Genomic DNA, 85,356 nt, shown 5'->3' on the forward strand with positions numbered 1-85,356 from the left:
CTGTTGAGTTCTCAAGGAACGGACACTTCCTTCAGGCGGCTTTCACACCGGCCCTCCGGGCGCTTCGTTCTTTCGTGTTTCCAGCTTACCAGACGTTTTCCGCTCCGTTTTCCGGAGCTTCACTCACCTGACTCGCTTTCGCGCTTCCAGCCTACCAGACGCTTTCCGCTCCGCTTCCGGCGCTTCGCTCGTCCAACTCGCTGGTGTCTTCTGCGGCTTGACGCCCCGTCCGACGTTCCGAACTGTAGCCGAACCCCGCTCCGAAAAGCGAATCCGACCGCAATCCCCGAAAGTGAGCACGCCAATTGGACCCTGGCCGGAACGTATCGAAAAAAGGACGACACGCCTCGGCCCGAATACAGGAAGAGGTGGTGTTTCAGAGGATTGGCCGCCCCGGGACCGTCCGCGCAGATGCGTGTCCGGTGCTCCCTGCCAGGCAACTCGGAGAACATTAGACCTCGTGGGAGACGGAGTCAAGCGCCGGCTTCCGGGCGGGTGACTCCTCCTCCGTCGGCAGCTGGAAGGCGAGCACCGCGACGTCGTCGTCGTGGTCGGAGGTGACCCCCATGGCGCGGAGCAGACGGGCACAGACCACGTCCGGGGCGCCGACCGCGCCGGCCAGGGTGTGGGCGAGAAGGTCGAGGCCCTGGTCGATGTCCTCGTCCCGACGCTCGACCAGGCCGTCCGTGTAGAGGACGCCGGTGGTGCCGGGGAGAAGGCGGAGGGTGTGGGAGAGGTGGACACCGCCGCCGGTGCCCAGCGGCGGTCCGTTCTGCTCCTCGCTCCGCAGGACGGTGCCGTCGGGGCAGCGCAGGAGCATCGGGAGGTGACCGGCCGAGGCGTAGCCGAGGGTGTGCCGCTGCGGATCCCAGACGGCATAGGTGCAGGTGGCGATCTGGTTGGCGTCGATCTCCATCGCGAGGCCGTCGAGCAGACTCATCACCTTGTGCGGCGGGAGGTCGAGGCGCGCGTAGGCGCGGACGGCCGTGCGGAGCTGACCCATGACGGCGGCGGCGCGCAGGCCGCGGCCCATCACGTCGCCGATGACCAGAGCGGTGCGGCCGCCGTCGATGGCGATGACGTCGTACCAGTCGCCGCCGACCGCGGCCTCGGCGCCGCCGGGCTGGTAGGTGGCGGCCACTCGGAGGTCGGCGGGCTGGTCGAGCTTCTGCGGGAGGAGGCTGCGCTGGAGCGTGACGGCGGCCTCGCGCTGGCGGCGCTCGGACTCGCGGAGTCGGGCGGCGGCGAGCACCTGGTCGGTGACCTCGGCGGCGAAGATCAGGACGCCGGCGGTCCGGTCGTCGGCCGCGCCCGGCTCGCCGTGGCCCGCGTCGCGGCTGAGCGGGACGCAGGAGACGTTGTAGTAGCGGTTGCCGGTGAGGCCGAGGATGCAGCGGGCCTTGACGCTGCGCGGGCTGCCGCCGCGGATGACCTGGTCCATCAGGGGCAGGACCCCGAGGGTGCCGAGTTCGGGCAGGGCGTCGCAGGCGGGCAGGCCGGTGGACCGTTCGCCGAAGAGCTCGCGGTACGCGCGGTTGGCGTAGCCGAGCTGGTGGAGCGGTCCGTAGGTGACGGCGACCGGCGCGGGGATGCGGTTGAGGACCTCGCGGAGGTCCTGGGGTCGGTGCGGGTCGAACACGCCGGTCGGGTCGAGTACGTCCAGGAGCCCGGAATGGCCGGTGGGGCTGGTGGGGTCTCGGGGGCTGGGCACCACGACGCCGTCGCCGGACGGCGGGCCCTGGTCGGTGCCGTCCCCGGCCGACAGGGCGGCACGCCGCGGGACTCCGGTGAGCCGGGCGCTCCAGCGCATGAGGTTCAAACGACGGCCGCTTCCTCGGGTTCCAGACATATCATCACTTTTTGTATGCACATCAGCACACCGGGTAATGACTCGGTCGGGCAGATCCTGTCAGGCGGAGACCCGATTCCGGAAGTCGCCCGCGCCCGGCGCGGTCGTCGGATCGGTGACGGCGGGGCTCTCCCGGGCCCCGGTGACGCGTCCGCGGGCCCCCGGGGGGTCGCGGACGGCGCCTCACGTGGGCCGGTCGTCGGCGAACTCCGGCTGCTCGGGCTTTCCGAGCGAGACCACCTCGCGGGAGAAGAGGCCGGCCAGCGCCCAGTCCATCAGCACCCGCACCCGGCGGTCCCCGCTCGGCAGCCGTCGCAGGTGCCGGGCCCGGTGCAGCCACCAGGCCCGACGCCCGGTGAGCCGTCCGCCGCGCCGTGTGTGGGCGACGGCCCGCCCGAGGCCCAAGGAGGTGGAACAGGCGGGTGCGCCCGGCCGGTACGCGACGATGCCCGCGCCGTGCGGCCCCCCGTCCAGTGAGGCGAGCACGTTGGCGGCCAGCAGTTCGGCCTGGGCGAAGGCGTGCTGGGCGTTGGGAGCACACGGCGCGCCGTCCGCGTGCGGGTCGGGCACGGCGGCGCAGTCCCCGGCGGCCCACGCCCCGGGCAGCGCCCGCCCGTCCGGTGCGAGCACCTGGAGGGTGGGCAGGCAGCGGACCCGGCCCGTGGTGTCCAGTGGCAGGTCGGTCTCGCGCAGCAGCGGGGCGGGGCGGACGCCGGCCGTCCAGACCAGGGTGCGGGCGGCGAACCGGCTGCCGTCCGAGAGCGCCATGACCCGGTCGGCCGCGGACTCCAGGGTGGTGCGCAGCCGGACGTCCACGCTGCGCTCGCGCAGCTGGGCGAGGGTGTGGGCGGCGAGCTCCGGCGACTCCTCCGTGAGGATCCGGTCGGTGGCCTCGACCAGCACCCAGCGGAGGTCGCCGGGGCTGATGTTGTGGTGCCCGCGGATCGCGTACCGGGCCATGTCCTCCAGCTCGGCGAGCGCGCCGACGCCCGCGTACCCGGCGCCGACGAAGACGAAGGTGAGCGCGGCCTGGCGGAGGGCCGGGTCGCGGGTGGTGGAGGCCAGGTCGAGCTGTTCCAGGACGTGGTTGCGCAGGCCGACGGCCTCGCCGACGGTGGAGAAGCCGCGGCCGTGTTCGGCCAGCCCGGGGACGGCAGCGGTGCGGGAGACCGAGCCCGGGGCCAGGACCAGGACGTCGTAGTCGAGCTCGACCGGAGCGGGCGGCTCGCCCTTGGCGGCGGCATCGGCCCAGGCCCGGCGGGTCGCGTGCTCGATCCGGGTGATCCGGGCGGTGAGCACCCGGCAGTCCGGCAGCTCGCGGCGGAGCGGGACGACCACGTGCCGGGGGTCGATCGAGCCGGCGGCGACCTCGGCGAGCAGCGGGTGGTAGGTGAGATAGCCCTGGGGCTCGACCAGGGTCAGTTCGTCCTCGCCGCGGCGGAGCCGCTCGCGCAGGCCGCGCTGGAGGTGCAGGGCGGTGGACATCCCCGCGCACCCGCCGCCGACGATCAGGATCCTGATGGCGCACCTCCTGTCGATGGGGCCGGCAGCCCGACTTCGACCGGGCATGCCCCCATCACGCCCACCAATAAAGGACCGCCGGGCCGCTCTTGTCCACCGCCTGTGCTGTGACGGATGGGGCTTGAGACGACTCGTGGGGACGAATGTGCTGCCTGGGCGAGTTTCTGACGCACTTTCGGCCTCGAACTGCCGTGAACTATGGTCGGATTGTGTGGCGGAGCGGCCACCGCCATGTCAACTGGTGGCGACGCACCGTGGATCGGTCATTACGGCCAGTTCTAGTGTTGGCGGGAGAACCCGACTGCGGGACCGTGATCCGGGGAAGGGTAGTTCCCGGGCGAGGCCCCGGACGGGCGCCGCCACACCGGGCCGGTCGTACCCGGAACGTTCGGCGGTACCCGCCGGAACGGGCCCGGGTGGTCTGCGCGTGGCCGCACCCGCGGCCGGGCGGTACCAGCGGCACTAGCGATGGGGCATCGGTCATTTCTTTCAGGCGGAGCTGCACCGGGGGGTGCAGGGGCGGGCGACGACAGGGTCCGGGATCGGACGCCTGCGGGGGAGAGTTGGGATGATGGAGCAGGAGCGACTGTTGGGGCGAGCGGGTGCGGCGCACCCCGGCCAAGGCGTGGTGCCGGAGCAACGAGGCCCCGCCGAACCACCTGCACAGCCCGGGGCGGTGTATTCGGCGGCCCCGTACCGGGGTGAACCGGTGCCGGCCGGCGGGCCGCTGCCGGGCGCACGCCTGAGGGTGGACGCCCGGCGGAATCTGGAGAGCGTGCTGCGTGCGGCCCGCGAGGTGTTCGGCGAGTTCGGATACGGCGCGCCGATGGAGGAGGTCGCGCGCCGGGCCGGGGTCGGCGTCGGCACGGTGTACCGGCGCTTCCCGAGCAAGGAGGTGCTGGTCCAGCGGATCGCCGCCGAGGAGGTCGCCTGGTTGACGGCCCAGGCGCGCGAGTCGCTCTACGGCGGCGGCGGCGCGTGGGAGTCGCTGGCCGGGTACCTGGCCCGGGCCGTGTCCACCGGGGCCGGGCGGCTGCTGCCCCCGGAGGCGTTCCGGTACGCGGAGGAGCTGGGCCGGGTGCCCGAGCAGCGCTCGCCCGACGTGGTGGGGCTGAACACGGCGTTCGGCTCCGCCCGGTACGAGCCGCTCCCCGGCGCGCACGGCGCGCACGCGGGCGGGACGTACGGAGGCGGGACGTACACCGGCGGGCCGTACGGAAGCGGAACGCACGCCGAGGGGCCGCAGACGGTCGAGGGCGAGGCCGGCGTACTGGTCGCCGACGCCGATCCGCGGCTGCTGCTGCAGCTGCTCGCCGCGCTCGTGGCGCGTGCGGGTGCGGCCGGCGAGCTGCGGCCCGGGGTGACCGTCGCGGACGTGGTGCTGGTGCTGACCGCGTCGGTACCGGTGCACGCCGCGCGCAGCGGACCGGCGGCTCTGCCGGCTCCGGCAGGGGGGCCGGTGTCCGGTGCCGCCCCGGCGTCGGCGGCGGCGGTCTCCGGGGTCGGCCCGCTCGGGGAGGCGACCCAGTCGCCGAGTGGTCGGCAGACGGACGGTCAACCCGGCGAAGGGCCGGCCGACCGGTTGCTGCAGATCCTGCTGGACGGTCTACGGGCACGCTGATCATCACCCGGGTCGGGCGCTCTCCGTCCGCCCCGGGCAAGGAGGTTGGAGATTCGGGCGGCGCGCGGACCTGGTCGCGCGCCGGGTGCGGCCGCCGTCGCCCCGGGTGACGGGAGCAGGGCGAACACATCCGCGACGGCCCCACGGAAGAGTGGGTCACCGCCGGTCCGGCTACCGCCCAACTCTGCGCTATGCCATCCTTTGCCCGTGGTTGGAGCCAATGTCCCGATGCGCGCCGTTCGCGCGCACTCGGCGCCGTGCAACGGGGAATCGTGCGCCCACGCACTCCCGCGCGCCCTGCCACACTACGGGGGCTGTCGTGGAATCTGGGGTCCGTTGTGAGCGCCGAGGAACAGAACGACTACGGCTACGGCCTCGACTTCGGCCGGTCCGCCGCGAGCGGGCCCGACCTGGGCCCTGACGGCCCGGCCGCCGGTCCCGCCACCCCGGGCGCCGGACCGTCGGGGCAACTGCAGCCGGAACAGACGCCGCCCGGCCCGTTGCAGTCCGCACAGGTGCCGGACCAGGCCGGGATGCCCAGCCGCGAGACGCTCTCCGCCTCCGCCGCCGCCCTCCCGCAGGGCCGCGTGCCCGGTCAGGCTCCGGCCGGGCTGGGCAGCGTCACCCCCGGGGCCTTCGTCGGCCCCGGCACCCCGGCGCGCCCCACCGTGCCCGCGCCCGCCGACCCCGTGGACGGCGAACGTCCCGCTTCGGACGCCGAGTTGACCGCCATGGTCCGGGCCGGCGACGACACCGCGTACGAGGAGATCTACCGCCGGCACGTCGACTCGGTGCGCCGTTACGCCCGGACCTGCTGCCGGGACAGCTTCACCGCCGAAGACCTGGCCGGCGAGGTGTTCGCCCGGACGCTTCAGGCCCTGCGAGCGGGCAAGGGGCCGGAGTTCGCCGTCCGCGCCTATCTGCTGACCGCCGTGCGGAACGTCGCCGCAGCCTGGACCCGCAGCGAGCGGCGCGAGCAACTCGTCGACGATTTCAGCGTGTTCGCGCAGACCTCCGCGGCCGTCGTCGACCTCGACCTGGCCGACCCCGGCGCCGACGCCTGGGCGATGGCGCTGGCCGACCAGCGCATGGTGATGCAGGCCTACGCCGAACTTCCCGAGGACGACCGGGTGGTGCTCTGGCACACCGAGGTCGAGCGGGAGTCCCCCAAGACCGTCGCGGTGATGCTCGGCAAGACCGCCAACGCGACCGCCGTCCAGGCCCACCGGGCCCGCGACCGGCTGGCCGCCGCCTTCCTCCAGGCGCACGTCTCGGGCAGCCAGGAGCGGGACTGCGAGGCGTACGCCAACCGGCTCGGCGCCTACGCGCGGGGCTCGCTGCGCAAGCGGGCCTCCGCGGAGGTCGGCCGACACCTCAAGGAGTGCGACCGGTGCACGGCCGCATGCCTGGAGCTGTCCGAGATCAACCACGGACTGCGGGCGCTGCTGCCCGGCGGCGTGCTGGTCTGGATCGGTGTGGGCGGGTTCAGTGCCGCCGCGGCCGCCGTGGGCGGGGCGGCGGTGGTCGGCGGTGCGGCCGCCGGCACCGCGGCCGCCACGGCGGGCGGCTCGGCGGGAGCAACGGCCGGTGCCACGGCCGGGGCCTCGGCGGGAGCCGCCGGGGCCACCGGCGGGACCGCCGGAGCGGCGGGCGGAGCGGCCGGGGCAGGCGCCTCGGGCGGGGGTGGGGCCGGCGCCGGCGCGGTCGGCGAGGGTCTGGGCACCGCGGCCAAGGCCGGGATCGCCGCCGCCGTCGCGGTGGCCGCAGCCGCCGTCGCCGCCTACGCGCTCACCGGCTCGCCCGAGCCGAAGCCCCCGGTCGCCGCTCCGCCGGTCGCCGCGCCCGCCGCGCCCGCACCGCCGGCTGCGCCGGCCCCCGTGCCGGAGCCGGAGCCGAGCAGCCCCCGACCGGCGCCGGTCGAACCGGCGCCGAGCCCGTCCGCGCCCCCGCCGCCCGTCCCGACGCCGAAGGCCGTGCCCCCGCAGGCGCCGCCGGGGAAGGCGCCCGCCGGCACTCCGGCGGCCTCGCCGACCCCCACACCCCCACCGAAGCCCACGCCGACCCCCACCCCCACCCCGACGCCGCCCCCGGTTCCGGTCCCCGTGGTCCCGACACCGAGCGTGCCGCCGGTGCCCACGCCCGAGGTGCCGGTGATCCCGACGCCGACGCGGCCCCCGCAGCCCACACCGACCGTGACGCCCAGCGCGCCGACCCTGCCGCCGCTGCCCGAGCCGACGGACTTCTGGGCCGACGACCTTCCGGTGGTCAAGCCCGGCAACAACCGGGTGCCGCCGCCGCAGCCGAGCATCCGGCAGAAGGGCAGCGACTGGTTCTGGCAGCGGGACGCCGTCAGCATCGACGGCGCCCGGCACGCGCACGGCATCACTGTGCACGCCCCCGCCACCACGCTGATCGACCTCAACCGGAGCTGCACGTCGTTCGACGCGGTGGCCGGGATGGACGACCTGACCGTCTCGATCGGCGGTGTGGTCTTCTCGGTGCAGGGCGGTGACGGCCGCACCCTGTGGAGCTCGCCCGCCCTGCGGGCCGGCGATCCGGCGGTGCCGGTGCACGTGCCGCTGGCCGGTCAGAAGTCGATCCGGCTGGTGGTGACGCCGGCGAACGGCGTCTGGTCGGCGCTGAACATGGCCGACTGGGCCGAAGCCCGCTTCAGGTGTTCCTGAAGCGGGCTCCGACGGGCGTCGATCCGTCCCCACGGTGATCCGTCCCCACGGTGATCCGTCTGTGCGGTGATCCGGTCGTCGGACGATCCGGAGGGCGGACGCGGACCGGCCGCGTGTCGGGTGATCAGACGGCGCAGGAGCCGTCCGCGCAGGACTCACCGGCCGGGACGACCGGCACCGGCGCGGGCCTGCGCTCGCCGATCTCGGAGGCCACCTGCTCCAGCACCTGGCGGAAGGCCTCGGCCTCCTGGCCGCCCTGGACCGCCCACTTGCCCTCGAAGACGAAGGTCGGCACGGCGGTGATGCCCAGCTCGCGGGCCTCGGCCAGCTGCGCGCGGACCTCTGCGACACCCTCGTCGCCCGCCAGATAGGCGGTCACCCGGTCGCGGTCCAGGCCCGCCTCGACGGCGACACCGGTGAGTGCGGCACGGTCGCCGACGTCCACGCCGTCGGTGAAGTGCGCCTTCAGCAGCGCCTCCTTCAGCCGGCCCTGGACGGCCGCGCCGTACTCGGTCTCGGCGAGGTGCAGCAGCCGGTGGCCGAGGAAGGTGTTGGCGTGCAGCGCGGCGTCGAAGTCGTAGGTGATGCCCTCGGCCCGGCCGAGCTCGGCCACCCGGGCGTCCATCGCGACGGACTGCGGGCCGTAGCGCTCCGCCAGCCACTCCCGGTGCGGGCTCGCCGTGGCCGGCGCGTCCGGCACCAGCTGGTACGGCCGGTAGACCACCTCGACGTTCTCCTTGCCCGCGAAGCCATCGAGCGCCTGCTCGAAACGGCGCTTGCCGATGTAGCACCAGGGGCAGGCGATGTCGGAGTAGATCTCGACCTTCATGACGGGGGCTCCAGGGGTGGAAGGGATGCGGTCCGAGATAGGTGAACGGTGAACCATCTCGGGACATTCCCGACAGGCCGACAGGTGGCCCGCGACTCAGTGCTCGGGTGGCGCCGGAACCACCAGGACCGGGCAGGCGGCGTGATGGACCAGAGCGCCGCTGACCGAACCCAGCAGCAGCCGGGCGAACCCGCCGTTGCCCCGGGTGCCGACGACCACCGTGTGCTGGCGGGCCGAGGCCGCCAGCAGGACCTCGATCACGTTCCCCAGCACCACGTGGAGCGAGAACTCCCCCTCGTACGGGCGGGAACGGGCCTCCTGCACGGCGGCCACCGAGCGGCGGAGGCCGTCCGCCATCGACTCGACCAGGGTCTCCACGCTCTCCTGGACGAGTTCGGCCATCCCCGGGGGGTACCCGGCCGGCGCCGGGTTGACGACCGCGAGCACGTACAGCGGCAGGCCGAACACCTCGGCCTCCGTCATCGCCCGGTCCAGGGCCCAGAGCGAGCCGTCCGAACCGTCGCACGCCGCCAGCACCCCCGGCGGACGGCCCGTCGGCGGACGGCCGAGCACCGACAGCACGACGGGGACGGACGGGTCCGGACTGGCACTGGTCACCACGGCCTCCGCAGGGGAAGGGGACGGAACGCCCCGCCATGATCGCCCGCACGGCCCAGCCGCGTGGGCGAGCCGCGCCGGGCGGACGTCGGTGCGGCTCGCGGCGGGAGGGGTGCGGGGCGGGCGCGCGCAGCGGGGCGCAGCGCGTCGTGGACGACCGGACCGGGGCGGACCGGACCGGGGCGGGGCGGACCGGGGCGGGGCGGACCGGGGCGGGGCGGACCGGGGCGGCAGGATCAGGCCAGGTTCGCGCAGGGCGCGGGCGGGCGTCCCGGTGCGCACAGGACGTCGGACCGGCCGACGTCCTGCTCCGGACGGACCCCTGCGCGGGCGCGCCGGGCCCCGGGGCGGGGCAGCCGTACCGCGGCGGGTCAGGCGAAGCGGGGCGGCGTGAGGGCGGTGTGTTCGGGCAGGGGGAGGCCGGTCCAGCAGGCGCCGTGCCGGCGCGCGCGGACGCGGCGGAGCCAGAGTTCGGTGGCCACCAGGTCGGCGAGGCCGGCCAGGGCGGCGGGCGCGAGGGGCGTCGCCGGGTCGGCGGCGCGGGCGAGGTCGGCGCGGACGGCACGGAGGTCGATCAGGCCGGCCTCGGCGAGCAGGGGTGCGTCGAAGAGTTCGGCCAGTCCGTCGGCGGCGAGCCGCAGGCCCGCCCGGGTGGCGGTGGTGCGGTCGGGCCGGGGGCCCCGTCCCCAGCCGGGCGGGAGGTCGGTGCGGCCTGCGCCGGCGAGGACGGCCTGCAGCAGGGCGGGCCGCGCGCCGGGCTGGAGCCGGACGTCGGCGGGGAGGAGACGGGCGGCGCGCACCACCTGGTTGTCCAGGAAGGGTGCGTGCAGCCGTTGACCGGGTTGCTCCGTGGCGTGGACGAGCGTGCGGAACCCGCGCGCGTGCCGATGGAGGGCGTGGCGGGCCCGGTGCGCACCCGGGTGCTCCCCGGGCGCCGGTTCGCGCGCCGCCAGGCGGAGCCTGAGGGCGACGGCCGAGAGGGCCTCGTCCGAGAGCCAGCGGGCCGCCGGGCCGGGCACCACCCAGGCGAGGTCACCGACCGAGCGGGCACCCGCCGTGCCGCCGCCGTCCGCGACGTGCCGGAGGGTCAGCTTCACCGCGACGTCGTCGAGCGCGTCGGCGAACCTGATCCGGGAGAGCCGGTGGGCGGCCCGGACCACGGCGAGCGGGGTGCGCAGCGCGCCGACGAGCACGCCCGCGGCGGCCCGGTCGGCACCCGCCAGGGCCACCACCGGCGACAGGAGCTCCCGCGAGCGGCCGGCCCGGACCAGGTCGGCCAGCCGGGCCGGGTGCCCGTCCAGGACCTGCCGGGCGCCGTAGCCGGTGAGGTGGTCCGTGCCGCCGACGTCGAAGCGGGCCTCGGCGCCGGCGGCGGCGACCAGTTCGGGGCCGGGCTCGTCGGTGAGCCGGCCCGCGGCCGGGTCGGAGCGCAGGTGGGCGTACGGGAGGGTGGCCGGGCCGGGGGCGAGCACGGTGTGGCGCAGCCGGGGGACGTCGGGGGCGAGGGTCAGGGCGGCCGGGCCGTCGTCCTCCCCGGAACCGTCCCCGCCGGAACCGCGCCCGTCGAAGGCGGTCTCGCCGAAGGTGACGGCGGCGAGTTGTTCGGTGGCGGGCAGCGGCCGTGCGGCCGGGCGGGCCCAGGAGCCCTTGACCGCCCCGGTCCGGCCGGCAAGCCCGACTACCGCACCGGGCGCGGCACGGCCGCCGGCCCTGCCTGTCGCTGCCGCCCGCTCACCGGAGTCCGCGAAGTCCCCCACCGCGTCCCCTACCGCGCCGCCGACCGGGTCGGCCCCGGCGGCCTGCGGACCGGCCCGGCGGGGGACGGCGGCCGGGCCCGAGGCGAGCGGGACCGCGGCGGCGAGCAGCGCGACGGTGGCGGACGCCGTCCCGTACGAGAGGTCCACGCCGAGCCGGGAACGCCCGGACCCGACGGCCGGCGGCGCGGTCCCGGCCGGGCTGGTCCGGATCCGGGAGCGGACCGACTCCAGCAGTGCCCGGGTGAGTTCGCGGACGGCCGCCGCCTCGCCGGGCGGCCGTGCACCGTCGGCACCCGGTTCGTCGTACGAGGTGAGGTACGGGCGCCCCCCGCGCACGGCCAGCGCGTGCCCGGGCGGGACGCGCTGCACGCCGAGGTACGGGGTGCCGGTGCCGAGCGCCTCCGGCGACTCCGGGCAGGCGAGCCGGGCCGCCAGGTGGCCGGTGTCGAGGGGCGCGCCCACCAGGTCGGCGAGCGGGAGGGCGGCAGTGGCGTAGGCGGTGCCGCCGGCCCAGGGGGTGTGGAAGACGGGCTGGGCGCCGGCCAGGTCGGTCAGCAGCACGGTGGAGCGGACTCCGGTGCGCAGGACGGCGGTGTAGCTGCCGGGCCAGACGGTGAGGTGGCGGACGGCGCCGCCGCGGGCGGCGGCCAGACCTGCGGCGAGTTCGGCGTCGGAGGCGCCGCAGTGGCCGAGGACGGCGAGGCGGCTGGTGGCGGGGGTGTCCTCGACCCGGTCGGGACCGGCGTGGCCGGAGGTGACGGTGGCGGGGGCTCCCGGCCGGAGGGTGACCAGGCGGATCTCCTCGGGTCGCCAGTCGCCGACCGCCCAGAGCGGGTCGGGGCCGCTCCACAGGAGGCGCGCGGCGATCGGGCTCACTGCGCCGGGGGGCTCGTGCGCCGGGGCGCCCGGTCGGGGTGCGGCCGTGCACCAGCCCGTCAGCCACCGCATCGTGCCTCCACCGGACGAGGACCTGCACCGCGCGGCGCGTCCACCGCCGGGCGTCCCCCTCCATCCCGTGGTGCGCCGCGGCGGGCGCCCACCGCGGGCCGGCGCGCCGTCAGAAGACATGGTGCCACCGCTCGGCCGTCCGGTGACCGGAGTTGTCGTTTCCGGTGCGGGGAGAAACCGGGAGCGCGGCGAACGGAGAAGGACCGGGGCCGGGCAGCCGCGGCGCCCCGGGGAACTCTGGGCGACTCCGCGGGATCCGGGGTGCGGCGCGCTCGGGGGCGTGAGTACCGCGGGTAGTCGGAACCGGCGGTCGAACGTCTGGGCGACCCGTTCCGGTGGGGCGACCCGGGCCTCCCCCTCCTCGGCCCGGACCGCCCCTCACGTCGCCTTGTCATGGCCATCGCGAAATGGCCGAAAGGCGTCGCTCAGTCCGGGAGGGCATCCGCATGCCCTCCCGGACTTCGCCGCCGCCCGCGGGGATGTAGACGGCGGCTTCCCCCGGCCCGCCGGGTCCTCGACGGCGGGCCGACCCACGACCACCAGCGAATCGCCGACCAGCCGGTCGGGCCAGGGGGCACGGCCGGGCGCACATCGACACGGGACCGGAGCACGGCACTCCGGCGCGCGGTCGGAACACCGCGGCACGGCCGGATCCGGGTGGTCCGGACCAACTCGCCGGCCCACCCGCCGGACGCGGCCGGGTGCGCGATCCCGCCATCCGGAATGCGGCCTCTTAACCCTCGGAACGCGTCCGACTACTCTAGGTACAGCAGCTACGGCCCGGTGCCGCCCGGGCCCCGCGCACAAGGCCGCAGGAGGTGCCCCCGCCACCATGACCGTCAGCCCACGAGGACCGAACGAACGGCTCGGCACGCTCCTGACTCTCGCCCAGATCAGCAACGCCGGGCTGGCTCGCCGGGTCAACGACCTCGGCGCGCAACGCGGGTTGACGCTCCGGTACGACAAGACCTCGGTGGCCCGCTGGGTCAGCAAGGGCATGGTGCCGCAGGGCCCCGTCCCGCACCTGATCGCCACCGCGATCGGCGGCAAGCTCGGGCGGCCGGTCCCGCTGGAGGAGATCGGCCTCGGTGACACCGATCCGGCGCCCGAACTCGGCCTGGCCTTCCCGCGCGAGGTGTCCGAGGCGGTCCGTTCCGCCACCGACCTCTGGCGGGTCGACCTCGACCTGCGCCGCGGCCCCGGCGGCGGACGCTGGAGCGACAGCCTGGCCGGCACCTTCTCCGTCGCGGCGTACGCGACCCCCGTCTCCCGCTGGCTGATCACCCCGGCCGACGGCTCGGTGGCCCGCGAGCTCCCCCTGCGCTCCCCCGTCGAGGCGGGCTCGTACCGGGTCGGCCACTCGGACGCCGCCAAGCTCCGCGAGGCGGCCCAGGAGGCCCGCCGCTGGGACTCCAAGTACGGGGGCGGGGACTGGCGTTCGTCGATGGTCCCGGAGTGCCTGCGGGTCGAGGCCGCGCCGCTGCTGCTGGCCTCGTACAGCGACGCGGTGGGCCGTGCGCTGTTCGGCGCGACGGCCGAACTCACCAGGCTGGCCGGATGGATGGCCTTCGACACCGGCCAGCACGAAGCCGCCCAGCGCTACTACATCCAGGCCCTGCGCCTGGCCCGGGCCGCCGCCGACGTGCCGCTGGGCGGCTACGTGCTGGCCTCGATGAGCCTGCAGGCCTGTTACCGGGGCTTCGCCGAGGAGGCCGTGGACCTCGCCCAGGCCGCACTGGAGCGCAACCGGGGCCTGGCCACCACCCGCACGATGAGCTTCTTCCACCTGGTCGAGGCCCGGGCCCAGGCCAGGGCGCGCAACGCGGCGGCGTGCGCGACGGCGCTCGGGGCCGCCGAGAGCGCGCTCGAACGGGCCCGTGCCGGGGATCCCGATCCGGCGTGGATCGACTTCTACGCCTACGACCGGCTCGCCGCCGACGCCGCCGAGTGCTTCCGGGACCTCGGGGTGCCGTCCAAGGTCCGCCAGTTCACCCGGGAGGCGCTGGCCCGCCCGACCGAGGGCTTCGTCCGCTCGCACGGCCTGCGCCTGGTGGTCTCCGCGATGGCCGAGGCCGAGGCGGGAAACCTGGACGCGGCGGTCGCGGCCGGCGAGCGCGCCGTCGAGGTGGCCGGGCGGATCTCCTCGCAGCGCAGCCGCGAGTACGTGGTGGAGATGCTGCGCCGGCTGGAGCCGTTCCAGAGCGAGCGCCGGGTGCGGGAGCTCGCCGAACGGGCCCGCTCGGTGATCGTCGCCCCCGCGTAGGCGGCGCCTCCGGACACGGTCGGACGCGGTCCGTCGACCCGGCAGCCCGGACCCACCGGACTGCCGGACGACCGGACGACCGGGACGCCGGAACTGCCGGCGTTAATTCGGATGCACGGCCGGAAGGCCCCCGGATATCGTCCTTCTCGTCCAGGTGCGCAGGCAGAGGTTACTTCCACTTCGTATGGGCGGGTCGCGGGTTCGAATCCCGCCACCGGCATTTCCGGCCGGTGTAGCTCAGTCAGGTAGAGCAGCTTCGTCACCTCAGCCGTCCTCGATCTCTGGACACCCATTCGTGAAAAGGTTTTCCGCACCTCCCGGTGCGACGGCAGCGGTTACTTCTTGGTGAGGCGCCGAAAGGCGCTGCGGTTCGAGCCCGCGACACCGCCGCCACTGTGATCTCGGGAGGCACGGCGCCGGGGTGCCCGGTGCGCAGGCCGGGGTTACTTCGGATCTTGGGGTTCCGGGTTCGAATCCCGGGCGGTCCGTGCGCGAGCGCGGCCGCTAGCTCAATCCGGTAGAGCACAAGCCTCTTACCCCCGCCGTCGTCGGCCGCCGGGCCGGCACGATCTCGGGCACCCCTTCCTCCGCCATGCCTCCCGCACGACTTCCACCAGCCAGCAGGGGGGTTCCACCATGTCGCGTTTCAACGTCCGCCGGACCAGGCCGAGCGCGAGCTCGCCCGTGACCACCACCGGGCAGCGTGCGGTCAATCACAACGGCGGCACCGGACACCTCCGCGACGCGAAGTCCGAACTCTTCCTGCTGGCCGTCGCGAACATGGTCGGGCAGGACACGTTCCACGAGCGCGGCGGCCGGCGCGACGACCGCTACACCGCGCTGGTCCGCGAACTCGCCGTGAGCGACCCGGAATGGACCCTCGGCCTGCTCCACTGGCTCCGGCACGAGGGCCAGCTGCGGACGGCCGCGCTGGTCGGCGCGGCCGAGTTCACCCGGGCCCGGCTGGACGCCGGCGAGCCCGGGTACTCCCGCCGGGCGGTCGACGCCGTCCTGCGGCGTGCCGACGAGCCCGGAGAACTGCTCGCCTACTGGACGTCCCGCTACGGGCGCGCGCTGCCGAAGCCGGTCAAGCGCGGCGTCGCGGACGCCGTCCGCCGGCTCTACGACGGCCGCGCGCTGCTGAAGTACGACACCGCGTCGAAGGGCTACCGCTTCGCCGACGTGCTGGAGCTGACCCACCCGGCGCCCCACCCGGAGAAGCCGTGGCAGGGCGCGCTGTTCGGCTACGCGCTGGACCGCCGGCACCGGCCCGACGAGACCGCCCCGCCCACCGGCGACCCGCTGCTCACCGCCCACCGCGACCTGCTGGCGCTCCCCGTCGACCGGCGGCGCGCGGTGGTGACCGGCGAGGGCGGAGCGGAGCGGCTGGCCGCGGCCGGGATGACCTGGGAGGCGCTGGCCGGCTGGCTGCAGGGGCCGTTGGACGCGGCCGTCTGGGAGGCCGTCATCCCGTCCATGGGCCCGATGGCGCTGGTGCGCAATCTGCGCAACTTCGACCGGGCCGGGGTCTCGGACGCGGTCGCGGCCGAGGTCGCACGGCGGATCGGCGACCGGGAGGAGGTGCGCCGCTCCCGCCAGTTCCCGTTCCGCTACCTGGCCGCGTACCGGCACGCGCCGTCGCTGCGCTGGGGGCACGCGCTGGAGACCGCGCTCTCCCACTCGCTCGCCAACGTGCCGGCGCTGCCCGGCCGGACGCTGATCCTGGTCGACCGGTCCGGGTCGATGTTCGACCGGCCGAGCGAGCGGAGCGGGCTCAACCGGGCCGACTCGGCGGCGATCTTCGGCACGGCACTGAAGGTCCGGGCCGCCGACGCCGACCTGGTCGAGTTCGGCTCGACCAGCCGGGTCGTCGAGGTCGGCAGGGGCGAGGCCGTGCTGCGCGTGCTGGACCGCTTCGGCAGCCTGGGCGGCACCGCCACCGCCGCGGCCGTCCGCGCCCACTACCGGGACCACGACCGGGTGGTGATCGTCACCGACGAGCAGACCGGGCCGGGCCTCCACGGCCACGACCCGCTGGCGGCCGTCCCGGCCCGGGTGCCCGTCTACACCTGGAACCTGGCCGGCTACGCCCTCGCCCACGCACCGGCCGGGCCCGGCCGGCACACCTTCGGCGGGCTGACCGACGCGGCCTTCCGGCTCGTCCCGCTGCTGGAGTCCGGGCGCGACGCGGACCGGCCGTGGGGGGAGCGCGAGCGCCGTTGACGCCCACTCGACCGGTCCCCGCCGCCGTGGCAGCATCGCGGGCAGGCGGGGGCCGGTCGGGGCGAGCGAGGCGAGGAGCGGGCGGTGGCGTACGACGTCGACGTACTGGTGGTGGGGGGCGGGATCGTCGGGCTCTCCACGGCGTACGCGCTGGCCGGGGCCCGGCCCGGGCTCAGGCTCACCGTGCTGGAGAAGGAGCCCGGGTTCGCCGCGCACCAGACCGGGCGCAACAGCGGGGTCATCCACAGCGGCGTCTACTACCGGCCGGGCTCGTTCAAGGCCCGGTACGCGGTGGCCGGTGCCGCCGAGATGGTGGAGTTCTGCCGCGCCCAGGGCGTGCCGTACGAGGTCACCGGCAAGCTGATCGTCGCCACCGGGCCGGCCGAACTGGACCGGCTTCGCGCGCTGGCCGAACGCGGCCGGGCCAACGGCATCCCGGTGACCGAGCTGGACCGCCGGGGCATCGCCGAGCACGAGCCGTACGTCACCGGCGTCGCCGGGCTGCACATCGGCACCACCGGCATCTGCGACTACCCCGGCGTGGCCGCCGCCTACGCCCGGCTGGCCCGCGAGGCCGGCGCGGAGATCCGGACGGGCGCCGAGCTCCGGGCGGTCGCCCGCCGGCCGGACGGCGTGACCGTCCAGACCTCCACCGGCGAACTGCGCTGCCAGGTGCTGGTGAACTGCGCCGGACTGCACAGCGACCGGATCGCCCGGCTGGCCGGCGACGACCCCGGGGTGCGGATCGTGCCGTTCCGCGGCGAGTACTACGAACTCACCAAGGAGCGACGGGAGTTGGTCCGGGGCCTGGTCTACCCGGTCCCCGACCCCGCCTTCCCGTTTCTCGGCGTCCACCTCACCCGGGGGATCCACGGCGACGTGCACGTCGGCCCGAACGCGGTACCGGCCCTGGCCCGCGAGGGCTACGACTGGCGCACCGTCCGCCCGCGCGACCTCGCCGACACGCTCGCCTTCCCCGGCACCTGGCAGATCGCCCGCCGGCACTGGCGCTACGAGGTGGGCGAGCTGCGCCGCTCGCTCTCCAAGCGGGCCTTCACCACCGCCGTGCAGCGGCTGCTGCCCGCCGTCACCGCGGCCGACCTGGTCCGGGCCGCCGCCGGCGTCCGGGCCCAGGCGGTGGCCCGGGACGGCTCGCTGCTGGACGACTTCGCGTTCGCCGGCTTCGACCCGGACGACCCGCGCTCCACCCGCCGTCTGGTGCACGTGCTGAACGCCCCCTCCCCCGCGGCCACGGCCTCGCTCCCGATCGGCCGCGAGGTGGCCCGCCGGGCGCTGGCGGCGCTGGACGCCGGCGGGTGACCCCCGCCCCCGCCCGGCCGGACGTGGGGACCGTCACAGGGCCTGCGGGCCGTGCCGGGCGGCCCCGTAGACTCGGTTGATTGTGACTGCCACCGCCCCGATCCCCCAGCCATCGCCCTCCGCCCGGCTCTCCGCCGCGCCCGCCGCGTACCCGGCGCCGATGTACCCGCACAAGGCCACCGAGGCCCAGCACAGCGAGCGGCGCATCCGCAGCTTCCAGCCGCGCCGGGGCCGGATGACCAACGCCCAGGCGGGCGCGCTGGACCGGGGCTGGGAGCGGTACGGCATAGCGATCGACGGCACCCCGCTCGACCTGGCCGCGCTGTTCGACGGCCTGCCGGTCACGCTGGAGATCGGCTTCGGCATGGGCGAGACGACCGCCGCGATGGCCGCCGCCGACCCGACGACGGGCATCCTGGCCGCCGACGTGCACACCCCCGGCCACGGCAACCTGCTCGGGATGCTGGAGCGCGACGGCAGCCGGAACGTCCGGGCCGCCGCCGGCGACGCCGTGATCCTGCTGCGCGACATGCTCTCCGACGCCTCGCTGGCGGGCCTGCGGGTCTACTTCGCCGACCCGTGGCCCAAGCCCAAGCACCACAAGCGCCGGCTGATCCAGCCGTCCTTCCTGGACCTGGTGCTGCCCCGGCTGGCGCCCGGCGCGCTGGTGCACTGCGCCACCGACTGGGAGCCGTACGCCGAGCAGATGCTCGACGTGCTCTCCGCCTCGCCGGAGCTGGAGAACCTGCACCCCGAGGGTGACGGCACCGGCTGGCTGGAGCCCGCGGACCACCCGGACGGCTCCGTCCCGGGGTACGCGCCGCGGCCCGACTGGCGCCCGGTCACCAAGTTCGAACGGGCGGGCATCGCCAAGGGCCACGTGGTGCACGACCTGCTGTTCCGCCGCCGCTGATCCCCCGCCGGGTGTTCGACCCGGCGGTCGTCCGGCCTCCGCGACGGCGGCCGGCGGATGCGCGCGGGCGGGGGATTCGTCCCGACTCCTCCCGGCGGCCCGGCGGTGTGGCCTACCCTGTGCCGGGTGAGCAGCCCGTCCGGCGGGCACCACACCACCGTGCGGGCCGCCGACGACCGAGAGATCCCTCCGCGCACCGCCGGCACCCGGACCATCCCGGGGCCCCGGGAGCGCCGGGTGCACCGGCTCGTGCCCTGGCCGACCCGCGCGGCCCGGACCGGGACCGGTGCCGTGCTCGGCCCGCCGGCCGCCCCCCGGACCGACCCCGCCACCGACCCGCCCACCGACCCGCCCGCAGACCCCGCCGCCGATCCCCCGGCCGGCCCGCGGGCGCCCCGGCCGGGGCGCCCGCCCCGAGCGGCCCGCGCCGCCCGGGCCGGCCGCGCCGCCCGCTCGGCCGCGACCTCCGCCGTCACCGCGACCGCCGTCCTGGCCCTGACCGGCTGCGGGGTGCTGATCCTCCATCTGGTCCGCCGGCAGACCGGGACCACCGGACTGCTGGTCGGCCTCGGGCTGGCCCTGGTCCCGCTGCCGTTCGTGCTCGGCGGCCTCGCCTGGCTCAACCAGACCGCCCGGGTCCCCCTGCGGCACACCGTCTTCTGCCTCGGCTGGGGCGCCTGCGCCGCCACCACGTTCGCGATCCTCGCCAACGGCTGGACCAACAGCTACCTGACCGCCCACCAGGGCAGCCTCGGCGAGGTGCTCGGCGCCGACCTGGTGACCCCAATGATCGAGGAGAGCGCCAAGGGCGCCGCCCTGCTCGTCCTGCTGCTCCCGCTCGGCACGCGGCTCCGATGTACCGGCCGGGGCTCGGACCGCCCCTGTGCCTCCGTGCTGCGCGCGCTGCCCGGCCCCCGGCAGCCCCGCGGGTACGACCGCCGCCCCGCCCTCGCGCACGCCCGTGGACGGCTCCGGCTCCGCCCCTACCTGCGCCCGCTGCCCTACCTGCGCCCCGCCCCGCCGACCCGCGACCACCGACGGGCCCGGTACCGGCCGCGCACGCTGGCCGCCGGGGTGGTCCTGGGCGGGATCACCGCCTGCGGCTTCGCCTTCACCGAGAACGCGCTCTACCTGGGCCGGGCCTTCACCGACGACCAGCAGCAGCGGCTGGACAGCATCGGGCTCGGCGAGGCGCCCAGCCTGCGGGACTTCGACGGCACCGTACAGACCTTCGTCCTGCGCGGCCTGCTCTCGCCGTTCGCCCACCCGCTGTTCACCGCGCTGACCGGACTGGGCCTGGCCCTCACGCTCACCACCGGGCGGCGCCTGCTGGCCCGGCTGGCGGCGCCGGCCGGGCTGGTGCTGTCGATGGCGCTGCACGGCACCTGGAACGCGGCCGCCGACCTGGGCACCCGCGGGTTCCTGCTGGTGTACGCGGTGCTGATGGTGCCGTGCTTCGCGGCGCTGGTCTGCTTCGCCGCCTGGGCCCGCGCACGGACCTCCCGGCACGCCTCGCACCGGGGGAGGGGCACGGTGCCGTCCGGACGGCGCGGCGGCCCCCTCGCGGGCGTGTTCCGGGGCTGGCTCCCGCGCCGGTTCCGGGGCGGCTCCGGGGCCCGCCCGGGGGGTGGTCCCGCGGGCGGTCCGGGGGCCGCCGGGGAACCGATTTCCCATTCGGGTGGCTCCCCCGTATAGTTGTGTTTACCGACGCGGGGTGGAGCAGCTCGGTAGCTCGCTGGGCTCATAACCCAGAGGTCGCAGGTTCAAATCCTGTCCCCGCTACTCAGTAGCGGAAGGCCCGGAGGACTCGTCCTCCGGGCCTTCGCCGTTCCCGCTCCGAACTCGGCGACGGCACGGTCCTGCCACGAACCTGTAACAGCGGCCCCGGTCAAGATCCCCTAAAAAAGCCGTAAAGCATACTGAAGTGCAAAGTCACTCGTTCGGACGCGGACCATCGCGCCGAGTTAGGAACGCACTCATGCTGTCGAAGCGCCTTGCCGGCACCGCCGCGATCTGTCTGCTGCTGGCGGCCGGTGCCACCGCCTGCGGGGACACCCAGAGCAAGGCCGGGGCGGCCCCGAAGCTGGACACCGAGAAGCTCAGCGCCCAGGAGATCGAGCAGGCGACCAAGGACGCCCTGTCCGCCGCCACGTCCGTGAAGATCACCGGCGACATCGCCATGGACGAGGGCAAGATGACCATCGACCTGGCCCTCGACACCAAGAGCCAGTGCACCGGCACCATGAGCATGCCGGGCATGGGCAAGTTCGAGATCATCAGCGACGGCAAGCAGTCGTACGTGAAGCCGGACAAGGAGTTCTGGACCGCCATCGCGGGCAAGGAGGGGGCGAAGGCCGCCGAGCTGTTCAAGGGCCGCTACCTGTCGGGCCTCCAGGACTCCGAGATGAAGGACCTCACCTCGGTCTGCAACCTCAAGGACTTCACCGCGAAGATCGTCTCGGACGACTCCGGCAAGAGCGAGGCCACCAAGGGCGGGGCCGCCACCGTCAACGGCCAGAAGGCCTTCAGCCTCAAGGTGAAGGACCGGAAGGGCGAGGAGTCGACGATCCACGTCGCCACCGAGGGCAAGTTCTACCCGCTGCGGGTCGAGAAGAAGAGCGGCACCGAGGGCGGCCAGATCGACTTCACCGACTACGACAAGCCGCTCACCATCCAGGCCCCGCCGGCCGACAACGTGATCGACTTCGCCAAGCTGCAGGACCAGCTCAAGTCCGCCTGAGAATAAATCCGTTGCCCTCCTCCGGTGGACCTGCCTATCGTGGCGGCACACTGAAAGGAGGTGATCCTGAGTTGAGTAACTACGCAACTGCGCACGCGTGCGCGTTCGACTCGCTCGGGCGCGCCTCCGTCGAGGTTACGGCCTAGTCGTAGCCCGACGGACGGGAACGCGCAGAAGTTGTCGCACCCCCGGGACACCCTCAAGTCGAGGCCCCGGGGGTTCGGCATGTGTCCATCCGAGCAGGCCCCGCCCTGCCGGAGTTGATGAGCGGGACGGGACCGGGCCGGGCACGGCCCTGCCCGGCGGGCTCAGGCAAGAACCAGGGTGTGGACGCCCTGGTCGAGATGTGCGAAACCCTGCCGCTCCCATGCCTTCTGGAGCTTGGTCACGGCCTCTTCGTCGGGCCGCCGGATCTCGGGATCGTCCGACTCGTAGGAGCACGGTTCGCCTGGTCCGTGATCGTGAATCGGAGCCGGGTAGCAGACGGCCACCGCCCCGGGGACAGCCAACCGCCGCAGTGCCGTGACGGCCAAGGCCATGCCCACCCCCTTTCCTCGCCATTTGTCGGTAACGTGGACCGACTCCAGCAGGAGCAACAGCGGGGGACGCAGCATGGCCAGTGCGGGTACCAGGGCGCCGTCCTCGGCGAAGATCACACGCGGGATGCGGTCGAGTAGCCCGGGGTCGGCCTCCAGCGCTGCACGGGGATTGGAAGCCCCCCGGGAACCACCCGGGTGATATTGGCAGCGCCGATCTCCTGGTCGGGGACATAGAACCTGGCCGTCCACCGCTCGGCGCGGGCGGTCCACGCCTCATCTGCGAACTGCCTCATGTTGTACGAGATGTGGAGCCGGTCAGGGTCCATGGTCGTTCCTCCGAGGGCGGGCCCCCGCCGCGTACACGACGGGGACCCACCAGCGTGACGGGTACTACTTCGGGTCGGGAGCGGGCTGCTCCGGGGCCGGCTTGCCTGCGTGCTTCGGCGGGGGCTTCTCGGCCCCCTTGTGCTTGGACCCGATGATCCCAACGGGCATTGCGCTCTCCTCTACTCGAAGTTGACGGCGGCCGTGGTGATGGCGTCCGGCGGCATCGGACCGGGCGGCCTCTCGGGCGGGTCCTCGCGCATACTGGTGCCTCCTCGCACTGTGGGAACCGACCGCCGGATAGTGGCCGGGTCGTTCGGTGTTGCGGGCCCCGCTCCGGTCGGCGCGCTGTCCAGGGAACGCCGATCGGAGCGGGAGATTCCTGGGGCCCGTGCCAGGCCGTACGGCCCTTTCAACGACCCGGCACGGGGGTCCCGCCGATCCTGGGCGCGCTGCGCGGGGGTGGACGGCGTCCGGTCTCGCCAGTCGTCGCAGATCCTCACTCGTCTGCCGCTCCGTCCGGACACTCCGGCTTGCCGCAGGTGCACGGCGGCCACTCGCGCAGGATTCCCCAACCGACGGCTTTGGCGGCGCGCGCCGATGCCGGCACCGGGCCGTGCTCCGCCAGCGCGCTTGCCGGTTCAGCCTCCACATTCGACACGGATGTTCCCTCCGCCGCCTGATTTACCGACGCATACGACGCTACGGACGGCGACAGGGCGGGCTCTACGAACTTGCAGGAGCTTGCACGCCAATCGCGTTGTCACGTAGCTGTATTGACGCTCTGCCTGCTGCTCGGCGAGGCTTGTGCAAGCCCGAGCAAGCACCTAGACCAGGGAGCCGGCCATGGCCATAGAGTTCGTGGGCATCGACCCCGACACCGACCGGGACCACTGCCCCACCGTGTGGGTGGACCTGGAGGCTCAAGAGATCCTGTTCCAGGGATGGAGGCCGAGCCCTGAGACCCAGGCGGACTGTGAGGGAAGCAGTCCCGCGAACGGGCCGGTGCCCGACAGTGAAACCATCAGCAGGATTCCGGCCCGGATGGTGCCGATGATCAGGGAGGCGTGTGATGCCATTGAGCGTGCCCGACTTCGCTGAGCTGCTTGGGCAGTGCGAGCGGTCCGCGGTTCATCTGGAGCTGCGGGACTCCTACGCTTCGACGGAGCGATTCGAGGGATGGCAGCACGGCGAGCGGATCAACTGGGAGGACCGCGAGTCCTGGTGGCATTCCTATGATCAGTTGATCGCGGATGCGGTGGCTCGGGGTGTGGCGATCCGTAGCGCTCGGATCGTCTCAGAGCCCGTGTCCGAGTACATCCGGTGGGAGCACTACGTCACCCACGCAAACGTCACGGCAGGTGAGGAGGTCCGTTGGCTGCCACGGCGGCAGGCCACGAGTATCCCCCTACCGGCGAATGACTTCTGGCTGTTCGACGGTGCGCTACTCCGCGTGCACCACTTCTCCGGCGACGGCGCGGTGGTCGAAGATGAGATCACGGCAGACCCGGAGACCGTAAAGCTGTGCACCGCTGCCTTCGAAGCAGTCTGGGAGCGCGCGATCCCGCACCATCTGTACGAAGTCTGACGAGGCCGGCTCCATGCCCGCGCACCCCTCTTCGAACGTTCAGAAGGCTCGCGAAGCCCTTGCCGGTCGGCTGAGCGAGATCCGGAAGGATGCCGGGATCAGCGGGCGGGAGCTGGCTGTCAGGTGCGGCTGGTCAGAATCGAAGTCATCCCGGATCGAGAACGCCAGGACACGTCCCTCTGACGCAGACATAAGGGCCTGGTGCGACGCCTGCGGGGCCGGCGATCAAGCCCCTGACCTGATCGCCGCCAACCGGCAGTCCGCCGATGCTCATGTGCAGTGGAGACGGCTCCAGCGGAGTGGGCTCCGCCGCCTGTAAGAGTCCACGGGCGACCTGTACCAACAGACCAGGCAGTTCCGGGCCTACGTCTCCGACGTCATCCCCGGGTTCCTCCAGACTCCCAGGTATGCCGCTGCCCTGCTGTCGTCCATCGCCGACTTCCGGGGAACCCCCGACGACGTGAGTGACGCCGTGGCGGCCCGCATGAGGCGTAACGCGGTGTTGAGCAACGGCGCACGTCGGTTCTCGTTCGTACTGGAGGAGTCAGTGTTGCGGTACCGCGTGTGCAGTGCCGAGACCATGGCGGCACAGCTCGGCCACCTGCTCGGAGTCATGGATCTTCCGAACGTCGCTCTGGGCATCATCCCGTTCGCGACACAGCGGACCGTCTGGCCCATGCCGACCTTCACGATCTTCGATGCCACCAGGGTCCACGCCGACACGCTGGATGCTGCCTCCACACTCACGCAACCCAGCCAGGTGGATCTGTACACCCGAGCATTTGAACGGCTCACACAGGGCGCAGTCCGGGGCGCAGCAGCGCGCTCACTCGTGGCGGGTGCTTTGGCGGATCTGGATTGAGCTTGAGTTCCATCAGGATGTGTGAGGTGGCTGCTCGCTGGAGCGGCCCTGCCTGCGCAGGGTGAGGCCCCTGGCCTCCGGCAGGCGAAATCCATAGCAGTCACCCGGCCCGCGGGCTCACCGGAACATCCCCGGTGCCTCGGTGCCGGACCTCTCGCGGGGTCCGGCACCGAGGAGCAGCCCGCGGGCCGTCTGCATGTCCGGGACCGGGCCGTGTCCCCTCTGCGGGCACCGCCCCGGGCCCGAGGAGCGCCGGGCGCGGCTGCGGGCGTTTCCCGGGCTGCTCCGAGGGCATCCCCGCTAGAGTCGGCGCGCACTCCGGAGCGGAGCGGCACGGGCACGGGGGGTGGGCGATGGCGGGGACGACACGGCGGACCGGCGGTGCGGCGGCCATGCGGACGGCGCAGCGGACGGCGCAGCGGACGGCGGCCGGGGCACTGCTGGGCACGGGGGCGCTCGGGCTGCTGCTGTTCTCCCTGGGGCGCGCACGACCGTGGCAGGCGCTGGGCGGCGGACTGGTGGTGGCCTGCGCGGCGGTCATGGTCGGCGGCGCGCTGGGCTTCCTGTTCGGGGTGCCCCGGGTGCGCACCGCCACGGGCGGCTCCGAGCCGCACGGCTCGTACGCGCCGAACACCAATCTGGAGCAGGTCTCCGACTGGCTGACCAAGGTGCTGCTCGGTGTCGGACTGACCCAGCTCGGCTCGCTCGGCGAGCGGTTGCACCAGCTCGGGACGGCCCTCGCGCCCGTCCTGGGCGGTGACGCGGACGCGGTGCCGTTCTCGGCGGCGCTGGTCCTCTACTTCCTGCTGCTCGGCTTCCTGGCCGGGTGGCTGCTGACCCGGCTGGCGCTGCCGCAGGTGCTCTCCGACGCGGATCAGGCACTGGACCTCTTCCTCGCCGGGCAGGACCGGGACCGCAAGGGCGACAAGGTCGGTGCGGAGGACCTGCGGATGCGGGCGATGCAGCACCTGGGTCTGGTGGGCACCAGTACGGAGCGGCCGGGCGACCTGCCCGGCTCGGTGCTGCCCCCCGGTCCCGCGGCCGGCCCGGAGAGCGTGGTGGCCGAGGTCCGGTCGACGGCGCGGCGCTCGGCGCTGACGGCGGACCAGGTGCGGCAGCTGTTCGCGGACGGCTCGGAGGGCCGGCGGATCCAGGCCCTCGCCCTGATGCAGGGCGATCCGGCGCTGGCCGACCTGACGAGCGTGCTGGAGGCGATCGAGCGTCCGCGTTCCGGCTTCGAGCAGTACCACGCGCTGCTGACGGCCCGCGGGCTGCTCTCCCGACTGCCGGACGGCGAGGCCCGGCGGCTGCACGAGGCGGTGGCGGGCCGGCTGATGGCCCCGGACGGGATCCCCTACGGCTCCGACCGGAGCTGGCTGGCGGAGAAGATACTGTCCCGCCTGGAGACGCCGGTCTTCCTCCCGCAGCAGGCCGGACCGGTGGAGGCCGGGGCCGCGGCAGCGGGAGCGCAGCCGGCCGCGGCGCAGCAGACCGGCACACCGTAGGCCGGGTGCCGGGGCCTGGCCCCAGGACCGGACGGACCGGGGAGGACGCCGCTACCCCGGGCGGCCCCGGGGCGGGCGGCCGACTCTCCGGAGCACCAGGACGCGCCGGCGCCGGCCGCCGCCGACCGGGGGGACGATGCGGATCTCGCTGGCGATCCGGAGCTCGCCGAGGGCGAACCGGACGGTGTCGAGACGGGCGCTGCGCCGCCCCTCGCCGTCGTACAGCGGGTGGACGTGGACCTCGCCGCCGAGGGCGGTGACCCGGACCAGTTCGGCCAGCGCGGCCAGCTGCCGGTCCGCCCCGAACAGCTCCGGGTAGGCGAAGAGCAGGAAGCCGCTGAGGGTGAGCGCGAAGGTGCCGTCCGCGAAGGGCAGCCGGGGCAGCGCGGCCGCCACGTACTGCTCGGGGTGGGCGGCGCGGTCGGCGGCGAACAGTCGGCGGGCGCGGTCCCAGCTGCGCAGGTAGCGGTCGGGCGGGCAGTGCCGGGGCGCCGGGTAGAGCTCGGGTCGGGCGGCCATCGTGGCGGCCATCACGGACCGCGCGGCCAGCGCCAGGGCGTCGATCTCGGCGGTCGGCCGGGCGTACACGGGGTCGGTGGCGATGGCCCGGCAGCCGAGCGTGCGGGCCTCGGCGACCAGTCCGGCGGCGCCGCCGGGGCAGTCCAGCAGGGGCCCGGGAAGGGCGGCGAGCCGGGCCCGGGTGAGGCCGAAGAGTCCGCAGTACTCGTCCAGCGGACGGGAGGTCACCAGGGTTCCGAACGCCGCGTGCGGGGCCGCGGACGCTGTGGCGAAGGGGCCGGCGGGCCGGGCGGCGGCGGTGCGGATCGCGGTTCGGGAGGCCATCGCGGCCATCCGAACACGGGCCGGCCCCGCCCGCATCCGGAGTGGTCCGGGGCGGGCGGGGCCGGAAGGTCACCGAGAGTGGCCGGGGGTCAGGAGGAGCGGGAAGCGCGGGCGGAGCGGGAAGCGCGGGCGGAGCGGCGCTAGGGCGAGGCGGGCGGTCAGCGGCCGAGCAGGCCCCGGGCGGCGAGCCGGTTGACGTTGGTCAGGCCGCGCACCAGCTGCGGGGTGACGAAGACGAAGAGCAGGCCGATCAGGCAGACGCCGGCGATCTGCGGCGTCGACTCGACGTAGAAGACGTGCTCGACACCGTCGCTGTCGTAGAAGTCGAACAGCTTGTAGCCGGGCCAGTCGGTGTAGGTCGGGAAGACCCAGTGGTAGACGGGGTAGAGCGCGAGCGACCAGCCCACGGTCAGGAAGACCGTCGACATCACGAGGCTGAGGATCGCCCACGGGAACATCACCACCTGGTAGAGCACGGCCTTCCAGCCGGCCGCGTCGGCGAGGCGGGCGGTGACCCCGCCCCAGACGCCGGGCCGGGTGGGCACGACCGGCTCCGGACCGGGCACGTCCAGGGCGAGCATGGTGCGCACCCGGGACCGCTCCAGCCGGCCGAAACCGCGGGCGGCCGTGGTCAGGGCGGCCAGCACCGGCAGGCCGAGGACGGTGACGAAGGTGCCGAGGCCCAGGCAGAACAGGGTGACGGCGAGGGTGAAGCCGGCCGTCACCACCGGCAGGCCGGTCAGCGTGTAGCCGAGCTCTCGGTAGAAGTAGGAGGTGAACGGGGCCCGCCAGGCGTACGGCGGCTCCTCGGTACGACGGACGACGCCGTCGTGGCGGTCGTACGCGTCGTACGCGTCGTACTCGCTGCGCTGCATGCTGTGGGTGCTCATGGCGGGGTCTCGGTCCCTCGGGTCGGTCTTCGTGCGGCGTGTCCTGCTGACTCCTCAAGCCTGCCGAAACGCCGTCGCGGCGGACATCCGGCTCCCCGGCGAACCGGAGGTGGGGTTATCCCCCCTCTCCCCGGCATCCCCCCGGCCTCCCCGTCACCGCCCCGCAGGACCGGGCCACTCCTCGGCGAGCAGGGCGTACCGGTAGGAGTCGTGCCGGCGGCCGGGGCGGTGGACGTCGTGCCGGTTCCGGCCCTCCGGCCGGAACCCGGCCCTGGCCAGGACCCGGACCGACGCCGCGTTGTCGACGTCCACCCGGGCCTCCAGCCGGTGCACGCCGAGCGCACCGAAGGCCAGGCCGCAGAGCAGCTCGGTGATCTCGCCCGCGTAGCCGAGGCCCCAGACGTCGCGGCGCAGCGCGTAGCCCAGCGACGCGGACCGGCGGTCACCGAGCCCTAGCGCGGCGTTGCCGATCGGGACGGCGTCGGCCGGGTCCTCGGCATCCGCGAGCCGGGTGACGGCGAGCCGGTAGACCGTCCGTTCCTCCTGCTGGGCCTCCTCCAGGTACTGCTCGATCTGGTCGGCGCAGTCCTCCCGGTCGCGCGCCTCGAACGGGAGGTACCGGGTGGCCTCCGGGTCACCGAAGACCGCGTACAGCGCCTCGACGTCCTCGGGGGTGTGGTGGAACTCGCGGATGGCCAGCCGGGGGCCGGTGAGTCGGACGGGCACCATGCCTGCCGACCCTACCCCCGACCAGCGGTTACGGTTCGTGGTTATGGAAGACGAAGACCTGCGGCTCGCCCCGCGCACCAAGGCCGCCGAACTGCTCGCCTGGGCGGAGACGGAGGGCCGCGCGCCGGTGCCGGAAGGCCCGCTCCGGGCAGTGCTGGCGCTGCTGGAACTGGGCGGGGGCAGGATGCACGACGGCTGGCCCGAACTGACCTCGGGCGCGGTCGAGCACCTGCTGTACGAACGCCTGCACCTGTACGTCCAGCCCGCGCCGGGGGAGGACCCGCTGGCGTACGGCGCGGCGGTGCGGCTGCTGATCGACCACCAGCGGGCGGCGCGGCGGCTGAACGCCAAGCGGCAGGAGCGGCTGCACGCGGAGGCCGAGTGGCAGGGCGAGCTGGCGACCGGGCTGCTGCGCCGGGCCGACCTGGTGACCTGGCCGCGGCTGTACACCCTGCTGCTGCGTGCCGACGGGGTGGACACCGCCGACGAGGACGCGGTCCGGTCCTGGCTGGAGGCCTTCGGCGGGCTGGCCGAGGAGGAGCGGCTGGCGGCGTTCGCGGCGCTGGAGGAGGACGGCACGCTGGACCCGGTGGACGACGGGGGCTGGGGCGGCGGGACCAGGGAGCTGGCGGTCGGGATGGCGTCGGACGGTGCGCGGCGGCTGCTGGAGCAGGGGCTGATGCAGCGCAGTTACCGGAACCTGGCGGAGCTGACCGCGTTGGGCCGGCCGATGCCGTCCGAGCTGGCCGGGGACTTCGGGGCGTTCGAGGAGGCGGCGGTCGGGGCGGCGCTGGAGCTCTCCGGCGAGTGGACGGTGCCGGGGCTGCCGTGGCTGCTGGTGGACGAGTTCCCGGAGCTGGCGGCGGAGCCCGGTCAGGCGGAGATCGACGCCTACCTGGCGGCGCTCCCGGAGGAGACGCCGGACGACCCGTCGGACCTCCGGTGGGACCACCCGTCGGACGACCCGTCGGGCGACCGGTGGGGCGACCAGTCGGACGACCGGTGGGGCGATCCGTCGGGCGAGCCGCACGGGGAAGAGTCCGGGGAGCGACCCGGGGCGTGACGGACGCGCGGGAGCCCCGGCGCGGTCCTCGAAGGACCGCGCCGGGGCTCCTCGGCGTCGAACGGATCGCAGCGCCTCGCGGGGCTGCCGGTCTGGCTCAGCGCGGCTCGGCAGGGGTCGCAGGGATCAGGGGTTGATGCCGCGCTGCTCGAACCAGCTCTCCGGGTCGACCGGGGCGCCGCCGCCGGGCCGGACCTCCAGGTGCAGGTGCGGGCCGGTGACGTTGCCGGTGGCGCCGACCTTGCCGATCTGCTGGCCGGGGACGACCTTGCCCGAGCCCTTGATGATCGAGGAGAGGTGGCAGTACCAGATCTCGGTGCCGTCGGGCAGGGTCTCGACGATCCGGTAGCCGTAGGACCCGGCCCAGCCGGCCGAGGTGATGGTGCCCTGGCCGACCGCGTAGACGGCGGTGCCCGTGTCGGCGGCGAAGTCCAGGCCGGTGTGCAGGTGGGCCCAGTAGCGGGCGCTCTGGCCGTAGTGGGCGGAGAGGCTGTAGTCGCGCACCGGCAGGTTGATGGCGGCGAGCTTGGCCTTCTCGGCCTCCTCGGCGGCGCGCTTGGCCTGCGCCTGCTGCGCGACCTGGGCGGCGCGCTTGGCCTCGGCCTCCTGGGCGGCCTGCACCCGGGCGGTCTCGTCGGCGGCGGTGCGCTGGCTGTCGGCCTGCTGCTGGATCCTGGCGGCGAGGGCGAGCCCGGGGTCGGCCGAGAGGGCGACCGGGGTCTCGTCCGGCACCTCGACGGCGGGCGCGGCGGCCGGCGTCGCGGAGGCGAAGCCGGTGGCGCCCAGGGTGGCCGCGACGGCGGTGACGCCGAGCAGCGGAGCGGTGCCGCGGGTCTGACGGGGCATCCGGTGCCGGTTGATCTCGGCGGTCTGCGGAGCGGTCTCGTCCGCCGGGCCGCCGAACAGGCCCGGGTGGGCCGCAGGGCGGGGGTGGTCGAGCAGCTGGGTACCGGCGGAGAAGCCGGACGGGTGTGCCGGGGTGTGCGTCGACGCCACGGAGGCGCGCTCCTTTCCTTCCTTCGCGCCTACCGGGTTAGCTGACGGGTTCGGAGCAGGAAGGTCTCCTACGGCTGGGCCTGGGCCCGGCCGATTCACCCCAAGGAACATGGTTCCCCGGCTCCCCGGCCTGCCCGAAGGCCGGCCGGCGGGATTAGGCGACGGCGCACGGTGCCGTCTGGTTACGGCGTTAGGGACCGCGCTGCGTTATCAAACGTTAATCCGAGAGGCCCCCGATTCCAAGCCATCTGTTGAGGACGACGGGATACGGGCCGGACACGCGCGGTCCGATGGGCGTTTTGGGACGATTGACGACAACTGACACTACCGAACGTGATAGGACGTCAACGAACGGCCCCCCATCTGAGTACCTCTACTCATGTGCGACCGGAGTCCGCGCGGCCATCCTGGCGCCATGAGCACACCGATGCAGTCACGCACCACGGCCGCGTACTACGTCCAGGCCGTCCTGTCCTTCTTCCTGTCCGCCGTCGCCCTCGCGATCGGCATCGCCTACCTCCCGGTCGGGGCCTGGACCCGGGCCTTCCTCGGCCTCGGCCTGCTCTACACCATCACCTCCGCGTTCACGCTGGCCAAGGTGGTCCGGGACCGGCAGGAGTCCACCGAGCTGGTCACCCGGGTCGACCAGGCCCGGCTGGACAAGCTGCTGGCCGAGCACGACCCGTTCAAGGTGGAGGGGGTCTGAGGCGGAGGGCGCCCCGGCGCCTCCGCCGGGAGCGGCCACCGGGCCGGCCGCCGGACCGGTCGTCACGCCCGGCCGCCGCGCCCGACCCCCTCGAAAGCTGGTCATAGCTTGACGGCTAAGGCTATTAGCCTTAGCTTTATGGCTATCGGCGCAGTCGCCGACGACCCGAACCCGCGCGGCAAGCCCGCCCGCGGCGGACCGAGGAGGCCCACCATGACCGGCACCGCCCCCGTCACCCGCTACCTCGACCTCCCCGGCGGCCGACTCGCCTTCGACGACTCCGGCCACGGCGACGGCGTCCCCGTCGTCCTGCTCCCCGGCATGCTCGACAGCCGGGCCGCCTACCGGCACCTGCGCCCGCTGCTGACCGCCGCCGGCCGCCGGGTGATCACCATGGACCTGCGGGGCTTCGGCGAGTGCTCGATCACCTGGGACGACTACTCGCCCGCCGCGATCGCCCGCGACGTCCTCGCCCTGCTCGACCACCTCGGCATCGAGCGGGCCGCCCTGGCGGGCAGCTCGTACACCGGCGCCACCGTGGTCAGGGCCGCCGGGGACGCGCCGGAGCGGGTCGCCGGGATCGTCCTGCTGGACGCCTTCGTCGAGAACCCGCCGCCGAACGCCCTGCAGCGCGCGGTGGTCGGCGCGATGGGCGCCCTCCTCGTCCACTCGCCGGCCTTCTGGGGCCTGTACCAGCGGAGGTTCGCCTACCCGACCGCCAAGCCGGCCGACCACGACGCCTACGTCGACGGGCTGGTCGCCGCGATGCGCGCCCCCGGCCGGAAGACCGCCACCCGCGGCTACGTCCGCGGGGACTCCGCGCCCACCGGCTGGACCTCCGCCGTGCGGTGCCCGGCCCTGGTCGTGATGGGCTCCAAGGACCCCGACTTCTCGAAGCCGGAACTGGTCGCCGACCGACAGGCCGCCGCGCTCGACGCGCGGAAGGTGATGATCGAGGGCGCCGGGCACTACCCGATGGCCGACCACCCGCAGGCCACCGCCGACGCCCTGCTGCCCTTCCTCGCCGCCCTGGCCTGAGCCGCCCACGGGGCCCGGCTCCCCCCGGGCCCGAAACCGCGCAGCCCGGCCCTGAGCGGCTCCGCGCGGCCCTGAGCGGCCGTACGCGCCCCTCGCAGCCCCAGCCACCACCGAAGCACCCTGGAGAACCGCCGTGCCCCGAGTCGGTCTGACCCCCGAGCAGGTCGTCGACCACGCCATCGCCCTCGTCGACGAGCAGGGCCCCGAAGCCCTCACCCTGGCCGCCGTCGCCGGGCGCGCCGGCGTCGCCACCCCCTCGCTGTACAAGCACGTCAGCGGCGGCCTCGCCGAGCTGCGCCGGCTGGTCGCGGTCCGGGTGACCGGAGAACTGGCCGACCGGCTGGCCGAGGCCGCCGTCGGACGCGGCGGGGACGACGCCGTCGCCGCCGTCCTGCGCGCCTACCACGCGTACGCCACCGAGCACCCGCACCGGTACGGCGCCCTGCCGCAGGCGCCGCAGCCGGACGAGGACCTCGCTGCGGCGGCGGCCCGGCTGGTCGGAGTCATCGTCGCGGTGCTGCGCGCGTACGGGCTGGAGGGCTCCGAGGCGATCCACGCGGCCCGGACCTTCCGCTCGCTGGCCCACGGCTTCGCGGCGCTCTCGATCGGCGGCGGCTTCCGGCTCGCCGAGGACCTGGAGGACACCCAGGACCGGATGATCACCGTGCTGACGGCCGGACTGCACGGCTGGCCCCGGCCCTGAGGGCCCCCGGGCCCGGGCGCGTCCCGGCGCGTCCCGGTGCTCGGGCCCCGGCCCACGAGCCCCGCGCCCGGCGCCGTGCGGGAGGGACGACCTGCGGCGGCGAGAAGGGGGCGGGGCCGCAGTCCACGGACGGAGAACGACGGAAGGGCCCGGAGCGGGGGATGCTCCGGGCCCTTCGGTGCTGTGGGGCTAACAGGACTTGAACCTGTGGCCTCTTCCTTATCAGGGAAGCGCTCTAACCGTCTGAGCTATAGCCCCGTGCTGCACGGAGAAGGGTACCGGACCGGAAGGGGGTGCCACGCCACCGGCCGCCCCGCGGGCGGTTCCGAACGGACAAACGGGATCAATCGACCATCAGGGGTTAGATTGGCCCGGCCGGCGGACGGCCGTCCGGAAGGGCCGTCCACCGGCGACGCAGGGCGGGCACCCCCGACGGCCGGACCCCGACTCCGGTACGCCGTCCGGGCTATCGCTCGCCAGCACTGGAAATAAGGTATTAAGAATTGACTGGCTCATAAGGAACCGGAAAGGCCGGAAATCCCGTGGACCCGCGCAGCAGCCCCACCGCGCGCAGTGCCATGCGCTGTGTCCGCTTATTGCTCGGCTGCACCAGCGCCGCCGAACTGCTCGGAACCGTTCTCGCCGAGGGGCCGGGCTGGATCACCGGCGAGGGTTCCGCGCTCTACCTGCTGGACTCCACCGGAATGCTCCGGCTCACCGCCTCCCACGGCCTCCCCGACTGGGCCCACGAGCGCTACGGCGTCGTCGATCCGGCCGGTGACCTCCCCGCCGCGACAGCGCTCCGGCTGCGCCGGCCGTACCTCCTCAGCCCCGAGCGCACCAGCGTCGACTACCCCAATCGGAACGCCGGGATGGGCACCGGAATGGTCGCCGTCATCGCCCTGCCGATGGTCGTCGACGAACAACCGGTGGGCGTGCTCGCCCTCGCCCTCGCCCACCGGGGCACCGTCCCCCGACGCGACCTGGACGTGCTGGAGACCCTCGGCGACGCCTGCGCCCACCGGCTCGCCCACCTGCTCGACCACGCACACCCCGAACGCCGGGCCCGGACCGACCGGGGCGCACCCGCCGCGCCGGGCGGGTCGGCCGGGTCGCACGGGTCGGCCGGACGGCGCGGGCCGGGCGGTGTGCGCCCCGGGCCGGATCCCGACGGCACCGGTCCGGCCTCCGCACCGGGCCACCCGATGCTCTCGCTCGCCCTCCGGGCCGCCGGACACGGCGCCTTCGAGCGCGACCTGGTCACCGGCGAGACCTACTGGGACGCCCACGCCCACCGGCTGGTCGGCCGACCCGCACCGGACGGGAGCGGGCCGGCCACCGCACCGGACCTCGACCTGCTCGTCCACCCCGAGGACCTGCCCGACGTCCAGGCCGCGCTCGCCGAGGCGCTCGCCACCGGCGGTCCGTACCGGATCCGCTACCGGGTACCGCGCCGGGGCGGCAGCGGAGTGATCCGGATCGAGGAGACCGGGGAGGTGATGCTGGACGTGCACCGCCGGCCGGTCCGGATCGCCGGGCTGCTCGCCGACCGCGACCACGGCCGCGCGCCCGAGGAGCGCCCGGCCGCCCCGGAGAGCGGCACCCCGGCCGTCGGAGCCCGCTCCGCGCTGCTGCTGGCCCTGACCCGGGCCCTCTCCCGGGCGGTCACCGTCCGGGACGTGACCACGACGGTCACCGATGTCGCCCGGCCGGCCTTCGGCGCCGCCGGCATCGTGCTCGACCTGGTCGACGAAGGGCGGCTGCTGCCCGTCTCGCACACCGTCTACGGCGGTGCGCGGCGTACCGAGCTGACCCGGCTGGCCGACCTCTCGGAGGGGGTGATGCAGCGCGCCCTGGCCCGCTCCGCACCCCTGTTCAGCGAGCCCGGCCGGACCGCGCGGGGCCCGGGCGGGCCCGGGCGAGGGGAGTCGGCGGAGGCGGAGAACGGGGACGGGCAGGACCCGGACGGCCAGGTCACGGACAGGCAGGGCGGGGACGGGCAGGGCGGGGACGGCAGCACCGGGAACGGGCCGCTCGCCCCGGCGGCCTGGGCGGTGCTGCCGCTGATCGCCTCCGGCCGGCAGGTCGGCTCCTGCCTGATCACCTTCGCCACCGAACGCGCCTTCGGCCGCGAGGACCGCACCCTCTACTCGGCGTTCGCCGGCATCCTCGCCCAGTCGCTGGAACGCGCCCGGCTCTACGACACCCACCACCACCGGGCCACCGAGCTGCAACGCGCGATGCTGCCGCGTTCGCTGCCCCGGCTGCCCGGGATCGCCAGCGCCGCCCGCTACCTGCCGAGCACCGAGGGCATGCAGATCGGCGGCGACTGGTACGACCTGCTGCGGCTGCCGGAGGGCCGGATCGGCCTGGTGATCGGTGACGTCCAGGGCCACAACGCCGAGGCGACGGCCGTGATGGGGCAGCTGCGCAGCGGTCTCCGCGCGTACGCCACGGACGGGCACGACCCGGCCGCCACGCTGTCCCGGACCAGCCGGCTGCTCACCGAGCTGGACACCGACCTGTTCGCCACCTGCCTCTACCTCACGCTCGATCCGGCCGACGGCACGCTGCGGGCGGCCCGCGCCGGGCACCCGGCCCCGGTCCGGATCGCCGAGAACGCCCGGGCGGTGGAGCTGGAACTGCCCGGCGGGCCGCCCCTGGGCGTCGACCCGGACGCGCCCTACCCGCTGGTGGTGGAGCACCTGGCGCCCGGCGAGACGCTGCTCGCCTACACCGACGGCCTGGTGGAGGACCGGGAGGAGGACTACGACGAGTCGGTGCACCGGATGCTCGGCGGGCTGGAGCTGTGGGCGCGCAACACCGGTCCGGTCCGGGTCGGGCCGGGGCCGGCGCTGGAGCGGCTGGCCGATCTGCTCACGTTGAACGTGACCGAACGCCGCTCCCGTCCGGACGACGTCGCCCTCCTGTTGCTGCACCGCTTGTCATCAGGGCAATAAGGCCCTTGCACGGGCGCGGACGAAGTGTTCGGTGACCGTCCGGTCGGGCCCGAAGAACGGTGGATCGGCGTGCTATTGACGGGATATCGACGAGTTCTGGTCACTTGGCGAGATCCGTTCACACCTTCGTAGGATCATCACCCTAGAATTCGCGGCGTGACGATGACTCAGTGGTGCGCAACGGCAACCGGCGTACTCGCCGCCCTCGCCCTCGTGGCCGCCGCCCGCTATCGCGCGGTCTCCGCCACCCAGCGCCGTCGGGTCACCCAGCAGCAGCGCGAGATCGACCGCCTCAAGGAACAGCTCACCGGCGAACTGAGCCGCCGCGGCGCCGAACTGGCCGCCGTCCAGCAGGAACAGGAGCTCAACGCCTCCACCCAGCGGGCGTTCCTCAGCGTGGCCCGCCGGATCCTCGTGATGGCGCACGACCAGCAGGCCCTGCTGGACGAGATGGAGCGCACCCACGACGATCCGGCCCTGCTGGAGGGCCTGCTCAAGGCGGACCACGCCGCCGCCCAACAGGCACGACTGGCCCAGACCCTGGCCGTGCTCTGCGGCGCCCGGGCCGGCCGGCACTGGCCCGAGCCGGTCACGCTGGAGGACGTGGTGCGCGGTGCGCAGTCGCGGATCCTGCCCTTCCAGCGGGTGGTGGTCCGCAGCCGGATCGAGACCGCCGTGGTCGGGGCCGCCGCCGAGGCGCTGATCCACGCCGTCGCCGAGCTGCTGGACAACGCCACCCGCTACTCCCCGCCCAGCACCCAGGTGTTCGTCACCCTGATGCCCGTGCACAACGGCGCCGTGATCGAGATCGACGACGGCGGCGTCGGCATGCCCGAGCAGGCCGTCTCCAAGGCGGCCGCCGCGCTGGGCGGCGGGCCCGCGATCGAGGTCTCCCGCCTCGGAGAGGTCCCGCAGCTCGGGCTGGCGGCGGTCGGCCGGCTCTCCGAGCAGTACGGGTTCCGGGTCACCCTCAGCTCCGCGCCCTCGCCGTACGGCGGGGTGCGGGTCGTCGTGCTGCTGCCGAACGCGCTGCTCACCGAACCGCTGCCGTCGGCCGTGCCCGGCCTCGGCACGGACGACGCCGTGTTCGGCCACGGTCCGCGCCGGTCCGCCGCTCCCCGGTCGGGCTCCCCCGCGCCCGGCCGGTCCCCGGCACACGGCCCCCAGGGCACGCACGGGCCGCAGGGTCCGTACGGATCGCCCGACGCGCACGGCGCGCACGGGTTCCCGGGCGTTCACGGATCGCCCGGCGCGTACGGGCGGCCGGACGGGTACGGGCAGCAGGGCGCGTTCGGAGCACCGGGCGCCTACGGGCAGCAGGGCCCGACCGGGCCACAGTCCGCGCAGGACCCGTACGGGTACCCGGCACCCTCCGAGTACCCGCCGCTGTACCCCCCGGCGACCGGCTACCCGCCGGTGGCCGGCACGCCGGGAGCACCCGGCATCCCCTCGGCCGACACCCCGTCGGCCGACCGGCCCGCCGAGGCCGGCGCCACGCCGCCGCCGCTGCCCCGCCGGAGCCACCGGCGCGACCGGGCCAACCGGCACGCCGCGTCCGCCGCTCCGACCCCGCCGGCCGCTCCGCCGTACCGCTCGGCCCAGCAGGCGCAGACGTTCATGGCGATGTTCCAGGCCGGCACGGCCAGCGGCCGCTCGGCCGTCCAGGCCCAGGCCCACTCCCCGGGCCACCCCCAGGGCCACCCTCAGGGCGACGATCGGGCCCACTCCCCGGGCCACGGCCAGAACCCCGGCCGGTCGCACGCCCCGCACGACCCTTCCCTTCCCGCTTCCCCCCAGCTTCCCCAGCGCTCCGGAGAGTTCCATGACCACCACCCCTGACCTCGGCTGGCTCCTCGCCGACATCGTCTCCGTCCCCGAGGTCCAGCACGCCGTCGTGGTGTCCAACGACGGCCTGGAGATCGGACGCAGCGAGGGCATCGTGCGCGAGGACGCCGAACGACTCGCCGCCGCCTGCTCCGGCCTCCAGTCACTGGCCCGCGGCGTCGCCCAGGGCTTCGGCGGCCACGGCAGCGCGACCCGCCAGATCATCATCGAGTACGGCGGCGGCTACCTCTTCATCGTCGCCGCCGGCGCCGGTGCCCACCTGGCCGTGGTGACCGCCGAGGCGGTGGACGCCGGGCTGGTCGCCTACCAGATGCAGGTCCTGGTCGAGCGGATCGGATCCCACCTCACGAGTCCGCCGCGCGCCGACCTCGCGGCGGAGGGGCTGCGGTGAACGGGCCGGTCCGGCCCTACGTCATCACCGGCGGCCGCAGCCGTCCCACCAGGACCGCGCTGGCCGTCGAGAGCCTGGTCACCGCCTTACCCGACCGGCCCGCACTGCCCGAGGACGCGCTGCTCAACCGCGAGCACCAGCGGATCCTGGACCTCTGCCGCAGCCTGCTCTCGATCGCCGAGGTGGCCGCCTACCTGGGCCTGCCGCTCGGTGTCGTCAAGGTCCTGGTCGGCGACCTCTGGGACCTCGGCGCCGTCCAGGTGCTCCCGCCCGTCCCGCAGGCCGAACGCCTGCCCACAACCCTCCTGGAAGAGGTACTCGTTGGCCTCCGCCAACTCCGCTGACGCCCTCGCCGGCGCGTCCGCCGACCGCCCCGCCGAACCCCGGTACCTGCCGCCGTCCGTCCAGGGCGCCGTCAAGATCCTCGTCACCGGCCCGTTCGGGGTGGGCAAGACCACCCTGGTCGGCTCGCTCAGCGAGATCACCCCGCTGCGCACCGAGGAGACCATGACCGCCGCCAGCAGCGGGGTCGACGACCTCACCGGGCGCAGCGAGAAGACCACCACCACGGTCGCGCTGGACTTCGGCCGGATCACGCTCAACGCCCGGCTCGCCCTCTACCTCTTCGGCACGCCGGGCCAGCAGCGGTTCTGGCCGCTCTGGGACGACCTGTCGCGCGGCGCGCTCGGCGCCATCGCCATGGTGGACCTGCGCCGCCCGGACGAGAGCTTCGAGGTGCTCGGCCGGCTGGAGGAACAACGGATCCCGTTCGCGGTGGCCGTCAACACCTTCCCGGACACCCCGAGTTACCCGGAGGAGGAGCTGCGGTCGGCACTGGACCTGCTGCCCGAGGCGCCGATCCTGTACTGCGACGCACGGGACCGGCGGGCCTCGTACGACCTGCTGATCGACTTCGTCGACCACCTGCACTCCACGGCCGTACTGGAGCTCCAGCGATGACGACCCCCGAGCCCGGTACCGCGCTTCCGCCGCCCGGCTGCCCCGCGCACGCGGGCGGCCCACCGTCCGGCGGGCTCCCCGGCGGGCTGCCGGTCGGAGTGCCGCTCACCCCGCTGTACGGCACGGCCGTCGCGGACGACCCGCACGGTCTGTACACCCGGCTGCGCGCCCAGTACGGCCCGGTCGCGCCGATCGAGCTGGAGCCCGGCGTCGAGGCCTGGCTGGTCGTCGGCTACCCCGAGCTGCTCGAACTCACCCGCAACGAGGCGCTGTTCTCCAAGGACTCGCGCCGCTGGCGGGTCCCCGCCGAGGGCCGGCTGGCCCCCGACTCCCGGCTCCAGCCGATGACCGCCTGGCGCCCCACCCTGCTCAACCTGGACGGCGCCGAGCACCAGCGGCTGCGCGCCGCCGTGGCCGACACGCTCGCCCAGATCGACCACCGGCAGCTGCGCGAGACCACCGAGACCGCCGCCGACGCGCTGATCGACAGCTGGGGCCCGGACGGCACCGCCGACCTGGTCGCCCAGTACGCGCGCCGGCTGCCGCTGCTCGTCTTCACCCAACTGCTCGGGCTGGCCGCCGAAACCGGCCAGCACCTGATCCAGCTGATCAGCCACATCGCCGACAGCGGCGCCGAGTCGGTGCGCGCCAACGCCGAGTTCCAGGCGATCCTGGTCGACCTGGTCCGCCTCCGCCGGACCACGCCCAGTGCCGACCTCACCTCCTGGCTGCTGGCCCACCCGGCCGGGCTGACCGACGAGGAGGCGGTGCACCACCTGGTCGTGATGATGGTCGCCGGCAACGAGACCACCATCTGCTGGACCGGCAACACGCTGCGGCTGCTGCTGACCGACCGCCGGTTCCGGGCCACCCTCACCGGCGGGCGGCTGACCGTCGCCGACGCGCTGGAGGAGGTGCTCTGGCGCGACCCGCCGACGCAGAACTTCCCCGGCCGGTGGGCCACCGGCGACACCGTCCTCGGCGGCCAGTACATCAGCCGCGGCGACATGCTCGTCCTGGGGCTGGCCGCCGCCAACGCCGACCCGGCCGCCCAGGGCACCGGCACGCCCGGGCACGGCGCGCTGGGCGGCAACCGGGCCCACCTGGCCTGGGGCGCCGGCAAGCACGTCTGCCCGGCCCAGCAGCCTGCCCGGATCATCGTCGAAACCGCCGTCGAGACCCTGCTCCACCGCCTTCCGGACCTCCAACTGGCCGTACCGCCGAGCGAGCTGGCCTGGCGTCCGTCGCCCTGGTCGCGCGCCCTGGTCAGCCTGCCGGTGCTCTACAGCGCCTTCACCCCGCCCCGACCGCAAGCCCCCGAGAGGCCCGCCGCATGGACACCGCCGCAGCCGCCGAGCACGACCGACCCGGCCACGGAGCCGTCCCCCTCCGAGGGGGGTCCGACACCGGGGCAGGCGCGCCCGTCCGGCCCGACCCCGTCCGGCTCGACCCCTTCGGACGGGACCAGCACGGGGAGAACCTCCGGCTCCGGGAAGCCGGCCCGGCGGTCCTGGTGGAGCTCCCTGGCGGGGTGGTGGTCTGGGCAGTGACCCATCACGACACCCTCCAGGAGCTGCTTGCCGACCCGCGCGTCGGCAAGAACCCGCAGCTGTGGACGGTGTTCCGGGAGGGCCGGCTGCCCGAGGGGTGGCCGCTGATCAACTTCGTCACCGTCCCCGGCATGATCACCACGGACGGCGACGACCACCGGCGGCTGCGCGGCCTGGTCACCCAGGCGTTCACCCCGCGCCGGGTCGCCGCGCTGCAACCCGCCATCGAGGCCCGGACCGTCGCCCTGCTCGACCGGATAGCCGGCCTGGAGGGCGAGTTCGACCTGCGCGAGCACTTCGCCTACCCGCTGCCCATGCAGGTGATCGGCGAGCTGCTCGGCCTGCCGCCCAAGCAGCAGGACGAGCTGCACGAGCTCTCCGACACCCTGGTCTCCAGCTCGGCCACCCCCGAGGCCGCGGTCGCCGCCCAGCGGGCGCTGTTCGCCCTGCTCGCCTCCGTGGTCGCCGCCAAGCGGGCCGAACCGGGCGACGACCTCACCACCGACCTGATCGCCGCGCGCGAGGACACCGACCGGCTCAGCGAACAGGAGCTGGTCGGCACCCTGCTGCTGATGCTGGTGGCCGGCCACGAGACGACGCTCAACCTGATCACCAACGCCGTCCGGGCGCTGCTCGCCCACCCCGACCAGCTGGAGCTGGTGCTGAACGGCACCGCGTCCTGGTCCGCGGTGGTGGAGGAGACGCTGCGGTACGACTCGCCGGTCGGCCAGTTCCCGCTCCGGTACGCGGTCGAGGACATCCCGGTCGGGGACGCCGTGATCCGGCGCGGGGACGCTCTGCTCGCCTCGTACGCCGCCGCCGGACGGGACTCCGGGCACTACGAGGAGGCCGACCGCTTCGACCTCACCCGCAAGCCGAACCGGCACCTGTCGTTCGGCCACGGCCCGCACTTCTGCCTCGGCTCCGGGCTCGCCCGGATGGAGGCGGAGACGGCGCTGCGGTCGCTGTTCGCGCGGTACCCCGAGCTGGCGCTCGCGCAGGGCCCGGCGCCGGAGCCGATCGGGTCCTTCGTCAGCAACAGCGTGCGGACGCTGCGGGTGACCGTCTGACCCTGCGGAAGTGACCGCGGGGCGGCCGGGTCGTTGGGGGTTCCATGAAGAAACTCGCCACCCTGGCCGCCCTCACCATGGCCGGTCTCGCCGCCGCCGTCCCGGCCGCCTCCGCCGCCACCTCCACCGCGGCCTCCCCGGACGCCCTCGGCGGACTCTCCAACGGGCTCACCCTCTCCCCTGCCGACCTCCTCCTTCACGAGGCGAAGGACCTGCCGCTGGTCGGCCACGCCGCCGGCGAGGTCGAGGCCATCGGCACCAACCAGATGACCCACCCCGGCCTCAGCGGCCAGATCGGCCACGGTCTGTGAGACCGGCCGGCGGACGGCCCGCGGGCCGTCCGCTGAACCGGCCGGCCGGTGCGACAGACCGGTTCCGCACGGTCGCACCGGCCGGTCCTGAGCCGGCTCACTCGGCGGGGGCGCTCAGCTCCTGCAACTCCTGGTAGCCCAGTCCGCCGTCGAGCGCGGTGTACGTGCCCTCCGCGTACACCTCCTCGGCGGCGCGGCGCACCGCCGCGTACGCCGCCCGGGCCAGACCCGGCCCCAGGCTGACCCGGGCCACCCCCAGCCGCGCCAGCTCCGGCACGGACGGCGAGCCCGGCCCGGCCAGCACGTTGAGCGGCGCCGGGACGGCCTTCACCAGCGCGGCGATCACCTCCGGGTCGGCCACGCCGGGCACGAACACCCCGTCGGCGCCCGCCTCGACGTACGCGCGCAGCCGGGCGACCGCCTCGTCGAACCGCCCCTCCGGGTCTCCGAGGCCGAGCAGGAAGACGTCGGTCCGGCCGTTGACGAAGAGGTCCACGCCGGCCGCGACCGCCGCCGCGCGGGCCGCCGCGATCCGCTCGGCCGCCTCGGCCACGGGCCGCCGGCCGTCCTCCAGGTTCACCCCCACCGCCCCGGTGGCGAGGAGCCCCGCGACCGTCCCGCCCACCCCGGCGGCCGTCTCCGCGAACCCGCTCTCCAGGTCGGCGGTGACCGGCAGGCCGACCGCGCGGACGATCAGCGCCGTCTGGGCCAGCACCTCGCCCCGGTCGGCGGCGTCGCCGTCCGCGCTGCCGAGCGTCCAGCTGACGCTCGCACTGGCCGTCGCCACGGCGCGCGCCCCGGCGGCGGCGACCAGTCGGGCGCTCGCCGCGTCCCAGACGTTGGCGAGCACCAACGGGTCACCGGGGCGGTGGAGTTCGCGGAGGATCCGGGCCTTGGCCTGCTGCTGTGCCGTCATGGTCGGGAACCCTACTTCGTGGCCGGGCTGAGCCGGGAGGTGACACCGATCCGGTTCCAGGAGTTGATGGTGATGATCAGTGCGATCAGCTGCGCCAGCTCGGCCGGCTCGAACTGCGCGGCGGCCTCCTGGTACACGGCGTCCGGCACGTGGCCCTGGGTGAGCAGCGTGACCGACTCGGTCAGCGCGAGCGCGGCCCGCTCCCGGGCGGTGAACCACGGCGTCTCGCGCCAGGCGGGGAGGGAGAGCAGCCGGTGGTCCCGCTCGCCGTTCTTCAGGGCGTCGGTGGAGTGCATGTCGATGCAGAACGCACACCCGTTGATCATCGAGGCGTGCACCTTGACCAACTCGGCGAGGACCGGGTCCACGCCCTGCCGGGCGGCGCGCTCCACCGCGAACATCGCCCTGTAGAAGTCGGGCGCCAGGTCGGGAAGGGAGATCCGCTGCTCGGGGGCGGGGACGGGGGTGTCGGCCGAGGTCTCGTTCGTCGTCATGCCTGCCAGCCTAGGGGCCGGGTGGCCTGCCCTACTGGTGCGTTCGGGCCCGGGAATCGTGGGCCACTTCGGGGGTACGCCGGGCCCCGGCCCGCCGCGGCCGTGGTGCGCGGAGTCTGGCACGACCGGGCTTCCGACGGAAGTCCCCGGACGCCCGGTCGGTGGCCGTGGCCGTGCGCCCGGGCGCCCCTCCGGTGCCTCGTCGGTGCGTCTCCGCTCGCCTCCGGTGTGGCTCCGGTCGCCCCTCCGGACGCGAACGGGCGTGCGAGGATCGCAGGGTGGGGCGGTACCGGTGGGATCCCGGCGCCGCCCGGTGCGGACGAGGTCAGGGGGACAGAACGTGTGTACGGCGTTCGTGAGCATCGAGCCGTCGTCGGCGGTACCGGTGCTGGTGCTGGCGGTGCGGGACGAGTACGCCGGCCGGCGGTGGGCGCCGCCCGGCCGCCACTGGCCCGCACAGCCCTCCGCGGTCGGCGGGCTCGACCTCGTCGCGGGCGGCACCTGGCTGGCGGTCGGCTCCGCCGGGGCGGGCGGGGAAGCCGTCGCGGCCTGCCTGCTGAACGGCTTCGGCACCCTGGCCCCCGCGCAGGCCCGGCAGTCGCGCGGCGAACTGCCGCTGCTCGCCGTCCGGGGCGGCCGGCTCGACCGGCTGGACCTCGACCGGTACGACCCCTTCCACCTGGTGGTGGCACGGGCCGGCGGCGTGCGCGTCCTGAGCTGGGGCGGCAGCGGCAGCCGGCTCGCGGAACTGGACCTGCCCACCGGCCTGAGCGTCGTGCTCAACGACGGCCCCGAGGGGATGGCGGAGAACCGGACCGCCTCCGAGCGGATCCGCTCGCTGATGGGTGCCCGGGCCGCCCGCTTCCGCGCCCGCTTCGAGACGGCCACCCGCCCGGAGCCGCTCCCCGAGGTCGTGTCGACCGGCGAGGCGTGGGGCGCGTGGCTGCCGATCGTCGCCGGGGACGGACTGCCGCTGGACGACCCGGCTGCGCTGGTCCAGCGCCGCGAGTTCGGCGACGGCCGGATCTGGGGCTCGTCGTCGATATCCCTGCTGGCCTTCGGCCCGGCGGGCGTCCGCTACGACTTCGGCCCGGCACCGGTGGAGGGCGACGGCGACTGGCGCCGGGTGGAGGCGGCCTGACGGCCTGCCTCCACCCCGCCGGGAAAGCCGGCGACCGGCGCCGAGCGGCGTTCACGTGCTGTACCGGGCGCTCACCCCTCGGCGCGGGCCTGGAGCCAGCGCTTCGCGACGGTCTCGCTGACGTAGTACCAGTACTCCGTCGCGCGGTCCTCGTCCTCGCTCGCGATCTCCGACCACCACATCGGCCAGAACTCCCGCTCGTAGTGGGCCTTCAGGACCCGACTGAAGCCCGACAGCGACCCGCGGAGCCGGGTGCGGTCGAGGCCGAGCGCGGCGACCAGCGCCCCGTAGCTCACCTTCACGCCCGGCTGCTCCGCGAGGATGTCGAGGATCGCGACGACCACCTGAACGGAGTCGCGACGGTCGCTGATCAGGGCGCGGAGGTCTTCCACGGCCCACTCGTCACGGCGCCGCTGGTGCTCGCCCTGGGGGTCCCTCGACGTGGGCCCCGTCCCGCCGGCCGGGGCTGCGGTCGGGGCTGTGGTCGCCCCGCTGCGCTCGGCGATGAAGGCGTAGACGGCCGGCACGAGATGGGCCGGCACCGGCACCGACACGTACGCCGGGTTCTCCTGGGTCATGACGTTCCTCCCCTTGCTACTGCCGCTCCGTGCGGCGACATGCCTGATCATGGCATGTCGTCAGCAGCGGTGTCCAGCCACTAAAGCTCCTTAATAAGCATGAACACCCTTCAAGGGGCTTGGAGGGGTATCAGGGGACGCGGAACTCCTGGGACTTGTTGCCCGGGGTGCACACCGTCATGGTGAGCTGCGCACCGGCGCCGTTGTCGGTCAGGCAGTTCTGGCCCATGTAGTCCTTCAGGTAGAAGGCGCCGGAGGTGGTCGCGGGGGTGACCGTCCAGTTGGTCATGAAGCTGAAGCCGTTGGAGAGGACCACCTTGCCGTCCATGTCCTGCACGAGCGGCGGGGCGCTCAGCTTGCACGGGTTGAACTGGTGCCAGCTGCTCGGAACGGTGTGCACCCAGCCGTAGGCGCTCGCGCCTCCCATCACCACGGCCTGGCCGCCCGCCAGGCTGTCCTGGGAGAGACCGACGCGCAGGCCGTCCCCGACATTGGTGAGGTAGCCCCAGTTGGTGCCGCCGCATCCGGCGGGGACGGCGGCCGGAGGCTGGGCCGACGGGGAGGCGGCGGGGGCCGACGGCCGCGGAAGAGCCGGGGGCGGGGCGGTGGCGCCCGAGGGCACGGGCGGAGCGGTGACGGCCGACGGCAGGGGCGGTGCGGCGGGCCCCGTGCCGCCCGGCGCGGTGGCGGCGGGCGGCTGCTGCGGCGCGGTGGTCCGGGCGGGCCCCGTGGCGGACTTCGACGGGCCGGTGGCGGGCGGCAGCGCCGTCTCCGTCCCCGACGGGGTGCCGGACGGCGCCGCGGTGGGCTGCACGGTGGCGGGGAGCGGCGCGGCCGGGACGGTCGCGGTGACGGTCACCGCCACCGGCGGGGCGGAGCCCGGCGTCTGCGCCTCCGAGGTGAACGGCGCCTTGTCGATGAGCAACACGGTGGCCGTCCCCACCGAGATCACCAGCGGGAGCACGATCGGCACCAGGAAGCCGCGCCGCCGGCTGCGGGGAACGGGTTCGGTGGCCGCGCGGGACACGACCTCGCCGACCACGGCGGGGGGCGCGGCGAGGGGCGCGGCGGGTACGGCCGGGGGCGTGACCGGTGACGCGACTGCCCCCGGAGCCACCGCCGCGCGGGCAGCCTCCGCCATGGCCGCCGCGTCGGCGAAACGGTCCCCCGGTTGCTTGGCCAGCGCCGTCGTGACGATCGCCCGCACCGCCGCCGGTATCGACTCCGGCAGCGCCGGCACCGGCTCGCGCAGGTGCTTGAGCGCCACCTCCAGCACGCTCTCGCCCGTGAACGGCGGCCTGCCGGTGAGCAGTTCGTAGCAGACCACGCCGACCGCGTAGAGGTCCGCGGCGGGCGTGATCTCCTTGCCCTCGGCCTGCTCGGGAGCCATGTAGAGGGCGGTGCCGATCACCGCGTGCGAGGCCGTGAGCCTGGTCCCGGCGGTGGCGCGGGCGATGCCGAAGTCGGTGACCGTCACCCGGTCGTCGTCCCGGACCATCAGGTTGGACGGCTTCACGTCGCGGTGCACGATGTCCCGCCGGTGCGCGGCGTGCAGGGCGTCCAGCGCGGCGGCCAGCAGACCGAGCGCGCGGTCCGGCGGGAGCACCCCGTCCTCGGCGAGCACCTTGTCCAGCGGACGGCCGTCGATCAGCTCCATGACGATGTAGGCGGCGCGCTCGCCGTCCTCGTCGGGGCCTTCCTCGCCGTAGTCGTGCACGTCCACGACGCCGGGGTGGCTCAGGGCGGCGAGCAGCTGGGCCTCACGGCGGAAGCGCCGGGCGAAGGTGCCGTCCTCCAGCAGCGCCGCGTGGAGGATCTTCACCGCGACCTGCCGCCCCAGCACCGCGTCGTCGGCCTGCCAGACGGACCCCATCCCGCCGCCGCCTATCCGCGCGGTCAGCGTGTAGCGACCCCCGAGCACGGTCCCCCGACCACTCATCCCCAGCCCCTCCGTCGGACGCGACCGAACGCGTCGGCAGGCGAACAGTCTGCCACGCCCCCTCGCACCCACTGTCGAGCCTCCCGCCCCGTCGCCACAAGGGGGTTGAGCAGCGACGGAGCCCGCCGCGACCCGACTCGTCCGGCCCGCAGCCCCGCATCCCCCCGGCGGCGGAGCGGCGGGCTCAACCTCGCGTCCAGGTCCGCCCGCCGCGGCATCCCGCCGTGCCGCCTGCCGCCGGGCGGACCCAGGGGCGGCGACACGGCCCCAGGGGGCGCGGAAATCCGTTTCGGGCACGGCGCCGGCGCCTCTACGGTGGCGCGGTGATGACTCAGGTGATCGTTCTCAACGGTGGTTCCAGCTCGGGGAAGTCCGGGATCATCAGGTGTCTCCAGGCAGTCCTGCCGGACCCGTGGCTGGCCCTCGGGACGGACACGCTGGTCGAGGCGATGCCGATGTCGATGCAGACGGCGGACGGCGGGATCGAGTTCGCTCCGGACGGGGCCGTGATCGTCGGGCCGGAGTTCCGGACGCTGGAACCGGCCTGGATCGAGGGGATCGCCGCAATGGCCCGCGCGGGTGCCCGGGTCGTCGTCGACGAGGTCTTCCTCGGCGGAGCGGACTCGCAGCAGCGGTGGCGGACGGCCCTGAGCGGGTTGCGGGTGCTGTGGGTCGGCGTCCGGTGTGACGGCGCGGTCGCCGCGGGGCGGGAGGTCGCACGGGGCGATCGGACCATCGGCATGGCCGTGTCCCAGGCGGAGGTGGTCCACCAGGGCGTGACCTACGACCTGGAGGTGGACACCACCCGGGCCGAGTCGATGGAGTGCGCACGGACCATCGCCGCACGCGTGGAGTGACCGAGGGCCCTGCTGTCCGACGCGGTGACGCAGCGGGCGAACGAGCCGGGCCGGAAGGCGCCCTGCACAGGAGGTCGGAGGGGCCGAAGTCCCGTGCGGGGAGGGTCAGCGTCGGCGGGTGGCCCAGTGGCGCTCGATCGCCCGGCCGAGGGTGGAGTTGACGAGGAGGGTGCCTGCGCAGAGGACGAGGAGGAAGAACAGGTTGGCCGCGCCGGGACCGTGGCGGCGGACGGGGTGGCTGGCGAGTACGGCGAGCACCGTGCCGGCCGCCACGGAGGCGGCCGAGGCGGCGATCAGCAGCATGCGGGGCGGGCGGCTCATCCGGGAAGCGGCCTCGCGGCCGACGGTGCCGGGTCGGTGGGCGCGGGGAGGCCGACGTGCTCGGGCCGGGCGGTCCACTCGACGCCCCCGCCGACCGGGCGGAGGTAGAGACGGCCGCCGATGGTGTCCATGTAGACGCCGGTACGGCGGGTGCGGCGGTCGAGGACGAGTTGGCCGGGCACGGGGGAGGGTTCGGTGTTCATGGGGTGCGGGTCGCTTCCGGGATCACTGGGCGGCGAGGCGGACGGTCACCAACCGGCCGGTGGAGGCGACGACTTCGGCGGCGAGCGGGGCGCCGCCGACCGCACCGAGGGTGACGGGCCGGCCGGCCGAGGGCCGCCAGGGGTGCCGCTCGCCCTGCTCGCGGCGGGCCCGGACACCGTCGCGGATCACGTCGACGAGCTTGAGCACGACGGACGTCGGCGCGGCCCCGAGGTCGATGAGGACCACGCCGGTGACGGAGGCGCAGTTCCAGTCGATGCCGGTGGAGGGCAGGGCCGTCCCGGCGGCGGCGAGGGTCGCCGTGAGGTCACCGAGGGCTTCGGCCGCCTCCGAGCGGTCCTCGGCGGTGATCTTTCTGAGCATGGAGGCCATGACACTGCTCCTCTGTCGCGATGGAGTTCTGCGATTCCCCCACCAGAATCAAGCACCCCGCCTACGCTGAGAAGCCAATTGGTCACCACAAGTTGATTGTTCGGAGGCAGAGCCCCGATGACCACCCCCAACAGCCTGCCGCCAGGAAAGACGCCCAGGGAGTACTACGGCTCCGAGCTGCGGCGTCTTCGAGAGGCCGCACTACCGAAGATGTCCCAGGAGAAACTGGGGGCACTGACGTTCGTGTCCGGTACATACATCGGGCAACTGGAGAATTCTGTCCGGTCTCCGCAGATCGATCTCTCCCTGCGCATCGACGACATCCTCGACTCTGGCGGGGTGCTTGTGCGCATTCATGAATTGTTGGAGTACTCGCGTTTCGCCGATTACTTCAAGGAAGCCGTCGAGCACGAGTCACGCGCGGTTTCGATCTGCGAGTACGCCGGTAGCGTGGTGCCGGGGCTGTTGCAGACCTCGGACTATGCGACGGCCGTATCACTAGGTGCCCAACCCCTGCTCAGCGATGACGAGCTGGCGGAGCTGGTCGCCGCGAGGATGGATCGACAAAGGCTGGTAAGCGCCACAACCGGACCGGAGTTGTGGTTCATCCTGGACGAGGCCGTACTCCGCCGGGTCGTGGGAAGCCGTCGGATCATCGCGGACCAACTCAGGCACATCGCCGCTCTGATCATAAGAAGGCGTCTGATCGTCCAGATCGTCGCCTACGAGGCCGGAGCCCACGCGCTTCTCGGTGGCATGCTCTCGCTGATGACCTTCTCCGACGCACCTCCGCTGGTCTATCTCGAAGGACAGCACGCCGGACAGCTCATCGATGACACAGGGTTGGTCGCCAGATGCCAGCGGTCCTACGATCTCGTACGGGCCGCCGCGTTGTCGCCGGAGGCGTCCCTGGCCCTGATCCTGTCGGCGGCGGAGGTCCACGAGAATGCGCAAGAGCAATGACCGCTCCGCCCAGTGGCGGAAGAGCAGTTACAGCAATGGCGAGGGTGGTTCCTGTATCGAGGTGGACGACGCTGCTCCGGGGCGGGTCCGGGACTCCAAGGACCCCGACGGGCCCGACCTCACCTTCAGCCCGGCCGCCTGGCAGGCCTTCGTCACCGCCGCCCGGGGCGGGGAGTTCGGCGACGTCTGACCGGTCGGGCCGGCCATCCGGGGTGCCTCCGGGCGGCGGGCGCGCTCGGTGCGGTGGTGGCGGCGTTCCGGAGCGGCCGGCCGCCCGGCGGGAGGGCTCCCGCCGGGCGGCACCCGTCAGGCCGACAGGCCGAGCCGCTCCAGGCGCTCCGGGTCGGTGAAGATGTCCATCGCGACGACCTTGCCGCCGCGGACGGTGAACGCCGCGAGCGAGACAGGGCGGCCGTCGGCGAACACGGCGACGGCGGGCTCGCCGTTGACCAGCACCAGCCGGGTCTCCCCCGCGAACCGGGCCGCGAACACGCTCGCCCCGGACGCCACCTCGGTCGCGCCGCGCCGGACCAGGCCGGGCCGCAGGACACCGCCGTCGTTGCGGGCGACCACCTCGGGGTCGAGGATCGCGAGCAGCGCGTCGAAGTCCCCGCCGCGAGCCGCGGCCAGGAAGGCCTCCACGACCTCGCGCCGCAGGGCCAGATCGGCGTCCGGCGCGGGCGCGGCGCCCTGGACGCGGCGGCGGGCACGGCTGGCGAGCTGGCGGGTGGAGGCGGCGGTGCGGCCGAGGACGGGCGCGATCTCGTCGAAGGGCACCGAGAACAGGTCGTGCAGCACGAACGCGAGCCGCTCCGCAGGGGAGAGCGTCTCCAGCACGATCATCAGCGCGATGCCGACCGAGTCGGCCATCAGGATCTCGTGCTCCGGGTCGACGGCCTGCGCCCCGCCGATGACCGGGTCGGGCAGCCGGACCTCCCGGCCGTCCCGGTCCTGCATCGGGTCCTCGCGCCGGGCGGCCCGCGAGCGCAGCAGGTCCAGGCAGACCCGGCCGACCACCGTGGTCAGCCAGCCGCCCAGGTTGGTGACCGCGCTCGTGTCGGCCCGCTCCAGCTTGAACCAGGCCTCCTGCACCGCGTCCTCGGCCTCGCTGAGCGAGCCGAGCATCCGGTAGGCCACGGCCCGCAGATGGGGTCGGTGCTCCTCGAACCGCGCGGCCGGAAAATCTTCCCCGTTCACCTGTCACATCCTCGCGTCGGGATCCGTCAGTGCTTCGACGGACGTTAACCGGTCCGCGCGACGCACGCGCCGGGCCCCCCTGAGCCGGAGGACCATCAGATGACCACCCACACCGCCCGGATGAAGAACCCCGCCATGGTCCTGCCGGACGCCATGAAGGGCATCCAGAACATCTACAAGGCGATGTACCAGGGCGGCGTGCCCCACCGGACCATGGAGCTGGTCCACCTGCGGGCCAGCCAGATCAACGGGTGCAGCGCCTGCGTCGTCGCGGGCGTCACCGGGGCCAAGAAGGCCGGCGAGACGGACGAGCGGCTGCACGCCGTCGCCGCCTGGCGGGAGACGCCGTACTTCACCGACGAGGAGCGCGCGGCCCTGGCGCTGACCGAGGCCGCGACCCGGATCGCCGACCGCTCCGGGCAGGCCGTGCCGGACGACGTCTGGGACGCGGCGGCGGACCACTTCGGCGAGGAACAGCTCTCCGCGATCATCCTGATGATCGGGCTGACCAACTTCTTCAACCGGATCAACGCGACGATCCAGGAGCCGGCCGGTGCGACCTGGAACTGAGCGGCCGGCGGGCGGCGGCCCGGCTCAGGACTGGCGCCCGCGCCCCGCGTTCGGCGGGCGGCGCCGGCCGGGGCCCGAGGAGCCGCCGGCAGGACCGCCCGACGGGCCGCCGGAGGAACCGCCGGCCGGGCGCTGCCGGGGCGGACGGCCGGGGCCGAGGGCGGACTGACGGCGCTGGATCTCACGCCAGATCCGCGGCGGGCAGGGCCCCTGCGGGTGGTCGGAGAGGAAGCTCTCGTAGGGCACCCGGCGCGGCACCATCCCGACCTCGACCCAGGACGGCTTGCCGGTGCGGTCCCAGCCCTCGTTCTCCATCCGGATGTAGTCGTCGCGGTGGTCCTTGTCCTTGCTGGTGATCTGCAGGACCTCCGCGTACCCCTGCTGGGCCTGGAGGATCACGCAGTAGTGCCGGGCCGCCTCCGCCCGGTCGCGGAACGGCACCATCGCCACCCACACCTCCCCGGCGGCCGGGCGGGCGACGGTCCTGGTCCGGGAGTCGGTGCGGCGCGGCGGGGTCCAGGACCGCTCCGGCGGGCCGCCGGCCCAGGACCGGACGCGGAGCCGCCAGGCCCAGGCGATCGCGCCGACCACGACGCACTGGAGGGCCGAGGCGTTGGCCCCGGCCGGGTCCCGCACCCCGAAGACCTGCGGGGCGAGGTACGCGCCGACCAGGTGGGCGACCAGCGCGGCGAGTCCGGTGAGGGCGGCCGCCCGGACCGGGACCACCCAGGGTTCGACCCGGCGGCGGCGACCGGCCTGCCAGTCCAGCAGCAGGGCGACCGCGTAGGAGATGCCGGCCAGGATCGCCACCTGGGCCGGGGTGGCGTGCAGCGGCGGCGTCTGGCCCTTCATGACGGCGGGTATCAGGACGGGCAGGGCGAGCAGGTAGCCCAGCACCGTGAAGAAGATCAGCATGAAGAAGGCGTTCAGGCAGCCGCCGCCACCGGACCGCCGCCCGCCGCCTCTCGGGCCGTCGCCCGAACTGCCGTACCGCCGCGCCATGTTCGCCACCCCCACCGTGGTCGTCCCGGTCGGGCGCAATGTATCGGAGATCCCGGGGTGACGGGAGTGCCGCGATAATCCGGACATGACCGCCCGCCGACCGCCCTCCAGGGCCGCCCGCCGCCCCTCTCCCCGGGCCGCTTCCTGGACCGCCTTCGGCGGCGATCTGCACCTCGACCTCACCGGGCGGCGGGCCGCCGGGACCGGGCTGCGGGCGGCCCTGGAGGACGCGCTGCGCGAGGCCGTGCAGGACGGACGGCTGGCGCCCGGTACCCGGCTGCCGTCCTCCCGGGCGCTCGGCGAGGACCTCGGGATCGCCCGGAACACCGTCGTGGAGGCGTACGGGCAGCTCACCGCCGAGGGGTGGCTCAGTTCGCGGCAGGGGTCCGGCACCACGGTGGCCGAACGCGCCACGCCGCGCCCCGCCGAGCGCCCCGCCACCCTGCCGCCGGGGATCCGGCCCACCGGGCGGCACGACCTGCTGCCCGGCCGGCCGGACCTCTCGCTGTTCCCGCGCACCGCCTGGCTGGCCGCCGCCCGGCGGGCGCTGGCCACCGCACCGCACGACGTGTTCGACTACGGCTCCCCGCTGGGCCGGATCGAGCTGCGGCGGGCGCTCACCGACTACCTGGCCCGGGTCCGCGGGGTGCGCACCGACCCGGAACGCCTGCTGATCTGCGCCGGGTTCAGCCAGGGCCTCGGCCTGCTCGCCGCAGCCCTGTGCGAGCGGCTCCGTCGCGCGGACGGCGGCTCCCGCGCCACCCGCGGAGCCCGCGCCGTGGCCGTCGAGGCGTACGGACTGCCGCCGCAGCGGGACGTCCTGCGGGCGGCCGGGCTCGCCCTCGTACCGCTGCCGATGGACGGGTACGGCGCGCGCACCGACCTGCTGACCGGGCCGGGCGCCCCGGCGGCCGGCGCCGTGCTGCTCGCCCCCGCGCACCAGTTCCCGACCGGCGTGGCCCTGGCCGCCGACCGCCGGTCGGCGGCGGTCCGCTGGGCGCGCGAGCACGACGGCTACGTGATCGAGGACGACTACGACGGTGAGTTCCGGTACGACCGGCAGCCGCTCGGCGCCATGCAGGCGCTCGACCCGGACCGCGTGGTCTACGGGGGGACGGCCGCCAAGAGCCTGGCCCCGGGCCTGCGGCTGGCCTGGCTGGCGCTGCCCGACGCGCTGGTCGAACCGGTCGCCCGGTTCAAGCGGCTGGCCGACACCATGTCCCCGGTGATCGACCAGCTGACCCTCGCCGAGCTGATCACCTCCGGCCGGTACGACCGGCACGTCCGCCGCTCCCGGCTGCACTACCGGCGCCGCCGGGACCGTCTGGTCGCGGCGCTCGCCGAGCGGGCCCCGCACGTCCGGGTCACCGGGATCGCCGCCGGGCTGCACGCCGTCCTGCAACTGCCGCCCGGCGCGGGCCCGGAGGCGGAACTGGTCGCCCGTGCGCGGGCGGCGGGCCTGGTCGTCTCCGGTCTCGGCCCGCACCTCCTCGACCCGTCGCTCGCCCCGGACGCCCCGCCCGCCCTGGTGGTCGGCTACGGCACCCCGCCCGAGCACGCCTTCCCGGCCGCCCTGGACGCTCTCTGCGCGCTGCTGGCCGAAGCGGGCGGATAGCGGCACCGTGGCGGCGGTGCCGCAGCGCGAGCGGGGGGCGGCAGCACGGACAGGGGCGGCAGAACGGGGCCCCGGATCAGGAATACCCGTGCCGTCCAAGGGAGTTCACTCCGGAAGCCGTCCACGTCCCGAGGAGGAACCGCCATGCGCATCGCCGTCATCGGAGCCGGCAAGGTCGGCCGCGGCCTGGCCCTGGCCTTCCACACCGCCGGGCTCGACGTCGCCCTCGGCACCCGGGACCCGGCCGCCGCCCCGGACGGGCCGGTGGAGGCGGTGGGGATCGGCGACGCGCTGGCGGGCGCCGACACCGTCGTCCTGGCCGTCACCGGCACGGCCGTGGACGGGCTGCTCGCCGAGCACGGCGCGGCCCTGGACGGCCTGCTGGTCGTCGACGCCACCAACCGGGCGGGGCGGCCGGACGGCGTCCTGCACAACGCCGAGGCCGTGGCCCGGCACGCGCCGGGGGCCCGGTACGCCCGGGCGTTCAACAGCGCCGGGGTGGAACTGTTCGGCCGGCCGGACCCCGACGGGGCCGCCGCCGACCTGCTGTTCTCCGCCGACGAGGCGGACCGGGCCGCGGTCGAGCGGCTGATCGGCGCGGCCGGCCTGCGCCCGGCCTACCTGGGGCCGGAGTCGTACGCCGACCTCGACGCCGCGCTGCGCCTGCTGGTCCGGCTCACCGCGGTGAGCGGCAGGCGCCACCTGGGGTGGCGGGTGATCACCGGGTGACCGGCGCCGGTGCTACTTGTTCCGGTTGCCGAGCTCGAAGAGGAGCAGGATGAAACCGGCGAAGGCGTGGGTGGCGACCGTGTAGATCACCAGCCGGATGCCGACGCGGCGGTTGGCCCACTTGCCCGCGTCGATGGTCTTCGGGGCCGAGGCCGGGGCGGGCGCGACGGGCGCGGCGGCCGGGGCGGGGGTGGCGGGATCAGCCATGGGAGATCTCCTCCGAGTGTTCCGATGTTCCGACGTCGGGTCAGTGGTGCGGGGCAGGGCCGCCGCCGAGGCAGAGTTCGCCGCCGGGGCTCTGCAGCAGGGTGTGCATGAAGAGCAGCTCGACCCCGGCCGCCGAGTCGGCGGCGATGCAGTGCGGGGTGAGCGAGTCGAAGTGGGCGGAGTCGCCCTCGGCCAGCAGGTGGACGCGGTCGCCGAGGGTCAGCCTGAGCCGGCCCTGGAGGACGTAGAGCCATTCCTCGCCGGGGTGGACGCGGACCACCGTGTCCTGGACCCCCGGGGGGACGTGCACGCGCAGCGCCTGCATCGCGCGGCCGGGGGCGCCGGCCCGCCGGTAGCCCCAGCCGCCGGCCCGGCCGGGTTCGATGGCGCCGCCGCGCACCACCGGGTCCGGTTCGACGAGGCTCTCGCCGAGCAGGCCGGAGACGGAGGTGCCGTAGGCGCGGGCGAGGCCGAGCAGGACGGGCAGCGAGGGCTGCCGGCGCCCGGTCTCCAGTCGGGACAAGTACGCTTGGGAGAGCCCGACCCGGGCGGCGGCGACCTCCAGCGTGAGGCGGCTGCCGAGCCGGTGCTCGCGCAGCCTCGCGGCGAGGCCGGCCACGTCGTGGTCGTCGAACTGGTCGCCGGGGTCGGCGGGCGGACCGGCTGGGCTGGTGCTCATGTGTCCAGTGGACACCTCACATGCCGCAGGGGCAAGAAACTTGCCTCAGAGGCAAGTCGGCTCCGCGTGCCCGCGCCCGGACGGCCGACCCTCCCGGCGACGACCCCGGCACCTCCGGCCTCCCCCCGAGGGTCGCGGCGCGCCCTACGGCCTGGGGATGTTCCGCAGGTTGGACCGGGCCAGGTCGATCATCCGCCCCACCCCGCCCGAGAGCACCGTCCGGCCGGCCGCCAGCGCGAAGCCCTTCAGCTGGGCGGCGGTGATGTGCGGCGGGATGGAGAGCGCGTTCGGGTCGGTCACCACGTCCACCAGTGCCGGACCGGGCCGCTCCAGCGCCTCCTCCAGCACCTCGCGGACCCGGGCCGGTTCGGTGACCCGCTTGGCCGGGATGCCCATCGCCCGGGCGATGCCGGCGTAGTCGACGTCGCCGTTGTCGATCTCCGACTCGGGGTAGCCGGAGACCAGCATCTCCAGCTTGATCATGCCGAGCGCGCCGTTGTTGAACACCACCGTCTTCACCGGCAGCCGGTGCTTGGCGACCGTGAGCAGCTCGCCCAGCAGCATCCCGATCCCGCCGTCACCGGCCATCGCCACCACCTGCCGCCCGGGACAGGCCAGTTGGGCGCCGATCGCGTGCGGCAGCGCGTTGGCCATCGAGCCGTGCAGGAAGGAGCCGATCACCCGGCGGCGCCCGTTGGGCTGCAGGTAGCGGGCGGCCCAGACGTTGTTCATGCCGGTGTCGACGGTGAACACCGCGTCGTCGGCGGCCACCTCGTCCAGGACCGAGGCCACGTACTCGGGGTGGATCGGCAGGTGCTTCCCGATGTCCCGGGTGTAGGCGCCGATCACGCCCTCCAGGGCGCGGCAGTGCTTGTCCAGCATGGCGTCCAGGAACGCCCGGTCGGTCTTCTGCTCCAGCAGCGGCAGCACGGCCCGCAGGGTGGACGGGACGTCGCCGTGCACGGCCAGTTCCAGCGGGGTGCGGCGGCCGAGCCGGGTGGCGTCGTGGTCCACCTGGACGGTGTGGGCCTGCGGCAGGAAGGAGTCGTACGGGAAGTCGGTGCCGAGGAGGACGACGAGGTCGGCCGAGTGGAGCGCCTCGTGGCAGGCACCGTAGCCGAGCAGACCGCTCATACCGACGTCGTACGGATTGTCGTACTGGATCCACTCCTTGCCGCGCAGGGAGTGTCCGACCGGCGCGTGCAGGGCATCCGCGACCGCCATCACCTCGGCGTGCGCCCCGCGTACGCCCGCGCCGCAGAAGAGGGCCACCCGGCGGGCGGCGTTGAGCGCCTGGGCGAGGGCCTGCACCTGGGACCAGGGCGGGGCGGCGACGGCCTGCTCGGTCAGGAAGCTGCCGGTGCCGGTCGGTCCGGCGGCGGGCAGCGCGGCCACGTCGCCGGGGAAGGCCAGGACGGAGACACCGCGCGCGCCCAGCGCGTGCTGGATCGCGATCCGCAGCAGCCGGGGCAGCTGCGCGGGCGTGGAGACCGTCTCGCACCAGCTGCTGCAGTCGGTGAACACGCGATCGGGGTGGGTCTCCTGGAAGAAGCCGGTGCCGATCTGCGCGGACGGGATGTGCGAGGCCAGCGCGAGCACCGGCAGGCCGCTGCGCTGGGCGTCGTAGAGGCCCTGGATGAGGTGGGTGTTGCCGGGCCCGCAGGAGCCCGCGCAGACCGCCAGGCGCCCGCTCAGCTCGGCCTCGGCGGCGGCCGCGAAGGCGCCGGCCTCCTCGTTGCGCACGTGCACCCAGCTGATGCCCTCGGCTCGGCGGATCGCGTCCACCACCGGGTTGAGGCTGTCGCCGACCACCCCGTAGACCCGCTCCACCCCGGCCTGCCGGAGCACCTCCACCATCTGCTCGGCCACACTCACCACGGGCTCTCCTCCACCGGCCGACGGTTGCCGCACGACACCGCCACCGTCCGGCTTACGGGCCCGCCCCGCAGCCGGAGCGGGCCCGTACGGGTGAACGGAGGGCCGGGGCGGGCCCTTCGCGTCCTCCTACTCCGCCGCGAGGTGGTCCGCCGCCGCGCCGACCCGCCCGCCCGCCACGCCCGCCTGCGGCTGGCGGCGGGCCGGTTCCCGGCCGGGCGGCTGGCTGCACCGCTCCTGGGCGGGCGGGGCGGTGGTCGGCAGCGAGACCGGCTCACCGGCCTTCACCTGGACCGCCTCGCCGTCGTGCCGCAGGTGGATCACCTCGCCGCGGCGCAGCGTGTAGGTGGTCTCGTCGTGGCCGATCCGGACGCCCAGCAGCTGGCCGCGGACCAGCAGGGAGAAGCTCAGCCGCATCAGCCCGCTGGGCAGCCGCGGCCGGAAGGAGAGCGTCTCGCCGTGGTCGCGCAGACCGCCGAAGCCCGCCACCAGGGCGACGCACGCCCCGGCCAGCGAGGCCATGTGCAGGCCGTCCCGGGTGTTGCCGCCGAGGTCGTGCAGGTCCATCAGGGCGGCTTCGGCGGTGTAGTCGTACGCGAGGTCGAGCTGGCCGACCTCGGAGGCGATCACCGCCTGGGTGCAGGCGGAGAGCGAGGAGTCGCGGACGGTCAGCCGCTCGTAGTAGGCGAAGTTGCGGGCCTTCTGCTCGTCGGTGAAGGCGTCGCCGCGGACCTGCATGGCGAGCACCAGGTCGGCCTGCTTGACCACCTGCTTCCGGTACAGGTCGAAGTACGGGTAGTGCAGCAGCAGCGGGTAGTTCTCGGCCGGGGTGTTCTCGAAGTCCCAGAGCTGGTGGTCGGTGAAGCCGTCGGCCTGCGGGTGGACGCCGAGGTTCTCGTCGTACGGGACGAACATCGCGGCGGCGGCGTCCCGCCAGGCGGCGGTCTCCTCGGTGTCGACGCCGAGCGCGGAGGCCTCGCGCGGGTGCCGGGCGGCGGCCTCGGCGGCGGCGCGCAGGTTGGTCTGCGCCATCAGGTTGGTGAAGACGTTGTTGTCGGCGACGGCGCTGTACTCGTCCGGCCCGGTGACGCCCTCGATGCGGAAGTTGCCGGCCGCGTCGTGGTGGCCGAGCGAGCGCCACATCCGGGCCGTCTCGACCAGCAGCTCCAGCCCGTACTCGCGCTCGAACTCGACGTCCCCGGTGGCCCGGGCGTACCGGGCGACGGCGGCCGCGATGTCCGCGCCGATGTGGAAGGCGGCGGTGCCGGCCGGCCAGTAGCCCGAGCACTCCTCACCGCGGATCGTCCGCCACGGGAACACCGCGCCGGCCAGGCCGAGTTGCGCCGCCCGCTCGCGGGCCAGCGGCAGCGTGGTGTGCCGCCAGCGCAGCGCCTGGTTGACGGCGGACGGCAGGCAGTAGGTGAGGACCGGGAGGACGAAGGTCTCGGTGTCCCAGAAGCTGTGCCCGTCGTAGCCCGGTCCGGTCAGCCCCTTGGCGGGGATGGCCCGTTCCTCGCTCCGGGCACCGGCCTGGAGGACGTGGAAGACGGCGAACCGCACGGCCTGCTGGAGTTCGACGTCACCCTCGATCTCGATGTCGCTGGTGTCCCAGAACTCCTCCAGGAACCTGGCCTGTTCGGCGACCAGGCCGTCCCAGCCGGTGTACCGGGCGGCGGTCAGCGCGGCCTCCACCTGATCCCGGACGGCCGGCTGCGAACGGGTCGCCGACCAGCCGTAGGACATGAACTTCACCAGTCGCAGCCGCTCCCCGGGCCGGAGCACGGTGGTGACGCTGATCCGGCAGTGGTCGTCCTCGGACTCGGCCACCGTGTCCAGCCGGTCCGGGCCCTCGATGACGTGGTCCATCCCGGCCGCGACCCGGATGCCGCTGTACCGGGTGCGGTGCACCAGCACGGCCTTCGTGCCGCCCGCGTGGCTCACCTCGGCGAGCAGCGGCGCCTCCAGGACGGCGGCGGCCCGCGGGTCGCCGTCGGCACCGCCGGGCAGCTGCTCGTTGGCGACCAGCTCGGACTGGAGCACGATCCGCACCGGGCCGTCCACCGCCTCGACGGTGTACTCGACGGCGGCGATGGCCCGCTGGGTGAGCGAGACCAGCCGGGTGGACTCGACCCTGATGGTCCGCCCGGCCGGGGAGGTCCACTCGGCGGAGCGCCGCAGCAGCCCCTCCCGGAAGTCCAGCCACCGCCGGTGGTTGAGCAGTTCGCCGTACCTGAGGTCGAACGGCTCGTCGTCCACCAGCAGGCGGATGATCTTGCCGTTGGTCACGTTGATGACGCTCTGACTGGACTCCGGGTAGCCGTAGCCGCCCTCCCCGTACGGCAGCGGGCGCAGCTCGAAGACGCCGTTCAGGTAGGTGCCGGGCAGGCCGTGCGGCTCGCCCTCGTCCAGGTTCGCCCGCAGGCCGATGTGGCCGTTGGAGAGGGCGAAGACGGACTCGGCGCGGGCCATGGCGGCCAGGTCGAGGCCCTGCTCGGCGATCTGCCACGGGTCGACGACGAAGGGCTGCTCCTGGCCGGTCATGCCGTCTCCTCGGGGATCAGTTCGGCGAGGTCCCGGACCACCACGGTGGCGCCGTCGCGGCGCAGTTCGTCGGCCTGGCCGGCGCGGTCCACCCCGACGACCGCGCCGAAGCCGCCGGCCCGGCCGGAGGCGACCCCGGCCAGCGCGTCCTCGAAGACGGCGGCGTGCGCGGGCTCCACGCCCAACGACCGGGCGGCGGCCAGGTAGGTGTCCGGCGCGGGCTTGCCCGGCAGTCCCTCCCGCTTGGCGACGACGCCGTCCACGACGACGTCGAAGAACGCCTCGATGCCGGCGGCGCGCAGCACGTCCCGGCAGTTGGCGCTCGACGAGACGACCGCGGTGGGCAGGCCGAGGGCGCGCAGCCGGCGCACGTACGCGACCGAGCCGTCGTACGGGCGGACGCCCTGCTCGCGGATCATCCGCAGCACGGTGTCGTTCTTGGCGCGGCTGACGCCGTGCACCGTGCGGGCCCCGGGCGGGTCGGCGTCGGTGCCCTCGGGCAGGTCGATGCCCCGGCTGTGCAGGAACGCCCGGGTGCCGTCGAGTCTCGGACGGCCGTCCACGTGGGCGTCGTAGTCGGCGACGGCGTCGAAGGGAACGAACGGCCCGCCGGTGCGGGCCGCTTCGGCGCGCAGGAGGGCGTCGAAGGTGTCCTTCCAGGCCGCGGCGTGCACCGTGGCGGTCTGGGTGAGCACCCCGTCGAGGTCGAAAAGGAAAGCGCGGATGTCGTCCGGTAGCCCCAGCATGGGTGCAGTCTTACCCGCGAACGCGAACCTAGCCGCCCATTCCCGGCGGCGCGTCGCGGGAACGGGCGGCCGGGGGCCGCGCCGGGGTCGGTCAGGGCGAGTCGGGGGTGGCGGTCACGGCGAAGACGGCGCCCTGCGGGTCCTGGACCACCGCCATCCGCCCGGCCTGCATGTCGAACGGCGGCTGGATCACCGCGCCGCCCGCCTTGACCAGGGCGTCCACCGTGGAGTCGGTGTCGTCGACGGAGAAGTACGTCATCCAGTGCGGGGGCGTGCCCGGCGGCAGGTACCCGGCGACCGGCTGCATCCCGCCCACGGTGTGGTCGCCGACGTTGAGGGAGTAGAACCCCTCCATGCCCTGGATGGTGCCCGGGCGCAGGCCGAGCGCCTGCTGGTAGAACCGGCCGGACGCCTCGGTGTCGGTGGTGTTGAGCTCGTTCCAGACCAGTGCGCCGGGCTCGTTGACGACGCCCGCGCCGATGAACTCCAGCTTCTGCCAGACCCCGAAGACCGCGCCGGTCGGGTCGCCGGCGACCAGCATCCGGCCGGTGTCGCCGACCTCCATCGTCGGGTACACGATGGTGCCGCCCGCCTCGGTGATCGCCCGGCCGGTCGCCTCCACGTCGTCCGAGGCCAGGTAGGTGGTCCAGCCGACCGGCGGCAGCGGCTGGCCCTCGGGGGCCGACCGGCCCATGATCCCGGCGACCGGCCTGCCGTTCAGCGAGCACACGGAGTAGCCGCCGAACTCGGGCGGCCCGACCTCGCCCTGCCAGCCGAACAGGTCACGGTAGAAGTCGAGTGCGGCCTGCTGGTCGCTCGCCATCAGGTCCACCCAACACGGGGTGCCGGGCTTGTACGGTGCGGTGACTACGGGCATTCCTGGGCCTCCCAAGCGATGGTCCTCCGCCGCGGCCGGTCCGGGACGCCGCGGCCGACCGGCCGCGCGACCGAACGGCCGTACACCGCCCACGATCGCCTCGCGCCCGCGATCCCGCCACCGGACGGCGCCCCGGCGGGCGACCGCTCGCCGGGGCGGCCAGGGCGGTCACTCCTCGTGGCGGGCCCTTCGGGCCGCGGCGGCGCGGGCGGGTCGGCCGCGCGCCGGCCCGGGGCAACCCGCGCCGACTCGGGCCAACGCACGCCGGTCCGGGGCAACGCACGCCGGTCAGCCGGTCAGCCGCCGGAACCGTAGCTCGTGCCCTCGCAGAGGTTGTCGTCCGCCGAGCGGGTCTCGTTGATGAGGTTGGTGGGCAGCGGAGCCGGCTCGGCCGGGGTCGCCGGCGCGGCCGAGGCACCGGGGGCGGTAGCGGTGGCGGTGGCGTCAGCCGTCCCGCCGTTGGCCGCCGCGAAGTCCTTGCCGACGATCACCGTGATCCCAGCCGTCTTCCCGGCCGCGACGGAGGCCCCCGGGAACAGCTCGGCGACCTTCTCCGCGTTCGCCCGCTGCCCCGTGCCGTACTCGATCATCGTGGTCGCGTACTTGGTGTTCATCGCCGCACCCATCCTGGTGGCCGCGAACTTGGCCGTCTTCAGCAGCTCGGCCGCCTTGCCGTCCATCCCGCGGGAGACGGTGCCGTTGTAGACGCCCACCTTGATGCTCTGGTTGGCGGTGTCCGCGGCCGTGGTGGCGGCGGCGGGGGTGGTCGGCGCGGCGGGCGCCACCGCCGGGGTCGTGGCCTCCGCGGGCTGCTCGCCGGTGGCGTTCTGGCCGTCGATGGTGCGGTCGGCCTTGATGGTCGCCCAGAGCTTGTCCGCGTCGGCCTTCACGAGTTCGAGGGCCTCGTCGGTGCGGATGCGCCACGGTGCGGTGACGAACTTGAGGTCGTGCATGTCGATGTCCTTCAGCGAGAGACCGAAGGACATCAGTTTGTCGACCGAGCCGAGGCCCTCGTCGACCGTCAGCGACTTGGTGGCCGCGTCGGCGAGCGGCAACAGGTTGGTGGGGGTGAGTCCCTGTTTCTTGATCTTCGAGGCGAGCGAGCTGAGGAAGGCCTGCTGGCGTTTCATCCGGCCGATGTCGGAGCCGTCGCCGATGCCGTGACGCAGCCGCACGTAGTCGAGCGCCTGCTGGCCCTGCACCTTCTGCGGACCCCTCTTCAGGACCACGTCGCCCTTCTTGGGCAGCTTCTGGTTGAGGTCCTTCTCGTAGATGTCCTCCGGCAGGCATATGTCGACGCCGTCCACCGCCTTGGTCATCGCGGCGAAGCCCTGGAAGTCCACCACGATGGTGTGGTTGACGAAGATGCCGGTGATCTTCTCCACCGCGTTCTGGGTGCAGGCCGGGTTTCCCGTCTCCGACCCTCCGGTCGAGAAGGCCTCGTTGAACTTCCCGATGTGCTCCTTCGTCCACTGCCCGTTCGCCTGCTTGCACTTGGGCAGGGTGACCAGGGTGTCGCGCGGGAACGAGATCCCGACCGCGTGTTTGTGGTCGGCGTAGACGTGCAGCAGGATCGTGGTGTCCGAGCGGGCGCCGCCGTCCTCGCCGCCGCCGAGGTCCGCGTTGCCCTTGCCGCGGCTGTCCGAGCCGATCAGCAGGATGTTGACCGGCTTGTTGCCGTTGGCGTCCGCCGCCGCCTCCGGCGGGCGCTCGGCGGCGACGCCGTCCTTGCCGAAGGACTTGATGTTGCCGTTGAGCTTCCAGTAGATCGCGCCACCGGTCCCGGCGATCAGCACCAGCGCGCCGGCGGCCGACCAGGCGGCGATCTTCTTGACGTTCCGCTTCGGCTTCCGGCTCGCCCGGGCCGCCGCGCGTCCGCCCGCCGGGGACGCACCCGCCGGAGACGTGCCCGCCAGAGACGTGCCCACCGGGGACGTGCCCGGTGCCGCGGTGCCGCCCCTGGTCGACCCGGCCTTGGCGGGCCCGCCGTTGCCCGGCCCGCCCCTGCCCTGCGCGGCCCGCCGGGCCTCGGCCCGTCCACCGGTCCGCGGCGGCGGCACCGCACCGCCGGCCGCGCCGCCGTCCGTCAGCGCACCGGGCGCGTCGTCGCCACGAGCCGGGCTCTCGCCCCACTGACCTGACATGCGTGCACCTTTCACTGCCGGACGCCGCGCCCCCCTGCGACCGGACGCACTGCACACAGAGAAGACGGTCGAGACCGCCTCCGGGTTGCACATACGACGGTCGCAATAACGGACGGGCTCCCCGGCACCACCCCCGGGCGCCCGTTGCGCCCCACCGGTCCGCCGGCTCCCCGGGAGATTCACCCGGAGCGTACAAATCGCCCATACGAACAACCTGGCCTCGTCACAGGCCCCGCCCCGCACGCCGCCGGGGGTGTCCAGTGACGGGTGCATGCTTTATGTTGCACAGGCAGCACACGGGGGAGACGGCAGGCGGCGAATGGCACGGGACTACGACAGTCAGCTCCTGGAGTCGGTGGCGGTACGCCGCCGCAGGATGCGGGACTCACTGCTCTTCGGCGCGGAGCGGGTGCGCCGGGCGGCGGACGAACGGCTCGGGAAGGTGTTCGCGGGGATCGCCATCGCGGCCGTCCTCTGCGCGGGCTGCGTCGGCTGGTCGTTCCTCCAGGCCACGCTCGCGAAGCAGAAGGCGGAGCAGCAGAAGCAGCAGCAACGCCAGGTGCAGCCGTACGGCGGGCCGACCGGATCGCCGGGTCCGGCGCCGACGGCGAGCCCCTCGCCGTCGTCCGGCCCGACCGGGCCGTAGCACCCCGGACATGGCAGCGACGTGGAAGCACTGGTCCGAGAGGTCGAAAAAGGGCGCGATGATAGGTTCCCACAAGTGGTGAGCACAGCAACGACTTCCCCGGCACGGCAGAGCAGGGTGACCCTGATCGGGGAGCGACGCCAGGCCGACGTGGTCCTGCCCGCCGACACCCCGATCGGGGTGCTGCTCCCGGACATCCTGCAGCTGCTCGACGACCGGACCGCGTCCCGGCCCATGGCGCGTCAGCTGATGACGCCGGACGGCTCCGCGCTGCCGCACGACAGCACCCTGGAATCGGCGGGGGTGGCCGACGGCGCCGTCCTGCGCCTCGTGCGGACCCACTCCGCGCCGCCCGCCCCGGTCGTGCACGACGTCATCGACCTGGTGGCCGACGACCTCAACCTCCAGGCCTGGCGCTGGCGCCCGGCCGCCCGACGGGGCAGCGCCGGCGTGGCGACCGTCGCCTTCGCGGTGACCGCCGCCCTGCTCGCCCGGCGCGAGTTCGCGCTCGACGCGCTGGCCGGCGTCCTGCTCGGCCTCGCCGCCGCGCTGGCGGTCGTCGGGGCACTCGTCGCCCGGATCGGGAAGGGCAACCGGGGCCTGGCCACCGCGCTCCTGCTCGCCTCGGGCGGACTCGGCGTCCTGGGCGCGTGGAGCGCCGCCGACGCCTTCGACTGGTCCGCGAGCGTACGGCTGGCCGCCGTCGCGGGCGCGCTGACCGTGACGGTCGCACTCCTCGGCGTCCTCTCCCCGCTCGGCCGCGGCGGTCTGATCGGCGCCGTCTCCGTCGCCGCGATCACCGCCGTGTGGGAGGCCGTCGCCGCCACCGGGGCCGACCCGGCCCGGATCGGCGCCGTGATGGCGGTGTTCTCCGTGGTGCTGCTCGGACTGCTGCCACGCCTCGCGCTGATGGGATCGGGGCTCACCGCGCTCGACGACCGCCGCTCCGGCGGAGCGTCCGTCAGCCGTCACGAGGTGGGCACCGCCCTGGCCGCCACCCACCGCGGGCTGGCGCTCGCGACCATCGCGACCGCGGTCTCGGCCGCCGGCGCGGGCTGGCTGCTCACCCTGACCGCCGAGCCGGACGTCTGGACCGTGGCGCTGCCGTCGCTGGTCGCCGTGGTGCTGCTCTCCCGGGCCCGGGCCTTCCCCCTGGTCGCCGAGGTCGTGGCGCTGTTCACCGCCTCGGGGGTCCTCGTGGTGCGCCTGGCGCTGCTGTGGATGCGGCACGGCGGGGGTGCCGGGGCGCTGGCCGTCCTGTGCGCCGCCGCGCTGCTGCCGCTGCTCGTCCTGGCGGTCCAGCCGCCCGAGCACACCCAGGTCCGGCTGCGGCGGCTGGCCGACCTCGTCGAGTCCGTCGGGATGGTGGGGCTGTTCCCGCTGGCCGTCGGGGTGTTCGGGGTGTACGGGCAACTGCTCGACAAGTTCTGAACCGACGTCGAAGTCGGTTTCCGAGTCAACGCACAGGAGCTCCGGGCGGGGCGGTACGTGGAGTGGAAGGGGCGGTTGCAGGCATGCCGAACGGAGAGAACTGGCAGGGCGACGTCCTGCGCGATCTGAGGGCCCCGGCGCCCGGCCCGACGCCGGACCAGGCGCAGGCCCAGGCGCAGACCCAGCTGCAGGCCCTGGACCAGGCCCAGGCCACCGCCGCGCAGACCTTCGCCCAGGCCCTCACCGCTCCCGACCAGGGGCCGGCACCGGGATACGAGCAGGGATACGGACAGGCGTACGGGCAGGGGTACGAGCAGGCCCCCGCCGGACAGCCGCAGGGCGCCGCCCCCGGCCGGCAGGCCGTCGCGCCCCGGTCCCCCGACTCCCGGCCCACCGTCGACCGGAACCTCGCCGCCGTCGCCCGCAAGCCCCGCAGCGGCGAGGCCCTCGCGACCCGCGTCGCCCGCGCCGTCTGGAAGAACGTCTCCAAGTCCGCCGCCCGCGAGGTCGCCGAGGCCACCCGCACCGCCGAGATCCTCCAGCAGCCGGTCACGACCGGCCGCCAGATCGCCGTCACCTCCATCCGCGGCGGCGCCGGCAAGTCCACCGTCGCGGCGCTGCTCGGCACCACCTACGCGCACTACCGCAAGGACCCGGTCCTCTTCGTCGAGGCCGATCCGGCGCTCGGCTCGCTGCCCGTCAAGCTCGGCGCCGAGACCGTGCGGTGGACCACCAGCGACGTCGCCGACATCGTCAAGCCGCAGATGTCGCTGCTCGACGTCACCGGCTACCTCGTCCAGCTCCGCAACAACTCCTGGCTGCTGCCGGGAAGCCAGGGCCAGATCGGCACGATGCTGGACGCCCGCGGCTACCAGCGCGTCATGGTCGCCCTGCGCCGCTACTTCGGCATCACCGTCGTCGACTGCCAGACCCTGCCCGCCGAGGTCGCCCGCGTCGCGCTCTCCGCCTCCCAGGCCCGCGTGCTGACCACCCCCGCGACCCTCGACGGCGTCGCCAGCACCCACGAGGTCCTCCAGTGGATGCGCGGCCTGCCGCCGCACGTGATCGCCGGCACGGTCGTCGTCGTCACCGAGCAGACCCCGCACTCCGGCGTCGACCTCGACGCCGCGGTGCGCACCCTCCGCTCCACCGGCACGAGCGTCCACCTCCTGCGGTACGACCGCCACCTCGCGGCCGGCGGCACCATCCGCACCGACCTGCTCACCCGGGCGACCCGGACGACCGCCACCCGGCTCGCCGCGGACGTCTTCGAGCTCTCCCAGAAGCGCCACTGACGATGAGTACCCGACTGATCCACCGCCCGGCCAGGACCGTCAGGCCCCCGGCCGCCCCCGAGGCCCGCACCATCGAGGCACCGCCCAACCTCCCCGAGGGGAAGGCCGGCAACATCGCGATGTCGCTGCTGCCGGTGGCCGGCGTGATGTCCTCGGTCGTGATGATGACGGTCGTCCGCAACAGCCAGTTCGCCGCCCTCGGCGCGCTGGTCCTGGTCGTCACCGTCATCGGCTCCCTCGGCCTGGTCTTCTCCCAGCGCGGCAAGGCCCAGCGCACCCGCCGCACCCAGCGCGAGGCCTACCTCTCCTACCTGGAGGACCTCCGCGAGGAACTCGCCGGCGAGGAGCGCGAACGGGGCGAGCACGCCGGCGTCCTCAACCCGCCGCCGCCCGCCCTGTACGACATCGTCCGCGACCCGGCCCGGCTGTGGGAGCGCCGCCGCGTCGACGGCGACTTCCTGCGGGTCCGCGTCGGCACCGGCGAGATGCCCGTCCGGGACCTGCGGATCGGTCAGCAGAGCTCGTCCGTCCTCACCCCGCCGGACCGCTTCATGCTCAACGAGGCCTCGGCGCTCACCACCCGCTTCCGCACCGGCACCGAACTCCCGCTCACCGTCCCGCTCGACCGCGTCGGCGACATCAGCGTCGTCGGCCCCCGCGAGGACTGCCTGCGCGTCGCCCGCGCCCTGCTCGTCCAGACCGCCGCCCTGCACGCACCCGACGACGTGACCGTCGCGCTCGCCGTGCCCGGCGACCGGCTCACCGACTGGGAGTGGGCCAAGTGGATGCCGCACCTGCTCGACACCGAGCAGCTCGACGGTCCCGTCGCCGCCCGCCGCATCGCCCCCTCCGTGGCCCAGCTCGCCCAGCAGCTCGGCCCCGAACTGCGCCGCCGCGCCTCCTACGCGGCCGAGGTGCGCCGGGGCCTGTCCGGCCAGGACGCCCTCTCCATGACCTCCCGACTGCTGGTGATCGCCGACGGGCACGGCGACGACGCCGTCGACCTGCCGCTCCCCGACGAGGCCGTCGGGCTGCGGGAGATGGGCGTCACCGTGCTGCACCTGCTCGAACAGCGGATCCAGGAACCCGGACAGATCGGTCTGCGGATCACCGTCGACGGCGACCGGGTGGTCATCGAGGACCTGCGCGAGGAGCAGCCGATCAGCGCCCACGGCACCGTGGACGAGGTCGGCGTCCCCTTCGCCGAGGGCCTGGCCCGGATGCTCGCCCCGCTGCGGCTGTCCGCCGAGTCGCTCGTCGACGCCCCGCTGTCCGGCCCGGTCGACTTCGCCGACCTGCTCGGCATCGACGACGTCGCCCGCCTCGACCTCGGCCGGCTCTGGGCGCCGCGCGGCGAACGCGCCTTCCTCCGCGTCCCCATCGGCATCAGCGACTCCCGCGAGCCCGTGCTGCTCGACCTGAAGGAGTCCTCCGAACTGGGCATGGGGCCGCACGGCCTCTGCGTCGGCGCCACCGGCTCCGGCAAGTCCGAACTGCTGCGCACCCTGGTGCTCGCCCTCGTCGCCACGCACCCGCCGGAGGACCTCGCACTGGTCCTGGTCGACTACAAGGGCGGGGCGACCTTCGCCCCCTTCGCGGAACTGCCGCACGTCGCCGGCGTCATCACCAACCTGGAGAACCAGGCCGGCCTGGTCGAGCGCGTGCACGCCTCGCTCGCGGGCGAGGTCAAGCGCCGCCAGCAGGTCCTCAAGGACGCGGGCAACGTCGCCGACATCGGCGCCTACGCCGCCCTGCGCGCCGAACGACGGCCCGACCTGGACCCGCTGCCGCACCTGTTCGTCGTCATCGACGAGTTCGGCGAACTCCTCACCGCCAAGCCCGACTTCATCGACCTCTTCCTGTCGATCGGCCGGATCGGCCGCTCCATCGGCGTGCACCTGCTGCTGTCCAGCCAGCGCATCGAGGGCGGCAACCTGAAGGGCCTGGACACCTACCTGTCCTACCGGCTGGGCCTGCGGACCTTCTCCGCCGACGAGTCCCGCACCGTCCTGGACACCACCGACGCCTTCCACCTCCCGCCGCTGCCCGGCTTCGGCTACCTCAAGGTCGACACCAGCCACTACGAGCGCTTCAAGGCCAGCTACGTCTCCGGCGGCTACCGGGGCCCCGTCCAGCGCAGCGAACAGGAACAGAGCGGACCGCTCGCCCTGGAGTACCCGGCGTTCAACAGCATGTCCCGGCCCGAGGGCCAGGAGCAGCGGGAGCCGGCCACCCGGCGCCGCGAGACCGGCCCGACCGAACTCGGCGTCATCGTCGGACAGCTGGAGCACGCCGCCGACCCCGCCCGCCAGATCTGGCTGCCGCCGCTGCCCGGCGCCGTCCCGCTCGACGCGATCGCGGGCCCGCTGGACGTCGGTCCGCGCGGGCTGCAGCTCGCCCGGCGGCGCGGACGGCTCCAGGTGCCGCTCGGTCTCCTCGACGACCCGGCGAAGCAGTGGCAGGGCGAGTGGTTCCTGGACCTCACGGTCGCGGGCGGCCACGCCGCCGTCATCGGCGGCCCGCAGTCCGGCAAGACCACGCTGCTGCGCACCCTCGTCCTCTCGCTCGCACTGACCCACACCCCGCAGGAGGTCGGCGTCTACGGCCTCGACCTGGTCGGCGGCGGCCTCCAGGCCCTGTCGGGGCTGCCGCACGTCGGCGGCATCGCCGGCCGCGCCGACCGCGAACGGGCGGCCCGCACGGTCGAGGAGGTGCGGACCATGCTCACCACCCGCGAGAACGTCTTCCGCGACCACAACATCGACTCCGTCGAGCAGCTGCGCACCCTGCACGCGGCGGGCCGGCTGCCCCGGCTGGCGTCCGCCGAGATCGTCCTCGTCATCGACGGCTTCGGCGCGCTGCGCGACGACTTCGAGGACCTCGACGACGCCGTCGTCGACATCCTCAAGCGCGGTGGCGGCTACGGCATCCACGTGGTGGCCGGCATGCTCCGCTGGAACGACGTCCGCATCGCCACCCAGTCGAACTTCGGCACCCGCGTGGAGCTGCGGCTCAACGACCCCACCGAGACCAGCATCGAGCGCAAGCTCGCCGCGACCCTCGCCGCCGACGAGCCCGGCCGCGTCCTGACCGACGGCCGGCTCTTCGCCCAGGTCGCCCTGCCCCGGACCGACGGGCTCGCCGACACCGCGGAGCTGGGCACCGTCCTGGAGCAGACGGCCCGCACCGTGCGCGCCACCTGGAGCGGCGAGGTCGCCCAACCGGTCCGGGTCCTGCCGCACGTCCTGGAGCCGCACCTGCTCCCGGGGCCGGTCGCCGAGCCGAAGCGGGTCCCGCTCGGCCTGGACCAGGCGGCGCTGGAACCCGTCCTGCTGGACCTCTTCCGGCACGACCAGCACCTGTTGGTGATGGGCGACAGCGAGTGCGGCAAGACCAACCTGCTGAAGACCCTCGCCGCCGGCCTGATCGAGCGGCACGGCGCGGACGAACTGGTCTTCGCCGTCATGGACCCGCGGCGCAGCCTGCGCGGCGTGATCCCGGAGGAGTACAGCGGCGGCTACGCGTACAACGCCCGGATGTGCGCGGGCCTGGCGGCCGGCGTCTCCACCGAGCTGGAACGCCGGCTGCCCGACGAGAACGCGCCGCTGGACGCACTGGAAGCCGGCAGCTGGGGCGGCGGCCCGCGGATCGTGGTGCTCGTCGACGACTACGACGTGCTCACCACCGCCGGCCAGAGCCCGCTCGAACCGTTCCTGCCCTACCTCCCCTCGGCCGCGGACATCGGTCTGCACTTCGTGCTGACCCGCCGGGTGGCGGGCGCCTCGCGCGGCATGTACGAGCCGCTGGTGCAGGCCCTGCGGGAGTCGGGAGCGACCGCGGTGGTGATGGCGGGCGACCGCGGCGAGGGCCAGCTGTTCCCCGGGGTCTACGCCTCCCAGCAGCCCGCGGGGCGCGGGGTCCTGGTCCGCCGGGGGCAGGAGAACCGCCTGATCCAGACCGTCTACACGGCCGACTGACCGCACCGCCCGTCCCTCCCGCGCGTTCCCCGCGTCCTGGACACCCCGGACGCCCCGCACGGCCGAACGCGTGCCCGCCCGACCGCTCGCGCGCCCGCCACCCGTACGGCCGCCACCCCGAAGGACCTCACGACCCCATGACCAAGGACGTCATCACCCTCACCCCGCGGATGCCCGACCCCTGGAGCGTGCTCGCCGGCCTGCTCGCCGGCGGGCCCGACAAGCTGGTGAACACGGCGGGCGAGGACGCGGTCATCCAGCTCTGCGACGAACAGGGCCGGCCGCTGCTCTCCGTCGAGGCGCCGCTGCTGGTGCAGGTCCGGGGCGAGGCCGAGCGACTGCTCGGCGCGAACCCGCCGCGGGTCCCGTTCTGGTGGACGGAGGCCCGGGCCACCACCGGCGTCCCGGACGCGGAGCGGCTCGCGGGCGCCTTCGCGGCCCGGCTGGCCTCCCTGTCCGGGGGCAGCGCGTGGCCGCCGCAGGCCGCGCGGTCGACGGCCGTGGTGGAGACGACGGGCCTGACCGCGGCGCCGGCGCCCGCCGCCGCCCAGCCCGCCGTCGACGTACTGACCGACAAGGTCGCCGTGGTCATCATGGACCGCCCGGTGGTCGCCATGACCGCCTGGCTCTCCGACGCCTTCCGGGCCGCCGCCGCCAGCAGCCGGGGCCTGCAGATCGTCACCCCCGCCGGGACGACGCTCTCCCCCGCCGTCCTCGCGAACCTGCCGGGCTGGCCGTCGCGCTGGGTCGTCCAGGACGATCGCGACGGGTACTACGACGGGCACACGGGCGCGGTGCTGCGCTGGCAGGAGGGCATGTTCGCCACCGTGGTACCGGCGGACGCCACCGCCGACGATCCGCGCACCCCGGTGGCGGCCTCGTACCAGGAGGTCCGGGCCTCCGCCGATCGGCAGTTGGCGATCACGTTCCGGACGGTCCACCCGGCGGACGACCGGCTGGTCCTCGGCGGCGCCCTGGAGACGGTCTGGCGCGAGCTCACCGGGGAGCCCCCGGCCGGCTGGGGCACCGCCGAACCCGCCAACCTGCCCTGGTCCCTCGGGCGGCTGACCGACCTCGCGCACTCGCGGGCGCCCGAGCCGACCTGGTTCGTGGTGGTCGGCAGCCCGGAGCGGCCGGGTCTGGCCACGCTGAAGGTCACCCGGACCAAGGCGGGGGTCGAGGAGGACGTGACCCTGGCGTTCGGCTACGGGGCCGACGAGGAGCCGCCGTTGGACGCGCTGCCGGGGGTCGCGCAGACGCTGGTCACCCGGCACCGGCTCCAGTCGATGCTCCTCCAGCTGCGCAGGGCCCGCCGCGACCTGGCGGTGCCGCCCCGCTTCGAGGGCCCGGGCGTGCCGCTGGCCTTCGTCCTCGGCGCGGAGGAGGTCCGGGCGCTGCCGGACGACCGTGCCCGGCGCACGCCGCTGTCGCAGCAGCCGGTGGCGCTCGGTCCGAAGACCCGGCCCGCCTACTACTACCCGCTGCCCGGGGACCCGTCCGACCTCTCCGGGTGGGCCGACTTCGAGCGGCTGGTGCGGCATTTGAAGGGCGCGTGAAGTCACCTTCACCTTGTCATATGTTCGTCACGGTCCCCCCCGACAGCTTGCGTTGTCGGGGTGAGTTGATAGAACGTTGGTAGCAAGTTGGATAGACATTCATTCGGTCGAGCGGACGGGGGAGCGGTATGAAGTTCGACATGGGGACGCAGGCGCTGACCAAGCTGATGTCCGGGTCCCGGACGTCGAGTGCGGACCTGGGCACGCTGATCAAGCAGCTGGTGCAGGCCGCGCAGCCGCTGGAGGGCAAGTTCAACGGCCAGGGCAAGGTCGCCTTCGACTCGTTCAAGTCGCGGTCGGACGAGATCACCCAGGCGCTGAACTCCTCGCTGTCGGCCATCCTGGGCGGCCAGTCGGGCATGGAACAGGCCTTCGGCTCCGGCGACCAGGAGCAGGGCCAGAACGCGAAGCAGCAGATGGCGTCGGCGAACTTCGACGCGGCCCGGTTCTCGGGCAGCCGCTGACGAACGGCCCCGGAGCCTTCGTCAGAACCTTGGAACCACAACGGGGAGTGATGTGTGATGGCCGGTGGAACGGACCGCCGTTCGTACGACTCGGGCGCCTCGACCGAGGCGCAGCGCAACCTCCAGCTGGTCATCGGCCAGCTGGAGCAGGTGATCGCGGCGCGTGACGCGCAGGTGAAGGCCGCCATCGCGGACTTCACCGCCGACGGTGTGGCGGACGACTACCACGCCAAGGAACTGCGCTGGAAGAACGCCTCGCAGGAGGTGCGGAACATCGTCCAGCTGCTGAAGACGACGCTGGAGCAGAACGACGGCACGGCCCAGCAGACGCTGGCGCGGGCGAAGGCCGCCGTCGCCAACATCGGCTGAACACGGCCGAACGGGTTTTGCCGGACGGTCTGACAACGGGGGTTGTTGATGGTTGCTTGGGACATCAAGCCACAGGGCGTACAGGGGCAGTTGAAGACTGTCGGCGGGCATGCGGGTGATCTGGAGACAGCTCTGAACACCCTGATGACGAACCTGTCCCAGGCGGCCCAGAACGCGGGCACCGCCGTGCCCGGTTCGCAGTCGGAGACCCGCCTGCAGGGGCCGGTGCCGGTCGGCGCGCCCCCGTTGTCGCAGAAGGCGATGGGCCCGGTCGCGGCCGCGCTGAGCCAGTACCTGGAGGGCCGGAAGGCCGAGCTGAAGTCGATGTCGGAGCGGATCGAGGCGTGCCTGCGCGGCGCGGTGAAGGCCACCAACGAGTACCTCGAAGGTGACCTGACGGCGGCGAAGCAGGCCCAGGACGCGGCGCGGGCCATCAACCTGGAAGCCCTGCGCGACCAGCCGGGGGGCAAGAAGTGACCGACAACAAGCCGGTCAACCCGTCCGAGGTCCCGGTGTTCACCGGGAACCTCGCGCTCCTCGACGCCAACGTCAAGGCCATCTCCACCAGTGGCCCCGCCATCTCCACCGCCACCGGCAACGTCCACACCAGCTTCGGCGGCCTGCGCGCCTTCTACCAGGCGCCCGAGGCCGAGCAACTCTTCGCGACCACCAAACCCGTCCAGGACCTCGGCCTCAAACTCAGCACCGACCTGTGCACCATCGCCGGCGCACTCGGCACCTACAGCCGCGACGCCGCCCCCATCGTCAAGAAGCTGCAGGACCTCAAGCACGAGGCCGAGACCTTCCGCAACAAGGCCAACAGCGACGACAAGTGGCGCGAGGACGGCGACCTCGTCGACGAGAACAACGACCGCCGCAACGAGATCGCCGAGGTCTGGACCCAGTTCCAGGCCGTCGAACGCGCCGCCCACGCCAAGATCGTCGCGCTCGTCGGCGGCTCCCCGCTCAAGGTCAACGACGGCTCCAACGGCAAGGACATGTACGGCTACGACGCCGAGGCGTTGAAGCAGTCCAAGACCCTCCCCTGGGGCGAGGCCGTCGAGGAGTCCATCCCCTGGTGGCAGGTCTGGGAACACGCCTGGGAGTTCGGCAAGGGCGTCATCGTCGACGGCGTCTGGGGCACCCTCGTCGGCCTCGGCACCCTCGTCGGCTTCCAGGGCTGGGACGCCGCCGGCCAGGCCTGGACCGGCCTCGCCAAACTCGCCACCGGCCTCGCCATCACCGCGATCCCCGGCGTCGGACCGCTCTTCCTCGCCGTCCCCGACGACAAGCTCCCCTCCTGGCTCCGCGACTCCCGCACCGCCATGAAGGAGACCGGCAAGGCCCTCCTCGCCTGGGACCAATGGGGCTCCAACCCCTCCCGTGCCGCCGGAGCCGTCACCTTCAACGTCCTCACCACCGTCTTCACCGGCGGCGCGGGCGGCGCCGCCTCCGGCGCCGGCAAGGCAGGCGCCGCCGCCAAGGCCATCTCCCTCGCGGGCAAGGCCGGCAGGGTCATCGACCCGATGACCTACCTCTTCAAGGGCGCCGGCGCCGGTTTCACCAAAATCGGCGACGTGATGACCAGCCTCAAGGGCCTCGGAAAATTCGAAGTCCCCACCATCAACATCGACAAGGCCGTCGCCCTCCCCGAAGGCGCCCTCAAACTCCCCGACGGCACCATCCGTATCCCCAAGAACGTCGCCGTCCCCGACGGCGCGTTCAAGGTCGGCGACGACACCGTCAAATTCCCCAAGAACACCACCACCCTGCCCACCGGCACCGTCAAACTCCCCGTCGACGGCCCACCGCGGTTCATGGACCCCAAGGGCAACATCTACGACGCCGGCGGCAACATCACCCAACGCGTCGACGAGGCCAAGCCCGACATCGTCGACAGGCCCGCCAAGGACCACGCGCCCCTCAAGACGGAGACCCCCGTCAAGGTCGACACCCGCGAACTGGTCGGCGCCGGCGCCCGCGGCGGGAACGACGGCATCCGCCTCACCTCCGACGTGTCCGGCCCCGTCAACGTCGCCGACCACGTCCCCACCGGACGCGTCAACCCCGACAACTTCCCCACGGGGCGGGTCAACCCGGCGGACAACTTCCCCACGGGACGCGTCAACGCCGGCGACAACCTCCCCGGCGGCCACGCGGGCCACGGCCCCAGCAACGACCTCAACGCCCCGCGCGGCGGAAGCGGCGACAGCCCGGTCACCCCCGGCACCCACGGCACCCACGGCGGGGACGGTCCGACCACGGGCGGCTCCCACGGCACCGACGGTCCGGGCGGCGGCGGGTCCCACGGCAACGACACCCCGGGCACCGGCGGCTCGCACGGCAACGACACCCCGGGCGGCGGCGGGTCCCACGGCAACGACGGTCCGGGCGGCGGCGGGTCCCACGGCAACAACACCCCGGGCACCGGCCCGGCCGGCACGGCCGACAACGCGGCCGGCGCCGGCGACAACGCCGCGACCCCTCGCCAGCCCGTGCCCCGTCCCGCGACCATGCTCGACGGCCCGAACCCGTACGGGGAGCGCGGCCGGCTCGACAAGGGCCAGATCGAGGAGATCCAGGTCTACCGGGCCAACGAGGAGCCCGGCTACTTCGAGGACCACTACAACATCCTCGGGCGCCGCCTGAGCGGAAAGCCGATCGACGAGAGCGGATTCCCCCCGCCGCAGCTCACCAAGCTGTCGGAGGACGGTCCGTGGATCCGCGCCAAGGACTCCCCCGAGGCGCCGGACCCGCACTACCTCGACATCGACGAGGTCCCGCTGGGCGCGGACAAGGTCACGGATCCCGTCCGCCTCAAGATCCTCGACGACCTCGCGCTGAAGCAGCAGAACGCCATCAAGTGGGACAACCTCGTCACGGACTGGATGAACCGCACCGGTCATCCGGACGCCCAGGGCGTCTACCGGGCGTCCCACACCGAGATGGGGACCGCCGCCGAGGCCTTCGGCGAAGGCGCCGCCAAGTACCACTTCGTCGCCGAGCACTACAAGGGGTTCGAGAGCGAGACCCTCCTCGGCCCGAAGAGCGGCAGCGACCAGTTCGACCAGGTGTGGGTGCACGAGGACGGCCGCGTCCTGGTCATCGAGGCCAAGAGCGGCCCCAAGACGGAGCTCGGCAAGCGCGACCTCCCCTCGCCCTCCGGCATGCCCGGTGTCAAGGGCCAGGCCGTTTCCCAGGGAAGCCGGGAATACTTCCTCGACATCCTGCGGGAAATGACCAAGCGCGGCGAAACGGACCTCGTCGAGAAAATCGAAAAGGCGCTCGACACCCCCGGCAAGCTCGACTATGTCGTCGTCAAGGGCGACTACAACACCGGTAGCTACAATGGCCTTCTGTACCAGAGGTTCGACATCAGCAAGGGGACTCTTCCGTGACCGTGACCGTCGAACGCCATCTGGTGCCCCGCCCCGATGCGGAGGCGTTCGCCGACCGGCAGAGCCAGGCGGTCTCCGGTCGGGTCGACCGGCTCGAACGGTCCGCCGAATCGATCGACTTCGCCTTCAGCACCGCCGTCCTCGCGTTCCAGTCCCACATCGCGGCCGACCCGGAAGGCAGCCGGCTGGAGACCTGGCAGGCCGCGGTCGTCGCGATGCAGCTGGGCGACGCCCTGTTCGCCGTGACCGGGACGGACGAGGGGACGGTCGAGTGCTTCATCGAGGACAAGCAGCGGACCGTCCAGGCGATCGGCCTGCGGAAGTTCGCCAACGCCGGGAACTGGTTCAGCGCGTTCTGGCTGGCCGTCATCTGCCGTGACCGGCAGCGGATGACCCGGCTCGCCGAGATCCCGCTGGAGCGGCTGCGCGCGGCCGAGGGCGCCTACGACGAGTTCGTCTTCCACTGGGTCGACGTCCAGCAGACCTACTGGCTCCGCCGGCCCGAACTGGTCGAGAAGCTCACGGCGGCGTTCGCGACCGCGACCCCCGAGGCCTCGCCGAACACCCCGGTCGACGCGCTGCAGGGGATCATGTATCCCCCGCTCAACCTCTTCTACCACTTCGTGCGCGGGCGCAAGGAGGAGTTCGGCCCCGCCCTCGCCGAGGCCCTCAACCTCCACAAGGCCTACTGGACCCTGGACGAGGACCGTGCCACCGACGTCGACGGCGCCCTCCCCCTCGGCCCGTTCGCCATGGCCTGCCTCGCCTACGACGGCAAGTTCCCCGTCGGCGTCGAGTCCGGGTACCTCCCCAAGTACATCCTCGAACGCTTCTGGTACGGCGAGTTCCCCACGTGATCCGGCGCCGCCTCCTCCGCGCGGACAGCGCGGCCGGAGCCGTGGCGCACGGGCGGCGGACGTGGAGAGGCCCGGGCCGGACATCGTCCGGCCCGGGCCTCCTGCGGTGGGGCGCCAGGGGCTCGAACCCTGAACCTACGGATTAAAAGTCCGCAGCTCTGCCAATTGAGCTAGCGCCCCGTGGTCCGCGCCGGGTGGAGCGAACCACGGCGATCCTACCCGGTACGGGGAGGGGCTTCGCCAGTGGATTGCTCGGGCGCGCCGGGTTCAGGGGGCGGGGGTGGCCGCCGGGGTGTAGTGGGCGGCGCGGACGCGGTGGAGCCAGGCCTCGGCGGGGCGCTCGTCGGGACGGTCGGGGAGGACGCCGGGCCGGTCGAGGCGCTCGTTGGCGGCGGCGAGGAGGCGTTCGGCGACGGCGGGCTCGTCGGCGATGCGTTCGCCGAGCTCACGGACGCGGCCCGGGTCGGGGAGGCGGACCAGGTTGTGGCCGGTCTCGTGGAGGTGGACGGCCTGTTCCAGCAGGCGGACCAGGTGGCGGGCGTGCTTGGCGGCCCGGGCCCTGGTCGTCGCCTCGGTGGTGTCACGGGTCAGGAGCTTCCTGAACTGCTGGGTGGCGTAGCCGAGGTAGGCGTTGCGGACGGCGCGGGCGCTCAGGAACGACCGGCGTATCGCCATCAGCTCGTCGCCGAGCGGGGTGCGGACCTCGTACAGGTCCTCGGGCAGCCAGACGAGTTCGGTGGCGGTGGGGTTGCAGCTCAGCGCGAGGCGGCACCACTTGGCGGCCTCGTGCAGGGTGCGGTCGGGCGCGGTGGTGACCTGTGACTCGGCGGGGTGGTGCAGGCCGTGGAAGCCCTCGGTCGGGGCGGCGAAGAGGCCGAGGCGGTCGATGTCGGAGCCGGCGTGGGCCAGCCCGTACGCGGTCGAGCCGACGATGCCGGACAGCAGGACGGCGCCGGGGGCGGTGGCGGGCATGGGCTTCCCTTCGTCGGATCTCGGTTGGCAGTGTCGCCCGGCGGGGCCGCGCCGGGCGAGCGATTTCCGGGCGGCGGCGTCCACCGCGACGGGCTGCGGGCGGTGGACCCGCCGCGGACCTGACCTCCCGTGGGGCCGCCCCCGGGGCCGCCCCCGGGGCCGCGCGAGGTCGCGGGGGGCCCCGGGACTGCCGCTCAAGCCCGCTGCTCCGCAGCCGAGTTCGGTGCGCCGAGGACCACGAGGGCGGCGGTGGCGACGCCGGCGGCGAAGCGGGGAAGAGTAGGGTGCGGAGCATGTCGACCGCCACCGATTCCGCTGCCGCTGCCGAGCAGACCGACCGCCCCGACGTGGTCCTGATCACGGGTGCCGGGCGCGGCATCGGGGCCGCCACCGCTCGGCTGGCCGGCCGCCGCGGCTACCGCGTCTGCGTCAACTACCGGACCGACGAGGGCTCCGCCGCCGCCGTGGTGGAGGAGATCCGGGCCGGGGGCGGCACCGCGCTCGCCGTCCGGGCCGACGTCACCCGCAGCGCCGAGGTGGAGCGGCTGTTCGCCACCGTCGACGCCGAACTCGGTCCGCTCACCGCGCTGGTGAACAACGCCGGGACGCTGGAGAAGCAGGGCCGGCTGGAGGACATCGACGAGGAGCGTCTCAACCGGATCTGGGCCGCCAACATCACCGGTCCGTTCCTCTGCGCCGCGCAGGCGGTCCGCCGGATGTCCACCCGGCACGGCGGGCGGGGCGGCGCGATCGTCAACGTCTCCTCCGCCGCCGCCCGGCTCGGTTCGCCCAACGAGTACGTGGACTACGCGGCCGCGAAGGCCGCCGTCGACACGATGACCCGCGGCCTGTCCCTGGAGGTCGCGGCCGAGGGCATCCGGGTCAACGCCGTCCGCCCGGGGCTGATCCACACCGGGATCCACGCGCTGGGCGGCGAGCCCGGCCGGGTCGACCGGGTCGCGCCGGGCCTGCCGATGCGTCGGGGCGGGGAGGTGGAGGAGGTCGCCGAGGCGATCCTGTTCCTGCTGTCGCCGGCCTCCTCGTACACCACCGGGGCGTTCCTGGACGTGTCCGGCGGGCGGTGACGAGGGCAGTGGCCGGGGCCCCGGAGGGGATCCCTCCCGGCGGGGCCCCGGCGGCTCAGTGGTGCCAGGCCCGGCCACCGGTGTTGTGGATGAAGCGCTGGAGGACCTTGAGAGTGGTCAGGTACTCCTCGTCGGTGATGTCCGCGTGGCGCTCCGCCCAGAGGTCGTCCTGGAGGCCGGCCGCCTTGTCGAAGAACGCCCGGCCGTCGGAGGTGAGCGTGAGGCGGCCCCCCGCCTCCTCGACGATCCAGCCCTGCGTGACGGTGGTGTCGATCTCCGCGGCCAGCGCCTCCGGCCCGGTGTCCAGGTACTCGCGCAGGACCCGGGAGACGTCCTCCCGCGTCAAGGGCGCACCGGCGCGGGCCACCTGGGCCAGCACCCACCACTGCGGCTGGGTGGTGCCGATCTCCTCCAGCGCGCCACGGGTGCGGGTGACGACGGCCTTGTAGGCCGCCCAGCTCCAGTACCCGATGGGCTGCTTGATCAACTCGGCGTCGCTGTGCGAGTACTCCACGGCCGGCTCCCTGTCCTCTGTTCCGCCCGGCTGCGACGACTCCGCGCCGGGCCGGTTCCTCGACACCGACCCTAGGAATTGAAGCCGACTTCAAGTCAAGCGTGATCGCCGTGTCCCAATTCCTTCCCCCGGCGGCGCCCGCGCCCGTACGGTAAGGGCCATGACCGACGACCTGCCGGACCGTGAACCCGACCTGCCGTCCGCCTTCATCGACATCCCCGGGGTGCGCAACTTCCGCGACGCCGGGAGCGTCGGCTCGCTCCGGCGCGGCGTGCTCTTCCGCTCCGGTTCGTTCCACACCCTCGCGCCCGAGGGCGCCCAGCGGCTCAAGGCGCTCGGGCTGCGGACCGTGATCGACCTGCGCAGCCCGTTCGAGCTGGACGTCTGGCCGGACCTGCGGCACGGTCTCGACCACGAGACGCTCAGCCTCCCTACCCTGCCCGCCAACCGCGAGGACACCGACCGGCCCTGGCCGGAGGGCCAGGCGGAGCTCTACCCGTTCATGGCCGCGACCGCCGGTCCCTCGCTGGTCGCCGCGATCCGCCGGCTCGGCACCCCCGGCACCCTGGCGGCCGTCGTCCACTGCGCCGTCGGCAAGGACCGCACCGGGCTCACCATCGCCGTCGTCCAGGAGCTGCTGGGCGCCTCCGAGGCCGAGATCCTCGCCGACTTCCTGCGCTCCAACACCGGACTCGGCCTCCTCGACGGGCCCACGCCCTACATCGACGAGACCGGTACCGAGCGCATCTCCCGGCCCATCTCCGAGGAACTCCTCACCTCCTCCTTCGACTGGATCCGTGCCCACCACGGCTCCGTCACCGCCTACCTGCACGCCCACGGCGCGACGGACGAGGACCTCGACGCCCTCCGGGCCAACCTGTCGGAGTGACGGGAACGCGGGAGGCGGCGGAGCGGGGGGAGAACGGGGCATGAGGCGTGGCGAACTGCTCGCCGGGCTGGCCGGGATCCGGCAGGCGCAGAGCAACGGCGTCCGCGCGCCGCACAAGCCGCTGCTGCTGCTCTGGCTGCTCGGCCGCCACGCCCGTCTCGGCACCAGCGAGGTGCCGTACGCGGAGGCCGAGCAGCCGGTCAGCCGGCTGATCAACGACTACGGGCCCGCCGTCGGCCGCAACACGGCCGCCCAGCGGGCGGCGATGCCGTTCGTCCACCTGGAGCGGAGCCTCTGGAGCCTGCGGGACGGCGCCGGGCGGCCGCTCGACGCCAAGGACGTCCGGGACAGCGGTGCCGCGCTGCGCCGGGTCGACGCGGTGGGCCGGCTGCGGCCGGAGGTCGAACGGCTGCTCACCGAGGACCCGTCGGCCCTCGCGGTCGCCGTCCGGCTGCTGCTGGACCGGCACTTCACACCCACCCTGGAGGCGGCGATCTGCGAACAGGCCGACGTCGCCCTGCCCGAGCTGGACGTCGCCGACCTGGAGCTCCCCGCGGCGGGCGGGACGGGGGGCGGGCCGGCGTACCGGATCACCCGGCGCCGGGTCCGGGCCGCCGGCTTCGCCGCCGACGTGCTGCGGGCGTTCGACCACGCCTGTGCGATCTGCGGGTACGACGGCCGGCTCGGCCGCGCCGCCGTGGGCATCGAGGCGGCGCACGTCCAGTGGCACAGCCAGGGCGGCCCCGACGTCGTCGACAACGCGCTCGCGCTCTGCTCCCTGCACCACGCGCTGTTCGACTTCGGCGTGCTCGGGGTGACGGAGGACCGCACCGTCCGTGTCTCCCCCCACTACCGGACGGACTCACCCGCGGGCCGGGCCGTCCTGGCCCTGGGCGACCTCCCGGTGGCGCGCCCCGACCGACCGCTCTCGGCGCGCGCGCACGACTTCCTGGGCTGGCACGACCGGTCGGTGTTCAAGCACGCGGGGTTCGTCCTGGGCTGACCTGCGACGGGCCGCTACTGCCGTTCCAGCCGCCACCACTGGGCCGGCGAGTCGGTGTCCTCCCACTGGTGGACGGGGGCGGGCGGCTCGGTGACCGGACCGTCCGGGGCGGTGAGGGCCTTGCCGCTGACGAAGCTGGTGAGCGTGTACGTGCCGGGGTCGTCGAGGTGGTGCTCGACCAGCCATTCCTGGGCGCCGAAGGCGTTGGCGGACCACTGCTGGACCGGGACGCCGTTCTCCGGAGAGGCTCCGGTGACGTCGAGCCGCTTGCCGCCGGCGACGTTCTCGACGTGGAACAGCGCACCACCGGGGTGGACGGCGCTCAGCCGCCAGAGCTGCGCGTCCGAGCCGTTCTCCGCACCGAGCACCGCCTTGGCGCCGCTGCGGCGGCTGCCGTCGGCGATCTCCAGCAGCAGGCCGGCGGCGACGTTCCGGATGCGGTAGAGGCCGTCGGTGATCACGTGGTCAGTCACGGGGGGAGTCTCTCACCGGGCTACGACAGCCCGGTGTTCGCAGCTGAACGCGGCGGCCAGGACGAGGACGACGGCACCCACCTGCACCAGCGCGGAGGCGGCGGTACCGAGCGGCACCGCGGTCGCCCGGGTGAGTACGGGGCACGGCGACCGGGCCGCGCGGGGGATTTCGCCGGACGGGCGGCGGAGCGGCCCGCACGAGGACGCGCGCCGCGGGCGGGCTATGGTCGGAGGTCCGAGGAGTCTGCTGAGGAGTGGAGTCGACCATGGCGAGGATCCCGAACGCGCTCACGGCCACCGTGCCCGCCGCGCTGACCGCGGCGAGCGGTCTGGTCGGCGGCTACGGCGTCGCCCGGTGGACCGGCAACCGCCAACTCGGCGGGGCCGTCCTGGCGGTGGCGGGCGCCGGCGCGGCCGCGCAGTGGCACCGGCGTTCGGGTGCGGCCACCGCTGCCGCGCTGACCGGGCTGTACGTGGTCGCGTTCGGCGGCTCGCACCCGCTGGCGAAGCGGATCGGCGCCTGGCCGTCCGTCCTCGCCGTCACCGGCGTGGTCGCCGCCGCCTCGGCCGTCGCGTCGGCGGTCGTCACCAGGCCGTCGGCCCCCAGGGGCTGAGCCCGCGCGGGGGCTGTCAGCCCCCGAACCGGGCCTCGAAGGCGTCCCGGTTCGGCGAGACCGGCGTCCGGTCCCAGACCGCGAACACCACCCGGTCGAAGGCGGCCCCGTACCGGGACAGCGCCCCCTCGAAGGCCTCCGCCACCTGGGCCGGGTCGTTGCGGAACACCCCGCAGCCCCACGCCCCCAGCACCAGCCCGCGTATCCCGTGCCGCGCCGCCGCGGCGAGCACCCGCTCGGCCCGCTCGGCGAGCACGCCCCGGACGTCTACGGTCGCACCCGCGTCCACGGCCGGGCCGGCCGTCTCCGTCCCGGTGTCCCCGGCGTCCGAACGCAGCGCCAGCTGACCGGCGTTCGGTGCCGGCGAGGTGAGGAAGGTGACCGGGTACGGCCGGGCCAGCAGCTCGCCGCCCCCGCCGCGGATCACCGGCACCTCGGGCGAGACGATCACCCGGTGGCTGTACCTGAGGTCGCGGGAGGCCCGGTGCGCCTCGTAGTAGTCCGGCGCCTCCACCAGGCAGGTGTACAGCAGGGCGCTGCGGCAGAGGTCCTCCTCCTGGGCGCGGGCGCCCCGCAGGTAACCGCCGCCCGGGTTCCGCGCGGAGGCGAAGTTGAGCACCCCGACGGGGCCCGCGCCCGCCTCGACCAGCCGCCGGGCCGCCCCGATGCTGCCCTCGGCGGTGACCTCGACGGCCTCGGGCCGCACCACCGGCCCCGGGCCGCCCACCGACACCAGCTCGTCCAGCTCCGCCGGGGCGTACGACACCGTCCCGGCGCGGGCCGCCGCCAACGACCCGGCCAGGTCCACGAGCTCGCCCCCGGGCACCCGGTAGCTCCCCCGCTCGACGATCCCCTCGTTCTCCGCCGCCACGTTGCGCATTCTGCTGCTCATGTCCGCGACGGTAGGGGACGCCGGCCGGCCGGCGCCACTGGTTATTCTCAGCACCAGAACAACGTGCCCGGCCCGCCCGGACGCCGCCCGCCCCCTTCCTGCGGGCGGGAACGCCGACGGGCCCGCTCCACCGAAGTGGAACGGGCCCGTCGTCAACGCTCAGTCACCGCGCCCCGCGGCCTCGCCGGAGGGCCGGGACGCCTGCGGCGTCAGTTCTTCCAGCGCGGCTTGCGGTCGTCGCGGTTGAAACCGCCCGAGCTGGGGCCACCGGGGCGGCCACCGCGGTCGTCACGGTCGCGGTTGAAACCGCCACCGGCCTGCGGGCGACCACCGGAGCGGTGGTCGTCACGGCGGGAGAACGGACGGCTGCTGCCGCCGCCGGCGCTGCCACCGCGCTCGTCACGGCCGAAGGCCGGACGGTCACCGAAGGAGCGGGCCGGGCGGTCGCCGAAGGAGCGGGCACCGCGGTCGTCACGGTCGCGGTTGAAGCCGCCACGGTCGTCACGGTCACGGTTGAAACCGCCGGGGCGGCCACCGCGGTCGTCACGGTCACGGTTGAAGGACGGACGGTCCCCACGGTCGCGGTTGAAGCCGCCACGGTCGTCACGGTCACGGTTGAAGCCACCGGGGCGACCGCCGCGGTCGTCACGGTCACGGTTGAAGGACGGACGGTCCCCACGGTCGCGGTTGAAGCCGCCACGGTCGTCACGGTCACGGTTGAAGCCACCGGAGCGGCCACCGCGGTCGTCACGGTCACGGTTGAAGGACGGACGGTCC

73 protein-coding genes, 3 tRNA genes, 3 pseudogenes and 1 riboswitch are annotated in these 85,356 nt (G+C 74.2%); of the genes and pseudogenes, 47 read left to right on the top strand and 32 right to left on the bottom strand.

The window, feature by feature from the left end; translation table 11 throughout:
- Positions 1 to 502 precede the first annotated feature (502 nt).
- Positions 503 to 1,819, bottom strand: a pseudogene (locus PUR61_RS11535) (PP2C family protein-serine/threonine phosphatase); the annotation flags it as partial.
- A 213-nt stretch (positions 1,820 to 2,032) separates the two neighbouring features.
- Positions 2,033 to 3,334, bottom strand: coding sequence for an NAD(P)/FAD-dependent oxidoreductase (locus tag PUR61_RS11540; protein WP_329878504.1), 1,302 nt, complete (start codon positions 3,332 to 3,334; stop codon positions 2,033 to 2,035).
- A gap of 811 nt (positions 3,335 to 4,145) precedes the next feature.
- Here PUR61_RS11540 and PUR61_RS11545 point away from each other — a divergent pair.
- Together PUR61_RS11545 and PUR61_RS11550 are read left to right on the top strand one after the other, a co-directional pair.
- Positions 4,146 to 4,991, top strand: coding sequence for a TetR/AcrR family transcriptional regulator (locus PUR61_RS11545; RefSeq protein ID WP_329878506.1), 846 nt, complete (start codon positions 4,146 to 4,148; stop codon positions 4,989 to 4,991).
- A 338-nt stretch (positions 4,992 to 5,329) separates the two neighbouring features.
- Positions 5,330 to 7,675, top strand: coding sequence for a sigma-70 family RNA polymerase sigma factor (locus PUR61_RS11550; RefSeq protein WP_329878508.1), 2,346 nt, complete (start codon positions 5,330 to 5,332; stop codon positions 7,673 to 7,675).
- A 124-nt stretch (positions 7,676 to 7,799) separates the two neighbouring features.
- Here PUR61_RS11550 and PUR61_RS11555 read toward each other — a convergent pair whose 3' ends face one another.
- The 3 genes from PUR61_RS11555 to PUR61_RS11565 form a co-directional block, all read right to left on the bottom strand.
- Positions 7,800 to 8,504, bottom strand: a complete 705-nt coding sequence (locus PUR61_RS11555; RefSeq protein ID WP_329878510.1) for a DsbA family oxidoreductase — start codon at positions 8,502 to 8,504, stop codon at positions 7,800 to 7,802.
- Positions 8,505 to 8,600: 96 nt separating this feature from the next.
- The gene (locus PUR61_RS11560) at positions 8,601 to 9,122 is read right to left on the bottom strand and encodes a universal stress protein (protein WP_329878512.1); all 522 of its coding nucleotides are present in this window, start codon (positions 9,120 to 9,122) and stop codon (positions 8,601 to 8,603) included.
- Positions 9,123 to 9,493: 371 nt separating this feature from the next.
- Positions 9,494 to 11,827 (bottom strand): asparagine synthase-related protein, encoded by a 2,334-nt coding sequence (locus tag PUR61_RS11565; protein WP_329878514.1) that lies wholly within the window; start codon positions 11,825 to 11,827, stop codon positions 9,494 to 9,496.
- Positions 11,828 to 12,659: 832 nt separating this feature from the next.
- Between PUR61_RS11565 and PUR61_RS11570 the strand changes: the two genes are divergently transcribed.
- From PUR61_RS11570 to PUR61_RS11600, 7 genes are all read left to right on the top strand, one after another.
- Positions 12,660 to 14,090 (top strand): MFS transporter, encoded by a 1,431-nt coding sequence (locus tag PUR61_RS11570; RefSeq protein WP_329878516.1) that lies wholly within the window; start codon positions 12,660 to 12,662, stop codon positions 14,088 to 14,090.
- Positions 14,091 to 14,726: 636 nt separating this feature from the next.
- On the top strand, positions 14,727 to 16,313 hold the full coding sequence (locus PUR61_RS11575) for a TROVE domain-containing protein (RefSeq protein ID WP_329878518.1): 1,587 nt from the start codon (positions 14,727 to 14,729) through the stop codon (positions 16,311 to 16,313).
- Positions 16,314 to 16,397: 84 nt separating this feature from the next.
- Positions 16,398 to 17,633: an L-2-hydroxyglutarate oxidase gene (gene lhgO / locus PUR61_RS11580; RefSeq protein ID WP_329878520.1), complete on the top strand. Its 1,236-nt coding sequence runs from the start codon at positions 16,398 to 16,400 to the stop codon at positions 17,631 to 17,633.
- Positions 17,634 to 17,715: 82 nt separating this feature from the next.
- Entirely contained in the window at positions 17,716 to 18,546 is an 831-nt protein-coding gene (gene trmB / locus PUR61_RS11585) for a tRNA (guanosine(46)-N7)-methyltransferase TrmB (RefSeq protein WP_329878522.1), read from the top strand.
- Positions 18,547 to 18,672: 126 nt separating this feature from the next.
- The gene (locus PUR61_RS11590) at positions 18,673 to 20,241 is read left to right on the top strand and encodes a PrsW family intramembrane metalloprotease (protein ID WP_329878524.1); all 1,569 of its coding nucleotides are present in this window, start codon (positions 18,673 to 18,675) and stop codon (positions 20,239 to 20,241) included.
- Between the two features lie 13 nt (positions 20,242 to 20,254).
- A tRNA-Met gene (locus PUR61_RS11595) sits at positions 20,255 to 20,328 on the top strand.
- A gap of 196 nt (positions 20,329 to 20,524) precedes the next feature.
- Positions 20,525 to 21,286, top strand: a complete 762-nt coding sequence (locus PUR61_RS11600) for a hypothetical protein (RefSeq protein WP_329878526.1) — start codon at positions 20,525 to 20,527, stop codon at positions 21,284 to 21,286.
- 308 nt (positions 21,287 to 21,594) lie between these two features.
- Here the strand turns inward: PUR61_RS11600 and PUR61_RS11605 are convergent, their stop codons facing one another.
- Positions 21,595 to 21,942 carry a hypothetical protein gene (locus tag PUR61_RS11605; protein ID WP_329878528.1) on the bottom strand — a complete coding sequence of 116 codons (348 nt, stop codon included), beginning with the start codon at positions 21,940 to 21,942 and terminating at the stop codon, positions 21,595 to 21,597.
- A gap of 1,053 nt (positions 21,943 to 22,995) precedes the next feature.
- Here PUR61_RS11605 and PUR61_RS11610 point away from each other — a divergent pair.
- The 4 genes and pseudogenes from PUR61_RS11610 to PUR61_RS11625 all read left to right on the top strand — a co-directional run bounded on the left by PUR61_RS11610 (position 22,996) and on the right by PUR61_RS11625 (position 26,104).
- A complete protein-coding gene (locus tag PUR61_RS11610) occupies positions 22,996 to 23,250 on the top strand; it encodes a hypothetical protein (protein ID WP_329878531.1) in 255 nt (84 codons plus the stop codon).
- The gene (locus PUR61_RS11615) at positions 23,222 to 23,737 is read left to right on the top strand and encodes a DUF6879 family protein (RefSeq protein ID WP_329878533.1); all 516 of its coding nucleotides are present in this window, start codon (positions 23,222 to 23,224) and stop codon (positions 23,735 to 23,737) included. The genes PUR61_RS11610 and PUR61_RS11615 overlap by 29 nt, the downstream gene beginning before the upstream one ends.
- Before the next feature lie 13 nt (positions 23,738 to 23,750).
- A pseudogene (locus PUR61_RS11620) lies at positions 23,751 to 24,599 on the top strand (helix-turn-helix domain-containing protein).
- Between the two features lie 353 nt (positions 24,600 to 24,952).
- On the top strand, positions 24,953 to 26,104 hold the full coding sequence (locus tag PUR61_RS11625; protein ID WP_329878535.1) for a hypothetical protein: 1,152 nt from the start codon (positions 24,953 to 24,955) through the stop codon (positions 26,102 to 26,104).
- 51 nt (positions 26,105 to 26,155) lie between these two features.
- On the opposite strand, the gene PUR61_RS11630 is transcribed toward PUR61_RS11625, so the two are convergent.
- The 3 genes from PUR61_RS11630 to PUR61_RS11640 form a co-directional block, all read right to left on the bottom strand.
- Entirely contained in the window at positions 26,156 to 26,947 is a 792-nt protein-coding gene (locus PUR61_RS11630) for a hypothetical protein (protein WP_329878537.1), read from the bottom strand.
- Between the two features lie 158 nt (positions 26,948 to 27,105).
- Positions 27,106 to 27,837: a sensor domain-containing protein gene (locus PUR61_RS11635; protein ID WP_329878539.1), complete on the bottom strand. Its 732-nt coding sequence runs from the start codon at positions 27,835 to 27,837 to the stop codon at positions 27,106 to 27,108.
- A 153-nt stretch (positions 27,838 to 27,990) separates the two neighbouring features.
- Entirely contained in the window at positions 27,991 to 28,566 is a 576-nt protein-coding gene (locus tag PUR61_RS11640) for a GNAT family N-acetyltransferase (protein WP_329878541.1), read from the bottom strand.
- Positions 28,567 to 28,609: 43 nt separating this feature from the next.
- Between PUR61_RS11640 and PUR61_RS11645 the strand changes: the two genes are divergently transcribed.
- Positions 28,610 to 29,629, top strand: a complete 1,020-nt coding sequence (locus PUR61_RS11645; protein ID WP_329878543.1) for a hypothetical protein — start codon at positions 28,610 to 28,612, stop codon at positions 29,627 to 29,629.
- A 126-nt stretch (positions 29,630 to 29,755) separates the two neighbouring features.
- On the opposite strand, the gene PUR61_RS11650 is transcribed toward PUR61_RS11645, so the two are convergent.
- Positions 29,756 to 30,625, bottom strand: coding sequence for a M23 family metallopeptidase (locus PUR61_RS11650; protein ID WP_329878545.1), 870 nt, complete (start codon positions 30,623 to 30,625; stop codon positions 29,756 to 29,758).
- A 12-nt stretch (positions 30,626 to 30,637) separates the two neighbouring features.
- Positions 30,638 to 30,796, bottom strand: a riboswitch (cyclic di-AMP (ydaO/yuaA leader).
- A gap of 244 nt (positions 30,797 to 31,040) precedes the next feature.
- On the opposite strand from PUR61_RS11650, the gene PUR61_RS11655 reads away from it, so the two are divergent.
- From PUR61_RS11655 to PUR61_RS11665, 3 genes are all read left to right on the top strand, one after another.
- Positions 31,041 to 31,331, top strand: coding sequence for a YiaA/YiaB family inner membrane protein (locus PUR61_RS11655; RefSeq protein WP_329878547.1), 291 nt, complete (start codon positions 31,041 to 31,043; stop codon positions 31,329 to 31,331).
- A gap of 138 nt (positions 31,332 to 31,469) precedes the next feature.
- Entirely contained in the window at positions 31,470 to 32,369 is a 900-nt protein-coding gene (locus PUR61_RS11660) for an alpha/beta fold hydrolase (protein ID WP_329878549.1), read from the top strand.
- Between the two features lie 133 nt (positions 32,370 to 32,502).
- Entirely contained in the window at positions 32,503 to 33,072 is a 570-nt protein-coding gene (locus PUR61_RS11665; protein ID WP_329878551.1) for a TetR/AcrR family transcriptional regulator, read from the top strand.
- 184 nt (positions 33,073 to 33,256) lie between these two features.
- Here PUR61_RS11665 and PUR61_RS11670 read toward each other — a convergent pair.
- A tRNA-Ile gene (locus PUR61_RS11670) sits at positions 33,257 to 33,330 on the bottom strand.
- A gap of 284 nt (positions 33,331 to 33,614) precedes the next feature.
- Here PUR61_RS11670 and PUR61_RS11675 point away from each other — a divergent pair.
- The 8 genes from PUR61_RS11675 (at position 33,615) to PUR61_RS11710 (ending at position 42,159) form a co-directional block, all read left to right on the top strand.
- Positions 33,615 to 36,032 carry a SpoIIE family protein phosphatase gene (locus tag PUR61_RS11675; RefSeq protein WP_329878553.1) on the top strand — a complete coding sequence of 806 codons (2,418 nt, stop codon included), beginning with the start codon at positions 33,615 to 33,617 and terminating at the stop codon, positions 36,030 to 36,032.
- 162 nt (positions 36,033 to 36,194) lie between these two features.
- Positions 36,195 to 37,871: an ATP-binding protein gene (locus tag PUR61_RS11680; protein WP_329878643.1), complete on the top strand. Its 1,677-nt coding sequence runs from the start codon at positions 36,195 to 36,197 to the stop codon at positions 37,869 to 37,871.
- Positions 37,855 to 38,268, top strand: coding sequence for a roadblock/LC7 domain-containing protein (locus tag PUR61_RS11685; RefSeq protein WP_329878555.1), 414 nt, complete (start codon positions 37,855 to 37,857; stop codon positions 38,266 to 38,268). The genes PUR61_RS11680 and PUR61_RS11685 overlap by 17 nt, the downstream gene beginning before the upstream one ends.
- The gene (locus tag PUR61_RS11690) at positions 38,265 to 38,612 is read left to right on the top strand and encodes a DUF742 domain-containing protein (RefSeq protein ID WP_329878558.1); all 348 of its coding nucleotides are present in this window, start codon (positions 38,265 to 38,267) and stop codon (positions 38,610 to 38,612) included. The genes PUR61_RS11685 and PUR61_RS11690 overlap by 4 nt, the downstream gene beginning before the upstream one ends.
- Positions 38,590 to 39,228: a GTP-binding protein gene (locus PUR61_RS11695; protein ID WP_443035153.1), complete on the top strand. Its 639-nt coding sequence runs from the start codon at positions 38,590 to 38,592 to the stop codon at positions 39,226 to 39,228. Before PUR61_RS11690 ends, PUR61_RS11695 begins: the two co-directional genes overlap by 23 nt.
- On the top strand, positions 39,225 to 40,778 hold the full coding sequence (locus tag PUR61_RS11700) for a cytochrome P450 (RefSeq protein WP_329878560.1): 1,554 nt from the start codon (positions 39,225 to 39,227) through the stop codon (positions 40,776 to 40,778). Before PUR61_RS11695 ends, PUR61_RS11700 begins: the two co-directional genes overlap by 4 nt.
- Positions 40,775 to 41,848: a cytochrome P450 family protein gene (locus tag PUR61_RS11705; protein ID WP_329878562.1), complete on the top strand. Its 1,074-nt coding sequence runs from the start codon at positions 40,775 to 40,777 to the stop codon at positions 41,846 to 41,848. Before PUR61_RS11700 ends, PUR61_RS11705 begins: the two co-directional genes overlap by 4 nt.
- 44 nt (positions 41,849 to 41,892) lie before the next feature.
- Positions 41,893 to 42,159 (top strand): hypothetical protein, encoded by a 267-nt coding sequence (locus tag PUR61_RS11710; protein ID WP_329878564.1) that lies wholly within the window; start codon positions 41,893 to 41,895, stop codon positions 42,157 to 42,159.
- Positions 42,160 to 42,256: 97 nt separating this feature from the next.
- Here the strand turns inward: PUR61_RS11710 and PUR61_RS11715 are convergent, their stop codons facing one another.
- Both PUR61_RS11715 and PUR61_RS11720 read right to left on the bottom strand, forming a co-directional pair.
- On the bottom strand, positions 42,257 to 43,075 hold the full coding sequence (locus tag PUR61_RS11715; RefSeq protein ID WP_329878565.1) for an isocitrate lyase/PEP mutase family protein: 819 nt from the start codon (positions 43,073 to 43,075) through the stop codon (positions 42,257 to 42,259).
- 11 nt (positions 43,076 to 43,086) lie between these two features.
- Entirely contained in the window at positions 43,087 to 43,569 is a 483-nt protein-coding gene (locus PUR61_RS11720; RefSeq protein WP_329878567.1) for a carboxymuconolactone decarboxylase family protein, read from the bottom strand.
- A gap of 355 nt (positions 43,570 to 43,924) precedes the next feature.
- Between PUR61_RS11720 and PUR61_RS11725 the strand changes: the two genes are divergently transcribed.
- Positions 43,925 to 44,710, top strand: a complete 786-nt coding sequence (locus tag PUR61_RS11725; RefSeq protein WP_329878569.1) for an NRDE family protein — start codon at positions 43,925 to 43,927, stop codon at positions 44,708 to 44,710.
- Positions 44,711 to 44,781: 71 nt separating this feature from the next.
- On the opposite strand, the gene PUR61_RS11730 is transcribed toward PUR61_RS11725, so the two are convergent.
- Positions 44,782 to 45,288, bottom strand: coding sequence for a hypothetical protein (locus PUR61_RS11730; RefSeq protein ID WP_329878571.1), 507 nt, complete (start codon positions 45,286 to 45,288; stop codon positions 44,782 to 44,784).
- Between the two features lie 130 nt (positions 45,289 to 45,418).
- Positions 45,419 to 47,227: a serine/threonine-protein kinase gene (locus PUR61_RS11735; protein WP_329878573.1), complete on the bottom strand. Its 1,809-nt coding sequence runs from the start codon at positions 47,225 to 47,227 to the stop codon at positions 45,419 to 45,421.
- A gap of 326 nt (positions 47,228 to 47,553) precedes the next feature.
- Between PUR61_RS11735 and cpt the strand changes: the two genes are divergently transcribed.
- A complete protein-coding gene (gene cpt, locus PUR61_RS11740) occupies positions 47,554 to 48,084 on the top strand; it encodes a chloramphenicol phosphotransferase CPT (protein ID WP_329878647.1) in 531 nt (176 codons plus the stop codon).
- 105 nt (positions 48,085 to 48,189) lie between these two features.
- Here cpt and PUR61_RS11745 read toward each other — a convergent pair whose 3' ends face one another.
- Genes PUR61_RS11745 through PUR61_RS11755 form a run of 3 tightly spaced genes read right to left on the bottom strand, consistent with a single transcriptional unit; the run spans position 48,190 to position 48,999 of the window.
- A complete protein-coding gene (locus PUR61_RS11745; protein ID WP_329878575.1) occupies positions 48,190 to 48,405 on the bottom strand; it encodes a hypothetical protein in 216 nt (71 codons plus the stop codon).
- Positions 48,402 to 48,608, bottom strand: a complete 207-nt coding sequence (locus tag PUR61_RS11750) for a hypothetical protein (RefSeq protein WP_329878577.1) — start codon at positions 48,606 to 48,608, stop codon at positions 48,402 to 48,404. Before PUR61_RS11750 ends, PUR61_RS11745 begins: the two co-directional genes overlap by 4 nt.
- A 22-nt stretch (positions 48,609 to 48,630) precedes the next feature.
- The gene (locus tag PUR61_RS11755) at positions 48,631 to 48,999 is read right to left on the bottom strand and encodes a hypothetical protein (protein ID WP_329878579.1); all 369 of its coding nucleotides are present in this window, start codon (positions 48,997 to 48,999) and stop codon (positions 48,631 to 48,633) included.
- 117 nt (positions 49,000 to 49,116) lie between these two features.
- Here PUR61_RS11755 and PUR61_RS11760 point away from each other — a divergent pair, with 117 nt between their 5' ends.
- Positions 49,117 to 49,962 carry a helix-turn-helix domain-containing protein gene (locus PUR61_RS11760; RefSeq protein WP_329878581.1) on the top strand — a complete coding sequence of 282 codons (846 nt, stop codon included), beginning with the start codon at positions 49,117 to 49,119 and terminating at the stop codon, positions 49,960 to 49,962.
- On the top strand, positions 49,946 to 50,152 hold the full coding sequence (locus PUR61_RS11765) for a DUF397 domain-containing protein (RefSeq protein ID WP_329878583.1): 207 nt from the start codon (positions 49,946 to 49,948) through the stop codon (positions 50,150 to 50,152). Before PUR61_RS11760 ends, PUR61_RS11765 begins: the two co-directional genes overlap by 17 nt.
- Before the next feature lie 116 nt (positions 50,153 to 50,268).
- Here PUR61_RS11765 and PUR61_RS11770 read toward each other — a convergent pair whose 3' ends face one another.
- The gene (locus tag PUR61_RS11770; protein ID WP_329878585.1) at positions 50,269 to 51,159 is read right to left on the bottom strand and encodes a sigma-70 family RNA polymerase sigma factor; all 891 of its coding nucleotides are present in this window, start codon (positions 51,157 to 51,159) and stop codon (positions 50,269 to 50,271) included.
- Between the two features lie 99 nt (positions 51,160 to 51,258).
- Between PUR61_RS11770 and PUR61_RS11775 the strand changes: the two genes are divergently transcribed.
- Positions 51,259 to 51,729 (top strand): carboxymuconolactone decarboxylase family protein, encoded by a 471-nt coding sequence (locus tag PUR61_RS11775; RefSeq protein ID WP_329878587.1) that lies wholly within the window; start codon positions 51,259 to 51,261, stop codon positions 51,727 to 51,729.
- A 24-nt stretch (positions 51,730 to 51,753) separates the two neighbouring features.
- On the opposite strand, the gene PUR61_RS11780 is transcribed toward PUR61_RS11775, so the two are convergent.
- Entirely contained in the window at positions 51,754 to 52,740 is a 987-nt protein-coding gene (locus PUR61_RS11780; RefSeq protein ID WP_329878589.1) for a hypothetical protein, read from the bottom strand.
- A gap of 76 nt (positions 52,741 to 52,816) precedes the next feature.
- On the opposite strand from PUR61_RS11780, the gene pdxR reads away from it, so the two are divergent.
- Together pdxR and PUR61_RS11790 are read left to right on the top strand one after the other, a co-directional pair.
- Entirely contained in the window at positions 52,817 to 54,346 is a 1,530-nt protein-coding gene (gene pdxR / locus PUR61_RS11785; protein WP_329878590.1) for a MocR-like pyridoxine biosynthesis transcription factor PdxR, read from the top strand.
- Between the two features lie 144 nt (positions 54,347 to 54,490).
- Positions 54,491 to 55,075 (top strand): NADPH-dependent F420 reductase, encoded by a 585-nt coding sequence (locus PUR61_RS11790; RefSeq protein ID WP_329878592.1) that lies wholly within the window; start codon positions 54,491 to 54,493, stop codon positions 55,073 to 55,075.
- A gap of 12 nt (positions 55,076 to 55,087) precedes the next feature.
- Here PUR61_RS11790 and PUR61_RS11795 read toward each other — a convergent pair whose 3' ends face one another.
- The 7 genes from PUR61_RS11795 to PUR61_RS11825 all read right to left on the bottom strand — a co-directional run bounded on the left by PUR61_RS11795 (position 55,088) and on the right by PUR61_RS11825 (position 64,144).
- On the bottom strand, positions 55,088 to 55,282 hold the full coding sequence (locus PUR61_RS11795; protein WP_329878594.1) for a DUF6126 family protein: 195 nt from the start codon (positions 55,280 to 55,282) through the stop codon (positions 55,088 to 55,090).
- Positions 55,283 to 55,322: 40 nt separating this feature from the next.
- Positions 55,323 to 55,961, bottom strand: coding sequence for a helix-turn-helix domain-containing protein (locus PUR61_RS11800; RefSeq protein WP_329878596.1), 639 nt, complete (start codon positions 55,959 to 55,961; stop codon positions 55,323 to 55,325).
- A 144-nt stretch (positions 55,962 to 56,105) separates the two neighbouring features.
- Complete coding sequence (locus tag PUR61_RS11805; RefSeq protein WP_380356545.1) at positions 56,106 to 57,818, bottom strand: pyruvate dehydrogenase; 1,713 nt, start codon at positions 57,816 to 57,818, stop codon at positions 56,106 to 56,108.
- Positions 57,819 to 57,965: 147 nt separating this feature from the next.
- Positions 57,966 to 60,377 carry a glycoside hydrolase family 65 protein gene (locus tag PUR61_RS11810; RefSeq protein WP_329878600.1) on the bottom strand — a complete coding sequence of 804 codons (2,412 nt, stop codon included), beginning with the start codon at positions 60,375 to 60,377 and terminating at the stop codon, positions 57,966 to 57,968.
- Positions 60,374 to 61,123: an HAD family hydrolase gene (locus PUR61_RS11815; RefSeq protein WP_329878602.1), complete on the bottom strand. Its 750-nt coding sequence runs from the start codon at positions 61,121 to 61,123 to the stop codon at positions 60,374 to 60,376. Before PUR61_RS11815 ends, PUR61_RS11810 begins: the two co-directional genes overlap by 4 nt.
- Positions 61,124 to 61,214: 91 nt before the next feature.
- Complete coding sequence (locus tag PUR61_RS11820; protein WP_329878604.1) at positions 61,215 to 62,000, bottom strand: VOC family protein; 786 nt, start codon at positions 61,998 to 62,000, stop codon at positions 61,215 to 61,217.
- A gap of 296 nt (positions 62,001 to 62,296) precedes the next feature.
- Positions 62,297 to 64,144, bottom strand: coding sequence for an LCP family protein (locus tag PUR61_RS11825; RefSeq protein WP_329878606.1), 1,848 nt, complete (start codon positions 64,142 to 64,144; stop codon positions 62,297 to 62,299).
- Positions 64,145 to 64,463: 319 nt separating this feature from the next.
- Between PUR61_RS11825 and PUR61_RS11830 the strand changes: the two genes are divergently transcribed.
- From PUR61_RS11830 to PUR61_RS11875, 10 genes are all read left to right on the top strand, one after another.
- Positions 64,464 to 64,790 (top strand): hypothetical protein, encoded by a 327-nt coding sequence (locus PUR61_RS11830; protein ID WP_329878608.1) that lies wholly within the window; start codon positions 64,464 to 64,466, stop codon positions 64,788 to 64,790.
- 75 nt (positions 64,791 to 64,865) lie between these two features.
- On the top strand, positions 64,866 to 66,221 hold the full coding sequence (gene eccD, locus PUR61_RS11835) for a type VII secretion integral membrane protein EccD (RefSeq protein ID WP_329878610.1): 1,356 nt from the start codon (positions 64,866 to 64,868) through the stop codon (positions 66,219 to 66,221).
- Between the two features lie 83 nt (positions 66,222 to 66,304).
- Positions 66,305 to 67,516 (top strand): MinD/ParA family protein, encoded by a 1,212-nt coding sequence (locus PUR61_RS11840; protein WP_329878612.1) that lies wholly within the window; start codon positions 66,305 to 66,307, stop codon positions 67,514 to 67,516.
- Between the two features lie 2 nt (positions 67,517 to 67,518).
- Positions 67,519 to 71,493 (top strand): type VII secretion protein EccCa, encoded by a 3,975-nt coding sequence (gene eccCa / locus PUR61_RS11845; protein ID WP_329878613.1) that lies wholly within the window; start codon positions 67,519 to 67,521, stop codon positions 71,491 to 71,493.
- A gap of 137 nt (positions 71,494 to 71,630) precedes the next feature.
- Entirely contained in the window at positions 71,631 to 73,049 is a 1,419-nt protein-coding gene (locus tag PUR61_RS11850) for a DUF6177 family protein (protein WP_329878614.1), read from the top strand.
- A gap of 128 nt (positions 73,050 to 73,177) precedes the next feature.
- Positions 73,178 to 73,513 carry a hypothetical protein gene (locus PUR61_RS11855; protein ID WP_329878615.1) on the top strand — a complete coding sequence of 112 codons (336 nt, stop codon included), beginning with the start codon at positions 73,178 to 73,180 and terminating at the stop codon, positions 73,511 to 73,513.
- Positions 73,514 to 73,570: 57 nt separating this feature from the next.
- On the top strand, positions 73,571 to 73,882 hold the full coding sequence (locus PUR61_RS11860) for a pore-forming ESAT-6 family protein (RefSeq protein ID WP_329878617.1): 312 nt from the start codon (positions 73,571 to 73,573) through the stop codon (positions 73,880 to 73,882).
- Positions 73,883 to 73,930: 48 nt separating this feature from the next.
- Positions 73,931 to 74,359, top strand: coding sequence for a DUF6507 family protein (locus PUR61_RS11865; protein WP_329878619.1), 429 nt, complete (start codon positions 73,931 to 73,933; stop codon positions 74,357 to 74,359).
- Positions 74,356 to 77,280 (top strand): hypothetical protein, encoded by a 2,925-nt coding sequence (locus PUR61_RS11870; protein ID WP_329878621.1) that lies wholly within the window; start codon positions 74,356 to 74,358, stop codon positions 77,278 to 77,280. Before PUR61_RS11865 ends, PUR61_RS11870 begins: the two co-directional genes overlap by 4 nt.
- A complete protein-coding gene (locus PUR61_RS11875; protein WP_329878623.1) occupies positions 77,277 to 78,137 on the top strand; it encodes an immunity 49 family protein in 861 nt (286 codons plus the stop codon). The genes PUR61_RS11870 and PUR61_RS11875 overlap by 4 nt, the downstream gene beginning before the upstream one ends.
- A 107-nt stretch (positions 78,138 to 78,244) precedes the next feature.
- Here PUR61_RS11875 and PUR61_RS11880 read toward each other — a convergent pair.
- Positions 78,245 to 78,317, bottom strand: a tRNA-Lys gene (locus PUR61_RS11880).
- Between the two features lie 87 nt (positions 78,318 to 78,404).
- Positions 78,405 to 79,109 (bottom strand): nucleotidyltransferase domain-containing protein, encoded by a 705-nt coding sequence (locus PUR61_RS11885; protein WP_329878625.1) that lies wholly within the window; start codon positions 79,107 to 79,109, stop codon positions 78,405 to 78,407.
- A 293-nt stretch (positions 79,110 to 79,402) separates the two neighbouring features.
- Here PUR61_RS11885 and PUR61_RS11890 point away from each other — a divergent pair, with 293 nt between their 5' ends.
- Positions 79,403 to 80,194: an SDR family oxidoreductase gene (locus PUR61_RS11890; RefSeq protein ID WP_329878627.1), complete on the top strand. Its 792-nt coding sequence runs from the start codon at positions 79,403 to 79,405 to the stop codon at positions 80,192 to 80,194.
- 55 nt (positions 80,195 to 80,249) lie between these two features.
- On the opposite strand, the gene PUR61_RS11895 is transcribed toward PUR61_RS11890, so the two are convergent.
- Positions 80,250 to 80,708 (bottom strand): MarR family winged helix-turn-helix transcriptional regulator, encoded by a 459-nt coding sequence (locus tag PUR61_RS11895; RefSeq protein ID WP_329878629.1) that lies wholly within the window; start codon positions 80,706 to 80,708, stop codon positions 80,250 to 80,252.
- Between the two features lie 160 nt (positions 80,709 to 80,868).
- Here PUR61_RS11895 and PUR61_RS11900 point away from each other — a divergent pair, with 160 nt between their 5' ends.
- Positions 80,869 to 81,597 (top strand): tyrosine-protein phosphatase, encoded by a 729-nt coding sequence (locus PUR61_RS11900; protein WP_329878631.1) that lies wholly within the window; start codon positions 80,869 to 80,871, stop codon positions 81,595 to 81,597.
- Between the two features lie 40 nt (positions 81,598 to 81,637).
- On the top strand, positions 81,638 to 82,600 hold the full coding sequence (locus tag PUR61_RS11905; protein ID WP_329878633.1) for a phosphorothioated DNA-binding restriction endonuclease: 963 nt from the start codon (positions 81,638 to 81,640) through the stop codon (positions 82,598 to 82,600).
- 14 nt (positions 82,601 to 82,614) lie between these two features.
- Here PUR61_RS11905 and PUR61_RS11910 read toward each other — a convergent pair whose 3' ends face one another.
- Positions 82,615 to 83,073 (bottom strand): RICIN domain-containing protein, encoded by a 459-nt coding sequence (locus tag PUR61_RS11910; protein ID WP_329878635.1) that lies wholly within the window; start codon positions 83,071 to 83,073, stop codon positions 82,615 to 82,617.
- A 266-nt stretch (positions 83,074 to 83,339) separates the two neighbouring features.
- Here PUR61_RS11910 and PUR61_RS11915 point away from each other — a divergent pair, with 266 nt between their 5' ends.
- Entirely contained in the window at positions 83,340 to 83,687 is a 348-nt protein-coding gene (locus tag PUR61_RS11915) for a hypothetical protein (protein ID WP_329878637.1), read from the top strand.
- Positions 83,688 to 83,703: 16 nt separating this feature from the next.
- On the opposite strand, the gene PUR61_RS11920 is transcribed toward PUR61_RS11915, so the two are convergent.
- On the bottom strand, positions 83,704 to 84,579 hold the full coding sequence (locus tag PUR61_RS11920) for a TIGR02452 family protein (protein WP_329878639.1): 876 nt from the start codon (positions 84,577 to 84,579) through the stop codon (positions 83,704 to 83,706).
- A gap of 338 nt (positions 84,580 to 84,917) precedes the next feature.
- Between PUR61_RS11920 and PUR61_RS11925 the strand changes: the two are divergent.
- Positions 84,918 to 85,356 (top strand): annotated as a pseudogene (locus PUR61_RS11925) (hypothetical protein); the annotation flags it as partial.

This window comes from Streptomyces sp. BE20 (assembly GCF_036322525.1).
Lineage (GTDB): Bacteria > Actinomycetota > Actinomycetes > Streptomycetales > Streptomycetaceae > Kitasatospora.

Excerpts from the sequence above, each read along its gene's own strand:
- PUR61_RS11655 (WP_329878547.1), top strand. The coding sequence starts at position 31,041 with ATGAGCACACCGATGCAGTCACGCACCACGGCCGCGTACTACGTCCAG.
- PUR61_RS11565 (WP_329878514.1), bottom strand. The coding sequence starts at position 11,827 with ATGCGGTGGCTGACGGGCTGGTGCACGGCCGCACCCCGACCGGGCGCC.
- PUR61_RS11575 (WP_329878518.1), top strand. The coding sequence starts at position 14,727 with ATGTCGCGTTTCAACGTCCGCCGGACCAGGCCGAGCGCGAGCTCGCCC.
- PUR61_RS11815 (WP_329878602.1), bottom strand. The coding sequence starts at position 61,123 with ATGCTGGGGCTACCGGACGACATCCGCGCTTTCCTTTTCGACCTCGAC.
- PUR61_RS11810 (WP_329878600.1), bottom strand. The coding sequence starts at position 60,377 with ATGACCGGCCAGGAGCAGCCCTTCGTCGTCGACCCGTGGCAGATCGCC.
- PUR61_RS11865 (WP_329878619.1), top strand. The coding sequence starts at position 73,931 with ATGGTTGCTTGGGACATCAAGCCACAGGGCGTACAGGGGCAGTTGAAG.
- PUR61_RS11800 (WP_329878596.1), bottom strand. The coding sequence starts at position 55,961 with ATGAGCACCAGCCCAGCCGGTCCGCCCGCCGACCCCGGCGACCAGTTC.
- PUR61_RS11640 (WP_329878541.1), bottom strand. The coding sequence starts at position 28,566 with ATGGTGCCCGTCCGACTCACCGGCCCCCGGCTGGCCATCCGCGAGTTC.
- PUR61_RS11915 (WP_329878637.1), top strand. The coding sequence starts at position 83,340 with ATGGCGAGGATCCCGAACGCGCTCACGGCCACCGTGCCCGCCGCGCTG.
- PUR61_RS11720 (WP_329878567.1), bottom strand. The coding sequence starts at position 43,569 with ATGACGACGAACGAGACCTCGGCCGACACCCCCGTCCCCGCCCCCGAG.
- PUR61_RS11645 (WP_329878543.1), top strand. The coding sequence starts at position 28,610 with ATGGAAGACGAAGACCTGCGGCTCGCCCCGCGCACCAAGGCCGCCGAA.
- pdxR (WP_329878590.1), top strand. The coding sequence starts at position 52,817 with ATGACCGCCCGCCGACCGCCCTCCAGGGCCGCCCGCCGCCCCTCTCCC.
- PUR61_RS11795 (WP_329878594.1), bottom strand. The coding sequence starts at position 55,282 with ATGGCTGATCCCGCCACCCCCGCCCCGGCCGCCGCGCCCGTCGCGCCC.
- PUR61_RS11635 (WP_329878539.1), bottom strand. The coding sequence starts at position 27,837 with ATGAGCACCCACAGCATGCAGCGCAGCGAGTACGACGCGTACGACGCG.
- PUR61_RS11760 (WP_329878581.1), top strand. The coding sequence starts at position 49,117 with ATGACCACCCCCAACAGCCTGCCGCCAGGAAAGACGCCCAGGGAGTAC.
- PUR61_RS11745 (WP_329878575.1), bottom strand. The coding sequence starts at position 48,405 with ATGAGCCGCCCGCCCCGCATGCTGCTGATCGCCGCCTCGGCCGCCTCC.
- PUR61_RS11540 (WP_329878504.1), bottom strand. The coding sequence starts at position 3,334 with ATGTCCACCGCCCTGCACCTCCAGCGCGGCCTGCGCGAGCGGCTCCGC.
- PUR61_RS11890 (WP_329878627.1), top strand. The coding sequence starts at position 79,403 with ATGTCGACCGCCACCGATTCCGCTGCCGCTGCCGAGCAGACCGACCGC.
- eccCa (WP_329878613.1), top strand. The coding sequence starts at position 67,519 with ATGAGTACCCGACTGATCCACCGCCCGGCCAGGACCGTCAGGCCCCCG.
- PUR61_RS11685 (WP_329878555.1), top strand. The coding sequence starts at position 37,855 with ATGACCACCACCCCTGACCTCGGCTGGCTCCTCGCCGACATCGTCTCC.
- PUR61_RS11615 (WP_329878533.1), top strand. The coding sequence starts at position 23,222 with ATGCCATTGAGCGTGCCCGACTTCGCTGAGCTGCTTGGGCAGTGCGAG.
- PUR61_RS11775 (WP_329878587.1), top strand. The coding sequence starts at position 51,259 with ATGACCACCCACACCGCCCGGATGAAGAACCCCGCCATGGTCCTGCCG.
- PUR61_RS11700 (WP_329878560.1), top strand. The coding sequence starts at position 39,225 with ATGACGACCCCCGAGCCCGGTACCGCGCTTCCGCCGCCCGGCTGCCCC.
- PUR61_RS11660 (WP_329878549.1), top strand. The coding sequence starts at position 31,470 with ATGGCTATCGGCGCAGTCGCCGACGACCCGAACCCGCGCGGCAAGCCC.
- PUR61_RS11735 (WP_329878573.1), bottom strand. The coding sequence starts at position 47,227 with ATGAGTGGTCGGGGGACCGTGCTCGGGGGTCGCTACACGCTGACCGCG.
- PUR61_RS11555 (WP_329878510.1), bottom strand. The coding sequence starts at position 8,504 with ATGAAGGTCGAGATCTACTCCGACATCGCCTGCCCCTGGTGCTACATC.
- PUR61_RS11750 (WP_329878577.1), bottom strand. The coding sequence starts at position 48,608 with ATGAACACCGAACCCTCCCCCGTGCCCGGCCAACTCGTCCTCGACCGC.
- PUR61_RS11905 (WP_329878633.1), top strand. The coding sequence starts at position 81,638 with ATGAGGCGTGGCGAACTGCTCGCCGGGCTGGCCGGGATCCGGCAGGCG.
- PUR61_RS11680 (WP_329878643.1), top strand. The coding sequence starts at position 36,195 with ATGACTCAGTGGTGCGCAACGGCAACCGGCGTACTCGCCGCCCTCGCC.
- PUR61_RS11600 (WP_329878526.1), top strand. The coding sequence starts at position 20,525 with ATGCTGTCGAAGCGCCTTGCCGGCACCGCCGCGATCTGTCTGCTGCTG.
- PUR61_RS11765 (WP_329878583.1), top strand. The coding sequence starts at position 49,946 with ATGCGCAAGAGCAATGACCGCTCCGCCCAGTGGCGGAAGAGCAGTTAC.
- PUR61_RS11755 (WP_329878579.1), bottom strand. The coding sequence starts at position 48,999 with ATGGCCTCCATGCTCAGAAAGATCACCGCCGAGGACCGCTCGGAGGCG.
- PUR61_RS11825 (WP_329878606.1), bottom strand. The coding sequence starts at position 64,144 with ATGTCAGGTCAGTGGGGCGAGAGCCCGGCTCGTGGCGACGACGCGCCC.
- PUR61_RS11820 (WP_329878604.1), bottom strand. The coding sequence starts at position 62,000 with ATGCCCGTAGTCACCGCACCGTACAAGCCCGGCACCCCGTGTTGGGTG.
- PUR61_RS11625 (WP_329878535.1), top strand. The coding sequence starts at position 24,953 with ATGGCGGGGACGACACGGCGGACCGGCGGTGCGGCGGCCATGCGGACG.
- PUR61_RS11715 (WP_329878565.1), bottom strand. The coding sequence starts at position 43,075 with ATGACGGCACAGCAGCAGGCCAAGGCCCGGATCCTCCGCGAACTCCAC.
- PUR61_RS11805 (WP_380356545.1), bottom strand. The coding sequence starts at position 57,818 with ATGGTGGAGGTGCTCCGGCAGGCCGGGGTGGAGCGGGTCTACGGGGTG.
- PUR61_RS11860 (WP_329878617.1), top strand. The coding sequence starts at position 73,571 with ATGGCCGGTGGAACGGACCGCCGTTCGTACGACTCGGGCGCCTCGACC.
- PUR61_RS11710 (WP_329878564.1), top strand. The coding sequence starts at position 41,893 with ATGAAGAAACTCGCCACCCTGGCCGCCCTCACCATGGCCGGTCTCGCC.
- PUR61_RS11830 (WP_329878608.1), top strand. The coding sequence starts at position 64,464 with ATGGCACGGGACTACGACAGTCAGCTCCTGGAGTCGGTGGCGGTACGC.
- PUR61_RS11850 (WP_329878614.1), top strand. The coding sequence starts at position 71,631 with ATGACCAAGGACGTCATCACCCTCACCCCGCGGATGCCCGACCCCTGG.
- PUR61_RS11730 (WP_329878571.1), bottom strand. The coding sequence starts at position 45,288 with ATGACCCAGGAGAACCCGGCGTACGTGTCGGTGCCGGTGCCGGCCCAT.
- PUR61_RS11570 (WP_329878516.1), top strand. The coding sequence starts at position 12,660 with ATGACCGTCAGCCCACGAGGACCGAACGAACGGCTCGGCACGCTCCTG.
- cpt (WP_329878647.1), top strand. The coding sequence starts at position 47,554 with ATGACTCAGGTGATCGTTCTCAACGGTGGTTCCAGCTCGGGGAAGTCC.
- PUR61_RS11840 (WP_329878612.1), top strand. The coding sequence starts at position 66,305 with ATGCCGAACGGAGAGAACTGGCAGGGCGACGTCCTGCGCGATCTGAGG.
- PUR61_RS11630 (WP_329878537.1), bottom strand. The coding sequence starts at position 26,947 with ATGGCCTCCCGAACCGCGATCCGCACCGCCGCCGCCCGGCCCGCCGGC.
- PUR61_RS11900 (WP_329878631.1), top strand. The coding sequence starts at position 80,869 with ATGACCGACGACCTGCCGGACCGTGAACCCGACCTGCCGTCCGCCTTC.
- PUR61_RS11790 (WP_329878592.1), top strand. The coding sequence starts at position 54,491 with ATGCGCATCGCCGTCATCGGAGCCGGCAAGGTCGGCCGCGGCCTGGCC.
- PUR61_RS11920 (WP_329878639.1), bottom strand. The coding sequence starts at position 84,579 with ATGAGCAGCAGAATGCGCAACGTGGCGGCGGAGAACGAGGGGATCGTC.
- PUR61_RS11885 (WP_329878625.1), bottom strand. The coding sequence starts at position 79,109 with ATGCCCGCCACCGCCCCCGGCGCCGTCCTGCTGTCCGGCATCGTCGGC.
- PUR61_RS11855 (WP_329878615.1), top strand. The coding sequence starts at position 73,178 with ATGAAGTTCGACATGGGGACGCAGGCGCTGACCAAGCTGATGTCCGGG.
- PUR61_RS11610 (WP_329878531.1), top strand. The coding sequence starts at position 22,996 with ATGGCCATAGAGTTCGTGGGCATCGACCCCGACACCGACCGGGACCAC.